97 protein-coding genes and 4 tRNA genes (1 of these 101 running past the window's edge) are annotated in these 115,343 nt (G+C 60.1%); 53 read left to right on the forward strand and 48 right to left on the reverse strand.

Annotation, left to right across the window (positions count from 1 at the left end):
- Positions 1-409: 409 nt before the first annotated feature.
- The 3 genes from CRD18_RS07720 to CRD18_RS07730 are packed head-to-tail and all read left to right on the forward strand — an operon-like array spanning position 410 to position 4,286.
- Positions 410-2,062 (forward strand): ABC-F family ATP-binding cassette domain-containing protein, encoded by a 1,653-nt coding sequence (locus CRD18_RS07720; protein ID WP_049193109.1) that lies wholly within the window; start codon positions 410-412, stop codon positions 2,060-2,062.
- The gene (locus tag CRD18_RS07725) at positions 2,059-3,303 is read left to right on the forward strand and encodes an MFS transporter (protein ID WP_049193110.1); all 1,245 of its coding nucleotides are present in this window, start codon (positions 2,059-2,061) and stop codon (positions 3,301-3,303) included. Before CRD18_RS07720 ends, CRD18_RS07725 begins: the two co-directional genes overlap by 4 nt.
- Positions 3,300-4,286: an IS481 family transposase gene (locus CRD18_RS07730; protein ID WP_049193111.1), complete on the forward strand. Its 987-nt coding sequence runs from the start codon at positions 3,300-3,302 to the stop codon at positions 4,284-4,286. Before CRD18_RS07725 ends, CRD18_RS07730 begins: the two co-directional genes overlap by 4 nt.
- Positions 4,287-4,294: 8 nt before the next feature.
- Here CRD18_RS07730 and CRD18_RS07735 read toward each other — a convergent pair whose 3' ends face one another.
- Positions 4,295-5,188, reverse strand: coding sequence for a hypothetical protein (locus CRD18_RS07735; RefSeq protein WP_049193113.1), 894 nt, complete (start codon positions 5,186-5,188; stop codon positions 4,295-4,297).
- A gap of 304 nt (positions 5,189-5,492) precedes the next feature.
- Here CRD18_RS07735 and CRD18_RS07740 point away from each other — a divergent pair, with 304 nt between their 5' ends.
- Positions 5,493-6,029 carry a peptidylprolyl isomerase gene (locus CRD18_RS07740; RefSeq protein ID WP_369707163.1) on the forward strand — a complete coding sequence of 179 codons (537 nt, stop codon included), beginning with the start codon at positions 5,493-5,495 and terminating at the stop codon, positions 6,027-6,029.
- A 695-nt stretch (positions 6,030-6,724) separates the two neighbouring features.
- Here the strand turns inward: CRD18_RS07740 and crgA are convergent.
- A complete protein-coding gene (crgA, locus tag CRD18_RS07745) occupies positions 6,725-6,994 on the reverse strand; it encodes a cell division protein CrgA (protein WP_005511903.1) in 270 nt (89 codons plus the stop codon).
- A gap of 135 nt (positions 6,995-7,129) precedes the next feature.
- Between crgA and CRD18_RS07750 the strand changes: the two genes are divergently transcribed.
- Positions 7,130-7,801 carry an aminodeoxychorismate/anthranilate synthase component II gene (locus tag CRD18_RS07750; protein ID WP_048731900.1) on the forward strand — a complete coding sequence of 224 codons (672 nt, stop codon included), beginning with the start codon at positions 7,130-7,132 and terminating at the stop codon, positions 7,799-7,801.
- A 3-nt stretch (positions 7,802-7,804) separates the two neighbouring features.
- Here CRD18_RS07750 and pknB read toward each other — a convergent pair whose 3' ends face one another.
- From pknB to CRD18_RS07785, 7 genes are all read right to left on the reverse strand, one after another.
- Positions 7,805-9,862, reverse strand: coding sequence for a Stk1 family PASTA domain-containing Ser/Thr kinase (gene pknB, locus CRD18_RS07755; protein ID WP_070566452.1), 2,058 nt, complete (start codon positions 9,860-9,862; stop codon positions 7,805-7,807).
- A gap of 53 nt (positions 9,863-9,915) precedes the next feature.
- On the reverse strand, positions 9,916-11,400 hold the full coding sequence (locus CRD18_RS07760; protein WP_070604844.1) for a serine/threonine-protein kinase: 1,485 nt from the start codon (positions 11,398-11,400) through the stop codon (positions 9,916-9,918).
- Between the two features lie 2 nt (positions 11,401-11,402).
- Entirely contained in the window at positions 11,403-12,839 is a 1,437-nt protein-coding gene (locus CRD18_RS07765; protein WP_016421755.1) for a penicillin-binding transpeptidase domain-containing protein, read from the reverse strand.
- Positions 12,840-14,201 (reverse strand): FtsW/RodA/SpoVE family cell cycle protein, encoded by a 1,362-nt coding sequence (locus tag CRD18_RS07770; protein ID WP_016421756.1) that lies wholly within the window; start codon positions 14,199-14,201, stop codon positions 12,840-12,842. It abuts the gene before it with no gap.
- The gene (locus tag CRD18_RS07775; RefSeq protein WP_070604847.1) at positions 14,198-15,532 is read right to left on the reverse strand and encodes a PP2C family serine/threonine-protein phosphatase; all 1,335 of its coding nucleotides are present in this window, start codon (positions 15,530-15,532) and stop codon (positions 14,198-14,200) included. The genes CRD18_RS07770 and CRD18_RS07775 overlap by 4 nt, the downstream gene beginning before the upstream one ends.
- Positions 15,529-15,990, reverse strand: a complete 462-nt coding sequence (locus tag CRD18_RS07780) for an FHA domain-containing protein (protein ID WP_016421758.1) — start codon at positions 15,988-15,990, stop codon at positions 15,529-15,531. Before CRD18_RS07780 ends, CRD18_RS07775 begins: the two co-directional genes overlap by 4 nt.
- Before the next feature lie 136 nt (positions 15,991-16,126).
- A complete protein-coding gene (locus CRD18_RS07785; protein ID WP_049193412.1) occupies positions 16,127-17,026 on the reverse strand; it encodes a DUF3662 and FHA domain-containing protein in 900 nt (299 codons plus the stop codon).
- 299 nt (positions 17,027-17,325) lie between these two features.
- Between CRD18_RS07785 and CRD18_RS07790 the strand changes: the two genes are divergently transcribed.
- Together CRD18_RS07790 and CRD18_RS07795 are read left to right on the forward strand one after the other, a co-directional pair.
- Positions 17,326-17,409: transfer RNA gene (locus tag CRD18_RS07790), tRNA-Leu, on the forward strand.
- A gap of 653 nt (positions 17,410-18,062) precedes the next feature.
- Positions 18,063-18,878 (forward strand): hypothetical protein, encoded by an 816-nt coding sequence (locus CRD18_RS07795; RefSeq protein WP_187406622.1) that lies wholly within the window; start codon positions 18,063-18,065, stop codon positions 18,876-18,878.
- Between the two features lie 38 nt (positions 18,879-18,916).
- On the opposite strand, the gene CRD18_RS07800 is transcribed toward CRD18_RS07795, so the two are convergent.
- Positions 18,917-19,333, reverse strand: coding sequence for an iron chaperone (locus CRD18_RS07800; protein ID WP_049193410.1), 417 nt, complete (start codon positions 19,331-19,333; stop codon positions 18,917-18,919).
- A gap of 59 nt (positions 19,334-19,392) precedes the next feature.
- Between CRD18_RS07800 and CRD18_RS07805 the strand changes: the two genes are divergently transcribed.
- Complete coding sequence (locus CRD18_RS07805; protein WP_187406623.1) at positions 19,393-20,775, forward strand: DHA2 family efflux MFS transporter permease subunit; 1,383 nt, start codon at positions 19,393-19,395, stop codon at positions 20,773-20,775.
- On the opposite strand, the gene CRD18_RS07810 is transcribed toward CRD18_RS07805, so the two are convergent.
- Both CRD18_RS07810 and CRD18_RS07815 read right to left on the reverse strand, forming a co-directional pair.
- Entirely contained in the window at positions 20,759-21,451 is a 693-nt protein-coding gene (locus CRD18_RS07810) for an AAA family ATPase (protein WP_070546990.1), read from the reverse strand. The two genes, CRD18_RS07805 and CRD18_RS07810, sit on opposite strands and share 17 nt — an antisense overlap.
- Positions 21,448-22,461 (reverse strand): App1 family protein, encoded by a 1,014-nt coding sequence (locus CRD18_RS07815; protein WP_070549586.1) that lies wholly within the window; start codon positions 22,459-22,461, stop codon positions 21,448-21,450. The genes CRD18_RS07810 and CRD18_RS07815 overlap by 4 nt, the downstream gene beginning before the upstream one ends.
- Positions 22,462-22,554: 93 nt before the next feature.
- Here CRD18_RS07815 and CRD18_RS07820 point away from each other — a divergent pair, with 93 nt between their 5' ends.
- Complete coding sequence (locus tag CRD18_RS07820) at positions 22,555-22,881, forward strand: transglycosylase family protein (RefSeq protein WP_005511827.1); 327 nt, start codon at positions 22,555-22,557, stop codon at positions 22,879-22,881.
- On the opposite strand, the gene CRD18_RS07825 is transcribed toward CRD18_RS07820, so the two are convergent.
- On the reverse strand, positions 22,878-24,107 hold the full coding sequence (locus tag CRD18_RS07825; protein ID WP_070546993.1) for an HNH endonuclease signature motif containing protein: 1,230 nt from the start codon (positions 24,105-24,107) through the stop codon (positions 22,878-22,880). The genes CRD18_RS07820 and CRD18_RS07825 overlap by 4 nt on opposite strands.
- A gap of 296 nt (positions 24,108-24,403) precedes the next feature.
- Here CRD18_RS07825 and CRD18_RS11220 point away from each other — a divergent pair, with 296 nt between their 5' ends.
- Both CRD18_RS11220 and CRD18_RS07830 read left to right on the forward strand, forming a co-directional pair.
- Entirely contained in the window at positions 24,404-24,547 is a 144-nt protein-coding gene (locus tag CRD18_RS11220) for an N-acetyltransferase family protein (protein WP_370551046.1), read from the forward strand.
- Positions 24,526-24,765: an N-acetyltransferase family protein gene (locus tag CRD18_RS07830; protein ID WP_370551048.1), complete on the forward strand. Its 240-nt coding sequence runs from the start codon at positions 24,526-24,528 to the stop codon at positions 24,763-24,765. The genes CRD18_RS11220 and CRD18_RS07830 overlap by 22 nt, the downstream gene beginning before the upstream one ends.
- Here CRD18_RS07830 and CRD18_RS07835 read toward each other — a convergent pair.
- Positions 24,722-25,639, reverse strand: coding sequence for an FAD-dependent oxidoreductase (locus CRD18_RS07835; protein WP_049172575.1), 918 nt, complete (start codon positions 25,637-25,639; stop codon positions 24,722-24,724). The two genes, CRD18_RS07830 and CRD18_RS07835, sit on opposite strands and share 44 nt — an antisense overlap.
- Before the next feature lie 54 nt (positions 25,640-25,693).
- Between CRD18_RS07835 and CRD18_RS07840 the strand changes: the two genes are divergently transcribed.
- The gene (locus CRD18_RS07840) at positions 25,694-26,692 is read left to right on the forward strand and encodes an LLM class oxidoreductase (RefSeq protein ID WP_049172573.1); all 999 of its coding nucleotides are present in this window, start codon (positions 25,694-25,696) and stop codon (positions 26,690-26,692) included.
- On the opposite strand, the gene CRD18_RS07845 is transcribed toward CRD18_RS07840, so the two are convergent.
- Complete coding sequence (locus CRD18_RS07845) at positions 26,676-27,713, reverse strand: aldo/keto reductase (protein WP_070604516.1); 1,038 nt, start codon at positions 27,711-27,713, stop codon at positions 26,676-26,678. The genes CRD18_RS07840 and CRD18_RS07845 overlap by 17 nt on opposite strands.
- A gap of 145 nt (positions 27,714-27,858) precedes the next feature.
- Between CRD18_RS07845 and CRD18_RS07850 the strand changes: the two genes are divergently transcribed.
- From CRD18_RS07850 to CRD18_RS07860, 3 genes are all read left to right on the forward strand, one after another.
- Positions 27,859-29,187, forward strand: coding sequence for a PepSY domain-containing protein (locus tag CRD18_RS07850; protein WP_070429084.1), 1,329 nt, complete (start codon positions 27,859-27,861; stop codon positions 29,185-29,187).
- A gap of 79 nt (positions 29,188-29,266) precedes the next feature.
- Complete coding sequence (locus CRD18_RS07855; RefSeq protein ID WP_070607207.1) at positions 29,267-29,752, forward strand: hypothetical protein; 486 nt, start codon at positions 29,267-29,269, stop codon at positions 29,750-29,752.
- A gap of 108 nt (positions 29,753-29,860) precedes the next feature.
- Positions 29,861-30,196: a YciI family protein gene (locus CRD18_RS07860; RefSeq protein ID WP_049189837.1), complete on the forward strand. Its 336-nt coding sequence runs from the start codon at positions 29,861-29,863 to the stop codon at positions 30,194-30,196.
- 1 nt (position 30,197) lies between these two features.
- Here CRD18_RS07860 and CRD18_RS07865 read toward each other — a convergent pair whose 3' ends face one another.
- Entirely contained in the window at positions 30,198-31,049 is an 852-nt protein-coding gene (locus tag CRD18_RS07865) for an SDR family NAD(P)-dependent oxidoreductase (RefSeq protein WP_070429086.1), read from the reverse strand.
- The gene (locus tag CRD18_RS07870) at positions 31,046-32,263 is read right to left on the reverse strand and encodes a trans-acting enoyl reductase family protein (RefSeq protein ID WP_049193394.1); all 1,218 of its coding nucleotides are present in this window, start codon (positions 32,261-32,263) and stop codon (positions 31,046-31,048) included. Before CRD18_RS07870 ends, CRD18_RS07865 begins: the two co-directional genes overlap by 4 nt.
- Positions 32,264-32,369: 106 nt before the next feature.
- On the opposite strand from CRD18_RS07870, the gene CRD18_RS07875 reads away from it, so the two are divergent.
- The gene (locus CRD18_RS07875) at positions 32,370-33,578 is read left to right on the forward strand and encodes an MFS transporter (protein ID WP_049189830.1); all 1,209 of its coding nucleotides are present in this window, start codon (positions 32,370-32,372) and stop codon (positions 33,576-33,578) included.
- A 9-nt stretch (positions 33,579-33,587) separates the two neighbouring features.
- On the opposite strand, the gene CRD18_RS07880 is transcribed toward CRD18_RS07875, so the two are convergent.
- Complete coding sequence (locus CRD18_RS07880; protein WP_049172555.1) at positions 33,588-33,974, reverse strand: Rieske (2Fe-2S) protein; 387 nt, start codon at positions 33,972-33,974, stop codon at positions 33,588-33,590.
- 30 nt (positions 33,975-34,004) lie between these two features.
- Entirely contained in the window at positions 34,005-34,727 is a 723-nt protein-coding gene (locus CRD18_RS07885) for a YggS family pyridoxal phosphate-dependent enzyme (protein WP_147766085.1), read from the reverse strand.
- An 84-nt stretch (positions 34,728-34,811) separates the two neighbouring features.
- Between CRD18_RS07885 and CRD18_RS07890 the strand changes: the two genes are divergently transcribed.
- Complete coding sequence (locus tag CRD18_RS07890) at positions 34,812-35,978, forward strand: glycosyltransferase 87 family protein (RefSeq protein ID WP_242458688.1); 1,167 nt, start codon at positions 34,812-34,814, stop codon at positions 35,976-35,978.
- Positions 35,979-35,990: 12 nt separating this feature from the next.
- Here the strand turns inward: CRD18_RS07890 and CRD18_RS07895 are convergent, their stop codons facing one another.
- Entirely contained in the window at positions 35,991-38,408 is a 2,418-nt protein-coding gene (locus CRD18_RS07895; protein ID WP_187406624.1) for an ATP-dependent RNA helicase, read from the reverse strand.
- Positions 38,409-38,451: 43 nt separating this feature from the next.
- Between CRD18_RS07895 and CRD18_RS07900 the strand changes: the two genes are divergently transcribed.
- The 4 genes from CRD18_RS07900 (at position 38,452) to CRD18_RS07915 (ending at position 41,581) form a co-directional block, all read left to right on the forward strand.
- Complete coding sequence (locus CRD18_RS07900; protein WP_187406625.1) at positions 38,452-39,345, forward strand: cation diffusion facilitator family transporter; 894 nt, start codon at positions 38,452-38,454, stop codon at positions 39,343-39,345.
- A 109-nt stretch (positions 39,346-39,454) separates the two neighbouring features.
- Positions 39,455-40,402 carry an alpha/beta fold hydrolase gene (locus CRD18_RS07905; protein ID WP_076772871.1) on the forward strand — a complete coding sequence of 316 codons (948 nt, stop codon included), beginning with the start codon at positions 39,455-39,457 and terminating at the stop codon, positions 40,400-40,402.
- A gap of 12 nt (positions 40,403-40,414) precedes the next feature.
- On the forward strand, positions 40,415-40,915 hold the full coding sequence (locus CRD18_RS07910) for a methylated-DNA--[protein]-cysteine S-methyltransferase (RefSeq protein WP_187406626.1): 501 nt from the start codon (positions 40,415-40,417) through the stop codon (positions 40,913-40,915).
- Positions 40,916-40,918: 3 nt separating this feature from the next.
- On the forward strand, positions 40,919-41,581 hold the full coding sequence (locus CRD18_RS07915; RefSeq protein WP_049172542.1) for a nitroreductase family protein: 663 nt from the start codon (positions 40,919-40,921) through the stop codon (positions 41,579-41,581).
- Between the two features lie 11 nt (positions 41,582-41,592).
- Here the strand turns inward: CRD18_RS07915 and CRD18_RS07920 are convergent, their stop codons facing one another.
- Positions 41,593-43,653, reverse strand: a complete 2,061-nt coding sequence (locus CRD18_RS07920; protein ID WP_070607218.1) for an FAD-dependent oxidoreductase — start codon at positions 43,651-43,653, stop codon at positions 41,593-41,595.
- Positions 43,654-43,836: 183 nt separating this feature from the next.
- On the opposite strand from CRD18_RS07920, the gene CRD18_RS07925 reads away from it, so the two are divergent.
- A complete protein-coding gene (locus CRD18_RS07925) occupies positions 43,837-44,598 on the forward strand; it encodes an SDR family oxidoreductase (protein WP_049193380.1) in 762 nt (253 codons plus the stop codon).
- A 24-nt stretch (positions 44,599-44,622) separates the two neighbouring features.
- Complete coding sequence (locus CRD18_RS07930) at positions 44,623-45,354, forward strand: SDR family oxidoreductase (protein ID WP_016421787.1); 732 nt, start codon at positions 44,623-44,625, stop codon at positions 45,352-45,354.
- A gap of 82 nt (positions 45,355-45,436) precedes the next feature.
- Here CRD18_RS07930 and CRD18_RS07935 read toward each other — a convergent pair whose 3' ends face one another.
- The gene (locus CRD18_RS07935) at positions 45,437-47,134 is read right to left on the reverse strand and encodes an AMP-binding protein (RefSeq protein WP_187406627.1); all 1,698 of its coding nucleotides are present in this window, start codon (positions 47,132-47,134) and stop codon (positions 45,437-45,439) included.
- Between the two features lie 539 nt (positions 47,135-47,673).
- The gene (locus tag CRD18_RS07940) at positions 47,674-48,531 is read right to left on the reverse strand and encodes an HNH endonuclease family protein (RefSeq protein ID WP_187406628.1); all 858 of its coding nucleotides are present in this window, start codon (positions 48,529-48,531) and stop codon (positions 47,674-47,676) included.
- A gap of 314 nt (positions 48,532-48,845) precedes the next feature.
- Between CRD18_RS07940 and gltB the strand changes: the two genes are divergently transcribed.
- On the forward strand, positions 48,846-53,468 hold the full coding sequence (gltB, locus tag CRD18_RS07945) for a glutamate synthase large subunit (RefSeq protein ID WP_187406644.1): 4,623 nt from the start codon (positions 48,846-48,848) through the stop codon (positions 53,466-53,468).
- The gene (locus CRD18_RS07950) at positions 53,461-55,002 is read left to right on the forward strand and encodes a glutamate synthase subunit beta (protein WP_070862548.1); all 1,542 of its coding nucleotides are present in this window, start codon (positions 53,461-53,463) and stop codon (positions 55,000-55,002) included. The genes gltB and CRD18_RS07950 overlap by 8 nt, the downstream gene beginning before the upstream one ends.
- Before the next feature lie 8 nt (positions 55,003-55,010).
- Here the strand turns inward: CRD18_RS07950 and CRD18_RS07955 are convergent, their stop codons facing one another.
- Together CRD18_RS07955 and CRD18_RS07960 are read right to left on the reverse strand one after the other, a co-directional pair.
- Complete coding sequence (locus CRD18_RS07955) at positions 55,011-57,578, reverse strand: multicopper oxidase domain-containing protein (protein ID WP_242458689.1); 2,568 nt, start codon at positions 57,576-57,578, stop codon at positions 55,011-55,013.
- Between the two features lie 132 nt (positions 57,579-57,710).
- Positions 57,711-57,863: a hypothetical protein gene (locus tag CRD18_RS07960; protein WP_180802981.1), complete on the reverse strand. Its 153-nt coding sequence runs from the start codon at positions 57,861-57,863 to the stop codon at positions 57,711-57,713.
- A 365-nt stretch (positions 57,864-58,228) separates the two neighbouring features.
- Here CRD18_RS07960 and CRD18_RS07965 point away from each other — a divergent pair, with 365 nt between their 5' ends.
- Genes CRD18_RS07965 through CRD18_RS07990 form a run of 6 tightly spaced genes read left to right on the forward strand, consistent with a single transcriptional unit; the run spans position 58,229 to position 65,955 of the window.
- Entirely contained in the window at positions 58,229-60,106 is a 1,878-nt protein-coding gene (locus CRD18_RS07965) for a polysaccharide biosynthesis protein (RefSeq protein ID WP_187406630.1), read from the forward strand.
- Between the two features lie 18 nt (positions 60,107-60,124).
- Positions 60,125-61,369, forward strand: coding sequence for a lipopolysaccharide biosynthesis protein (locus tag CRD18_RS07970; RefSeq protein ID WP_048731977.1), 1,245 nt, complete (start codon positions 60,125-60,127; stop codon positions 61,367-61,369).
- 3 nt (positions 61,370-61,372) lie between these two features.
- A complete protein-coding gene (locus CRD18_RS07975) occupies positions 61,373-62,563 on the forward strand; it encodes a glycosyltransferase family 4 protein (RefSeq protein ID WP_070595857.1) in 1,191 nt (396 codons plus the stop codon).
- Positions 62,563-63,741 carry a DegT/DnrJ/EryC1/StrS aminotransferase family protein gene (locus CRD18_RS07980; protein ID WP_187406631.1) on the forward strand — a complete coding sequence of 393 codons (1,179 nt, stop codon included), beginning with the start codon at positions 62,563-62,565 and terminating at the stop codon, positions 63,739-63,741. Before CRD18_RS07975 ends, CRD18_RS07980 begins: the two co-directional genes overlap by 1 nt.
- Entirely contained in the window at positions 63,738-65,294 is a 1,557-nt protein-coding gene (locus tag CRD18_RS07985) for an O-antigen ligase (RefSeq protein WP_070549596.1), read from the forward strand. The genes CRD18_RS07980 and CRD18_RS07985 overlap by 4 nt, the downstream gene beginning before the upstream one ends.
- Before the next feature lie 10 nt (positions 65,295-65,304).
- Positions 65,305-65,955 carry a sugar transferase gene (locus CRD18_RS07990; protein ID WP_070642747.1) on the forward strand — a complete coding sequence of 217 codons (651 nt, stop codon included), beginning with the start codon at positions 65,305-65,307 and terminating at the stop codon, positions 65,953-65,955.
- Here the strand turns inward: CRD18_RS07990 and CRD18_RS07995 are convergent.
- Both CRD18_RS07995 and CRD18_RS08000 read right to left on the reverse strand, forming a co-directional pair.
- Positions 65,939-66,643 carry a NeuD/PglB/VioB family sugar acetyltransferase gene (locus CRD18_RS07995; RefSeq protein ID WP_242458690.1) on the reverse strand — a complete coding sequence of 235 codons (705 nt, stop codon included), beginning with the start codon at positions 66,641-66,643 and terminating at the stop codon, positions 65,939-65,941. The two genes, CRD18_RS07990 and CRD18_RS07995, sit on opposite strands and share 17 nt — an antisense overlap.
- A 49-nt stretch (positions 66,644-66,692) precedes the next feature.
- Positions 66,693-67,220: an HPP family protein gene (locus CRD18_RS08000; protein ID WP_070595852.1), complete on the reverse strand. Its 528-nt coding sequence runs from the start codon at positions 67,218-67,220 to the stop codon at positions 66,693-66,695.
- A 164-nt stretch (positions 67,221-67,384) separates the two neighbouring features.
- Here CRD18_RS08000 and CRD18_RS08005 point away from each other — a divergent pair, with 164 nt between their 5' ends.
- Together CRD18_RS08005 and CRD18_RS08010 are read left to right on the forward strand one after the other, a co-directional pair.
- Positions 67,385-67,678, forward strand: a complete 294-nt coding sequence (locus CRD18_RS08005) for an RNA-binding S4 domain-containing protein (protein ID WP_005510922.1) — start codon at positions 67,385-67,387, stop codon at positions 67,676-67,678.
- A gap of 3 nt (positions 67,679-67,681) precedes the next feature.
- Entirely contained in the window at positions 67,682-68,563 is an 882-nt protein-coding gene (locus CRD18_RS08010) for a VOC family protein (RefSeq protein ID WP_147766061.1), read from the forward strand.
- A gap of 3 nt (positions 68,564-68,566) precedes the next feature.
- On the opposite strand, the gene CRD18_RS08015 is transcribed toward CRD18_RS08010, so the two are convergent.
- The 3 genes from CRD18_RS08015 to CRD18_RS08025 form a co-directional block, all read right to left on the reverse strand.
- Entirely contained in the window at positions 68,567-69,331 is a 765-nt protein-coding gene (locus tag CRD18_RS08015; RefSeq protein WP_070652688.1) for an NYN domain-containing protein, read from the reverse strand.
- Between the two features lie 119 nt (positions 69,332-69,450).
- Positions 69,451-70,635 carry an isocitrate/isopropylmalate dehydrogenase family protein gene (locus CRD18_RS08020; protein ID WP_070652689.1) on the reverse strand — a complete coding sequence of 395 codons (1,185 nt, stop codon included), beginning with the start codon at positions 70,633-70,635 and terminating at the stop codon, positions 69,451-69,453.
- A 44-nt stretch (positions 70,636-70,679) separates the two neighbouring features.
- Positions 70,680-71,234 carry a neocarzinostatin apoprotein domain-containing protein gene (locus tag CRD18_RS08025; protein ID WP_016421806.1) on the reverse strand — a complete coding sequence of 185 codons (555 nt, stop codon included), beginning with the start codon at positions 71,232-71,234 and terminating at the stop codon, positions 70,680-70,682.
- A 203-nt stretch (positions 71,235-71,437) separates the two neighbouring features.
- On the opposite strand from CRD18_RS08025, the gene CRD18_RS08030 reads away from it, so the two are divergent.
- Genes CRD18_RS08030 through CRD18_RS08045 form a run of 4 tightly spaced genes read left to right on the forward strand, consistent with a single transcriptional unit; the run spans position 71,438 to position 75,087 of the window.
- Positions 71,438-72,493 carry a hemin ABC transporter substrate-binding protein gene (locus CRD18_RS08030; RefSeq protein WP_070652690.1) on the forward strand — a complete coding sequence of 352 codons (1,056 nt, stop codon included), beginning with the start codon at positions 71,438-71,440 and terminating at the stop codon, positions 72,491-72,493.
- A gap of 11 nt (positions 72,494-72,504) precedes the next feature.
- Positions 72,505-73,584 carry an iron ABC transporter permease gene (locus tag CRD18_RS08035; protein WP_070652691.1) on the forward strand — a complete coding sequence of 360 codons (1,080 nt, stop codon included), beginning with the start codon at positions 72,505-72,507 and terminating at the stop codon, positions 73,582-73,584.
- Positions 73,584-74,408 (forward strand): heme ABC transporter ATP-binding protein, encoded by an 825-nt coding sequence (locus tag CRD18_RS08040; protein WP_083310794.1) that lies wholly within the window; start codon positions 73,584-73,586, stop codon positions 74,406-74,408. Before CRD18_RS08035 ends, CRD18_RS08040 begins: the two co-directional genes overlap by 1 nt.
- Positions 74,401-75,087 carry a heme oxygenase (biliverdin-producing) gene (locus tag CRD18_RS08045; RefSeq protein ID WP_070652692.1) on the forward strand — a complete coding sequence of 229 codons (687 nt, stop codon included), beginning with the start codon at positions 74,401-74,403 and terminating at the stop codon, positions 75,085-75,087. Before CRD18_RS08040 ends, CRD18_RS08045 begins: the two co-directional genes overlap by 8 nt.
- A 55-nt stretch (positions 75,088-75,142) precedes the next feature.
- Here the strand turns inward: CRD18_RS08045 and CRD18_RS11135 are convergent, their stop codons facing one another.
- The 4 genes from CRD18_RS11135 to CRD18_RS08065 all read right to left on the reverse strand — a co-directional run bounded on the left by CRD18_RS11135 (position 75,143) and on the right by CRD18_RS08065 (position 80,078).
- Complete coding sequence (locus CRD18_RS11135) at positions 75,143-75,616, reverse strand: hypothetical protein (RefSeq protein ID WP_242458691.1); 474 nt, start codon at positions 75,614-75,616, stop codon at positions 75,143-75,145.
- Between the two features lie 645 nt (positions 75,617-76,261).
- Positions 76,262-78,025 (reverse strand): phospho-sugar mutase, encoded by a 1,764-nt coding sequence (locus CRD18_RS08055; RefSeq protein WP_070439292.1) that lies wholly within the window; start codon positions 78,023-78,025, stop codon positions 76,262-76,264.
- 10 nt (positions 78,026-78,035) lie between these two features.
- Positions 78,036-78,686, reverse strand: a complete 651-nt coding sequence (gene deoC / locus CRD18_RS08060; RefSeq protein WP_016421813.1) for a deoxyribose-phosphate aldolase — start codon at positions 78,684-78,686, stop codon at positions 78,036-78,038.
- A 105-nt stretch (positions 78,687-78,791) separates the two neighbouring features.
- Positions 78,792-80,078, reverse strand: a complete 1,287-nt coding sequence (locus CRD18_RS08065; RefSeq protein WP_070549373.1) for a thymidine phosphorylase — start codon at positions 80,076-80,078, stop codon at positions 78,792-78,794.
- Positions 80,079-80,247: 169 nt separating this feature from the next.
- Here CRD18_RS08065 and CRD18_RS08070 point away from each other — a divergent pair, with 169 nt between their 5' ends.
- Positions 80,248-80,667 (forward strand): cytidine deaminase, encoded by a 420-nt coding sequence (locus CRD18_RS08070; protein ID WP_049189792.1) that lies wholly within the window; start codon positions 80,248-80,250, stop codon positions 80,665-80,667.
- 45 nt (positions 80,668-80,712) lie between these two features.
- Positions 80,713-81,930 carry a NupC/NupG family nucleoside CNT transporter gene (locus CRD18_RS08075; RefSeq protein WP_048732023.1) on the forward strand — a complete coding sequence of 406 codons (1,218 nt, stop codon included), beginning with the start codon at positions 80,713-80,715 and terminating at the stop codon, positions 81,928-81,930.
- Positions 81,931-81,965: 35 nt separating this feature from the next.
- Here CRD18_RS08075 and CRD18_RS08080 read toward each other — a convergent pair whose 3' ends face one another.
- From CRD18_RS08080 to CRD18_RS08090, 3 genes are all read right to left on the reverse strand, one after another.
- Positions 81,966-83,159 carry a YihY/virulence factor BrkB family protein gene (locus CRD18_RS08080; RefSeq protein ID WP_242458692.1) on the reverse strand — a complete coding sequence of 398 codons (1,194 nt, stop codon included), beginning with the start codon at positions 83,157-83,159 and terminating at the stop codon, positions 81,966-81,968.
- A 143-nt stretch (positions 83,160-83,302) separates the two neighbouring features.
- Positions 83,303-84,304 (reverse strand): sugar-binding transcriptional regulator, encoded by a 1,002-nt coding sequence (locus CRD18_RS08085; RefSeq protein ID WP_049172610.1) that lies wholly within the window; start codon positions 84,302-84,304, stop codon positions 83,303-83,305.
- Between the two features lie 259 nt (positions 84,305-84,563).
- Positions 84,564-86,597, reverse strand: coding sequence for a M13 family metallopeptidase (locus tag CRD18_RS08090; RefSeq protein WP_070429111.1), 2,034 nt, complete (start codon positions 86,595-86,597; stop codon positions 84,564-84,566).
- Positions 86,598-86,703: 106 nt separating this feature from the next.
- Here CRD18_RS08090 and CRD18_RS08095 point away from each other — a divergent pair, with 106 nt between their 5' ends.
- On the forward strand, positions 86,704-87,630 hold the full coding sequence (locus CRD18_RS08095; protein ID WP_187406632.1) for a glycoside hydrolase family 25 protein: 927 nt from the start codon (positions 86,704-86,706) through the stop codon (positions 87,628-87,630).
- 28 nt (positions 87,631-87,658) lie between these two features.
- Here the strand turns inward: CRD18_RS08095 and CRD18_RS08100 are convergent, their stop codons facing one another.
- The 6 genes from CRD18_RS08100 to CRD18_RS08125 all read right to left on the reverse strand — a co-directional run bounded on the left by CRD18_RS08100 (position 87,659) and on the right by CRD18_RS08125 (position 96,988).
- Positions 87,659-88,687, reverse strand: a complete 1,029-nt coding sequence (locus tag CRD18_RS08100) for a TIGR00730 family Rossman fold protein (protein WP_038627257.1) — start codon at positions 88,685-88,687, stop codon at positions 87,659-87,661.
- A 40-nt stretch (positions 88,688-88,727) separates the two neighbouring features.
- Entirely contained in the window at positions 88,728-92,126 is a 3,399-nt protein-coding gene (locus CRD18_RS08105; RefSeq protein ID WP_187406633.1) for an arabinosyltransferase domain-containing protein, read from the reverse strand.
- 132 nt (positions 92,127-92,258) lie between these two features.
- On the reverse strand, positions 92,259-94,280 hold the full coding sequence (locus CRD18_RS08110) for a galactan 5-O-arabinofuranosyltransferase (RefSeq protein WP_187406634.1): 2,022 nt from the start codon (positions 94,278-94,280) through the stop codon (positions 92,259-92,261).
- 110 nt (positions 94,281-94,390) lie between these two features.
- Entirely contained in the window at positions 94,391-95,152 is a 762-nt protein-coding gene (locus tag CRD18_RS08115; protein WP_049189783.1) for a decaprenylphospho-beta-D-erythro-pentofuranosid-2-ulose 2-reductase, read from the reverse strand.
- A gap of 25 nt (positions 95,153-95,177) precedes the next feature.
- Entirely contained in the window at positions 95,178-96,647 is a 1,470-nt protein-coding gene (locus CRD18_RS08120) for an FAD-binding oxidoreductase (RefSeq protein WP_016421825.1), read from the reverse strand.
- Positions 96,648-96,760: 113 nt separating this feature from the next.
- The gene (locus CRD18_RS08125) at positions 96,761-96,988 is read right to left on the reverse strand and encodes a hypothetical protein (protein WP_048761551.1); all 228 of its coding nucleotides are present in this window, start codon (positions 96,986-96,988) and stop codon (positions 96,761-96,763) included.
- A 52-nt stretch (positions 96,989-97,040) separates the two neighbouring features.
- On the opposite strand from CRD18_RS08125, the gene CRD18_RS08130 reads away from it, so the two are divergent.
- From CRD18_RS08130 to CRD18_RS08155, 6 genes are all read left to right on the forward strand, one after another.
- Complete coding sequence (locus CRD18_RS08130; protein WP_070566525.1) at positions 97,041-97,661, forward strand: hypothetical protein; 621 nt, start codon at positions 97,041-97,043, stop codon at positions 97,659-97,661.
- A gap of 51 nt (positions 97,662-97,712) precedes the next feature.
- Complete coding sequence (locus CRD18_RS08135; protein ID WP_049193889.1) at positions 97,713-98,696, forward strand: hypothetical protein; 984 nt, start codon at positions 97,713-97,715, stop codon at positions 98,694-98,696.
- Positions 98,697-98,773: 77 nt separating this feature from the next.
- Positions 98,774-99,307, forward strand: coding sequence for a GtrA family protein (locus tag CRD18_RS08140; protein ID WP_053087276.1), 534 nt, complete (start codon positions 98,774-98,776; stop codon positions 99,305-99,307).
- Positions 99,308-99,325: 18 nt separating this feature from the next.
- Positions 99,326-101,248 carry a glycosyltransferase gene (locus CRD18_RS08145; RefSeq protein ID WP_016421829.1) on the forward strand — a complete coding sequence of 641 codons (1,923 nt, stop codon included), beginning with the start codon at positions 99,326-99,328 and terminating at the stop codon, positions 101,246-101,248.
- 10 nt (positions 101,249-101,258) lie between these two features.
- Positions 101,259-102,428, forward strand: coding sequence for a hypothetical protein (locus tag CRD18_RS08150; RefSeq protein WP_187406635.1), 1,170 nt, complete (start codon positions 101,259-101,261; stop codon positions 102,426-102,428).
- A 143-nt stretch (positions 102,429-102,571) separates the two neighbouring features.
- Positions 102,572-103,714 carry an endonuclease domain-containing protein gene (locus CRD18_RS08155; protein WP_242458693.1) on the forward strand — a complete coding sequence of 381 codons (1,143 nt, stop codon included), beginning with the start codon at positions 102,572-102,574 and terminating at the stop codon, positions 103,712-103,714.
- Positions 103,715-104,040: 326 nt separating this feature from the next.
- On the opposite strand, the gene CRD18_RS08160 is transcribed toward CRD18_RS08155, so the two are convergent.
- The 3 genes from CRD18_RS08160 to CRD18_RS08170 form a co-directional block, all read right to left on the reverse strand.
- A complete protein-coding gene (locus tag CRD18_RS08160; protein WP_070549350.1) occupies positions 104,041-105,147 on the reverse strand; it encodes a glycosyltransferase in 1,107 nt (368 codons plus the stop codon).
- Positions 105,148-105,290: 143 nt separating this feature from the next.
- Entirely contained in the window at positions 105,291-106,073 is a 783-nt protein-coding gene (locus CRD18_RS08165) for an ABC transporter ATP-binding protein (protein WP_005510871.1), read from the reverse strand.
- A gap of 46 nt (positions 106,074-106,119) precedes the next feature.
- The gene (locus tag CRD18_RS08170) at positions 106,120-107,088 is read right to left on the reverse strand and encodes an ABC transporter permease (RefSeq protein WP_151011223.1); all 969 of its coding nucleotides are present in this window, start codon (positions 107,086-107,088) and stop codon (positions 106,120-106,122) included.
- A gap of 471 nt (positions 107,089-107,559) precedes the next feature.
- Here CRD18_RS08170 and CRD18_RS08175 point away from each other — a divergent pair, with 471 nt between their 5' ends.
- Positions 107,560-108,828, forward strand: a complete 1,269-nt coding sequence (locus CRD18_RS08175) for an aminotransferase class V-fold PLP-dependent enzyme (RefSeq protein ID WP_187406636.1) — start codon at positions 107,560-107,562, stop codon at positions 108,826-108,828.
- Between the two features lie 16 nt (positions 108,829-108,844).
- Here the strand turns inward: CRD18_RS08175 and CRD18_RS08180 are convergent, their stop codons facing one another.
- The gene (locus CRD18_RS08180) at positions 108,845-109,813 is read right to left on the reverse strand and encodes an NAD(P)H-quinone oxidoreductase (protein WP_070429126.1); all 969 of its coding nucleotides are present in this window, start codon (positions 109,811-109,813) and stop codon (positions 108,845-108,847) included.
- Positions 109,814-110,010: 197 nt separating this feature from the next.
- On the opposite strand from CRD18_RS08180, the gene CRD18_RS08185 reads away from it, so the two are divergent.
- The 3 genes from CRD18_RS08185 to CRD18_RS08195 all read left to right on the forward strand — a co-directional run bounded on the left by CRD18_RS08185 (position 110,011) and on the right by CRD18_RS08195 (position 112,192).
- Positions 110,011-110,095, forward strand: a tRNA-Ser gene (locus tag CRD18_RS08185).
- Positions 110,096-110,532: 437 nt separating this feature from the next.
- Positions 110,533-111,306 carry a hypothetical protein gene (locus tag CRD18_RS08190; protein ID WP_070604718.1) on the forward strand — a complete coding sequence of 258 codons (774 nt, stop codon included), beginning with the start codon at positions 110,533-110,535 and terminating at the stop codon, positions 111,304-111,306.
- Positions 111,299-112,192, forward strand: a complete 894-nt coding sequence (locus tag CRD18_RS08195) for a hypothetical protein (protein WP_224433578.1) — start codon at positions 111,299-111,301, stop codon at positions 112,190-112,192. The genes CRD18_RS08190 and CRD18_RS08195 overlap by 8 nt, the downstream gene beginning before the upstream one ends.
- Positions 112,193-112,206: 14 nt before the next feature.
- Here CRD18_RS08195 and CRD18_RS08200 read toward each other — a convergent pair whose 3' ends face one another.
- Positions 112,207-113,346 (reverse strand): histidinol-phosphate transaminase, encoded by a 1,140-nt coding sequence (locus CRD18_RS08200; protein ID WP_088611833.1) that lies wholly within the window; start codon positions 113,344-113,346, stop codon positions 112,207-112,209.
- A gap of 211 nt (positions 113,347-113,557) precedes the next feature.
- Here CRD18_RS08200 and CRD18_RS08205 point away from each other — a divergent pair.
- From CRD18_RS08205 to CRD18_RS08215, 3 genes are all read left to right on the forward strand, one after another.
- A tRNA-Ser gene (locus CRD18_RS08205) sits at positions 113,558-113,649 on the forward strand.
- 3 nt (positions 113,650-113,652) lie between these two features.
- A tRNA-Arg gene (locus tag CRD18_RS08210) sits at positions 113,653-113,728 on the forward strand.
- Positions 113,729-114,295: 567 nt separating this feature from the next.
- Positions 114,296-115,343 carry the 5' end (the start) of a phosphoribosylformylglycinamidine synthase gene (locus CRD18_RS08215; RefSeq protein ID WP_187406637.1) on the forward strand. 2,588 nt of this gene lie beyond the right edge of the window, so 1,048 of the gene's 3,636 nt are visible here — the first part of the coding sequence; the start codon lies at positions 114,296-114,298; the stop codon falls past the right edge of the window.

Below are 115,343 nucleotides of genomic sequence, written 5' to 3' on the forward strand. Positions count from 1 at the left end.
GCAAGAACGCCGAGTTACTGACTGCGTTTATGACAAAAATGGCGTGAAAAATGGCTTGAAACTGTCATAAACTTGCACAGTTTCACATTTGCAGCCCGTCTTTCTGAAGTTGTCAGGTTTGCTGCTTAACCAAAAACGCCCGACCGCCTGCGCATCAACTGCACAGAACAATCGGGCGTGAAAAGGCTTTTGGCTATCTAGCTGTACTGACCGGGGACGTTAGTTGACTTGCGTGGCATCGCCCGGGCTCTGTATCCTCGGCCGCATGTACTCAGGCATCGCCTCGATGAAGCTGCGTTCCGTCCGCTGACGGCGGCGGGACCCCTTATGACCTCTCGTCTGCCGTCCTGGCCATCTGCCGGGCGGCCGCTTCGTGGTGCCCGGCTCCATGACGAGCTGAAAGTACGCAATGCCAACCACAGAACCTTTACGATCATGTGCCTGGATCGGGACATCCCAAGGGCCCGCTGCACACATCCGCGCTGAATCACTCCACCTGACACTCGGCGACAGGCCGCTGCTGAGTGGGACTGACGTCACCGTCTCCACCGGGTCGCGACTGGCGATCGTCGGCGACAACGGCCGGGGCAAGACCACCTTGCTCCATATACTGGCGGGGATCTTGAAACCCGACTCGGGAGTGGTGACCCGGGTGGGTTCCCTCGTCCTGGTCAAGCAGGACATGGCCACCGAGGGCGATCGCACGGTCGGTGACCTCATTGCCGAGGCGACCGCCCCATCCAGGGCCGCTCTGCAGGCCCTCGACGTGGCTACCGCGGCGCTGGCCGCGGGCGATGACGCGGCCGACGCTTATTCCGCCGCACTCGAGGCGGCCACGCGGCTGGACGCCTGGGATGCAGACCGCCGTGTTGACATCGCCCTGGCGGGCCTGAACGCCTGTAGCGACCGCGATCGGGTCCTGTCGACCTTGTCGGTCGGCCAGCGGTACCGGGTACGGCTGGCGGTCGCCCTCGGATCGACCCCTGACCTGTTGCTGCTGGACGAGCCCACCAACCACCTGGACGCTGCAGGGCTGTCCTTCCTGACTGAGCGCCTGCGGGACCACCCCGGTGGCCTGGCCTTAGTCAGCCACGACCGCGCCCTGCTGCGCGACGTGGCGACCAGCTTCCTGGACCTCGACCCGACCCGCGATGGCCTTCCGCGCACCTACGCGGGCGGTTACGAGGGCTGGATCGAAGGGCGGCAACGAGAACGGGCCGCCTGGGAGCAAGACCATGCCGCCCAGGTCGCCCGGCATCAGGAACTGACCCGCGCCGCCGCCGACGCACGCTCCCGCCTGTCCCAGGGTGGATGGAGACCTGAAAAGGGCACAGGCAAGCACCAACGTGCCACACGCGCTGCTGGAGTGGTCCAAGCCTTCAACCGACGTATCGAAGACCTGAAAAGTCATGAAATCGGCGTCCCGGCGCCGCCACTGCGTCTTGCGTGGCCCGCCTCGGCAACCCGTGCCGGACAGAGCATCATGAACGCCACCCAGGTTACTGTGAAGGGCCGATTGGACGCTCCGGTTTCGGTCGACGTGAACGGCGGTGACCGGTTGGTGGTCACCGGACCGAACGGCGCGGGAAAATCCACCCTGTTGGCACTTCTCGCAGGGCGGCTGGCCCCCACCACGGGACATGTGCGAGTTAATCCGAGAGCGCGCATCGCTCTGCTGTCCCAAGAGGTCCCCGACTGGGACCGCTCCAGCCCCGCACACGAGGTCTATGAGGCCTACCTGGCGAAGCTAGGCCGTCGAGCTCAGGCGCCGTCCCTCGGCTCGCTCGGGCTGCTCGAAGCCTCCGCAACCGGCACGCCGGTGGGGCGCTTGTCGCAAGGACAGCAACGCCGTCTCCACCTGGCCATGTGTCTGGCCCAGGATCCAGACCTGCTGCTCCTGGACGAGCCCACCAACCATCTGTCATCGAGCCTCGTCGACGACATCACCACCGAGCTGCTGCAGACCTCCTGCGCGGTGATCGTTGCCACGCATGACCGTCAGATGCTCCACGACCTGGCCGACTGGCCCCACCTGAACCTTGACCTGAAGGACATGCCATGAACCCGCTTCACCCCTTGACCATCCCCACGTACCGTCAGCTGTTCGCAGCGATGGTGCTGACCATCTTCGCCCAGGGTGCCTGGGCCCTCTACCTTGCCATGCAGACCCTCGACCTGGGCGCCACGCCAGCCGCCCTGTCGGGTGTCGTAGTCTGGAGCGGCATTGGCCTGCTTGCAGGATCCCTCCCAGCTGGCGTAATCGCAGACCGGTTCCCCAATAAGTCCGTCATCGTGAGCGTGCTCACCCTGAACCTCACCATCGCGACCGCGACGTCCACGGCAGCAATCCTCGACATTGTCACCTTCTGGATGCTCGCGGTCTCCGCGTTCATCATTGGCACTTCAACCGCATTCTTCTTCCCCGCCTACACGGCGCTGGTGCCAGTCCTGGTGGACGGCGACGACTTAATGGCCGTCAACGGCCTCGAAGGCGCCGCCCGCCCGTTGGTCGGACAGGCAATTGCGCCCGCCGCCGTCGGAGCGGTCATCGGTGCCAGCATGCCCGCCGCGGGCGGGTACCTCATCGCCGGCGCGCTCGGACTCGCCCTGATCGCCGCCCTGCGGCTTCCTGCCCCTTGCTCAGCCGAGACCGACGCCGAAGCTCCGGCCACCTCTGCGCTGCGGGACCTGCTCGACGGGTTCGGCTACGTCGCCCGCACGCGCTGGGTTCGCTCCAGCGTGCTGTTGGCGGCCGCCATGGGCCTGGCCGTGACCGGTCCGCTGGAAGTTCTCCTGCCCGCGGTCATACGCTCGACCCATGACAACGGTCCGGCTGTGTACGGAGTCGTCCTCGGAGTTCTGGGCGTCGGCGGCCTGGTGGGTTCCCTCGTCGCCGGCTCATGGCCCACCCCCTCACACTTCCTGCCCGTAATGGTCGGCGCATGGGTACTCGGCTGCCTTCCACTGGCCATCCCCGCACTCACCAACAATCCGTGGATCATCAGCGCCGGACTGGCGGTCTACGGTGCGTCGATCGGAGTCGGGATGGTCATCTGGGGCACGGTCCTGCAGGAACACGTACCGCTGGAGATGCTCGGCCGAGTCGCCAGCCTCGACTTCTTCATCTCCATCGCCTTCATGCCACTGTCCATCGCACTCACCGGACTCCTCAGCCGACACATCGCCGCTGCCAGCTTGTTCATCGCCGCCGGACTCGTGCCGCTCGCCACGACGATCCTCCTTGCAGTCCTGGGGCAACTCCGAACGCCGCGGACGACGCCCGTCGCAGCAGGTGAGGAGTGATGCACGCCAACGCCACCCTGACACCTCGCCACCGGCTCAAGGTGGCCCAGCTCGTCGTCGACGACGGTTGGCCCATCAGCGAAGTCGCCGCCCGCTTCCAGGTCTCCTGGCCGACCGTGAAGAGGTGGGTCGACCGCTATCGCGCCGGCGAGTCGATGCAGGATCGCTCGTCCCGGCCGAAGACCTCACCGAACAAGACGGACAAGGCGACGACGAAGCGGTGCGTCAGCCTGCGGATACGGCTGCGTGAGGGCCCCGTGCAGCTCGCCGCCCGACTCGGCATCGCGCCCTCGACCGTCCACCGCATCTTGGCCGGTGCCCGACTGAACCGGCTCTCCTACATGGACCGCGAGACTGGCGAACCGATCCGCCGGTACGAACACCCCCACCCCGGCTCCCTGGTCCACGTGGACGTGAAGAAGCTCGGGAACATCCCCGACGGCGGCGGCTGGCGCTACGTCGGCCGCCGCCAGGGCGACCACAACCGAACGGCGACACCGGGTAAGCCGAAGAGCAAGTGGCACAACCCCAGGCTCGGGTACGCGTTCGTGCACACCGTCATTGACGACCACTCCCGCGTCGCGTACACCGAGGTCCACGACGACGAGACCGCCGTCACCGCGGTCGGGGTCCTGCATCGGGCTGTGGCGTGGTTTGCCGATCGCGGCGTCGCCGTGGAGCGGGTGCTGTCCGACAACGGTGGCGCCTATCGCTCGCACCTGTGGCGGGACACCTGCGAGGCCCTCTCGATCACCCCGAAGCGGACGCGTCCGTACCGGCCGCAGACCAACGGCAAGGTAGAGCGCTTCCACCGGACCATGGCCGACGGGTGGGCCTACGCCCGCTGCTACACCAGCGAGCAAGAACGACGCGACGCCCTGCCGGATTGGCTGCACCAGTACAACCAGCACCGCCCGCACACGGCCTGCGACAACCAGCCGCCGTTCTCACGATTGATCAACGTCCCCGAGCAGTACATCTAGCCGCCTATTTACTTCTTGCGAGCCTGACCCGGCTTCGGAGCCGGCTTGGACGGCTTGGAAGAGATCTTCTTAGCGTCGTCAGCGTTCTTCTTCTCGGTCTTGACCTCGTCGACCTTGATTTGAGCCTGCTTGGAAGCCTCTGCGGCCTTCTCCTCAGTGGTCTCCTTGGCCTCAGCAGCCTTGTCCTTGGCCTCGTCGGCCTTGTCGGCTGCCTTGCCCTTTACCTCTTCAGCCTTTTCCTTAGCCTCGGAAGCCTTCTCTTCAACGGTCTCCTTGACCTCTGCGGCCTTCTCTTCGACCTTGTGCTTAACTTCCTGGGCCTTCTGCTGGTACGGAGCTGGGTCAACCGGGAGCTTGTCGTCCTTGCGCAGCTTCCAAACAATGACACCGACGATTGCTGCAACAACAGCGAAGACCAGGGAAGCGGTTGCGATGCGACCGTTCTTGGCGCGCTGCTCTTCCTTACCGGTTACCTTGTCGATAGCCTTCTGGGTACGCACCTCGAGGTCCTTGCGAGCCTTCTTGGCCTTCTTTTCAGCCTTCTTAGCCTCGCAGCGAGCCTTGCAACGGGTCTTCTTGCCCTTGCGCTTAGCGTCCTTCTCGGCCTGCTTCGCAGCCTTCTTAGCCTGCTTCTTGGTCTCCTTGGACTTCGTCTCAACCTTGCCGGTCAGTTCTTCGGCCTGCTCAGCGAGCTGATCGCGGGCGTCGGAAACCTTTTCCTTAACGTCTTCCGCCCAATTGGTTGCTGCGTCCTTTGCTGCCTCGTTCTGTGCAGCTGCCACCTTCTTAGCCTCCTGCATCGTGTCGTAGAGCTCTGCAGCCTTCTTGTCCCGGTAATCCGAGTAGCTGTCGTAAGCGGACTTCAGTCCCTTGACAGCCAGCGAGATTGCGTTGGGGTTCATGACTCTCCTTTATTAGTGCGTCGCCAACAGGCATCGCCTTTAATTCTCAATCAATGATTAATACTGCTGCGGCGCCAGTGCCTCTGAGACCAAGATGCTTCTAAGTCCAAGAGCTAGGGCCCAGATAGGCCTAGCGCCGAAATATTTGCAGCAGGCTCACATTCCAGCTTAGGCACTATTTGGCCTCCATGGGGGTCAACGAAGAACTCTTTTCCTTATCTTGAGAAACGTTTTCGCTGGTTTCTGCCACGGAGAAACTCACCAGTAGGAGCAATTGGCCACCAAGGTCGGTATCCTAAGGAATGTGACTATTAAGACTGCTACTGCAACTGTGCACACCAACCATGGCGATATCGTGATTGACCTGTTCGGCAACCACGCGCCGAATACCGTCGACAACTTCATCGGCCTGGCAGAAGGCACCAAGGAGTACAAGGGGCAGAACGCCTCTGGCACCGAGTCCGGCCCGTTCTACGATGAGGCCATCTTCCACCGCATCATCGCTGGATTCATGATTCAGGGTGGTGACCCGCTGGGCACCGGCACCGGCGGCCCGGGCTACATGTTCGACGATGAGATCCACCCGGAGCTCCAGTTCGATCGTCCGTACCTGCTCGCTATGGCAAACGCCGGCAAGCGCGGCGGTCGTGGCACCAACGGTTCCCAGTTCTTCATCACCGTTGTTCCGACCCCGCACCTCAATGGCGCTCACACCATCTTCGGTGAGGTCGCTGATGACGCCTCGAAGAAGGTTGTCGACGAGATCGCTCGTGTGGCTACGGATCACTGGGATCGCCCGCTGGAGCCGGTCGTGATTACCTCCATCGACATCGAGAAGTAATCCGCTAGCTTCTACGCTCTTTAACCCGTCCGGTTGTTCCGGGCGGGTTTTTTCATGCCCATTTTCGCTTTACGACGGCCCGTAACTTCAATGTTGTGTTTAGGGGTAGTGGGGGTAGTAGCACATCGTGTTAATTCTCCACATGTCCACAGCCCTGTGGACAAAATACTCCACTGTTCACCTAGGTGAACACGGGCCAAGAAGCACGTTACGGGTCCCAATTTTCACAAATTACAACAATTCACAGTTGTCCACAGACTTGTGCACATGTGTGGATAATTCCATTCTTGTAATTTACGAACCAGCGTTCGAAAGTGGTCGAACTCCGCAGAATATTGGAGTTACGCATAACTTGACTTGCAACTATGTTACTTGTTCACAGAGTTATCCACAGGCTGTGGATACTGTGGACACAGGGGATAGAACCAAAGTTGTCATGCTTTACGGTTTCTGTCACGTAACCCGTGAGAAATTTGGGACGAAATCTCTCCACAGTTATCCACAAATTACATGATTGTTACACAGGTTTCTGTGGATAACTTTTTTGCGTGATCAGTAGGAGGGAAATCCTCATTCGCCGAAAAACGTGTGGGAAACGGGGGTATTGACGGGGGTGAATTGACCTGGGTTTTTAGGCATGAAAAAGGCGCATCCAATAATGGATGCGCCTGAGGAGTGCGGTGTATTAGAGCTGACTAACGCCAACCCATAGTCATCAGCAGACCAACAATGAAAAGACCAAAGCCGATGACGTAGTTCCATGCGTTCAAAGTCACCATGAACGGAATATGCGGACCCGCGATGTAGTTGACCAGCAGCCAGCCCAAACCAATCAGCATGAACCCGAACATCAGCACCTTGTACCACACCGGTGTCTGAGTGCTATTGATTTTGACCGGGGTACGGCTGACAGAGGAGCCACCGGATTGTGGTGAATTAGTGCTTTCAATCTTTGCCTTAGGCATAGCGCTTTAAACTCCTTAGGTTGTGGTCAGCAGGTTGCGATCAGCGCGGTATCTACACTCCCGCGGTATATGCATAATTGTAAACTTTGCATCCGAACTTACCAGTGAAGTTCGCAGGCAGTAGAATTCCCAGTTATGCAGATTCTCGTCGTCGATAACTATGACAGCTTCGTATTCAATCTGGTCCAGTACATAGGCCAGCTCGGCGAAACGGTTACTGTCTGGCGCAATGATGATGCGCGTCTCCGCGATGTTGACGACGTCGTAAAGCAATTTGATGCAATCCTACTGTCGCCCGGTCCCGGTGAGCCGTCCAATGCGGGATGGACAGAGGACATTATTCGCGCGGTGAGCAGGCAGGACGAGCCGACACCGGTGTTGGGTGTGTGCTTGGGTCACCAGGCGATTGGTGAGGTCTTTGGTGCGCAGGTCGTGCGTGCCGACGAGCTGTTGCACGGCAAGACCTCCCCGGTCACTCATGACGGCACGGGTGTTCTGGCCGATGTGCCCAGTCCTTTTATTGCCACGCGCTACCACTCGTTGACGGTGGATCCGAAGACGTTGCCGGAGGAACTCATTGCCACGGCATTCACCGATTCGGGCATGCTGATGGCGATGCGCCACCGCGACCTGCCGATTCACGGCGTGCAGTACCACCCGGAGTCGGTACTCACCCAGTACGGGCACCGCATGCTGGTCAATTGGCTGCGACTGGCCGGCGGCGAGTACACCGAGGAACTCCTGGCGGAGTTGGAAGAGCAGCAGGCGGTGTACCAGCGCGCCTTCTCAGACGTGCTGGCACACTAGCCGCTAGTTAGGCAGCAGATCCGGCAGCCTTATGGGAGGTTCCGGAGCAGGCCGTTCCTCTGAAGAGCTCTCCGGGGCGACCCCCAGCCGGTAGACGCGTAGGGTGACCTCGCCGTCCTTGTTGAGCTTGGATCCGGCCGACGGGTTGGCTTTCTCCACGTGGTCGACCTTGGACAGATCCAGCGTGGTGACTTCCTCGGTGCGGATAGTTCCCTCGAAGCCGGCATCGGTGAGTGCCTTCTCCGCATCGCGGAGAGTCTGGCCCTCAACTCGTGGCATCTTAATTTGGTTGCCGCGCGAAACGTGCAGCTCGACAGTCGTTCCGACGGTGAGCTCCGTGCCCTTCTGGGGAACCTCAACAACGGTTCCCTGTTCCTCAGTGGAGTCAACCTCCACCACCTCGACAACGAAACCAGCGGACTCGAGGGTCGTGCGGGCGGAATCCAACCTCTGACCAGTGACATCCGGAACAGTCTTGGTCTCGATACCGGAGGAGACAGTCAAAGTTACACGGGTTCCCTTCGACACCTGAGAACCGGCAGCTGGAGACTGCTCGATGACATTGCCGCGCGGAACGTCCTCACTCGGTTCCTCTTGCAGCTTCGGATTGACGACAAGCCCCGCCTCCTCGAGTAGGCGGCGAGCTTCCTCGGCCTGTTTGTCGCGTACATCCGGCACATTGGTCAACTCTGGGCCCGAAGATACGCGCAGCTTGATACGAGATCCCTGCGGCAACCCCGATCCGACGCCCGGTTCGGTGGCAATCACCGTGTCTCGGGGCACATCTGGGTTCGGCTCGTCGACGCGGTTGACCACGAAACCAGCCTGCTCGAGAACCTGCGTCGCCTCATTGACATTTAGGCCCTCGACCTGCGGAATGGCAACGGTCTCGACCTCGGTGGACGAGTTGAAAAGCTGGTAGGCGCCGTAGCCGACACCGCCAAGAGCGACCAGCGCAGCAGCCGCCAGTGCGACAGTCTTTCCTGCGCCACCCTTCTTTTTCTCAGGCTCGTCAGTGTTAGCAATCTGAGCAGGGGCTTCCGGTTGGGCAGCTGCTCTCTCCGGTTCCGGAGCAGGGACAGGGGCCGGGGCCGGAGTTGCCTGCTGTGCAGGGGTCACCCGGGTCTCAGCATCCGATGGAGCTGCCGGAAGGAATTCGGTGGTCTTCGCATCGTCGTCATGCGCGCCGTGGTGCGCCAGCGCCAACGGATCCTCGCCGCGTGCAAGACGACGCAAATCCTGGGCGAAGTCCTCTGCAGAGTCGTAGCGCTCCATCGGATCCTTGGCCATCGCGGTCAGAAGCACCGCGTCGAGGGCCTGAGCCGTGTTTGGGTCGGTGTTGAGCTTCCCCGAAGGCCGCGGCGGCTGGTCCTGAACGTGCTGGTAAGCGACAGAAAGAGGGGTTTCGCCGGTGAACGGCGGGGCGCCCGTGACGGCCTCGAAAAGTACGCAGCCGACAGCGTAGATATCGGAACGGGCGTCGGCGGTCTTACCGCGCGCCTGCTCCGGCGAGAGGTATTGCGCGGTACCCAGCACCGCCGCAGTCTGCGTCATCGTGGTGGAATCACCGAGCGCGCGAGCGATGCCGAAGTCCATCACCTTCACCTTGCCGGTGTTGGTCAGCATGATGTTCGCCGGCTTGATGTCACGGTGAATAATGCCCGCATGGTGGGATGCCGTCAGCGCATCACACACCGATGCCATGATCGATGCGGCTTTCTTCGGGTCGAGCCGCCCCTCACGACGAACAAGATCACGCAGGGTCTCGCCCTGAATCAGCTCCATGACAATGAAAGGCACGCGCCCCATCGGGCTATCCGTCTCGCCGGTGTCGTACACCGACACGATCGACGGGTGATTCAGCAGCGCTGAGTTTTTCGCTTCACGACGGAACCTTGCGAGGAAGTTCTCATCCCTGGCAAGGTCGGCCCTCATCATCTTGACCGCGACAGAGCGACCGAGAACAGTATCTTCAGCGCGGTAGACATCGGACATGCCGCCAACGCCAATGAGCTCGCCGAGCCGATAACGGCCGGAGAGGAGATCGTCATTGCCAGACATTGTTCGTCAGTCCCTTCGGAAGGATTTCCACCAAAACATCTTGTACCTGAATATTACTGTGCATCTGGAGTCCCCAAGGTATTACCGGAGTCATTTCCCAAGGGCAATTGAATACCGGGTAGACCACCGCCACTGGAGTCGTCGCCACTGTTGTCGCCACTGTCGTTGCCCGAATCCTGAGTCGGTTCGGACGTATCCGGAGCGGTCTCGCTGGTGTCCTGCTCAGTGGAGCTGTCAGAGGCACCGTCATTGTTGCCGCCGTAGTTTTCACCAGAGTTGCCGCCGTCGTTATTTCCCCAGTTACCGGAATTGTCGCCCGACCAACCGTAACCAGAACCGTCGTTGGGGTCGGTGTTTTCCTCTGTGGTCTGCTGCTGTGACTGGTTCGGAATGTACTGCTCCAAGTTCGGAATGGTTGGCAGTGAACCGGTAGTCGACAGCGAATAGACGACCGCGATAGCACCGGCCAGCAACACTAGCAGCACCAACAGCACAATGCTGCCGCAGCCACAACCGCAGCCGCTGCGCTTCTTTGCCGGCTTACGCTGTCGGGCGGGTTGCTGCGGTGGCCGCTGCGGTTGCTGCGGTGGCTGCGACACCGGCATGGGCGGTCGCGTCATGGCACCGAGTTCGGTGGTCGCCGGGTTGGCAGCGTTGGATTGACGGTGCACCGTTGGGGTCACACCACGCGGCTGTGGTGGGCGGTGCCCCGCGCGCACTCGCAAAACAGCCTGTGCCAGCTCACGGCCATCGGCATAGCGACGCTGCGGATCCTTGCGCAGCATAATGCCGATAAGTTCGCGGATATGCGGATTGACCGTCGGCGCCAACGCAGGTGGTGCCTCGTTGATGTGTGCCACGGCAACCGCGACGGTGGAGTCGCCCTGGAAGGGCCGGGCGCCGGCCACCATTTCGTAGGCGACACAGCCAAGCGAGTAGATGTCTGTCGCCGGACTCACCTGTTTGCCCTGTGCCTGCTCCGGTGAGACATACTGCGCGGTACCGACGACCATGCCGGTACGCGTCAGAGGCACCGCTTCAGCGGCTTTGGCAATGCCAAAGTCGGTAATCTTCACGGTGCCCTCCGGCGTCACCAGGAGGTTGCCCGGCTTAATGTCGCGGTGGACAAGGTTCGCAGCGTGAATTGCCGACAGGCCGTGTGCAGTCTGCTCTAGCACGTCGAGCATCAGGTGCTCTGGCAGGGTGCGACGTCGCTGCAGCACCTGCGACAGAGATTCGCCACGGATGTACTCCATGACGATGTAACACGCGCCGTGGCTGCCGATGTCGCCTTCCTCGTAGGTGACAATCTTCACCACGTTTGGGCTGTTGACGCTGCGCGCAGCGGCGGCTTCGTTCTGGAAACGCTGCCGGAACTCGTAGTTGTCCGAGTACTCCTGGTTCAGAAGTTTGATTGCAACCAGTTCGCCGCTGGTGGCGTCGTCGGCAAGCCAGACGGTGGACATGCCGCCACGGCCGAGCAGACGGCGAACGTGATATCGGTCGCCAACGATGTCTTGAACTTGGTGGGCATCCATGCTTATCGACCCGCCTGTTCGACCGCGTCAATGAGTGCACGGCCAATCGGGGCAGCAACGGAGGCGCCGGTAGCGCCCTGGCCCTGGCCGCCACCGTTTTCCACGACGACAGCCACGGCGACATCGGAGTCCGGCGCGAAGGCGATGTACCAGACGTGCGGTGCGTACTCGCCGCGGACAGCACCGTGTTCCGCGGTACCGGTCTTGGAGGCAATACGCGAACCGTTACCGCCCGAGTGCGACTCGGAGCCGCGCATCAGCTCAGTTACGGTCTCCGCGACCTCCGGCGAAATCGCCTCGCCGGCTTCAATCGGCTTAAAGGACTTGATTTCGGAGAGGTCGGCACCGCGCACCGATTTGATGATCTGGGGTTCCATGCGCACGCCGCCGTTGGCAATCGTGGCGGCGATGATGGCGTTGTCCAGCGGCGTGAAAGACACGTCGCGCTGACCAATGGAGGTCTGACCCAGCGAGGACTGATCCGGAATATCACCGACAGCGGAGGGCTGAATCGGCAGGCCCGCGTCATCGTGGGTCTCACCGATGCCGAATCGCTTAGCGACGTCCTTGAGCGCATCGGCCCCGTACTGCATACCGAGCTCAGCGAATGCCGTATTACAGGACTGCGCGAAAGCCTGGCGGAGAGTTGTAGTAGCCCCACCACAGGTCGAGCCACCGTAGTTCTCCAACGTAGTGGTGGTATCCGGCAGCGTAATCTGCGGTGCGCCAGTGACCGAGGTGTCCGGGGAAGCGCCTTGCTCCAGTGCCGTGACCGTGGTCAACACCTTGAAAGTGGAACCCGGCGGCAGCGGACGCTGAGTGGCGTGGTTGAGCAGCGGTGCGCCCTCATTGTTATTGAGGGACTGCCAGGTACTCTCGTCGCCGGCGGCGATGTCATTCGGGTTGAACGACGGTGTGGAGGCCATCGCGAGAATTTCACCCGTCGATGGGCGAATGGCGACGGCGGAGCCGACGTAGCCGCGTTCAGCGAGTTGTTGGTACGCAGTCCGCTGAGCGTTCGGCAACAGCGTCAGCTCCGTGGAGGCCCCAGAGGGTTCCTTGCCCGTGACCATGTCGAGGGCGCGGGAGGTAAACAGCGAAGGGTCGCTGCCGTTCAAGATCTCGTTCTGAGAGCGTTCGATACCGGCGGAGCCGTAGATGTCCGACAGGTATCCGACCACCGCGGCATATGCCTCCGGGTCGGTGTCGTAGCTGCGGTCATAGAAGCCGCTCTCGCCCTTGACCGAGTGGGCCAGAATGTCGCCGTCAGTGGTGATTTGGCCGCGAGGTTTGGACTTTTCCTCCAGGAACTGGCGGCTATTCAGCGGATTGTGGGCGTACTTATCCTGCTGGAAGCCCTGGATGTAGGTCAGGTTCGCCAGTAGAAGAACGAAGAGTCCGAGAACGACAACAAAGATTTGGCGAATGGTTTTATTCATCTACTGGTTCACCTCCTGAGATGCGGTGGCATTGTCGTTGAGGCCCGAAGGGTTGCTTGGAATACCCCAGGGGCGGTTGGCCTCGTCAGAGACGCGCAGCACGATGGCCAACATGATGTAGCTGGCCAGCAGTGAGGAACCACCGGCTGACATGAACGGAGTAGTCAGACCGGTCAGCGGCATCAGCTTGGAAACACCGGCTGCAACCACGAACAGCTGAATGGCCATCGAGAATGCGACACCGGCCGCCAGCAGCTTGCCAAAGGAATCACGTACCGCCAAGCTCGCCGAAATACCGCGGGAAATCAGAATCGCGAACAGCAGGATGATGGCACTCAGGCCGGTAAAACCGAGCTCCTCACCAAAGGCCGAGAGGATGAAGTCAGAGTGTGCCACCGGAATGTTCTGTGGGTAGCCCTGGCCCAGACCGGTGCCACCGATGCCACCCCAGCTCATGCCGAACAGACCCTGGGAGAGCTGGTAGCCACCCTCGTCGTAGGAGCCCAACGGATCCAGGAAATGCGTGACTCGCGCCTGAATCTTGTCCGAAACCATGTAGACACCGACAACGCCGACGGTCACCAGCACCATGCCGATGATCAGCCAGGAACCACGACCGGTGGCAGCGTAGAGCATTGCCAGCACAGTGCCGAAGAGCACCAGCGCCGGGCCAAAGTCATTCTGCAGAGCCATGATGACGGTAGCGATGCCCCAGATCAGCAGAATCGGACCCAGGTCGCGAACACGCGGGAAATCAATGCCCAGGAAACGCTTGCCCGCCACATTGAACAGCGAGCGCTTATTCACCAGCAGCTGAGCAAAGAAGATCAGCAGCATGACCTTGGCAAACTCACCCGGCTGCATGGAGAACGGGCCGATGGAAATCCAGATGCGGGCATCAGCATTAATCGACGACGGCCACACCAGCGGTAGCGCCAACAGAATCAAGCCGCCGAGACCCAGCAGATACGAGTACTGCGACAGCGAGTGATGGTTGCGCAGCAGGACGATCACGCCGATAAACAGTGCGACACTGAGTACGGTCCACATGATCTGGTTGCGCACCAACGAGGTGTCATTGGCCAGGTCGAGGCGGTGAATCATCACCAGCCCCAAGGCATTGAGCGTTGCTGCAACCGGCAGCATCACCTGATCGGCGTTGGGCGCCACAAAGGTCAGCGCGATATGCGCCACTGCAAAGATCACAAAGAATCCGCCAATGATGTAAAAGACATCTGCGGTCAGAGAGTTGCCCTGAGCCAGTTCCAGTGAAATTAGTGCCAAAAGCAACAATCCTGCCGACAGCAGCAGCAGGAGCATTTCCTTCATCCGAAGCTGTCGCTTCGTGGTAGTTTCACTCATTTTCGCACCTGCCTACAGTTGACTCCTGGCTTCGAGCCCAGCTTTTCATCCTTCTTGTCATCGTCGGAAACGGACAGACATACCGGCAGTGCCGACTCCGCCAAACGGCCAATCTGGTCGCTGACACCGTCGTAGGAATCAGCCGGCAGACCTTCCAGCGAATTGCGTGCCGCCGGTGAGAGATCTTCCGGCGTCATGATGTGGCAGTCGACCTTCTCCTTCGCCGTCCCAGCCGGAGGAAGCTGAACTTTGTTGTCATCGGTCAAACAGATGAACTGATGTGGCTCTTGCAGATCGAAGCCCAGCAAACTGCCGGGCACGCCGTGCATCAGCTGCACCTGCCCGTCGACCACCGCGAGATGGTACATCGACTCCTTCTTCTGCCAGCCCCAAATACCAAGGCCGACCAACCCGGCCACCAGCACCAGCACCACAGAAATAACTAGCCACTTGCCCTTGGAAGCTTTCTTCTCCGGCGCCGAAGTCACTGCAATTTCCTGCGACTTCCGCGGGCGGAGTGCCGCCGCGCGTCCCGCTGACGTATTGGGGCGGGGGAGTTCCTCCTCCGCACTCTGTAGGGCACCGGCCAGGGCGGGCTCGTAAGGCGTGCGTGCCGACGAATCGACAACATCGGCAACCACCACGGTGATGTTATCCGGACCACCGGACTTCAACGCGTAGTCAATGAGCTTGGTAGCGGCCTCGTCCGGAGTGCCCTCCGAGAGCACATCCTTGATGGTGTCCGCGGACACTGGATCGGATAGACCATCCGAGCACAGCAGGTAGCGATCGCCCTCGTGAACATCGCGATAAGACAAAGTAGGCTCCACCGGGCGACCGGTGAGAGCCTTCAAAATCAGTGAGCGCTGAGGGTGAATTGCCGCTTCTTCTTCGGTGAGATTGCCCTCATCCACCAGGGACTGCACATAGGTGTCATCCCGGGTAATGCGGATGAGCTCCCCGTCGCGCAGCAGATAGCCACGCGAGTCACCGACATGGCACATGCCCAGGCGGGTACCGTCGAAAAGCAGAGCAGTCAGCGTAGTGCCCATGCCTTGCGTAGAGGGGTTCTGCTCAATTTCATCCGCGATGGAGTTATTGCCCTCCATGCAGGCGCTGCGCAGGGACTCGAGCAAATCGGGGCCGGGCTGATCATTGTCCAGCCGAGAGACGGCCGCAATCATCAGCTGAGATGCGATTTCTCCGGCGGCGTGGCCACCCATGCCGTCGGCAAGCGCGAGCAGACGCGAACCCGCATAGGCGGAGTCCTCGTTGTTCTGTCGGATGAGGCCGCGGTCAGAGCGGGCCGTGTAATTCAGAGCAAGACTCATGGTTGCAACCTCAAAGTTGTACGGCCAATACGAAATTCCATACCCGAAGCCAGGCGTTCCGGCTGTTCCACGCGCTGGCCATTGAGGAATGTGCCATTGCGGGAGTCCAGGTCTTCCAGGTACCAGATGCCGTCGCGGTTGATGACGCGAGCGTGCTGGCCCGAGGCGAAGTCATCGTTGAGGACGAAGGCATTCGACTCTGAACGGCCAATAGTGATGTCGCGTTGGTTGTTTAGGTTCATGCGCGAACCCGCCAGCGGCCCGGAGGTGACAAGGAGCTGATGTGGAGTCTGCGAGCGCTGGAAACGCTTGGCCGGAGCACTGCTGGCCTGCCGAAGTGGGCGCAGCGGAGCCGAGCCTGTTGTTTCTGTACGCAGGGTGCGAAGCGTCATCCAAATGAAAAACCACAGGACGACCAGCACGCCGATGCGCGAAAGCAGAAAAACGATAGCTTCCACGTCCGAGGAACCTCCTTATGTAGAGCTGGTGGGTCCGCAAACCGAACACACGGACGTAATTATTCCAGGAATGTGTCGGCAAACCTAGGGCAGTGGCATGTGAACCTGGTGAACCTCACTACTTAGCGGATCTGAATCAGCGGATCTGAACTTCGAGAACAGAATGTCCTAGCGAGATTTCGTCGCCGTCGGCCAGCAGCCAGTTCTCAATGGGTTCGCCATTGACAATGGTGCCGTTGGTCGAATGCAAATCGACGAGCACAGCGTCCTGGCCATCCCACGTGATCTCGGCATGCTGGCGGGAAACACCAGTATCCGGGAGGCGGAAGTCGGAAGCGGTGCCGCGGCCGATGATGTTCGAACCATGGCGCACCTCAAATACGCGCGAGGAGCCGTCCTGCAACAGCAGGGTGACGGTCTTTTCCTGGGACTGGTCTTCACCCACGGCCGCGCTGCTCAGCTCAGTTGCAGCCTCTGGGTCGACCGCGGGGATGGGGCGGGAAGCGGTGGGGAACTGCTCAGCTTCCGGCTGCGGGTGGTAGGCGGCAGAGGTCTCTGCAGCTTGGGGTTCATCATCGCTTTGCGACGGGGCTGCGTCAGTGTTGGCATCATCGGCACTGTCCTCGAATGGGACGAACTCCGAGGTGCCCACGGTGTCCTCGGTGAAAGTGCTGGCCGTCTTCAACTGGCCGGTGTGGAGAGACTCCACTGCCTGCAGGTGGACGCTAATGGAACCGGTGAAGCCCCAGCCGTTGTTACGGCAGTAGCGTGTCATGCGGTCAGCCAACTGATTCGGCAGGTTGGGCTCGGACGCAGAAAGGTTCTTGTAGTCGGCAGCGCTGATGCCAATGCGGAAATCATTGGGTGCCAAGTACTGACCGTTGGCGTCCTGCATCAGGAAGTCTTCAATTTCCTGCTTCAGGCATTCTTCTAACTCATTCGGGACAACCTTGCCGCCGAACACGCGCGCAAAGCTGTTATCGAGCCCGCGCTGAAGCGAGCTATCAAGCTTGCGGATGCGTCCTAGGAAATCCATCTGACTAAAGAAATTCGCCTTCTCCCGCCAAACCGCGGCGGGTTACGTGAAAAAAATGTGCACAAAAATTATCGATACTTAAGCAACAGTATAGAGCCCTACACCTTCAGTTAAGGGCTAGGAACTGCTGAGGTTTATCAAATAGTGACGACGGTTGTGGGGGAAGTTGCTATTGCTAAGTGCTGAAAAGGCGTTTTAAATTCCGTTGGAAAGTGCTTGAAAAGTGGTGAAAAACGCGCGCTGGCCTGGGGATTTGGTGGTGTATTAGCGCGGGGTGTTATAGTTCTATTCGTTCCCACGGGCGAGTGGCGGAATGGCAGACGCGCTGGCTTCAGGTGCCAGTGTCCTTTACGGACGTGGGGGTTCAAGTCCCCCTTCGCCCACAGTGAAGATCCTCGGAAGTGTAAAAGCTTCCGAGGATTTTTTGTTTGTGGTGGGGGTTAGCATGGGGGTTGGATTGAAGCAGGGGTGGATGCTGAGCCGAGGTTGTTGGCTTGTCCTGTAACCCTCCTTTAACCCTGTCCGGCACTTATGGCCAGGTTTCGGGGACTTATCGATGTATTTCTCTCACTTATCGATGGATTCTCCTGACTTATCGATGGTTTTTCGGCACTTATGCGCACGCTGTGGGCCAGGCCCTCTCACTTGTCGATGCACTATTCACTTGTGGACACGCTACAGCGCATCGATAGGTGAATAGCGTGGCCACAAGTCGTCGGATGCGTGGGCCAGCGAGCATTGCAGCCAGCTCGCGAGAAGAAATGTAGAAATCTCAAAACTCATTTTGTATTGAAAGTAGAAGAAAACTTGAATAGTTTTGAGATGAGCATGAGGGCGGTCGGCCCCCATCTGCGACATTGGTATAGCGGTGTTCAGTCATGAATTTGGCTCACGGCCATATTTTAACGATTGTTTGGTACCTGTTTATATCGTGAAAAATCAACTCAAGAATGTGTAAGAAATATTAAGAGAGAGCTTGCATGGTGAGGAATCTTCTTCCGAGGAAAGCCTGTCAATTCATAGTCGGAATGTAGGCATGAAAATTATATTTAGAGCAATTCTGGTTACCGCAATTATTCTTGAAGCAGTTCTTTTCCTTCTTATGAATGTGGTATCTGGTTTGCCGGGTTGGGTATTCCTGTTACCACTTGCCGTGGTGGTTGCGGCTTTTCTCTTACTGTTTGGAGGTATGTGGCAAGACTATCTCAGAAATGGCAGGTCATGGGCTGCTTCGCTGTCCGAGACGTCAAAGAAATTTGGCGTACCTCGAAAAATACTAGCGTTACTCGTTTCGGAAGTTGGTTCGCTGCTAGCTGCTTTCACCTTTTTTAAGCCTCAGAGAAATGTCGACAGTGAAGTCAGATCCTTCACTGTACATAGAAACCTTCGAACTGTTGTTTTTATGATACTGGCGCTGAGCGTTGCAGAAATAAGCATAGTGCATTTTGCTATTTCTAATGCATTTTGGCGATATTTATTTCTGGTAATTAGTGTTTATGCCGTAGTTCTTTTATCTGGATTTTACGTAACTGTTCGGGACCATCCCCATCTAATAACACCGCAAGGACTCGTACTGCGAAATGGGCGAAGGCTTATTTGTGAAACTCCGTGGTCACACTTACGTCATGCGAGCTCCGTAACGGCAGGTGAAGGAGGGGACGTAGCAATTGACGAGCACGGCAATCTCAGGGTGCCTGTTTTGAGTGAAGTGAACGTCAGGTTAGAAGTCGATTCGCAGGTCGTGGCAGAAGATCTTTACAAGGGACCAATGATGGTTTCCTCGATTGAGATTTACTGCGACGACAAAGACACATTCCTGCGCGATCTCGCTGAGAAAAGGAATGCTCATTAAGTGCTTGGTAGCTTCCAGGGCTGGTAATCGACCCCGACCTATCGCCAGAACTTGGTCATCCCGCGCTTGTCCTCCATGTTGAACTCGATCATCTTGGCCAGCAGGTCGAGCGGCATCGACTCGGCTTTGCCGTCCTTTGGCCAGGGGAAGCGGACCATCATTTTTCCGTAGGAGAGGCCGCGGGCATCGAACTCGTCGGAGAACTTTTCAATACCAGCGCGTTCCGGGGCGATCGCCATGTGTTTCTTGGCGTAGGAGAAACCGATGATAAAAGTGCCATCGAGCGTGAACATCGGCTGATTCCAGGCAATGCGAACGCCGAGTTCCGGGTACTTTTCGTGAACCCATTCCAACACCTCGAGAGCGACAGCACGCTGCGTGTCATCATCTACCCGCGAGAGGTGATTGGCGAAGAACTCGGCGATGGTTTCATCGGTCATATGCTGAACAGCCATAGCCTGGATTTTACTGTGCCATCAACTAACACCCGAGCCATCAACTAACATAACTCCGAGTGGCTACAGATTTGAATACTCAGTTTGATCCCAAAAAGGCGTGGCCAGCGCTATGGACCGTGTTACTCGGCTTCTTCATGATCCTGGTCGACGCCACCATTGTCACCGTTGGTATCAACACCATCCAGCATGAACTGGGCGGTGAGCTCAACCAGGTCATGTGGGTGACCAGTGGTTATCTGCTGGCCTATGCCGTGCCGTTGCTCATTACTGGCAGGCTCGGTGACCTCTGGGGAGTCAAGCACACCTATGTAGCGGGCCTGGTTATCTTCGTGTTGGCGTCGCTGGCGTGTGGGTTGGCGCCGTCGTTAAGCATGCTGATCATTGCCCGCGTGGTGCAGGGACTGGGGGCCGCGCTGCTGACGCCGCAGACGATGGCGCTGATTACGCAGATGTTTCCGCCGGCGCATCGCGGTGCGGCGATGGGCCTGTGGGGTGCGGCGGCCGGAATTGCCTCGCTGACAGGGCCGCTGGCCGGTGGCGTGTTGATTGAGCTGCTGAGTTGGCGCTGGATTTTCCTCATTAATGTGCCGATTGGGCTGATCGGGCTCGTTTTTGCGTTCCGCTATCTGCCGACCTTTGAGACGCACCGCAACAAGATTGATTATCTCGGTGTTGTACTCAGCGCGATTGGTATGTTCCTGCTGGTCTTCGGCATTCAGGAGGGGGAGAGTGCCGGCTGGTCCGGTTGGATCTGGGCACTGATTGCCGGTGGCGTGGTGGTTCTTGGACTATTCACCGCGTGGGAGGCCAAGACGACGGCCGAACCGCTGATGCCGCTGTCCCTTTTTAAGGATCGCAACTTCACCATCTCCTCGCTGGCCATTGCCGTGATGGGCGCGCTGGTGGTCGCGGTTGGTTTCCCGATCATCCTCTTCGCCCAGAATGCCCGCGACCTATCGACCATCCAGGCCTCACTACTGCTCGTGCCGCAGGCGCTCATTTCCGGTGTCATGGCGCCATGGACTGGGCGAATGCTGGACCGGCTGAAGTTCCGCGAGTTCGCGCTGATCGGTTTTGGGTCCTCGCTGGTGGGCATGCTCGGGTTCCACTACCTCATCCACGAGGACCTCTCCGTGCTGTGGCTGCTACTGCCGGGCGCCGCATTCGGTGTGGCAAACGCGTTTATTTGGGGCACGCTGTCGACGGCTGCTACTCGCAACATCGACCCGTCCCTCGCCGGTGCCGCCTCCGGTGTGTACAACACCATCCGCCAGATTGGCAGTGTGCTGGGTAGCGCACTGATTGCCACCGTCATGGCGGCGGCGCTCAGCAGCAACCGTGGCGACTTCACCACCGCCATGAGTGACGCGATGTGGTTGCCGGTGGCACTGTCGGCCCTGGGTGTCGTGGCGGCGCTGGGGCTTAAGAATCCGACGTAAAACGCTCCACCATGTAGTCCGCGATGCCGACCGGATCGGCCAGGAAATCCCTGGTCGCCCGTACCGCGAGGGTGTCTTCGAAGTGGGTGGTGTCGGCGTCGTCAAGCGAAATAATCGTTGCTTCTGGCGTGGCGAGCAGGATGGGGGAATGCGTCGCCATGATGATTTGTGCGCCGGCTTCCGCGAGCGCGCCGAGGCGGCCGAGGAGCTCCAGTTGGCGTAGGACCGACAGTCCCGCCTCGGGTTCGTCAAGGAAAATCAGTGATTCGGGACTGAAGCGGCGTTCGGCCAGCGTCATGATGGATTGGCCGTGGCTCATCTGGGTGAGGTCTGCCATTTCTCTGCCACCTGGTAGCTGCCCAAGCGACTCGTAATAGCGCGCGAGGTTCAGGTGCGCGTCGCCGCGAAAGAAAAACGTATCCGGGGGATTGCGCCTGGTCAGCGCCAGTGGGACCGGGGAGGTGCGCTCTTGCGTCTTGTACCGCGAGCCGCCGTCCGTATCGACACCCATCGCCGACGCTAACGCCTCCAGTACCGTCGACTTTCCCTTGCCGTTTTCGCCGGTCAGGATGGTAATCGGCGTGGTGAAGGTCATGGGGAAGGGCAGCGCGAGCTTTACGACGTACGCCGGGAGCTCGGCATCATCGTGAATACGGGCATGGCGGAGGTAGATCATGGTTGCGGCAGCTGGTCAATCTGTTTGAGCAGTTCATAGCCGTCGGCGCCCTCGATGAACGGGACCTCCTTGTTCTCCAGCTTTTCAATTGGCACCGCCGTGCCGTGAGAGAGCACGTGCTCGCTGGGAGTGAGGTTGCGGATTGCGATGGCCGCGACCTTGTCCGGATGCTCCGCCGCGGCCGTGCCGTAGATGAGCGGGTCGTACTGGCCATCATCGCCGACGAGAATCCAGTTGATTTCGGGGAAGTCAATAAACAGGTCGCGAAGTCGCACCTTCTTGTGTTCCTTGCCCGAGCGGAACAGGCCGGTGGGCGTTGGCCCCCAATCGGTGAGAAGCAGTGGGCCCTTCGGCAAGTTGTTGCGGTGCAGGAACTTTTTTAGTGTGCTGAAGGTGTTCCACGCTCCGGTGGAAAGGTAGATGACGGGGACGTCCGTGTCCTCGTCCGTTTTGCTCGCGTAACGACGGCGAAGTTGCGCATAGAACTCGCCGAAGCCAGCGACGGCCTTGCGCTCATCTGTCTCCTTGACCCAGGAGTTGTAGGCGGCGATGAGGGCGCGCGGCAGCATAGTGACCAAAACGGTGTCATCAATATCGGAGACGATGCCGTATTTGGTCTCCGGGGAGAGGATGAGGACCTCTGCAGGAGTGTCGTTGATGGTGATTTCGTGCCAGCCGGGTTCCAGGCCGTGATTCCTGATTAGTACCTCGATATAGCCGTTGCTATCCGTGGTGGTTTCCACCGTGCGGTCGCCGGCAGTGATGGTGACGGGAAAGTCCGCGAGTTCGACGGTAAAGAACTGCCAAAATCCGCGTTTTTTGTTTCGTTCTTCGTCTCGTTTTTTGGCCGGATCCTTCAGGAGGACACGGCCGAATACGCGCACGCGCTCTGCATTTCCGTACCCGGTGAAACCGATGATTTCCGGTTCCCAACCAGCGTTTTTGGAACGCTTGGCGGCCAGCGCGTTGATCCTTCTCTCGGTCTTGCGGACGACATCTGCCACGGACATGCTTTCCAGGATACGGGTTGACAGGACGGGGGAGGGTGCGCGTAGGTTGGTCGCCCAAGAGAAAAGTCAACCCTTTAGGAGTGTTCTCTTTTTATGCGTTTTTCCGGTAAGTTCATCGCATCCGCCGCTGTGGCAGCAGGCATGATTGCTGCCCCGACCGCGGCCGCTAACGCTGCATCAGTTAGCGCCTGGGATCAGGTTGCGGCTTGTGAGTCCGGCGGAAATTGGCAGACCAATACCGGTAACGGCTACTACGGCGGACTGCAGTTCTCGCAGCAGACCTGGAGCGGCCACGGCGGTGACCAGTACGCACCGACGGCTGACCAGGCCACTAAGGAGCAGCAGATTGAGATTGGCGAGCGCGTGCTTGCCTCCCAGGGTGCTGGCGCATGGCCGAACTGCGGTGGTCCGCTGGGTTAATCCTCCCCATCATCAAAGACCAGATCTGGCACAGCCGCGAATGACAGCCACCACTTCATGTAGTGGTCATGGCGTGCTTTCGTCTTCTGGGTAGCGCGTTTGTCAAAAGTCTGTCGGCCGAACCCGGCTAATGGTCCGGCCGGGACGGTCGCCGCGGTAACGCCGTCGGCAGAGGACCACACCTCTGAGCCGTCCTCATAAGCGGTGATATCCCAGAGCTTGTGGGTTTTCAGGTTGTGGTGCTTCCTGCATAGGCAGTGCAGATTCTGCGTGTCGGTGGGACCACCGGCTTCGGGGTCTTCCTGGTTGTACGGCGCGATATGGTCAATATCGCACTTGTACGCTGGGACTTCGCAGCCGGGGAAGCGACATGTTCCATCGCGACCGTGGACGCGGGCGACCTGCGCTGGAGTTGGGCGGTAACCATTGGTGGCGCTGTCTGCTGAGAGGCGGACATGCGTCACCTTTTGCATCCACTCCTCCGTGACCAGCGCGCCTAGCCAGCCGGCACCGTCCAGCCAGGCGTCATCACTGTGGGGCTCGCGGAAAACATTGAGCACAACTTCCGCATTGGTGCGCTGGTGGATGAGTTCCACAAATGCATCCGCCTGCGTCATTTCCTCATTCGCGCGGAAGACCGTTTCAATTGCGCACATGGCGAAATAGGCGCGGTCCGGCCGCAGTGTGAGAATGATTTGGGAGTAGCTGTCGGGACGTTCCACCAGAGTCACCGATTCCGTGTCGGTGATGGTGGGAATTGTGCCGTCGGCGCGAGCACGGTCATCCAAGTCCGCAGCAATATCACCAATTTTGGTGGTGAGCGTGCGAGGACCAATCATTGCTTGACGACGCTTCCGTGGCGTAACCAATGCCAGAATCTTCTTCTCTGCATCGGGTATTTGATCAGGCTCGATGCCGACTACGCCATGTGCAATGATGCCGAGTTGCCGCATGGATAATGCGCAGCTTTCCCGGGCGTATTCCGCCAACTGTGGCATTTTCTCCAGCAACAGGCCAATGTCACAGATACGCAGTGCTTCACTGCGGGTGATTCCCAGCCGAATGCTGATGCGAGCGGCATGGTTTTCAACGTCATCATCACCTGCAGGGCAGCAGGCTTCAATCAACTCAAGTTGGGCGCGGTTGGTAGCCCGCGCGAGTGCTGAGAGCTCATCTTCAGGATTTTCGTGAGCCCAATATGGTTCGGGTACTTGTTCGGACTTCATTGGATCCCCCTGGTGCTCCAATGGTTGTCGGTTTTCTTTCGAACTTACTTGCTATCATACGGGCATGTTTCTAGTTTGTAAAGAGAAATGAAAAGAAATATTGGGGAGTTTTCGAAGATGGTTAGCCGACTATAAAAGCACATGTTACCTGGGTGTTTGTGGGTTGTTCGCGGGGTAGCGTACCAAAATACAAATAAAACACCCGTTCGAAATTGAAAGCTTGGTAATCTCGCTTTCATAAAAGCGGAGTTGTAGAAAACAGCACAGAAACAGCGCAGACAGCGGGGAGTAAAACCATGATCATCCGACAGGCAACGCGGGAGGACGCCGCGGCAATCGCGGAGATCTACAACGAAGCCGTAATCAACACCGTCGCCATCTGGAACGATGACACGGTCAGTGCGGAGACTCGCATCGCATGGATGGAGGCGCACTGTTAAGCGCGACCATCGATGCTGCTCGTGAGGCGAGAAAGCACGTCTTGGTTGCGGCGATTGAAGGCAGTAACGAGGGGTCGACTGCGCTGCACAAAAAGTATGGCTTTCAGCGTGTTGGGCTACTGCCGCAGGTGGGGACGAAGAACGGGCGATGGTTGGACATGCTGTTGATGCAGGTCATGCTGACAGACGGGCAGCCACCCGCTCGGCCGCGCGCTTAGCAAAGGGGCCAACACCCATGATCGTGGCGGCACCGGGGCCAACCCAGTCGCCGTAGCCGACGAACTCGATGAGGTCAGAGTCGATGCTGCGGAAAGGGTCGAGCGCTGGGCGGAAACCGGTGCACCAGATGAGGTGGTCCGCGTGGACGTCGTCAAGCGAAGAAAACATGGGTGTCCAGGTGAGTGCGCCGGAGTCGCGGGCTTTGCGGACGGGCGGTAGGGCAACGATGTCGCCAATGCTGTCGGTGGCGCCCTGGCGGTAGCGTTTGAACAGGACGCGGCCGTCGACGTCGTCGGGCATCCAGCGTGGTTCGTGGCGGGTGAACCAGGTGGTGTCGATGCCGGAAAGCACCAGTTCAGAGGCTATTTGGGCGCCGGAGTTCGCCGCGCCGACAACGGCAACGCGGGAGCCTTCGAATGGCTCGGGACCTGGGTAGTTGGCCGAATGCCACTGTTTCGCGGAGGTCGTGCCGGGGTAATACGGGACGAAGGGCCGGTTGCCGGTGGCGGCGATGAGCTGTCGGGATTCGAAGTCGCCGGCATCGCTGGTGAGCTGGAAGGTGCCGTCATGGGAGACGTGCGTGACGGTGACCGGGCGCTGGACGCGCAGTTCGTAGCGCTTTTCGTAGGAGCTGAGGTAGTCAATCACGTGGGAAGCGGGCGGGAAACCGTCATAATCGGGCATCTGGATGCCCGGAAGGTTGGAAAAGTCCGGGGTGGAAAAGAGCGTCAGTGAGGGCCAGACATTGCGCCAGGAGCCGCCGGGAGCGGGCTGATTGTCCAGAATGAGCGGATCAATGCCGCGTTTGTGCAAGTAATAGGCGGTAGCGAGGGCAGCTTGGCCGCCACCGACGATGATGACATCCTCAAGCATGCTCCCAGCTTAACGACGAGTGCCGCACCTCGAGCTGTACTACCGTGGAGCACCATGAGCTCGCTGTTTGATCTTTCGGACAAGCCTATCGACGAACTACCCGGTTACCAGCGCACATTCGCGCCGGGCCGACTCACGGTAGGGCTGAGTCTGCCCATCGAGCAGGACGCCGAAGCCGAGCCCAGGGACGCGCTGAGCAACCAGATTCGGCTGATTCAGAAAGTCGAACGCGCAGGCATCGCGGCGGTCTGGGCACGCGACATCCCGCTGCGCGTGGAAACATTTGGCGACGTCGGCCAGGTCTACGACCCCTGGATGTACCTCAGCTACATCGCCGCACACACCACCGATATCGCGCTCGGCACCGGTGCAGTCGTCGTGCCCTTCCAGCATCCGCTGGTGATGGCCAAGCGCGCTGCCACACTGGACAGGCTTTCCGACGGCCGTTTCCTCTTTGGCGTTGCCACCGGTGACCGACCCGAGGAGTTCCCCGCCTTTAACCAGGACAAAGGCAAGCGCGGTGAGCGCTTCCGCGAGCATATCGAGGTCTATGAAAAGGCCCTCAGTACTAGCTACCGGCCCATCCGCTGGTCCGAGGGCAAGATGGGCGGATCCGATGTGGTGCCCAAGCCACTGGCACGCCGAGTTCCGCTGTTGGCCACTGGCTCCTGTCAGCAGAGCCTGGAGTGGAAGGCCGCGCATACCGACGGGTGGTTCATGTACCACAAGGGCCTGGAGATGCAGAAGAAAAACATCGCCAACTGGCAGGAGGCTGTGGCTCAGGAGTGCGGTGAGGACGTGTTCAAACCATTCCTGGAATCACTGTGGATTGACCTGCATGAAGATCCCGACGCCCCCGCGCAGGGCGGCCACTTCGGGTACCGCCTTGGTCGCAACAAGCTCATTGAACTGCTGCAATCCCAGCGACAGCTCGGCATCAATCACGTCAGCATCAACTTCCGCACCTCGAAGCGGGATGCGGAAGAACAGATTGATGAGCTGATCGAGTATGTGCTGCCGGCGCTCGATGAGCTCCCTACACAGACTCCGTAGCGCCCTGCCACTGATTAATCCCGCGGTCGACAGCCCACTTGTCGATTTCCGCGAGTTCTTCATCGCTAAACGGTGCAGCGTCCAGGGCGCCGAGGCTGTTCTTCAGCTGCTTCACCGAGGATGCACCGATCAGGGCTGAGGTCACTTCGTCACGGCGGAGCACCCACGAGATGGCCATCTGTGCCAGGGACTGGCCTCGTCGTGAAGCAATGGCGTTGAGCTCGCGGATGGCGGTGAGCGTGTCGTCGTTGAGGAACCCCGAGTTCATCTTGTGCGCCCCGAGACGCGAGGACTCCGGCACGCCATCCAAGTAGCGGTCGGTGAGAAGCCCCTGCGCAAGCGCGGAAAAGGCGATGACGCCCATGCCTTCGTCGGCGCAGGTTGCCAGCAGCTCGTCCTCGATCCAGCGGTTGAACATGGAGTAGCTCGGCTGGTGAATGGTCAGCGGTGTGCCCAGCTCACGGGCAATTTTCTGCGCGCGGCGAGTGAGCTCGGGGGAGTAGGAGCTAACGCCGACGTAGAGCGCGCGACCCGACCGGACGAGGAAATCGAGGGCGGCGACGGTTTCCTCGATAGGCGTATCCGGGTCGGGGCGGTGGTGGTAGAAAATGTCCACATAATCCAGGCCCATGCGCTTCAGCGAGGCATCGCAGCTGGCCACGAGGTACTTCCGCGAGCCGCCGAAGCCGTAGGGACCATCCTGCATGTACCAACCGGCTTTGGAGGAAATGATCATTTCATCGCGGTAGGGAGCGAAATCCTTGGCCATGATGCGACCGAAATTCGCCTCCGCAGAGCCCTGCGGTGGGCCGTAATTGTTGGCGAGGTCGAAGTGCGTGACGCCGTGGTCGAACGCGGTGCGCAGGATTTCACGCTGCGTCTCGAGCGGTCGGTCATCACCAAAGTTATGCCAAAGTCCCAGCGTAATGGCTGGAAGCTTCAGCCCCGTGCTGCCGGAGCGGTTGTACGGCATTGTCTCATAGCGGTTGTCATCGGCGTGGTACACGTCTGGATAAGCCATGTCTACGAGGGTACGCGTGCTTAACGACGGGTAGTTGCGCACAAGGTGGCCGACAACGAGGTGCGTGGCCGAATGGCTACCCCTGGAAGTAATAAAAGTGAGCTTGCTGGGGAACAACTGGGGCAGTTCGTCCGACTAATGAGGCATGACTTCAATAGCCACAGGCGATGCCGCTGGAACGCCAGCCGCAAACCCCGTCGCACAGACTCAGAAAAATGGTGGGCCACGAGCATTACTGCACCGAATCCATGTCGTTGCAGGCATCCTCGTTGCGCCACTACTCGTTATTGCAGCTATCACAGGCGTGGCGTATGCCCTCGCCCCGAGCATAGAAAAGGTGGTTTACCACGAAGAGCTAACCGCAACATCAAGCCTTCCCGCACAACCGCTGGAAAAGCAGGTTGAGGTCGCGCAGCGCGTGCACCCTGACCTGCCGGTGACCGCGGTGCAGGTCCCGGAAAAGCCGGGGCAGACAACGCGAGTCATGTTCAATGATGAGCAGCTGAAGTCGGAGTCCTACCGACATGCGGTGTTCGTCGACCCAGGCGACCTGAGCATCAAGGGTGACCTGGTGCAATACGGTTCCTCGGCGGCGCTGCCACTGCGGGCGTGGATCTCTGAAGGGCACCGCAGACTCTGGATTGATAGCAACTTCGGTCGCCTCTACTCCGAGACGGCAGCATCCTGGATGGGCGCACTGGCTATTGGTGGCCTCTGGCTCTGGTGGGATCGTTCGCGTCGCAAGCGGACACAGGGAACAAGTAAGAGGGCGCATCATATGCGTCGTCACGCGAATGTTGGCGTGGCGGTCAGTGTTGGACTTTTGTTCCTGACCGTCACCGGCCTGACGTGGTCGTGGGTGGCTGGAACGGGCATCGCAAAGCTGCGCGAGACGATGGACTGGTACGCACCGAAACCAGCCATGACTGCGACTGCACCAGCGAATTATGACTGGTCAGAGGCAGATAGTGTTATGAACCTCGCACGTGCCGAGGGCCTGTCCGGGAAAGTCGAACTGACACCACCGGAGGCTGGCACGGTGTGGATGGCCAAGGAAGCCCGCGAGGAATGGCGGATGGGCATTGAGACCGTCACCGTTGACGGTTCGACCGGAGCGATGGTCGATCGGATTCATTTTGCGGACTGGCCGCTGCCGGCGAAGCTGACCGAATGGCTGATTAACGCGCACATGGGCATCCTGTTCGGGTGGGTGAATCAGCTGGTCCTGGCACTGATTGGTGTCGCTCTGTTGGCGATGATTGTGCGCGGGTACGCCATGTGGTTTGGGCGCGGTCGAGGTGGCCGACCTGGCAGGCTCCCGGCGCCGACGCGTTGGCGGGACATTCGCCCGGGTGTTGCAGCAGCTGTTGTGGCGCTGTTGATTGCCTACTCGGTGGTTGCACCACTGTTTGGTGTGACGCTTGTTGGCTTCGTGATTGTTGATTGGGTCTGGCGGAAGCTGCGGAGAGGTTAGTGTAGGTTCTGTCGCCTTCGGGTTCCCTGTACCTAACGGCGTAGTCACACCCATGAAAAACACTCAGGAGGGTAAACGCATGACAAGGTATTGGGATCACAGCGGCAGTATCTACAAAGATGACGGTCAGGAAGACTGGTGCGTTTACAATCCGTCTTTGCGTGATTGGGAGCGCACCCCGCGCGCTAAGGAAGCCTACGACCAGGCAGGACAAGACTCGTTCGACCCCATCACCGAGCAGCAAGCACTCGCTGAGATCGCAGAGCAGCAGGAACAGCATGACGAAAGGGCGAAGAACAAAATCAAGGAACTGCGCGCAAGAATGAAAGCTGTCGGCGCGCAGGCAAGGCAGGCTGACGAACAGCCGTATCCAACTTTTTCTCAGCAGTCCGCCGCATACCGTGAGGGCGCGCAGGCCTACAACGAAGGCAAATCTTGGCGCGATAACCCGCATGCCCCCGAGTCAGGTCTAGCCGCCCCGTGGCGCATGGGTTTCAATACCCGCAAGCAGCAGGTAGCGGAGATCAGGGCACAGCGAGCCGCCGCTGCGAAAGAGGAAAACTAGGCCCTGGCCACAAAAACGCTCAGCCAAAGCTCTAAAATTCCCACAAATTCCCGGTTTCAGCCCCGCGCAATCTGTTACACTTAGCAAAACGAAACCCAGGAGCTTGGTGTGCAGTACTTTTTCACGGTCCATGGCCGCAGAGATATCAACGCGTATGACTCTGATGAGGAAATGCACGCTGCCTTTGAACGGATTGGACGCTTCAATCAGAAGCTCCAGGACGAAGGCCACTGGGTTATGTCCGGCGGGCTGGTACCGCCGGAGGATGCCATGACGGTGCTGCCGGATGGTTCACATAGCGATCTGCCGTACTACAACGCGATGACGTTCCCGTCAGCTTTTTGGATTGTCCAAGTCGCAGACGAGCAAGAGGCCATCAACCTAGCCCACGAAGCCGCGGAGGCGTGTGCACAGGCCGTTGAAATGCGCGCCGTCGCCGATTAACTCACCGCAGCCCGTGCACCCGGCGCATGATGGTCAACACCGCTTGCGTCGGGATTCGTCGCATGAAGGGCACTGCAACGCTTGCCGACGACCCCCGCGCCACCAGAGCCAAAGGTCGCTCGGCAGATACCTCGCGCATAACCACCTCAGCAATCTCCGAAGCGGGAATGCCATCTTCCTCATTGGCGTTCAACTTCGTCAGCATGCGGTGGACATCAGCAGCGTAAACGGAGCCCTCATCGCCATACGTCGTCCGACGTGTAGAAATCCCCGTGTTGATGGCACCCGGTTCGACAACCGTCACCCCAATACCGAACTGCGCGACTTCACCGCGCAACGAAAGCCCAAAGCCGCGGATAGCGGCCTTCGTCGCCACATAGGAAGAACGGTAGGACAGCGGCAACCCGCCGAGCATCGAGCCAACCAGCACAATTCGGCCACGACCGGCCTCGCGCATGCCAGGCAGCAGCTGCTGTAACAGCTCCACCTGCCCCAGAACATTGACTTGGAAGAGACGCTCAAGCGCCTCGCGGGGTAGCTCCTCGAAAGCGCCCGACTGGCTCTCACCGGCGTTGGCGACGACGACGTCGTAAGGCCCGTGGGCGACCACAGCAGCGATGTCGTCGGCGCTGGACATGTCGAGTGCCACCATCTGCACGCCCTCGGGGTGCGGCGCCTCGGCGCCCCTGCGGGACGTGCCAACGACCTCGAAACCGTCCTTGACCAGTGCCTCCGCGCATGCCCAACCGATGCCGGAGGAAGCGCCGGTCACTAACGCACGGCCGCCACCTACACTCGGCAGTTTCGGTCCGCGGGTGAGATTCGCAAAAGCACCGGTCAGGCCATCAGTCATCGAGCCTGCACCGCCTCAATGGTCATGCCGCCCGCGCGGAGACGGCGGGACAGGGCGTCGCCAAGCGCGACAGTAGGAGTGAGCACGCCGGTAGCGTCCGGCAGATCGTCGTGGACGAGTGCGAGGGCGGCGCTGGAAATCATAATCGCGGTGCCTGCGTACCCCGGGTCTTCCTCGAGAGACACCTTGGAACGCCAGTGAATGCCGGAGGTATCGACAGTGTAGGCCTCGATGGTGAAGCGACCCTCGGCCTGTTCTTCAGCGCTCGGGCCCTCACCCGGCTTCGGCAGCTTCTTATCAATGAGCTTGGCCGTCGGCCCGAACGCCATCGCCGCCAGCGCCAACCTGCAGACAGCCGCAAAAATATTTGCGCGGACGAAAGCCCTCGGGCCACGGCCGACATTGAGTAGCTCGCGGTAGCGGAAGGAATCACCGTAATCCGCCAGCATCGCCGAGCGCTGAACAATTCGGGTGTTGAACGGCGACATGAAGAAGGGCGCTCGCCAGTGGCGGCGGAAGCGCGCCGGGCGCAGGTCGACGCCGAACTTACCCTGGTCGGGACCCGGCTCAGCCAGGGCGTACTGATCGGCGATGATGCGACGCAGCTTGGGGTCCTTCTTGGCCTGTGCAAGCTGGACGCGGACCGAATCGATAGTGCCGCCGGAGACACCGCCCTTGACGTGCTTGAACAGCAGGGTTGTTTCACCGAGCTTGGTGTGGGCCGCCTCGTGGAGCTCGCGGACAGCGACGTCGGAAGGAATCGAGTCGAAGCCGCAGGAGTGAACAATCTTCGCTCCGGTCTGCTGTGCCACCTCGTGGTTATTCGCGATGGAGTCGTGGACGAACAGCACCTCGCCACACAGGTCGACGTAGTGAGTACCGGCCTTGGCGCACTCGGCCACCAGGGTGCGACCGTACTTCGCATACGGCCCCACAACGGTCAGCACCACCTTTGTACTGGCCGCAAGCTCAGCCACCGCCGGCTGGTCGGCAGCATCCGCAACAATGACCGGCCAGTCCGATACGCCTGCGTTCTCCGCGACGTCGGCAAGCTTCTGAGCGTTCCTGCCTGCGAGCGCCACCTTCGTCTGACCGGCGTGTTTAGCCAGATAGTCCACAATCAAGCGGCCCACGAAACCCGTGGCACCGTAGACGACGATGTCGTACTCGCGGTCGTGGTTGCGACTCTGTGGCTGTGCGGAAGAAGTAGTCATGCCTACGAAACTAATAAAACAAAAGCGATACCGCGGGCGAATTAAAAAGGTTTTCTGAATCCGTGTATTCAGCGAGGGGTTTGGAGGGAGGGCTAACCTAGGACAAGTGACTAGCGCTAACGAAAACCCCGAACAGATCGAAGGACTACGGCCAGAAGATCCCGGATTCCGTCGCGCGCTTATCGCTGTGCTTTTCGCCGGCCTGGCATCGTTCCAAGCGCTCTATGCAACGCAGGCGCTACTGCCCACGCTTTCCGACGAGCTATCGGTCGACCCCGCCACCGCCGCGCTGACGGTATCCGCCACCACCGGTGGCTTGGCCTGTGCGATTATCCCGGTGTCCATTTTGTCGGAACGCTTTGGACGCAGGCGCGTCATCGTCATCAGCGCATTTGTGGCAACGCTACTGGGGCTCGTGGTGTCAATCGCGCCGGGCATCGGTTCGATGATTGCGCTGCGCCTGTTGCAGGGCATTGTCATTGCCGGTGTGCCCGCAGTGGCTATGGCGTATGTCAGTGAGGAAGTCCACGCCGACCACGTCAGTCGCGTGATGGGGCTGTATATCTCGGGCACGACGGTCGGTGGCCTGCTCGGCCGTATCATTCCGTCCATTGTGCTGGAGTTCGCCTCCTGGCGGGTGGCGATTGCGGTCTCGGCGACGGTGGCGTTCATCTTCGCCATCCTGACCTGGTACTTTCTGCCGCAACAGCGCAGGTTTAAGCCGAAGAAACTGTCGTTTGCAGGGGAGGGGCAGGCCATTGCGCGACACTTGCGCGACCCGCGCATCCTGGCGCTGTGCGCCCTGGCGTTCCTGTTTATGGGAGCGTTTGTCTCCCTGTACAACTACCTGGGCTTCCGACTGGGCGATAAGTTCGGGCTCTCCCCGGCACTGGCAGGGTTCGTATTTATTCTCTACCTGTCTGGCACGTGGTCGTCGGCACGCGCGGGTGTGTGGGCGAAGACGGTGAGCCGCCGTCGCCTCATCGCCATTGCGACTCTGGCCGCGTGCGTGGGCCTGGGGCTGGCGCTGCTGCCGTGGCTGCCCGCGCTGATCGTGGGCGTGCTCGTGTTCACGGCATCGTTCTTTGTGGCCCACTCGCTGTCCTCGTCCGGGGTGGGCCTGGTGGCGCAGCGCGACCGCGCCGAGGCATCATCGATGTACCTGTTCAGCTACTACGCGGGTTCGTCCATTGTCGGTTGGGTATCCGGCATGGTGTTCAGTCGCTTCGAGTGGGCAGGGCTGATTCCGTGGTTGGTGGCGCTGTCCTTCATCGCGGGCGCGTGTGCTGTGGCGGGGTTGAAGCCGCGGCGGTAGAAGATAAACCTACTTCTGGCCCACAATCAGCTCAGTGCCTTCGGCTGAAAGCGATGCCTGACCAGCGGGCTTACGCGAGGGGCCAGAAACAACCTCACCAGTAGCAATATCAAAGTGGGAGTTGTGGTTCGGGCAAATCATCACACCATTGCTGACCTCAGTGATACGACCATTCTGGTGCGGGCAGGAGCTGGAGAAAGCGGCGAACTTGCCTTCCTCCGGCTGCGTGACGACGTAATTGCCGATCACCACACCGCCGCCAACCGGAATGTCGGCAGCGTCAACCTTCTCCACCGCAGACTTTGGTGCACAAGCGGCTACGAGTGCGCCAGCTGCAGTGGCGGCAGTTCCCAGGAGGAAACGACGACGGGAGCACGGGGAGACATCAGAACTCATGGCACTGAGATTACCTTCATTTGATTACCTTTATTTCTGATAGGAGCGCTCACCGAAGATGGCGCGTCCCACACGCACGGTGGTCGCCCCCTCGGCGATGGCTTCGCGGTAGTCGCCGGACATACCCATTGACAGTTCGTTGAGGCTGACACCGTCCGGCAAATCCCCGAGCAGACTGTCCCGCAGCTCCCGCAGCTCCGCGAAGGTCTCGCGCACATTCGGATCATTCTGGGCCGCGATGGTCATAAACCCGCGCAGACGCAGGTTCGGGTATTCGCCATCGGGGCCAAACATGCGGACAAACTCCGTCGCGTGGCTCGGCGCCAGACCCGACTTCTGCGGCTCGCGGGAGGCATTGACCTGAATCAAGACATCGAGCGTGCGCTCGGAATCGGCCAAGCGACGCTGCAGTGCTCCGGCCACCTTCGGGCGGTCCAGAGCCTGAAACTCATCAGCACAACTGACCAAGTGGCCGGCCTTATTCGTCTGCAGTGGACCAATGATGGCCATATGTGGTGCCTTGTCGCCGAAGGCCTCCCGGAATGCCTCCGCCTTGGCCACCGCTTCCTGGACGCGGTTTTCCGCCAGGCCAGCGCAGCCGGCTGCTGCGAGCTCCGGCCAGGATTCCACCAGGGCGTCGACAGGCACAGTCTTGCTGACGGGCAGCAGGCGGACCTCGGAGGGCTGGCGCCCAGCTCGTCGGCAAGCGTCGTCGATCTCGGAGCGAACCTTGCGATAGTTTTCCACGAACATACCTCCCACTCTAAGGCCTGAGTAGGAAGAACTGTGCGGTAGTGTCGAATCATGCTCATGGACAGACTCTCGACGCTTTCCGTCATGCAGAGACGGATCTTGGCAATTGTATTTGGGCTGGTGTCGCTGGTCGTTGTCATCGACCTCATCTATCTTGCGGCAACTGCCTACATGATGGACCTCGAGGTCTTCCAAGACGCCGGCTGGGCACTACGACGAGACCAGGATCTCTACTCACCAGAGTTTCCCACCAGATCGGGTTTCCGCTTCATCTACCCACCGTTTGCGGCGCTGCTGTTTTACCCGCTGACCTGGGCGGGGCCGGTGACCCTGCAGATCATCTGGACGTTCGCCACGCTGGCGGCGGTGTGGGCGATGCTGTGGATGGTCTTCACTCGTCTCGGCTCTGAGCGTCCGAAGCTGATGGCTACCTGCGTGCTCGGTGTTGTGATGCTGCTCGACCCGCTGCGCGCCAACGTGCTCTTCGGGCAGATCAACGTCTTCCTCGCGCTGCTGGTGGTCTCCGATGTGCTGGGCTTTTTGCCCAAGAAACTGCGTGGACTGGGCGTGGGTATCGCGGCGGGCATTAAGATCACCCCCGCGGCATATGCGCTGGTGTTCCTCATGCGCCGCGACTTTGCGGCCGTGGCCAAGAGCTTCTGCTGGTTCCTGGTAACCGTCGCCATTGGTTTCGCCGTGCGCTTTAAGGAGTCCATCTACTTCTGGACCGATGAGTTCTTCGCCGGCAACCGCGGTGGCGCCCCGACCTATGAGGCCAACCAGGCGTTCAGTGGTCTGCTCGCCCGCGCCGGGGTGGAGGGTACCGCGCTCGATATTGGCATCTACGGTTTCTTCCTCATCGGTGCCATTGCCGCTGCTTTCGTGGCGTGGATCTACCACCGCAATGGCTATGATGTCGCAGCCCTTGGTTTCGTTGCGCTGGCGGTCAGCTTCGCCGGGCCATACGCGGTCAGCCACCACTGGTCGATCGTCATGGTCTTCGTGCCGCTGGTGCTCTTCGTCCGCGAGATTGGGCACATTATTGTCGGTGTCCTGTTCATGATCGCCCACTGGTGGGCACCGTACAAGGTGTTCGTGGGCAATGACTTCGGCCACGCTGCCAATGTGGGGCAGTGGTTCTACGGCAACATGCAGGGAATCATGGGGGGCGTGCTCTTCTTCACCTGCCTGGGCTACGCAATCTACCTCTGGCGCAAGCCCAGTCGCGTGCGGGCACAGGCAGCTGCTTAACGACGGGCTTGCTTAACGACGGCGCTTCGTTCTCGCAGTAGCCTGCTCCTCCCACGGGTTCTCCGGCCACGGGTGCTTGGGGTAACGGCCCCGCATCTCGGAGCGAACCTGTGCGTAGGCGCCATTCCAGAAACTTTCCAAGTCCTGAGTGACCGCGAGTGGTCGCTGAGCCGGTGACAGCAAATGCATTGTCACCGGCTTTTCCAATACCTGCGGGGTCTCCGCCAGGCCGAAGCACTCCTGCAACTTCACGGCGAGCACAATCGTTGCCTCAGGGTCCGTGGGGTCCTCCGGGTACTCCAGGCGAATCTTCGAACCGGAGGGGACCTCCAGGCGTTCGGGCACCAGCCGGTCGAAGTCCGTGGCCTCCGGCCAGGGCAGCAGGCGGCGGAGGTGCTCGGCATCTAGCTTGGGAGGGGTCGGGCGGTCCAGCTCGCCAGCAAAGAGGAGCTCGGCCTGGGCCGCGAGCCCTGCGGGGGAGACATCCGGCCATGGGGCACCGCGATGAGTGTGGAGAAAGGCCATGCGGCGGCGGAGTTGTTCGGTGTCGCGGTCGAGGTTGGGGGCGGCGTCGGCAAGCGCGTCGGCAAGCCAGGCGGAGTTGGCAGCAATGCACTGCTCAGGTGTTGGGGAGACCTGGCGGGAGGACAGCTCGATGGCGCCGAGCAGGTCACGCTCGCGGGCGCGAACGCGGCCCTGTTCGACGCGCGCCGTGGTCTCCGTGCGGGCGAGGTGGCCGGCGGCGAGCATGGCGATTTCCAGGTCGATCGCCTCGCCGTCGCGAATCAGTGCGCGGCCGTGTGAGAGCCGCGAGATGTCGGCGGCCGCGATCCATTCGTGGCCGTGTAGGTCAGAACCGCGGGCGAGTTCCGCTGCGGTGCCGCCGGTGAAAAGGTACTCGTCGGAATTCGCACTGCGCCGTCGCCCGATGAAATCCGGCCACGCCAGGGCCGTGACCAGCGCGGGGATGTCCGAGGGCAGCAGGTTGGCGGGGGCTTCAGTATCCAGCTCAATGCGGCGCACCTGCTTGGCCAAGCCGCGGGCATCGGTGAGTTTCTCCACCGCGCGTGCGACCGCGTCGGCGTGCTGCGGCATCATGGCCGTGGCGGTCAGCAGCGCGCGTCCCATGCGCGGATGCACCGGCAGGGTAGCCAGGGTGCGGCCGAGTTCCGTGATGTCACCGGCCTCATCAACAGCGCCCAGGCCAGCGAGAATGCGGTTTGCAGCCTCGGCGTGGTGGGGTGGTGGGGCGTCGAGAAGCTTCAGTCCCTGCATCCCCGGCGTGCCCCACGCGGCGGCGTCGAGGAGCGCTTGGGTCAGGTCGGCGACCTCGATTTCCGGCGCGGGCCAGGCGGGAAAGGACGCGAATTCCGACTGGGAGACGCAGCGCACCACGATGCCCGGGCCCTCACGTCCCGCTCGGCCAGCGCGCTGGTTCGCGGAGGACTGCGCACACGAGCTGGTGACCAGGCCGGAGAAGCCACGCGCAATGTCGAGTCGCGGTCCGCGCGCGAGGCAGGCGTCGACAACGGCGCGCACGCCCGGCACAGTCACGGATGATTCCGCAATCGCGGTGGACACAATTACGCGTCTACCATCCGCTTGCCGACGGAACACGCGGTCCTGCTCCTCGGAGCTCTGCTGGCCGTGCAGCGTCAGCACCGCCACCTCCGAGGAATCCGCGATATAACCCGCGCAGCGTTCCACCTCGCGGATGCCGGGGAGGAAAACCAGCACATCACCGGCGGCTTCTTCCGTGAGTGTGCTGGCCTGGGCGGCAACGTGCTGCAGGAAGTCGTCGGTCACACCGCGTGCATCCAGCCGTTGCGGAAAGGGCGCGTAGCGGATGTCCAGCGGGAAGATCTCCGCCTCCGCCGCCACAATGGGGGCCGGGGTGGAGCCGCCGAGCAAGGCCGCGAACTTCGGCGCGTCCACCGTTGCCGACATAGCGGCAATGCGCAGGTCATCGCGGATATCCCGCAAGTCGCGCACCATCGCCAACACCAGGTCGGTGTCCAAGCCGCGCTCGTGCAGCTCATCGATGAGCACCGCGCTGGCATCCACGTCGCCGTCGCGCAGCAGTCGGCGCAGCAGCACACCGGGAGTGACAAACTCAACGCGGGTGGTGCGGGAAACTTTTGCGTCGCCACGCACCGAGTAGCCAACTTCCTCACCGAGCTTCGTGCCCGACAACTGCGCCAACCGCCGCGCCGCCGAGCGCACCGCCACGCGCCGGGGAGCCGTGACCACAATGCGGCCACCCAGGGTGTTGGCCACCGCCGGTGGAACCAACGTGGTTTTGCCGGTGCCCGGTGGGGCCTGGACTACTACGTCGTGGTCGCGCACGGCGTCGGCAAGCGAGGCGAGCTGCGACGCGAACGGCAGGCCTGCAGAAATGTTCTGCAAATTGAACTGGAAATCGGTGCTCATAGAACTGGTAGTAACTCCGGAAAGGCGGGTAAAGTGCCCGCATATGCAGGACTTATCTCGTTTTGGTTGGCTTTCAGTGGGGGCGGCGGTCGTCACCATCGCGCTGAAGTTTTGGGGCTACACTCTAACCGGATCGGTGGGCCTGCTTTCCGACGCGACGGAGTCGATTGTCAATCTGGTTGCGGCAGTTGTCGCAATTATCGTGCTCAAGGTTATCGCGCGGCCCGCAGACCGCGACCATGAGTTCGGCCATTCCAAGGCAGAGTACTTCTCGGCCGGGCTGGAAGGTGCCATGATCTTCGTGGCGGCGGCGGCCATTATTTATGTCTCCATCGAGCGGTTGGTGAACCCGCAGCCGATTGAGCAGATTGGCCAGGGCCTCGTCGTGACCGTAATTGCCTCGGTGATCAATGGTGCGGTGGCGCTGGTTCTGCTTAAGGCCGGGCGCCACCACAACTCCCTGGCGCTGACCGCCGACGGTAAGCATCTGATGACCGACGTGTGGACCTCCGCCGGCGTTCTGGCGGGTGTGGCTCTGGTGTGGGCTACCGGCCTGTGGTGGCTCGACCCGATTATCGCGCTGGCCGTGGCCGTAAACATCCTGGTCACCGGCTACAAGCTGCTGCGCGATTCCGGTAACGGCCTGATGGACAAGGCCATGGAGGGCGACGACCGCGTGGCGGTGGATGAGATTTTGGCCTCGCACCGTGACCGGAGCCGTGGCATCGACGTCCACGAAATCCGCACTCGCGAGTCGGGGTATCAGAAGTTCATTGAGTTTCATGTGCTGGTGCCGGGCGCGTGGAGCGTGGAGCGCGGTCACGATGTGCTTACCGCGATGGAAGATGAGCTGCGGGAGCGTTTCCCAGGTGTGCATATCTCCTCGCATCTGGAGCCAATTGAGGACGAACGCGCCTATGGGGATGTGCAGTTGTAACGCGTGTGAGGCAAATTCCACGAAAGCGCTGAAAGTGATGAGCCTTACACTTTAAGATTGTGTATACAAAATCATGCACTGTTTAAGTCCACTCGAAGGAACTGCATAAATGACCTCCGAAGCCTCAACCACTTCCACTGGGGATAGCCGTTTTTCCGCGAAGAGCCCGAAGTTGCCGGAGCCGTGCCCTCGGCAGGACATCATTATTCCGGCTAATGACCGCGTCCTGCTGCGCGGAACCATGTTCCGCCCGAAGGAGAACCCAGAGAACATTCCCAACGGCATCATCACCGTTCACTCCGGTACCGGTGTGCCGCAGGGTTTCTACCACCGTTTCGCTGAGACCGTGGCAGAAAAGGGCTACGGCGTTATCACCTATGACTACCGCGGAATTGGCCAGTCCGCTCTGAAGACTGACCAGAACAATGAAGACATCCGGATGTCGGACTGGATCACCAAGGATATTCCGGGTGTGATTGAGTGGGCCAAGGAGACCTACCCGGACGTGCCGCACTTCGCTGTCGGCCACGCGGTTGGTGGTCACGGCATCGTCTACGCCGGCTCCGAGGGCACCTATGACGCAGCGGCGTTGGTCAACTGCCGCGGTATGCGTATTTCCAAGGTGCCGTCAGTGGCGGGCAAGGTCCGCGCATTCTTCATCTTCAATATTCTCGGCCCGATTAGCGGTTTCATTACCGGCCATATTCCGGCGTCGGCGTGGCGTCTGGCTGTTGAGCCGCCGAACGGTGTCATGCGTCAGTGGGCGCGCTGGGCTCGCAAGGAAGGCTACTTCTTCGACGATTCCGAGTTCGACTTCGCTAATCGCTTCTCCAAGGCTCCGCAGCCGTTCCTGTCCATCCGCGTTCCGGATGATTACTGGACTGAGGAGTCCTCGGCAGACCTGATCACCAATGTGATGAGCTCTGCTGAAAAGATTGAAAAGCGCCAGGCTCAGCCGGCTGGCGGCAAGGGCGTGGGCTACGGTGGTTACTTCCGCTCCGGTCACGAGAAGGAGTGGGACGAGCTGCTGGACTGGTTCCAGACCAACAAGGACTAAGTAGGAGGTTTCATGGCGATTGCCAAGGTGGAAACGCCTTTCGGCGTGCTTGGAATCGCCACCTCCGCTCGCGGGGTCGTCGAAGTCAATCTCTTAGGCCCCGTGCTTGACGACGACCCCAGCGCCGCCGACCCCGAAGCGCAAGCGGTGGCGGAACAGGCAGCGCAGCAGTTCCGCGAGTACTTTGCCGGGCAGCGCCGCGAGTTTGCGCTGCCGCTGGACTGCGACATATTCACCCAGGATTCTTTCCGCGCTCGTGCGCTGACCGCACTGCGCGACGTGCCGTATGGCCAGGTTGTGACCTACGGTGAGCTCGCTGAAATGGCCGGATCACCTCGTGCCGCCAGAGCTGCCGGATCGGCCTGTGCCACCAATCCGCTGGGCATTCTGATTCCCTGTCACCGCGTGGTGCCCGCCAGTGGGGGAGCGGGGTCTTTCGGATCCTATGCCGGCGGCCGCGAAATGAAGCGCTGGCTGCTCGAACTCGAAGGTTGGCCACCCGCTAACCTCTAATGCATGACTTCACATTCTCCGCGCGACCAGTTCGCCACCGAATTTGAGAACATCATCCGCAACCGCCGTGCCACGCGCGTCTATGCTGACGAACCGCTTGACGACGCTGACGTGCGCCGCCTCCTGGAGCTATCTCTGGAAGCTCCCAGCGCCTTTAACATTCAGTCTCGGGCTATCGTGCGCATCGAGGACCCTGAGGTGCGCCAGCAGGTAGTGGAAGCTGCCGGTGGTCAGAAGCAGGTTGCCAATGCGCCGCTGCTGCTCGCCTTCATTGGTGAGCCGACCGGCTGGAAGCGCGGTATTCCACGCCTGGTTGAGGCCAACAAGGCGACTGGCCTGTGGGACGAAGTTGCCGCTGCCGAGCGGGAAGCCTCGATGACCTCCTTCCATAAGGTCCGCGAGGAAAAGGGTCTCTCCCGCGAGTTCGCAATCCGCGACGCCATGATTGCCGCTTCTTTCGCTATGGTCACTGCCAGCGCCTTTGGTTGGGCTAGCTCCCCGATGACGGGCTTTAGTGAGCAGAAGGTCAAGGAAGCTATCGGTGCCGGTGACACCGATGTGGCGGTAGCGCTGTTGCTGGCCATCGGTGTCCCGGGTGAGTTCCCGGCTCACCCGGGCCGTTTCGAGTTCGAGCAGCGCGCCTACACCGACCGCTACGAGGCGTAGCAGCCCTAGCCCTACAGCGCGAGCGCTACCTCAACGGCCTGGCGGATGGCACGCTTTGCGTCCAGCTCAGCGGCCACGTCCGCGCCGCCGATGATGGTGACATTGGAGTTATCGCCGGTGACGCTCTCGCGATCCTTGCCGCCCAGGCAGTCCAGATTGGATATCTGACCAGTACAGACAATCACGTTGTCAACCGCGATGACCTGTTGCTTTTCATCGATGGTGATGTGCAGGCCCTCGTCATCGATACGGTTGTAGGTCACGCCGGTGTACTGCTTGACACCGGCCTTCTTGATCTCCGCACGGTGAACCCAACCAGTGGTCTTGCCCAGGCCCTTACCGATGCGGGAGGTCTTGCGCTGCAGCAGGTGCACCTCGCGCTCGACCTCAAACTCCTCAGCCGCGCCAGAGACCGTGCCCGGCTTGGTCAGACCCGCGCGGAACTCCGCAGGGTCACCGACGCCCCAGGCGTCCTTCCAGGCTTCGATGGTCTGGTTCGGCTTGCGCGTGAGGTACTCACACACGTCCACACCGATACCACCAGCACCGATGACGGCCACCTTGTTACCGGCCTGCTTCGCACCCGAGAGCAGTTCGTCGTAACGAATGACCTTCTCGTGGTCGATACCGTCAATGCCCGGGATACGCGGGGTAACACCCGTGGCCACAATCACGTGGTCGAACTTGGCCTTGAGCTCGTCGACGTCGGCACGCGTGTTTAGGTGAACCGGAACTTCGAGTACCTCCAGACGGCGGGAGAAGTACTTCAGCGTCTCGCCGTAGTCCTCCTTGCCCGGAATCTTTGCGGCGAGGTTGAACTGGCCACCAATCTGGTCGGCGGCCTCGAAAATCTCTGGGTGGTGACCGCGCTGAGCTGCGGCTTCCGCGAAAGCGAGTCCAGCCACACCAGCGCCGATGACGGCGATGCGCTTGGCCTTGTCCTTCGCAACCGGCACGGATACCAACTCGGTTTCGTAAGCAGCCTTCGGGTTGACCAAACAGGTGGAGCGCTTGGCCGCGAAGGTGTGGTCCAAGCAGGCCTGGTTACAGGCGATACAGGTGTTGATCTGGTCAGCTCGACCATCGCCCGCCTTGATGGCGAAGTCCGGGTCAGCCAGCAGTGGGCGGGCCATGGAAATCAGGTCCGCATTGCCGTCAGCGAGGATCTTCTCCGCAACCTCAGGGCGGTTGATTCGGTTGGAGGCTGCCACCGGGACGTCGACAAGCGAACGGAGACGACCAGTCAGATCCGTGAATGCGGCGCGCGGCACGGACGTAACGATGGTGGGGACGCGTGCTTCGTGCCAGCCGATACCGGTGTTGAAGACATCGACGCCAGCCTCGACCAGACGTTGCGCGAGTTCAGTGGTCTCGGACCAGGTCTGGCCGTCTTCCACCAGGTCAAGAAGCGAAATGCGGTACTGCAGTAAGAAGTCCTCGCCCACTTCGGCGCGAATGCGACGGACAATTTCGATGGGCAGGCGCATGCGAGCCTCGGCGCTGCCGCCCCAGTTGTCCGAGCGGTGGTTGGTGCGCTCGGCCAGGAACTGGTTGAGCAGGTAACCCTCGGAGCCCATAACCTCGATGCCGTCGTAACCAGCACGTTTCGCGAGCTTCGCGGCGCGGACGTAGGCGCCAATGGTGCGCGAGACATCAAAGCCGGTGAGGCGGTGAGCCTTAAACGGGCTAATCGGCGACTGACCGGTATTGGCGGAGCGAGCCAGCGGGCTGTAGCTGTAACGACCGGCGTGCAGCACCTGCAGCACGATGTGGCTGCCATGGGAGTGCACGAGGTCAGTAACGCGGCGGTGATTGTCCGCCATGCGCTTCGACGCCATCATCGAACCGGCCGGAGTCAGCCAACCTTCGATGTTGGGAGCATAACCGCCGGTGACGATGAGCCCCACGCCACCTTCGGCGCGTCGACCCAGGTAGGCAGCCAGCTTGGGGATATCACGGGTGCGATCTTCCAGGCCGGAGTGCATTGAGCCCATGATGATGCGATTGCGCAGAGTTAGAGGACCGACGTCGAGAGGGGAGAGAAGATGTGGGAAGTGAGGCTGGTCAGACATGCAACCAGTATCGCGGTTTTAGCGGCTGTGTATGAGGTGAATCGGAAAAATTCCGGCACAGTTTTATATACGTTTCACGTGGAACATCAGGTGTAAAGCACACGCAGTCTTCGGCGCAGGAGGGTGTCGTATGACTACAGTCGGGGATATTAGTAGACGCATGTAGCAAGGAGTTGAGCCCCCATGACCTCTGAAACTTCAACTAATGGCAAGAAAGTAGCTGTAGTTACCGGTGCTTCTTCCGGTATTGGTGCAGCCACTGCCAAGCAGTTCGCAGCTGAAGGTTTCCGCGTTGTGCTGGGAGCCCGCCGCGAGGACAAGCTGGAGGCTGTCGCGGAGGAGATTCGCGCTGCCGGTGGTGAAGCGACGGTCTACAAGGTTGACGTCACCTCTGACGCCGATGTGGCGGCGCTGGCTAAGGCCGAACCGCGCGTCGACGTGCTGGTTAACAACGCCGGTGGCGCCTGGGGCATGGAATCGGTTGAAGGCGCTGTCGAGGAAAAGTGGCGCTGGATGTACGAGGTCAACGTGCTGGGCACCCTGCGCGTCACCCGCGCGCTGCTGCCCGCATTGAAGTCCACTAGCGGCATTGTGCTCACCGTCGGCTCGATTGCCGGCCGTCAGGTCTACACCGGCGGCGCCGGTTACAACGCAGCCAAGCACGCTGAGCGCGCGCTGGTGGAAGTCCTGCGTCAAGAGGTTGCTGCCGATGGCGTGCGCGTCACCGAAATCGATCCGGGGCGCGTCCACACCGACTTCTCACTCGTGCGTTTCGACGGCGACGAGACCAAGGCCGCAGCGGTCTACGATGGCGTTGAGTCGCTGACCGCCGATGATGTTGCCGACATCATTGTGTTCGCGGCCACCCGTCCGAAGCGCGTCAACATTGACTTCCTGCAGGTGACCCCCATCGACCAGGTGGGCGGCGCGAAGCCGAAGAAGTAAACCGACTACATAGAGGAGCCGTACATGAGCATCGATATTGCCGCTGACACCAAGATTGCCCTGGTCACGGGTGCAAGCCGTGGTATTGGCCTGGCGGTCGCCAAGGATCTCTCCCGTGACCACCATGTCATTGTGGGCGCTACCAGTGCTGAGTCTGCCGAGAAGGTGGCGTCGCAGTTGCCGTCGGCAAGCGTATTCGTTGCTGATCTGGGTGATACCGACGCCGTAAACGCGGAAGTGGCAAAGCTGTTGGAGGCGCTCGGTGGGCGCGGGCTGGATGTGCTCGTGCACTCGGCGGGCGTGTACGTCGATGGGGACGTGGCGGAGGTTTCGCGTGCGGACTGGTCGCGAATTATGGACATCAACGTCGTCGCCGTCGCCGACCTGACACGCCAGCTGCTGCCAGCGCTGCGCAAGGCGGAGGGCACGCTGGTAACCATCAACTCGGGCTCGGGATTCCGCGCTTCAGCTGGTACTTCACCGTATGCAGCGTCGAAGTTCGCGCTGCGGGCCTTCACCGATGCGCTGCGCGAGGAAGAGCGTGGCGCGGTTCGAGTCAGCTCCGTGCACCCCGGGCGCGTCGATACCGATATGCAGGTTCAGCTGCAGTCGAATTGGCACCGCGATGATGCTGATTGGCGTTACGACGGCACGAAGTTCATGCGGCCTGAATCGATCGCAGCCGCAGTACGTCTGGCCGTTGATACCGGAGCGGATGCCAACGTGGATGAAATCCAGGTGCGCCCGCGCGGATAGCCGCGCAAAAGGTAGCTGAGACAAGCAAAAAGTGTGCCCACCAGGCGGATAGCCGGTGGGCACACTTTCGTGTGCAGGCTTCTTACTGAGCGTCCAGATTCAGGCGCTCGTGCATCGCCTTGACCTCGCGCGGGACAACCTTGCCGATGGCGTTGCGCGGCAGGGAGTCGACGAAGAAGACGCGGTCCGGAGTGGAGTGCTCGGCCAGAGTTTCGCGGACGTACTCGCGCAGCATGTCCTCGGTGAGGTTCTTGCCGGCCTCATTGTCCTCGCGGACAACGTAGAGGAACAGGTCAGCGAAAATCTCGTCGTTTTCGTTGCTGCCGTGGCAGAAGACATCGGCGATGCCCGGCACCGGGCCCAGAATTTCTTCGACCTCGCGTGGGAAGACGTTCTCGCCGCCCTTGATCACCATGTCGTCGGAGCGACCACAGATGTACAGGTAGCCGTCCTGGTCGATACGGCCGAGGTCACCAATCTGGAACAGGCCATCGACGGTGGTGAACTTGTCCTTCTTGTTCAGGTAACCGATGAAGGAGAGCTCCTGAGCGGTGTGGATCATGCCAACCTCACCCGGCTCGACTTCCTTGCCGTCGTCACCCAGGATGCGAACCTTGGCGCCAATTGCCGGGCGACCTGCGGAGTCCGGGCGGGCTGCGAGGTCCGCGCCGGATGCGATGGAGCACAGGCCGGCCTCGGTGGAGCCGTAGAAGTTACAGATAACCGGACCGAAGCGGTGAGTCAGCGCGGAGACGAGCCAGCCCGGGATGGCGTTACCAGAGGAGACAATGAAGCGGAACGGGCCAATCTTGCGGTTCGGCTCCTCATCCAGAACATCCTTGATCTGGCGCAGGAAGAAGGCCGCGGAAATCATGCCGTTACAGCCGTACTGTTCACACTGGTCAACAGCCTTCTTCGGGTCGAAGACACGCATGGTGACAATGGTGGAGCCGGTAGCCATGCCAATCAGCACATTTGCCCAGCCCCAGGCGTGGAACATGGATGCGGACTGGTGAATGACCATGTTGCGGCGCCACGGAATACGATCGGCGATTGCACCCACGGTTGCCGGTGTCTTGGGCTCATTGCGCAGGACACCCTTCGGGATGCCGGTGGTGCCGGAGGACATGATGATGATGCGTCCCTGCTCCGGCTTCGGATCTAGCTTGGCGTTCGATGTACGACCTTCTTCAATGAGGTCTTCCATGAACACGAAGTTCTTGCCCGTGTTCTTGCGGGTCTCCGGCTTGGTCACGGAGGTAATAACGACGGTGACATCGTCGAGGTCTTCTGGCAGGTTGCCCAGGAACTCGTCATCGACGAACAGGAACTTGGCCTTATTCTGGTCAACGACACCGCGAATCTGAGTCGGGCCGGAGCCGATGTTCATCAGCATAATTTCGGAGCCGATGAATCCCTTGATGGCCATCGGCAGGATGATGCCGCGGCCGTTGCGTGCGATAACGCCGAAGCTGGACTTCTGGGTCATGCCACGGTCCATCAAGGCGCGAGCCAGGGCGTGAGAGTTGTCAAGCAGCTGAGAATAGGTGAGTTCACCGTCATCGTCGACAAGGGCGAGGCGATCCGGGTAGCGCAGCGCACTCATGGAAATCAGGCTGGCGACGGAGAACTTCAGGCGACGCAGGTAATCGAGAATCTTCGGCGCCGTCTTCGGAGTCATGTACAGGGCACCAGTACGCAGGAGTGGTGGAATCGACTGGGCAAAAGCCTTGATTTGGAGCCCAAGTGGTACTTCCGGAGCCTTCATTTCAGCTGCCATGGGTGAGAATCCTCCAAGATGATGGACAAGCGATTAATAGCGCCAAGCGACTCTTTAGTCACACTGACACCATCAGTCACGGTAGTGCGATTTTGTAACAACCAGACTTTAACAAACCTGTGCCGCGTCAAAAAGTAGTTTCCACGAAGAAAAGTAAAAAATACGCAGTCGGCGTGCGCAATGCTTTACGACGGATACCTTTTCGCGTACGGGCTCGAGGATACAGTGTTATCAAACAGTTATAAACCGACAGGAAGCAGTGAATATAACGAAAGGATAACACTGCGGTAACGAATTCAATTCTGATATTGACGTATATAACTCTATGAACCCAGGGGTTTTCGGTTGGTTTGTTTGACGGGGCGGGCAGTAGCTGAATGGCGGTCGCCCCCAGAAATTAGGGGGCTAGGAATCTTCTGAAAAATAGAAATGTTCGAGACTAGGAGGGGCGGAGGTTGCGAGTGCGTAGCTGAATAGGTGGCATATTCGCTGGCTTGAGCCTCGGTGTGCGGCATCGGTGAGCGTCGGAGGAAGTTGCCCTAATTCAGGGTTAGGGCGGCAAGTGTGGGCTCATCCTCTGGTGTGCAGGTAGAGAGCCAACGGTCGATGGCATCGTACTCCGCCTGTGTGAGCCACAGGTGGTATTTCTGTTTTACTGCCACCTGGCGAGCGACATACTGGCAGCGAAATGGCTTATTGGCGGGTACCCAGGATGCGGCATCGCTATCCCGCTTCTGTTGATTGGCGGGGCCATCGACGGCCAAGAGGTTGAGGGGGTCATTGGCAAAGTCCTGCCGAACCTCGGGCGGGAGTTGCTGTGCCCCCTTTTGCCAGGCGTCGCTTAAGGCTACGACATGGTCGATTTGAACGGCAGAAGAGGTATCGCGGCCACGCTGGAACTCAATCATCGTGCCGGTATAGGGATCCAGTAATTGCCCTGAAAGCACGACGCAATCGTGGCTATTTGGTTTGTACTCCTTATTAATAAGGTCACGATTCAAAATATCGTTTCGCGTGTCACATCCGTTGTGCCCAAACTCGGCAGAGACGTCGTCGCTCCAACGTTGCCCGAACTCATCGCGCGCATAGCCGGTTTTCGGTGCGCGCCCTTTTACCTCCAGCTGGTTGAGGGCGCTACGGATGCCGTCGATAGGCGATGTGCCGGGCGCTGGGGTGTCCGGGGCGGCGGGGGCGTGGGGCGCTTCGGGAATCTCGGGCGCGGGTTCCTCTGGCTCGGGCGTAAATGCGGGTGCCGGTGCCGGACTGTATGACTGGCTCTCTGGAGTGGGGGCTGTGGGAGCCGTGCAGCCGCTGAGGATTATCGCTGCGCCGATAAGGAGGGCGAGGCCCTGCAGTGGCGAGCGGAAACGACGGTTGGCGAGCATGGAGCTAACCATAGCGGTGGGGGCGGATTGGGTATGGAGGGAGGTTTGCTAAAGAATCGAACAATTGTGCGTAGTTAGCGGGGGTGGTAGCTCGATTAGGGGGTTATGGCGTTAAAGCGGGTAGTAAAAGCCCGGTTTTAGTCGAACGGGAAGGGTGTTCTAGCTCCTTCGGGGGTGGGTAAATATAGCTAGTTCCCTAAATACGTATTGCAATACGCCTAGATGAAAGTGCATTGTTAAAACAGTTGGAAATATAGATAACCCGTGTCCCCCAATTGGCACATTGCACCTACAAGGGGAAAACAGCCATGACAGCTAAGACAGCCATGACTCTGACCGAAGCAGCGACCACATTGCCTCGTGGTCCTCAGAGGGAAGGTCTCTACCACCCGTCGAACGAACATGATGCGTGTGGCGTGGCCTTTGTTGCCGACATTTACGGTCGCCAGACCCATGACATTGTGGAAAAGGGCATTCAGGCACTGGTCAACCTCGACCACCGCGGTGCCGCCGGCGCTGAGAAGACCACCGGCGACGGTGCCGGCATTCTCATTCAGGTTCCGGATGCCTACTACCGTGCTGAGCTGAGCAAGGAAGGCGTTATTTTGCCGCCGGCTGGCACCTATGCCACCGGTATTGCATTCCTGCCGCAGTCGCGCATGGCCACCCTCGATGCCATCCGGGCTATTGAAGATATCTGCGCCGAAGAGGGCATCGAGATCTTGGCATGGCGTGATGTGCCGATTAACGCTGACGGGCTTGGCCAGATGGCTCGCCAGGCTATGCCGGTGCTGCGTCAGCTCTTCGTTACCGCGAAGAACTACGAGGGGCGCCAGCTAAGCGATATCGATCTCGACCGCAAGATGTTCTTCCTGCGTAAGCGCTGCGAGCGAGAGCTGGGTGAACAGGGTGCCGGTGAGGGCTCTGGTGGCGACACCGTGTATTTCCCGTCGCTGTCCAGCCGCACGATCGTCTACAAGGGCATGCTGACTACTCCGCAGCTGAAGGATTTCTACCTTGACCTGCAGCAGAAGGAAGTCACTTCCGCGCTCGCCATCGTGCACTCGCGCTTTTCCACGAACACTTTCCCGTCCTGGCCGCTGGCACACCCGTACCGCTACGTCGCTCACAATGGCGAAATCAACACCGTGCGCGGCAACGAAAATTGGATGCGCGCCCGCGAGTCGCTGATTCGCTCTGGCAAGCTGGGCAACATCGACCGCGCGCTGCCGGTGTGCGACCCCAACGGTTCTGACACTGCGCGTTTCGACGAGGCCCTGGAGTTACTGCATCTCGGTGGTCGTAGTCTCCCGCATGCGGTCATGATGATGGTTCCGCAGGCCTGGGAGCACGATGACAACCTCAGCCCGCAGGTTCGCGCGTTCTACGAGTACCACGCCTGCCTGATGGAGCCGTGGGACGGCCCCGCTGCCATCTGCTTTACCGACGGCCAGGTCATCGGTGCCACCCTGGATCGCAATGGTCTGCGCCCGGGGCGCATCTGGGTGACCGACGAGGGCCTGGTGGTGATGGCCTCCGAAGCTGGTGTCCTGGATATCCCGCCGGAGCAGATTGTGCAGCGCACACGCGTGCAGCCGGGGCGCATGTTCCTGGTGGACATGAAGGCCGGTCGCATTATTGAGGACAAGGAGATTAAGTCCACGCTGGCCGCCACCGGTCCATACGAGGAATGGATCAAAGAGGGCCTGGTCGACATCACCGACCTGCCACGAGAGCGCTACCAGTACATGCCGCATGCCCGCGCGGTGTTGCGGCAGCGCGTCTTCGGCATCACCGAGGAAGACGTTGACCTAATCATCCGCCCGATGGCACTCACCGGCGCGGAGGGCCTGGGTTCGATGGGCTCAGACACGCCGATTGCGGCACTGTCCAACCGCCCTCGCATGCTGTTCGACTTCTTCTCGCAGCGGTTCGCGCAGGTTACCAACCCGCCGTTGGACTCGCTGCGCGAAAAGTCCATCACCAGCATGAATACGTTGCTGGGTGCAGAGACCAACATCCTGGAGCCCACCGCCGATGCCGCCCGTCGCATCCGGCTTGAGCATCCAATCCTGGACAACCACGACTTTGTCACCCTGTGCCAGGCGGGCAAGAACGAGGAGTACTCCGAGTTCCGTGCCGAGGTCATCTCTGGCCTGTACCCGGTCGCCCGCGGTGGCCGTGGCCTGCGCAACGCTATCCGTCGTGTTCGCCGTGAGGTCTCTGAGGCCATTGACCGTGGTGCCCGACTGATTGTGCTGTCTGACCGTGAGTCCAACGAGCGCTTTGCCCCCATCCCGTCGCTGCTGCTGACCTCCGCGGTCCACCACCACCTGGTGGAGGAGCGCACTCGCACGCGCGCCAGCCTCATCATTGAGGCTGGCGACGCCCGCGAGGTGCACCACATGGCCATGCTGCTGGGCTTTGGTGCCGATGCCATTAATCCGTACATGGCTTTCGAAACCATCGATGAGCTGCGCATGAAGGATCAGCTTGGTGATCTGACGCTGGATCAGGCCTGCTCGAACTACTGTAAGGCCGCCTCCAAGGGCGTGCTGAAGGTCATGTCCAAAATGGGTATCGCTTCACTGCAGTCCTACCGTGGCGCACAGCTGGCCGACACCGTCGGTCTGTCGCAGGAGTTCCTGGACGAGTACTTCACCGGCGCTGTTTCTCCGCTGGAGGGCATTGGCCTCGACGAGGTCGCAGAAGACGTTGCAGCTCGTCACCGCAGCGCATTCCTGCCGCGTCCGGAAGAGCAAGCACACCGCGAGCTGGATCTCGGCGGCGAGTACAAGTGGCGCCGCGAAGGCGAGTACCACCTATTCAACCCGGAGACCATCTACACGCTGCAGCATGCGACCCGCACTGGTCAGTACGCGGTCTTCCGCGACTACACCAACAAGGTCGATGAGCAGACCAAGCAGCTGGCAACCCTGCGTGGCATGCTCGAGTTCGTCTCGGATCGCGAGCCGATCGACATTGATGAGGTCGAGCCGGTCTCCAGCATCGTCAAGCGTTTCTCCACCGGCGCGATGAGCTACGGCTCCATCTCTGCGGAGGCACATGAGACGCTGGCCATCGCTATGAATCGCCTGGGTGCGATGTCCAATTCCGGCGAGGGCGGCGAAGATCCAGACCGTTTCGAAATGGAGGCCAACGGCGATTGGAAACGCTCTGCCATCAAGCAGGTAGCTTCGGGTCGCTTCGGTGTGACCAGCCATTACCTGTCCAACTGCACCGACATCCAGATCAAGATGGCCCAGGGTGCAAAGCCCGGCGAAGGTGGCCAGCTGCCACCGAACAAGGTCTACCCGTGGATTGCGGAAGTGCGCATCACCACCCCGGGCGTGGGTCTGATCTCGCCACCACCGCATCACGACATCTACTCGATTGAGGATTTGGCGCAGCTCATTTACGACCTCAAGAACGCCAATCCGCGCGCCCGCATTCACGTGAAGCTCGTCTCCGAGCAGGGTGTGGGTACTGTCGCCGCTGGTGTGTCGAAGGCGCATGCCGACGTTGTGTTGATCTCCGGCCACGATGGCGGCACCGGCGCCTCGCCGCTGACCAGCCTCAAGCACGCCGGTGGTCCGTGGGAGCTGGGGCTCGCTGAAACCCAGCAGACCCTGATGCTCAACGGGTTGCGCGACCGCATCCGCGTGCAGTGCGATGGCCAGCTCAAGACCGGTCGCGATGTCGTGGTCGCGATGCTGTTGGGCGCTGAGGAGTTTGGTTTTGCCACCGCTCCGCTGGTGGTTGAGGGCTGCGTCATGATGCGCGTCTGCCACCTGGACACCTGCCCAGTCGGTATTGCCACCCAGAATCCGACGTTGCGGAGCAAGTTCACCGGCCGTGCCGAGCACGTGGTCAACTTCTTCACCTTCATCGCCCAGCAGGTCCGTGAATACCTCGCTGAGCTGGGTTTCCGCACCATCGATGAAGCGGTCGGACATGCCGAGTGCCTGCGTCCGCGCAAGAATTTGGGCAACCTTCCGCGCGTCGCAAAGCTTGACCTGGAGCGAATCCTGCACGTTGCCGAGAGCCCCTTCTTCGTGGACCAGGATTCCTACTGCACGAAGGCGCAGGACCACGGGCTTGAGGGTGCGTTGGACGAGCGCCTCATCGACGAAGCGCAGCCCGCGCTGCGTACGGCGCGCGCGAATGGGTTGGCGCCGACGCCAGTGGCGCTGCACCACGCCATCAGCAATGTGAACCGTTCCGTGGGCACGCGGCTCGGGTACGAAGTCACCAAAGTCGCAGGTAAGCAGGGGCTTGCCGACGACTCCATCGTCGTCAACCTGCTCGGTTCCGCCGGTAACTCGCTGGGCGCGTTCCTGCCGGCCGGTGTGACTATCAAGCTGGAGGGCGATGCCAACGACTTCGTCGGCAAGGGCCTATGCGGAGGCAAGATTGTGGTCCGACCTTCACGTTCGACCCCGCCAACCGCGGATGTGGCTACCGACACGATTGCCGGCAACGTCATTGGTTTCGGTGCCACTAGCGGTGAAATCTTCGTCCGCGGCACCGTCGGCGAGCGCTTCTGCGTGCGTAACTCCGGTGCCACGGCCGTGGTCGAGGGCATCGGTAACCACGGTTGCGAGTACATGACCGGTGGCCGCGTCGTAGTGGCGGGCCCGGTCGGTCACAACTTCGGCGCCGGTATGAGTGGCGGTATCGCCTACCTGCTGGATAACGAGGCGACGCGGGCGAACATCAACACCGAGCTGGTCGACATCGTGCCTCTCGACGATGAGGACATCAGCTGGCTGGAGGCAACGCTGTCGAAGCACCGCAAGCTCACGGGTTCTAAGACTCGGTTCCCGGCCGCACAGTTCATCAAAATTATGCCGCGTGATTACGCCCGAATTCTCGACGTAGTCGCGAAGGCAAAGGACAACGACGCTGACATCAACGAGGCAATCATGGAGGCAGTAACCAATGGCTGATCCGAAGGGTTTCATGAAATTCCAGCGCGAAGAGCCTGCTCATCGCCCGGTTCCGCTGCGTCTGATGGACTGGAAAGAGGTCTATGAGGAGGCTAGTCAGGAGCACCTGCAACAGCAGGCGACCCGCTGCATGGACTGCGGCGTGCCGTTTTGTCACTCGGCCTGCCCGCTGGGCAACATCATTCCGGAGTGGAATGACCTAGTTCGTCAGAACCGCTGGCACGAGGCTTTCGAGCGCTTGCACGCCACCAATAACTTTCCCGAGTGGACCGGTCGCCTGTGTCCGGCTCCGTGCGAGGGCGGTTGTGTGCTCGGCATCAATGATGATGCCGTGACCATTAAGAACATCGAGCTGGCCATCGTTGAACGCGGCTTCGATGAGGGCTGGGTGCAGCCGATTGTGCCGACTTTCGACACCGGCCAACACATCGCTGTCATCGGCTCCGGGCCGGCGGGCCTTGCTGCAGCACAGCAGCTGACTCGCGCCGGGCATGATGTCACGGTCTTCGAGCGCGACGACAAGATTGGTGGTCTGATGCGCTACGGCGTGCCGGACTACAAGATGGAGCAGCGTTTCCTCGACCGTCGTCTCGAGCAGATGGAAATCGAGGGCACTGAGTTCCGCACCAACATCTCACCGACGGCTGCTGACCTGGCCGAATTCGATGCAGTGGTCCTAGCTACCGGCGCGTCACTGGCCCGCGACCTGCCTGTCGATGGCCGTGATTTGGAGGGTATTCACCAGGCTATGGAGTACCTGCCGGGTGCCAACCGCGTTGCCGCAGGCGAGCTCGACACCCCGCCGATTGATGCGAAGGGCAAGAAGGTCGTTGTCATTGGCGGTGGCGACACCGGTATTGACTGCTTTGGTACCGCGCTGCGTCAAGGTGCTGCGTCCGTCACGCAGTTCGATATCCGTCCGCGGGCTCCGAAGTCCCGTGCGGCGTCGACTCCGTGGCCGATGTACCCGCTGGTCTGGCGCGTGGCGACTGCCCACGAAGAAGGTGAGTACACCATCACCGGTTCCGAGCCGCCAGAGGTTACCGAGGCGCTCGGCCTTAACGCTCGCGTCACCGGTGAGACGCTGGGCAAGCGCGTCTTCAACGTCAACACCGTCTCCTTCCACGGCGAGGACGGTCACGTGACCGGTCTGTCCGCCAACGAGGTCGAGGTCATCGATGGGAAGCGCGTGCCCATGGAGGACACGGATTTCGAGCTCGATGCCGACCTAGTTCTCATTGCTCTGGGCTTCTCCGGTCCGGAGCGCGGGGGCCTGCCGCATGAGCTGGGTATTCAGTTCAACGATCGCGGTGTGATGATGCGTGACGACGACTACCTTGCCGTGCGCAGCGACATCGAGCAGAACTTCGACGGTCCGGTGTTCGTGGCCGGTGACAATGGCCGCGGTGCCAGTTTGATTGTGTGGGCTATCGCCGAAGGCCGCGCCTGCGCCGAGGCTGTGGACCAGTACCTGATGGGCGAGTCCAACCTGCCTCGCGCGGTGGAGCCAGAAGACGCTCCAATTAAGTTGTAAACCCTGGTTTAGTTCACCACTATGTTGCCGCGTGCCCCCATTTCGGCATGCACCATCTGGTGGTCAACAAAGTGGTACGTGCCTGGCTCCGGGAATTCGGCCTCAACATAACCACCCTGCGCGGCACCGAGGTCAAGGGCTTGGGCGCCGCCCACGCCGTCGTCAAGCAAAAGTGTTCCCTCTTTGTACACGCGATGGAACTGCGTGCCGACGATGTGGAAGCTCGTGCCTTTGTTGGGGCCTGCGGCCAGTAACCAGAAACGTACCGTCTCACCTGCGCGAATACGAATCGGGTGGGTGAGATACTGGTCGGGGTAGCCGTTGAACTTGTAGATATCGGGGTCCTCGGCCATGGTCTTGTCGGCATCGGGGCCGTCCTCGCCCCAGTAACTTTCCGACTGCACCAGAAGAACTTCGTGGTCGACTTCGGTGAGATTCGGTGGGTCGATAATGACAGCACCGTGCATGCCGGCAGCGATGTGCATGGACATGGGCATGGTTGCGCAGTGGTACATCCAGATACCCGCCCGGTCGGCACGGAAGCGGTACTCAAGCTGTTCACCAGGGGCAATGTCGCGCATAGGTTCATCCGGTGCAACGATGCCCGCGTGGAAGTCGATGGAGTGACTCATCGTGCCATCGTTAATGAGCGTGACGACGAACTCGTCGCCCACCTTGCCGCGCAGGGTTGGCCCCAGCGGTTTGCCGTTGAATACCCAATGCTGCTGCTCGACTCCAGGGGCAGCGTAGCCGGTGAACTCGCTGGCTCTCAGGGTGACGTGGTGAACCGTGGCGTCCTCGGCGGGTTCTAATAGCGGGTTGATGGTGGGGGAATCCGGGCCGGGTTGCTCGCCGACATTCCCGAGCGCACCGGGAGTGGCATGGTCAGCGTGGTTGCCACCTCCGGTGTGGTGTGAATGATCAGTGCTACCTGTATTGACTGTGAGGGTCATGCCCATCTGTCGGTGACCAGCAATGGTGCACCAGCCGTCAATGTCACCGGGAACAACCGGCACTTCAATGGTGGCGGAGTTGCCAGGGGCGACACGTCCGGTGTCCTCGCCGGTGGCCAAGCGCAGATCGTGGACCTGGGAATCAGCGTTGACCATGGTGATGACCAGTCGGTCGCCGGGGTTCGCCTCTATAACGTTCGGGGTATAGGTCATATCGTTGGCAGTAACCGTCACCTCGACGGTTTCTCCGGTGGGCGCAACATCGCTGGTGGTTTCAATGCTTCCCGTACCGCCACCGCCACCGCTCAGCGCAACGCCGACGGTTACTACCAGGCCCAATACAGCCAGAGCAGCGGTAGTTTGAGCACCGAGTCGACGTGCAGTTGCGTGCAGTTCGACCGGGTTCCGCGTTGCTTCCTTGTTGGCCCGTGCCTTCTGACTCTCTCTTAACGCACCAATCTGAGCCTTCGCGGCACGGCCGACAAGTGGCAGATAAGACACCAAGGCAAGGGAGACCATTGCGGAGACCGCCACTTTGGTCCAGGAAGGCAGCGGCATCAGCCACAGTGCCAGACCAATATTGATGGTCGACCAGCGAAATGCGCCCGCGCGGTCAAGTTCCTTCATACCGGCAGAGACTGGGCCAGCACCTCCGCCGATGGTGGCGGGCAAGAGTTGGCTCATCATGCCGATAAGCAACTGGGCGCCGAAACCGATTACCAGCGGCAGCGTGAGGGATGAGATTACGAAGCCGTCGTCAAGCGCCTTGACTGTGGCGACTGCGAGTGTGCCGATTAGCCAGACGACTGCAGCTGCAGCAGACAACGCCGGGTAGCTGAGGCGGTCGCGCGGGTCTTTAGCGACAGTCATGACGTTGTGTGCCCACGGGATGGCGGCTATGACCCAGCCGATAGTGATAATGCCAAGGCCGACGGAGTCCAACCAGTTGAAGCTGGTCAGTGCACCGATCGCGGTAATTGCGATACCTATGAGCTGTACTGCTAGTGCCAGCTTCGGGCGGGAATGCGGCGACATCCGGGTTCGCCACAGCGCTGGGAACATGGTGATGAGCGTGCCGCAGGCCGCGAGCCCGAGGAAGCCAATGAGGTTGACGGTTTCGTGTGCCAATAGGAGATCGTCGTGAAGCGCTTTGCCCTTAGGAGATGCGAGGATGGCGCCGAGTGCAGCGCCGATGGGCAGTAGGCATGCCGACGCGACGTAGTGTGCAACGGAGATGGCGAATGGCCGATCGCGCTTCGCTACCAGGTCGCGTCCGAGGGAAAACGCATGCCATGCGACGGCGACGCCGACGACCGCCGCGCCGACGGTGGTCACTGGCCACCAGTCACCGAGCTTGCCGACGACCGTCGCGACAATACCTACGTTGAGCAGGTAAATATTTGCCAACTGAATCTTCCGATTGCCAACGGGCACGTCGATTTTCAGTAGCTTTTCGGTGAAGTGGCGGCCCCAGATGAGGATGGAGTTGGTGACGGCGCCGAGGGTAAAGAGATGCACCAACAGCCAACGGCCATCGGCGACGAAAGGGTGAATGAGTGCTGCCACAATGATGGAGGCGAACCACCAGCGCACTGGCATACCGGCCTTGCGATGCCAGGACATGCGGCGCTTCTTGCCAGGCTTAGTAGGCGGTTTGGTTGTGGGGGATTGGGGTTCTGGTGTGGCGTGCGACGACATATATCAATAATACGCATACTGGGTGCGCATTTAATATGGGCGCATGTAAGAGTGCTTTTATTTGGTCGGGTCTTCGCCGTTTTTGTGGGCCTGCCAGGACTGTGTGGTCTTCTGTGTCTGACGCATCCGGTTTTGAATCAGCATCAGGGTAGTAAGGAAGGGCTTCCGGGTGATGAAAGCGCGTGCCCGACGCGTTGATGATGTGCTCACGGGGGGTGTAACCCTTTTGTCAAAAGCGATTGTTTGAGCATTCACGCAAATACTTCCTTGAATAAATATCTCAATAAAGAGGTGATTTTGCATTAATTGCAATCGTCAGGAAGTGGCTACGTTAGAAGCTAGTTTGTACAGCTAGTTAGATGAATGTAAACAGATTGAAGCTTCAGTAAACAGTTGGTGAAACGTTGTTTTACCAGGGAGAATGGTGAGTGGTAAAGGTGGCTTTTTGGCTACCCGAACGATGGGGTAGCCCTTTGTAGTAGGGGGCTGTAAATGTAGTTCATATCGCTTAGTATGCCAAGCCTGTGGAACGCATTGTGCGTAAGAAAATTTAACCAGCAGTAAAAGGCATAAGAATGTTTATCCGAGACTGGAAGCAGCTCGCCTGGTGCGTATTTGACGTACTCGCCTGGCTGATTGCGCTGTCCGCCGCTAACGGAATCGTCCGCGGTGAATTGGTATCTTTCTCTGAAATATCAGGCACTAATTTTTTGGTTGTCGCTGTCGCCGTGGCCGTCATCGTCCTGCTCGGCCTGCTGCTCGGGGAGTACACCAACCCACAACGCGTATGGCCCGGCAGTCGAACTGAAGATATTGTTCTGCTGAGCATCAGCATGGGCGGCGCTACCGCAGCCACTGGGTTAGCTCAAATCCTGAAGACCTTCCCGGAAATTGCGTGGTACGTTCCGTTCGCAGGCGGCTGTGTCGCAACTTTGGCAAGTATCTATACCCGAACTCTCGCTCGCTGGATTACCAACAACTTTGGCTCCCGTCAGACGGATGATCGCTTGATTGTTCTCGGTGCAGGCCGTCGAGCCAAATTCTTTATTAACAGCCTTACGGATTCCGGTATCTCCCGTGAGAACCGCTTCCACTTGGTTGGAATCGTCGATCCCAAAGAAAGCGGCGAGAACCATATTTCTCGTATCCATGGTCTCCGCGTGGTTCGTGGAATTGATCAGCTGGGTGAGCTCGCATCGCGCACTTCGGCGCAGTCGGTCATCATTGCGACTGATGAGCCACTGTCCACTGAGTGCATCAACGTCCTCAACCACATTTGTGAGGAATCGTCGCTGCGCCTGCTCATTCTGCCGCCGGTGGAAGAGTACTCGCGCCACCGTGGTGCTGTCGCTACCTCGCAGGTGCGCGAAATTAACATCGCCGACCTCATTGGCCGTCAGCCTCTGCACCTGGATGAATCCAAGGTCGCTTCCATAATCCGCGGTAAGAAGGTGCTGGTCACCGGCGCTGGAGGTTCTATCGGTTCGGAAATCTGCCGACAGGTTCACCGCTTTGAGCCGGCAGAACTGATCATGCTGGATCGCGATGAGGGCGGCTTGCATGCCACGCAGCTGTCGCTGACGGGTTCGGCGCTTCTCGACGGCTCCGATACCGTCCTGGCTGATATCCGTGACGCGGAGATGCTGACGCAAATCTTCACCGAGCGCAAGCCCGATGTTGTCTACCATGCTGCAGCTCTCAAGCACCTGCCACTGCTGGAGAGCTACCCTGCAGAAGCAGTGCAAACCAATGTCATCGGAACCCAGAACGTCCTGGATGCAGCGGCTGGGGCCAACGTTTCAACCGTTATTAATATTTCCACGGACAAGGCTGCGAACCCGGCCTCGATTCTGGGTGAATCCAAGCGCGCTGCGGAACGTCTGACTGCGCACATGGGGAAAACTCACGAAGGTGTCTGGGCATCTGTCCGCTTCGGTAACGTGTTTGGCTCGCGCGGTTCGGTCATTACGACTTTCCAGCGTCAGATTGAAGAGGGCGGCCCGGTGACGGTGACGCATCCTGACGTTCAGCGCTACTTCATGACCATTCCGGAGGCATCGCAGCTGGTGCTGCAGGCTACCGTTATTGCAGAGTCCGGTGAGACTCTGGTGCTGGAGATGGGTAAGCCGGTCAAGATTGCTGAGCTGGCGGAGAACCTCATTAGGCTCCATGACGCAGACGTAGAGATTGTCTACACGGGTCTTCGTGACGGTGAGAAAATCTCCGAGGACTTGGTTGATGACCGCGAGGTTCCCAAGATCGGTGATCGTCATCCGCTAATCACTGAGGTACGTGTTGAGCCGGAACGGCTGAATTCGCGGATTCTCCCGTGCACACATAATCACGATGCTGCACGTCGTTGGCTTGCAGAGCACGGTGGGGCGCAAAGCAGTATTGAGGCGCATCCCACCGGTGCACAATCACTTGCAACCGCTAGCTCGAAAGCAAAATAGTTAGGATGACTCCCCACCGTGACAACCACCAGCTCCTCTAACTCCGGGCAGCTGGCGCAAAGAGTTCGAACAGTTGCGACGATTTCGGCAGCTTCAGCGCTCGCCGCAGTCGTCGCCTTTGTGGTCAGTATTCTTTCCGCGCGAGTGCTGGGGCCCGCCGGTCGAGGCGAGGTCGCTACCGTTTTGCAGTTCGCCTATATTGTGGCGCCATTCGTCGGATTTGGGGCCGATCGGCTTTTGCTGCGCCGCGATGATTACGACCACGGTCTCATTCCGAGTGGTTTCGCCATGACTGTGGTCGCTCTGATTGCCTGTGCCATCGCAGGAGTCGTCTACGGACCGTGGACGGCAATGGCCGGCGTCGTCGCCTTGGTTACCGTGTCATTTTCCATGGTCCGTGCCATGGCTATCAGCCGCCATCGAGTGTCCTTCTTCGTCGCAGTATTCGTCGGTTTTCAGGGCTCAGTACTGCTAATAAGCGCTGCGCTCTATTTCGCCGGAGTCGAGGACTGGCGCTGGTGGGCTGCGGCCTATATCTTCCCGGCACTGCCACTGGCAATCTGGTCGCTAGCGAAGTCACGCAAACACACCGATTCCCGTGTTGGCGGAGTGGTAGAGACGGCACGAACAAATGCCCCATTCATCGCATCGGGTCTGGGGCCGTTGACGACCACACGCTTGGGTCGCGTTTTGCTGCCGGCGCTGGCCTCACCGGCGTCGTTAGGTCTTTTTGTAGTCGTGGCGACGGCGACGGAACCGCTGTACTGGATCGCGCAGTCAGTCGCCGATCAGCGCACCAGCGACCAGAGGGGTCGCGAACTCACCCCATCTCGTGTGCTCCGACACCTTGGCATAGTCACTGCAGCGTACGGAGCACTTGGTGCGCTCGGTGGGGTGGCACTCTACTTCCTCATCGTGCCGGTATTCGGCCATGAGTTTGAGCCTTCCCGGGAGTTGGTGCTGCCACTGACTATCGCGGCCGTGGTGCTCGGCTGCTACCGACACCTGTGCGGTGAAATTCTCGGCAGCGACAATCCCCGTCGAATTGGCCGAGTGGAGCTCATTTCCGCCGTTATCGCTGTCATTTGTTACCCGATGGGCATTCTTCTCGGAGACGCCCTCGGTCTCGCGTGGACCAGCGCAATTGTCTACTTTGCAGCAGCCGCTGTTGCAGCAGTGGCGCTGATGCAGCCAAGCGGAGGCCAGAAGAATCCATCAACTACCACCGAAGAACTCCCCGTCGACGTAATCGAGGAAGCCTAAACAATGCGAATCACTTATATCCACCAGCACTTTGTTCTCCCCGGTGAGCCGGGTGGTTCCCGACCCTACGAGTTTGCCCGACGAATGGCCGCCGCAGGCCACGAGGTGACAATGATCTGTGGTCGCGATGAGGCCATGGATAAAACGGTTGATGGTATCCACGTGCGTCGTCTAGCGATTCCGTACCGCAATGAAATGTCGAAGCGCGAGCGTATCGTCAGTTTCTTGAACTTCCTGGTGCGCGCCTCCGCGGTCGCTGCCCGTGTGCCTGCCGACGTGATCTACGCGTCCTCGACCCCGCTGACTGTGGCGGTTCCGGGAATCGTGGCGAAGTTTACCCAGCGTGCGCCGTTGGTGGCGGAGATCCGTGACCTGTGGCCAGAGGTGCCGATCAAGTTGGGCTACCTCAATAATCCCGTGGCAATTTTCTTGGCCAAGCAGCTGGAGAAGGCATTTTATGCGGCATCGAGCGAGGTCGTGGCGCTGTCGCCGTCGATGGCCGATGGCGTCAAAGAGGTCGCTCCGAAGAAGCGCGTGACCGTCATTCCGAATGCGTCGGACTTTGAGCGCTTTGATGTCCCGGCCGAGCAGCGTACAGCTTTCCGAAAGGAGCAGGGCTGGGGCGATGACGTGGTAGCTGTCTATGCCGGTGGTTTTGGCATGTCCTACCAGCTGGAGTGGCTTGTGGATTTGGCGGCGCAGCTGCGTCGTGATGGCGTGGAGAATGTGCGTTTTGTCCTGCTGGGACAGGGAAGCGACTCGGATGCGTTGTACCAGCGCGCCAAGGACGCTGGCCTCGATGCCGATGCGATGTTCCTCGGCCGTCAGCCGAAGGAAGATGTCGCCAAGTACGTGTCTGCCGCCGATATCGCGCTATCGCCGCTGCGTGATGACCCCTGCCTGGAGGGCAATTCCCTGAACAAGGTCTTCGATGCCATGGCCGCATCGCGTCCGGTGGTGTTCAACCATGGTGGCTGGCTGGAGGAAGCCGCAACCGAGCACGATGCCGGTTGGCGTCTCTCGCGCGATATTCCGACCGCGGCCAAGCGATTCGCTGAGATCATCTCCGACCGCGATGAGATGCGCGCAGCGGGACAGCGAAACCGCGAACTGGGTGAGAAGCGTTTTGCCCGTGACAGCCTGTACAACCAGCTCATCGAGGTACTCAACCGCGTCCGAAAGGTGCAGAAGTAATGACTAACGCCGACGCTAACAAGCCCAATGAGCGGATCTTCCTTTCGCTCGCGACAGTCACCGAAGCAGAAGAACAGGCCGTCGTTCGCGCACTCCACTCTGGTTGGGTGGCTCCGTTGGGCCCCGAAGTAGACGCGTTTGAAGCGGAGATTGCCAAGCGCTGCGGTGTTGAGCACGCGCTCGCGCTGTCGTCTGGCACCGCTGGCCTGCACTTGGCGCTGCTTGCGCTGGGGATCGGTGAAGGTGACTACATTCCGGTTTCCACCATGACCTTCGCGGCCACGACCAACGCCATTGCTTACGTTGGTGCTACGCCGGTGTTCGTCGATGCCGCAGAGGACGGAAACATCGACCCTGAGCTGCTGCTCGGCACCGTCGATGAGCTGCTTGCCGAGGGCAAGAGCGTTCCCGCCGTGATGATTGTGGACCTCTTTGGCCGCTGCGCCGATTACCCGGCCTTCGCGCCACGCCTGGAAGAACTCGGCATCGCGCTCATCGAGGACGCCGCCGAGGCGCTCGGTGCCAGCGTCCATGGTCAGCCGGCCGGCAGTTTCGGCCGTGCCGCCGCGCTGTCTTTCAACGGCAACAAAATCATGACCACCTCCGGCGGTGGCATGCTGCTGTCCGATGATGCCGATCTCATCGCCCGCGCGCGCTACCTCTCCACGCAGGCGCGTCAGCCCGTCGCTTGGTACGAGCACACCGAAATCGGCTACAACTACCGCCTGTCCAATCTGCTCGCCGCACTGGGGCGGGCGCAGCACTCGCGTCTGGACGACATGATCGCTCGCCGCCGCCAGATTCGCGATGCGTACATCGATTTGCTCGCCTCGCTTGACGACGATGCCCCTGGTAAAGGTACCCGCTTGCTCTCTGACTCCGACGAGCGTTTCACCGAGAACTGCTGGCTGACCTCAATTGTGCTGCCACAGGAGGCCGTCGATAAGGGCGTGCTGACCCCGGACAGCGTGATTGCAGCACTTGGTGAGGCCAACATTGAGGCTCGTCACCTGTGGAAGCCGATGCACCTGCAGCCGGTATACGAGGGCGCGCGGGCGACCATCAACGGCACTGCTGAGAATCTTTTCTCCCGCGGCATTACTCTTCCTAGTGGTCCGGCGCTGGACGATGACGACGTCGCGCGGGTGATAGGTGTTTTGAAGGAAGTGCTGGGATGACTCCTACAGAGGTAGCTGGAGAAACTGTAAAACAGCGAAAACCAATACTGCAGTCGCTGTTTATTGTGGTGGCCGCAGGAATGTTTGCTGGTGTCCTCTACGTTGGCGACACGACGATGAAGGACGTCTCTTCGGCGCTTCCTGATCTCTCTCTTGCATTGCCGATTTTGGTGGTTGTTGCAATCCTTACCGCCTTCGGCACCCCAGAAGCGCAGCGCCAGAGTTGGCTGAATGCGATGAAAGGCGCTGGCAATGTAAAGCAGTGGCCGATGGCCGTGTGGGCATTAGTGGCTTTCTATGCCTGGTTGTTCTGGATGATGCTGTCCGGACTGTGGGCCCCCGAAGCTGCCGAAGTTGCTCCTGTCGTTACTGCGTTGATAACGCTTGGGCTCATCGCCACGATGTCAGCAATACTGTTCTATTTGCATCCTCAGGCACTGGTATGGCTGTGGTTAGCAGTAGCCATTTGCTCGCTTATTTTTCTCTACGGTGGCATTACTGGTCCGAAATATGTCGGGCGCATGACGGCGTTCGGCGGTGGACCGAATGTCTTTGCCCGTTTCATGCTGTACGGCATCGCGGCAGCTGTGTTTTTCATGCTGTGGCGTAAGTTCATGTGGGCAGTTCTCTTGTTTGCTGCACCATTTGCTTACGGTCTCGTTGCGTCGGGAAGCCGCGGTGTACTGGTTGCTACCACCGTGGTAGTCCTCTTTACCGCAATAGCTGTGTTTTTTCACTGGGGTTGGAAGTGGGCGACTGTTTTTTACGTCGCAGTCGCCGCAGCGGTCGCGTACGGATACTCGCGGTTCATCGCAGGTACCGAGATTGAAGAATACTTTAAGACGCGCTTTATCCAATTGACCTTCGAAAAAGAACATGATTCCGGACGCGGTTATCTCCATGATGAAGCTTTCCGAATCATGAGTGAACACCGCATCTTTGGTGGAGGCCTGCATAGCTTCGTTGTGCTGTCGACACCGAGGTCTTCACGTCCACTGGAGCATCCGCACAATATCTTCTACACAGTCGGATCTGAAGCGGGTGTCATAGGTATCGGTCTGTTTGTGATTGTGCTGGTTGTGTTGGCAATCGCCTGTCGCCACCTATTCAAGTTTCTTCAAGCTGGTCTGACCGCAGCCGTGGCATTCTCGGTTCTTGTGGCACAGGTTTTTTCCGGCTACTACTACGATTCCCGTTCGCTATGGCTATTTGGCTTTGCAGCAGCATTTGCGATGCTGAGCCTACGGCGCAAGGACGCAGCATCGGCAGAACCAGAGCTGGAGCCGCAACCAGAACCCGCAGCCGAGCCCGAACCAGTCATGGTCACCGATACCGCGGGGCCGGTTGTGCCGGAGCCGGAGCCAGCGGTGGCCGTCGTCAAGCAAAGTGCGCCTGACAACAAGAATGACAACAGGAAGCTGCGCGTTGCGGCAGCGTCGTTTGCCGCGGCCGGTGTAGTGGGTGCGGTTGGTTGGCTGGTCAGGAACCGTTCCAATGAGGAAGTCGATGCGCGTGCCGAAAAGCTTCTGCGCGAAATGTTCAACGAAAAGTAGGAGATGACCAATGGATTCACTGAGCATCCGCGCGCAACGGGTAATTAAGCGTGGCGTCGACATCGCGGCATCTGCAGCGGGCTTGATTGTGCTGTCGCCAGTTATGGGCGCTACGGCTCTGGCAGTGCGACTTTCCATGGGAAAGCCAGTCCTATTCCGCCAGGAACGTCCGGGGCAGGATGGTGAGCCGTTTAATATCCTCAAGTTTCGGACGATGCACCACGTCAATCCGGCAAAGGGGCTTGTCGACGATGCGTCCCGCCTCACCGAGGTGGGAAAATTCCTTCGGTCCACAAGCTTGGATGAGCTCCCGGAGCTCTTTAACGTTCTGCGTGGCGACATGAGCCTCGTTGGCCCGCGCCCGCTGCGCATGAAGTACCTAGAGCGCTATTCGCCGCGCCAGGCACGCCGCCATGAGGTGCCACCGGGAATTACGGGGCTTGCCCAGGTCTCGGGCCGCAATGGCATCACCTGGGAAGAACGTTTCGAGTACGACGTGCAGTACGTGGATAATTGGTCGCTACTGCTCGATGCAAAGATTCTGCTTGACACGATCTTGGTGGTGCTCAAGCGTGAAGGGATCTCGGAAGAGGGGCAAGTGACTATGACCGAGTTCACCGGTTCGTCGGAGAAGGACGTCTCGGCTAGCGCAGGTTCTTAATCACACTTGCAGGAACACCGGCGACAACGGTGTAGTCATCGACATCGCTAGTAACTGCGGCTCCGGATCCGATGTACGCTCCCTCGCCAACGGTGAGGCCGGGGTTGATTACGGAGTTGGCGCCTAGGGTGCAGGCTTCGCCAAGCGTGACAAAGCCCGACACGGCATTGAGCGGGAAGATTGTGCAGTAGTCCCGCAGCACCGCATCGTGGCCAATCGTGACATTCATATTGATTTGGGCGTGCTTGCCTACCTCAATATTGCAGGTCAGGCGCGCTCCGGGGCAGATGACGGTGCCCTCGCCGAGCGTGACCAGCGCGCCGATGCTGGTGTCTGGGTGGACCAGAGTCGCAGGCACGAGCCCTTCGGTATCTGCGCGTTGCACAATCGAACGTCGAGCTGCGCCGCTGCCGATTGCGACTGTGTAGTAGACCCCCTCGGGCAAGTCAGCGAGGATTTCGGTTTTGCCCAAGAGTTGCACGCCCATTTTGTGGAAAAAGGTCATATCTGGGGTGCCATCATCAATAATGCCTAGGATTTCCCACTGCGGTGGTAGGCCGTTGGCTGCTGCGTAGTCGTTGATGTCCTTGATGAAGCTGACCACGTTTCGGCCAAAACCACCAGCGCCGACGATGACAATCTTTTCGGTCGTCGTGTTGTTAATCCACTGCTTTGGCATGAGTGTCATTATCCCACTGATAGCCGTATTTAGCCGGAGTGCGTGACTGCGAATTCACCTACCACCAGTAGGTGGGATACCGAAGGCCGCGCAGTCGATTTGCGAGGATGCCAAGCACCACGATCATGATCGACGAAGCGAAAATGAAGCCTATGAAGCGGAAGTCGTTGGCAAGCCCATGGCCGTGTGGCATTAGCACGGTGACCATAGCGGTAGCGGTGGCAGGGGAGTGAGCCGCGCGAGCAAGAAGCATGAGCGCGAAGGCAACGCCGGCGGCAACCGCTGCAGCAATGATGGTCGAACCCAACATGTGCAGAATTGCGATGCCAGTCGTGCAGCCGATGAGGTGTCCGACCACCACATTTCGTGGCTGAGCCAGAGGCAAGTTGGGCGCACCGACGATAAGTGCCATGGCAGCGCCAATAGGGGGCAAAAATAGCAGGTCAGAGACAGAAGTTGAGATGAGTGCCAGGGTCATCAGCGGCAGGCTCACGGCTACCGAGGCGGCGATAATATGGCGCAGCGGAGGGCGGGGTGGCGCTTCGCTGGCAATCCGGAGCCACTTCGGGGACCGTGAATTAGACATGAGAACGATGTTAGGGTGTGCTGCCTCATCCGCGTCGCGGTTCGAGGTTTTTATCGAAACAGAAGTTTAAATGGGGTGGCGCCCAGGTCTCCCAAGCCTCCAAACCCGAACCAGACCCGAACCAAACTCCGACCATTTTCACCGGGTATGACACACTTAAGGACATGGAGCCTATCGATGTCGCAATCCGGGACGAGTCTATCCGTCTCGGGCAATTCCTGAAGTTGGCAAACCTGGTGGAAACGGGCGGTCTGGCCAAGGAACTCATTGCCGAGGGCCAGGTCAGCGTGAACGGTGAGGTCGACACTCGCCGTGGCAAGGTGCTGCGTCCAGGGGACGTCGTCTCTGTTGCCGGTATGTCGGCACGCGTGGCCACCGCCGATGAAGTCGATGATGACTACTTTGATGAGGCCACCGCCGACGATGACTTTGATCCTGAAAAGTGGAGGAACTTGTAACTCATGCCCGCATTTCCCGCCGAATTTGGCATGCCCCTGCGCGTAGACCTGCTCTCCGCCGCACCGCGTAAGACCGAGCGCTTCTACCGCGGCGTTCTCGGGTGGGCTTATCGCAATACCGCGCCAATCCATGAGGATGCCCGCGAGGCATCCGCTGGTCGCCGCGTTGCCATGCTGTCCGGAATGCCGGTGTCGGTGCTGCTTGAGGCCGATAAGGACGCTGAGGATGCCTTCGTCAACCAGTGGCGCGTGAACTTCCATGTCGACTCCGCCACTGGTGCCGTCGAGAAGGCGCGCGAGCTTGGCGCTGAGGTCTTCCAGGAACCGACCCCGCTTGTCGACGGATCCACGATGGCCGTCGTTTCCGACCCCGCCGGTGGCCTCATTGGACTTTTGGAACAGCCGGGTGAGCAGGCCTTCATTGCAGCGGGCGAGCCCGGCACCCCGGTGTGGTTCGAGCTGGTCGCAGGCCCGGAGGAGACCTTTGAGCAGGTCGCGGACTTCTACCACAACTTCTTTGGCTGGGAAATCGCAGTGCGCAACAAGAACGAGCACGGCACTTTCGCAGTTGCGATGGAAGACGGGGCGCCGTTCGCTGGCTTGGTAGCCAGCTCGGTTGCTGCACAGACCGATGCGGCAGATAAGAGCTTCGTTGGCTGGCTGGCCTACCTTGGCGTGGAGAACATCGACACCGCTGTCGCCAAGGCTGAGGAACTGGGCGGTTCCGTGCTCGTTGCCCCGCAGGCTACCGAGTTCGGCCCGCTGGCAACCGTGCAGGATCCGTGTGGTGCGGCAGTTGTACTCTGCGAGGTGCCGCTGCCACCGGAGGAGGACATCCGCGAGTCCGACCCGCTGGAAGGCATTGACCTCAACCAGTTCCAGTAGGGGCTAGAGCTCTTCTTCGTCGTCCTCAGGGTCCTGTTTTCCGGTGTAGTTAACGTGTAAAGGATCGTCTTCGTTTTTGGGTGGTTTGCTTACGCACTCGCGAATGCCATCAATGTGTTCGCTAAGGCTATCGGTAATCGGGGCCCACATCGGGTCGAGAATGAAATCTATCCCAGATCTGCGGGCATGTTTGGCTGCAGGGACGAAATCACTGTCGCCCGAAATCATGATGATTTGATTTACATGTCGTTGTTCAGCAAGAGAAGCGATGTCGAGACCGATTCGCATGTCCACTCCTTTCTGAGAAATATCAAGGGTGAAATCATTTTCGGTCAGCTGTGAAACATCGATAGTGCCACGGCAAAGCTTCTTGAGCGGAGCCTCTTTTAGGGTGTACCCACCTTGAGTTTCAAGAGGCTCTCCTCTTCTAATCGCAACCTTTCGTTTTTTAGCCAATGCAGCGAAGAAGTCATTGGTCCAGGTAAAAAGTTCACTTTTACCAAGGTTGACTTGCTGCTGGAGCAATGGGTGATAAACAACCCGCTGTGACGGTGGGCAGTCGTAGTAAAAGATTCGGTACAGTCCAGCGCGCGATTCACGTATATGGCGATGGCAGTACTTGACCAGTTCATCAGCGCGATCCTCTGCGGTCTTATGACCAAACAGTGTTGCCGCACGTTTGCGGTAAAAGCCACCATCAACAAGCACTGCTGTAGTGATCTCGCGTAAAGGCACAGCTCGCGCAGCACTATATCTGTTTCTACTCATATTTCTTGGCCCTCCCCCTATGAGTAATCCCAGTCATCGGCGCTCTCCTTATCGGCGGAGGGTCAACGGCTGGGATTGATAGCAACCACTTTAATTGCGCTTCGTAATCGAGTCAATGCCTACAACCCCAGCTCCGCCCGCACTGCAGTCACAAACTCGCTGGTAGTCGCGGTGCCGCCGAGGTCTGGCGTCGGCGCGGTGCACTTGGCGGCGAAGACGGCCTCGCGCAGCTTGGCTGCGGGCGCAAGTTCCGAGGTCGGATGCCCAAGGTGCTCCGCGCACATTGCCGCAGAGAGCAAAAACGCAGCCGGGTTGGCGATGCCGCGCCCGGCAATGTCCGGTGCCGAACCGTGCACCGGCTCGAAAACCGCAAAGTCGTCGCCAACATTCGCCGATGCCGCCAGCCCCAGCCCGCCAATCAAACCGGCACCGATGTCACTGAGAATGTCGCCGATGAGGTTTTCCGCGATGATGACATCAAAGCGCGCCGGGTCGGTCACCAGCTGCATTGCCACGGCATCCGCATTGGCAAAATCGAATGCGACCTGCGAATACTCCTCCGCCACTTCTTCAACTGCCCCGCGAATCACACGCGCAGAGTCCCGCAGGATATTCGGCTTGTCCGCCACCGTCACCGTCGGCGTGGCCTCCGAATCGGGGTTTGCCGCCTGGCGCGCGAGAGCCAACTTGGCCGCCTGTCGCGCAAGGCGGTGCCACGCAAAGGACGTCGTCACGCGCAAAGAAATCGCAACGTCGCCACGCTTATCGACGGCGCGAGCCACCGTCGAGTCCTCCGCCACCTCTGCCCACAGGTGGTGGTGCGGGGAGTCGGTCGGGGTGTCGTAAGGCGGGAGGAGATAGTCGTGACTGTAGAGACCCTCGGTGTTTTCGCGGACAATGGTGAAGTCGACAGCCGCGCCGGGCAGGGTGACCGGGCGGATGTTGGCGAAGAGGTCGAGGCGCTGGCGCAGCTGGAGAACAGGGGAGCGGTAGGTCAGGCCGGTATCGCGCAGATGCGGTGCTAGTTCTTCCTCAGCCTCGCGAGCGGGCTTGGAGGTAATCGCCGCGAGCAGAGCGGCGTCGCTGCGTCCGAGTGTTTCCCAAGTTTCCTGCGGGACGGGATTGCCGTGCGCGCACCACTGGGACCAGCCAATTTGTGCCTCTGTCAGCTCCCAGTGCGGGAAGACATCGGCGATGAGTCCTCGGCAGGCATCGGTGATTTCGGGGCCGATGCCGTCGCCGGGCAGGAGTGTGATGCGGCGCGGTGCCGCTTCTAAAGCAGTCGCAGGCTGGTCGGTTTCCATGGCTCTTAGCCTAGGACTGCGACGCCTGCGCGTGTGCGGTTTGGCTACTTTGCGAAAGTAACCGGGATCTCGGTGATGTCCTCGAAGCCCTCGCTGTGGTCACCGAAGAGCTTCAGCACGCAGTCCTGCTGGGTGCAGTCCACGGCCTCGCCGGTGGGGACGACGCTGAGCTCGAAGTGTGCGGTGTTGTCGTCGGCGATGGTGGTGGTGCCGCCGGACTTCTTGGTAATCCACTGCTGCGACTGGGTGCCGGCACTGCGGTCACCGGTGCAGTCCGGGACGGGGTTGCCTGGAGCCTTCTCGGCGGCGCAGAGTGCGGCGTAGTAGCCGTAGTCGGGGTCGAGACCAGACAGGTCGACGGAGATGACATCGCCCTCGGAGAGGTCGTTGACCGGCTCGGCCTCCATGGTTACTTCGCCGGCGCTGGCGTCGGTGTCGGTTTCTTGATCTGCAGCCGAGCTGGTGGTTTCCGAGGCGTTGGCAGCATCCTGCGCGGCATCGGACGCGTCATCTGCGCCACAGGCGGCGAGAAGTGGAAGTGCGGCGACGGCCGGAATAGCCAGGAAAGCCGCGCGACGCTGGAGTGTACGAGTAGTCATAGGAGGTAACGTCCTTCCGAAAAACTGTAGAAATTACTATCTTTATTTAAGGGTAGGCTAACCTAGAACTAAAAGATAGCCTAAGATTCTTTGGGTGAGTAGAGCAAAGTCCTTTCTAAGCTCTTTGTTACTAGTGTTAGTCGTTATTTAGTCATTCTTTTTGTCGTCTATCTCCGTGCAGCGTCAGCTCACAGAGGGGGAATATGTTCACCGTGCCTGCCTGTCGCGTTCGCAGTCTTGCCGGAACACTGCTGAGTGTTGTCCTAGTCGCAGGACTAGTCGCCTGTGGTTCCGATGATGCCGCGAGGGAGGGGGCATCGTCGTCAAGCGCTGGCGTGACGACGGTTCCGCGCGCCGACAACATTTCCGCTCACGGTGCCGCGCATGCGAACCTGCCTTCGGAAAACCCCGAAGTGCTGCTGAAAGACCCGAAACCGGCGGCGGACAAGGACTACCAGCGTATTCTCACGCTTGACCGGGCGGGAGCACTCAGTCGTGCGGTCTACACGCTTGGCCTCGGAGACCGTCTGGTGGGGCGCGACTCCACCTCCGATTTCCCGGCGGTAAAGGATTTGCCGAACCTCACCATCGGCGGGCATGCAGTCAATGCTGAGTCGGTGATGAAGCTAAAGCCGGAGCTCATCATTACCGATGGCACGATTGGCCCTAGCCGTGTCTTCGACACGTTTGAAAAAGCGGGGATCACCGTCGTCCATGTGTCGGACGAGCGCACTCCCGAGACGATCAACACGCTTATCGACGAAGTCGCGGGCGCAGTCGGCCTGGCTGACCAAGTTGGCCCGGTGAAGGAGCACCTGGACAAGGAGCTGGCGGCTGCGACCGAGTACGCGCAGGCCAAGGCCGATGGCCGCAAGATGATGATTCTGTATGTGCGCGGAACCGGTGTGGCCATGATTGCGGGACCGGATTCTGGTGGGCGTTCTCTGATCACTCGTCTCGGCGGTGTTGATGCCGGTGAGGGCGTGGGTATTGAGGGTGCGTTCACGCCGATTACTCCGGAGTCCCTGATTGCTGCGGCTCCAGACACCATCCTGGTTATGTCTGGTGGCCTGGAGTCCGTCGGCGGGATTGAAGGCTTGAAGGAAATCCCGGGTATCGCACAGACCCCGGCGGGCCAGAATGAGTCCGTTGTGGACGTGCCCGATTCGCAGCTGCTGTCCTTTGACTCGCAGTCGCCGCGTGCGATTCGCGCCATTGCGGATGCTCTCTACGGTGCTGACAAGACTGCGGGGAAGTGACTGGCTGAGCAATGCAGACAACCGCGAACAAAACTAGTCCGTTCAGACAGGTGGCCGTTTTCATTGGACTCGCCCTAGCGCTGGTGCTGGCAATAGGTTGGTCGGCCTCCGTGGGGCAGTTCGGCGCCACCATCGGCGAATCACTGAGCTCAATGGTGAGGCTAGTGTTCAATGGCGGTCTCGGTGACACGCCAGAGCCCATCGATACTGTGCTGTGGCAAGTGCGATTGCCGCGCATCGCGCTGGCCTGCCTCGTTGGTGCGGGACTAGCCCTCGCGGGTGTGGCGCTGCAAGCGGTGTTCGGCAACCCGCTTGCCGAACCCGGCCTCATCGGCGTTTCCTCCGGCGCCGCCGTCGGTGCTGCCACCGCCACAGTTTTGGGCACCGCCGCCGGGCTTTTCGGAGTGCTCGGCGGAGTGTTGAGTGTCTTCGCCAGCAGCTGGGCCATTGCGGTCTCAGCTTTTATCGGTGGTGCGGTGGCCACGGCTATTGTGGCCGCCAATGCGCACGGTGGCCGCGATATCGCCCGAATCATTCTGGTCGGTGTGGCTGTGAACTCTATCTGCGGTGGTCTGGTGTCGCTCCTGACATTCGTAGCCTCCACGGCTGCCCGCGACCGCATTGTGTTCTGGCAGATGGGCTCGTTTGCCAGTGCCACCTGGACGCAGGTTGTCATTATTACGTTGGTGACAGTTCCGGCCGTGATTGCCATGTGGGTCAGCTACCGCAAGCTGGACATTCTGAGTCTTGGTGAAGCGCAAGCCCGCCACCTGGGTATTAACGTCGTCACGCTGCGTCGCGCCATCATTTTTGGCACGTCCCTGGTCGTGGCGGCTGGAGTGGCATTTTCCGGCATCATCGTCTTCATCGGCCTGGTCGTGCCGCACGCTGCACGACTGCTGCTGGGACCAGCGCATCGCACGCTGATTCCCGCATGCATCCTCGGCGGCGCGCTGGCCACAACGCTGGCCGACCTCGCGGCCCGCACCATGATCACCGGTGCGGACCTGCCGCTGGGAATGCTCACCTCGATTGTCGGTGGCCCACTGTTCTTCTGGCTGCTCCTGCGTTCGAAGAGGGCGGTGCACTAATGGAAATTCACTCTGGCCTGGGTATTTCTGCCGAAAATGTCAGCATCACCCTGGGTGGTCACCGCATCCTCAACGATATTTCCGTGGTCGCCGAGCCCGGAAAAGTCACCGCGCTGGTCGGCCCGAATGGTGCTGGAAAGTCGACACTGCTCGCAGCGCTTTCTGGCGACCATGAGCTCAGCGGCGGCAACGTCCGGATTGGCGAGCACTCCATTGCCGAGCTCTCCATCGCCGACCTGGCCCGCTACCGCGCCGTCCTGGTACAGAGCCAAGAACTGTCCGTGCCATTCACCAGCCGTGAAGTCATCGACTTCGGACGCAACCCCTGGGGCTGCCCGAACGAGGAGCTGCTCGCGGAAGTGATCACTGAATGCGACGTCGCGCACCTCCTTGACCGGGAAGTCCCGACCCTCTCCGGCGGCGAGCGCGCCCGCGTCCACAGCGCCCGCGTGTTCTACCAGGACACTCCCGTCGTGCTTCTCGACGAACCGACCGCGGCCCTGGACCTCCACCACGCCGAAAAAATCATGGGAATGATGCGCGCCCGCGCGGCGGCGGGCAAAGCCGTGGTCGTGGTCCTGCACGATTTGTCCGCCGCAGCGGCGTATGCCGATCACGTTGTGGTGGTGGCGCAGGGGCGCGTCGTAAAGCAAGGCCCGCCTGCGGAAACCCTGGATGCACAGACCGTCAGCGAAGTCTACGGCATCGGTGTGGAAGTGCTTCAGGACTCCGCGGGCAACCCCGTGCTGGTGCCTCAGCGTGCGGGCCACAATCTCTCACCCCAGTCTCCGAACCTCACAGAGAAAGAAGAAAATCATGGTTGAAAACACGATTAAAGAAGGTGACAAGCAGGCTGCTCAGCCCCTGGCAGAGCGACTCAAAGTGGAGACTGCGGGTGTCCACAGTGAAGCGGAAAACTCCGACTTCATGTCGAGACTGCTGGCGGGTGAACTGGACGCGCAGGCGGCCATCGATTTAACTGGTCAGCTCTACTTTGTTTACGAAGCGTTGGAGCAGGCAGTGCGGTCCACTGCGGAGTCGCCGCAGGTCAGCGCGGTCTACGATGCGCAGCTGGAGCGCCTGGAGGCTCTGGAGGCCGACCTTGAGCATTTGGTGGGGCCTGGATGGCGGGAAAAGATCTCGCCTGTGGAGGCGACAAAGAACTACGTGGCCGAGCTTCGTGAAATCGAAAGCAACGGCAACGCCAACGCCGCATTGGCGCACCATTACGTTCGCTACTTGGGTGATCTTTCTGGTGGTCAGGTAATTGCGTCCATGCTGGCCAAGCACTACGGCATCGGTGCGGAGGGAACCCGATTCTATGACTTCTCCGCTATCGGAAAAATTAAGCCCTACCGCGACGGCTACCGACGGAGTCTGTCTGAGCTGGGCATTTCGGATGCCGATAAAGATGCCGTGGTCGACGAGGCGAAGAAGGCATTTCGTCTCAACCGAGCGATCTTCCATGACCTAGCTGGTGGTCTGGACGACGCAGTGGCGTAGGTTGCGGCGGAGGGCGCGGACTGGAGTGTTGCGACTGTGGCTGTGGGGGTGTGCATTAGCCGATGTACACCACTGCGTTACGGCCGCCCGTGCACTTGATGTTGCCGCCAGCAGGACGGCACCACATGTTGTAGGTCAGGCCAGTCGTTGGGCTGTAGGCCGTGATGGTGCCGGATTCCGCACCAGTGGAATTGCGGTAGCGGACGTAGGCGCTGTGTACATTTCGAACGAACGGATCGCTCGTTGAGGACGTGCCCTTCCATGCGCTGGAGAGGTTGCCGCCAGCCAGGCCCGATGAGCGAGACGAGCCCGAATTACCGGATGAGCCACTCGAATCTTGAACAACCACGGTCTCAGTCTGTGTGACCGGTGGGTTGGGCTGGCTCGAAGCATCGGCAGCGGCCTGTGTAGTGGCAGCCGTCTGTGTGTCGGCCGCAGTTACCGAGTCATCTTTACTCAGGGTGACATAAAGTACCGCGCCAACCAGGCCCAGCAGGACCACGACCAGCACTGAAATGAGCGCAATCATTGCGCCGGAAGTACCTGATCTTTGCTGCGGATACGCCGGGGCTGTGTAAGCGAAAGTTGGTGCCGGCTGCGCAGCGAATTGGGGCTGCGGCTGTGGTTGGGGTTGAGGTGCCTGGTTCGGGTACACGGGGCCGAAAGAACCGGTGGAAGGATTCGAATTGTAGTTGGGGTCTGAGCTGGGGAACTCGTTATGCGACATGCTGGACGTACCAATCACGAGGAGGAAGTGTTCCCCCTGTGATGAGCCCAACCCGCGTAGCGAATGGTGTTCCATCCCCTGGGGACACGGTTAACGGCTTTTATTGTATTACTGGGAAAACTGTAAAGCATGTTAGGAGACGCATGTTGTCCGCAAAATGCGGCAAGGACGGGTTTAGCTAGACCCGAAATGAGGTGGTGAGCTTCAAATGAGGTTGTGACCATCGAGAAACTGCCTAAGTTTATGTCAGTTTCGGCACTAATTTCTGCTTGTTTTTGTCATAAACCTAGTCAGTAACTTGTGAGCCGGCCCAAGACTCCGGGCTGCATATGTGAAACTGGGGCGCGCGTGAAACCCCACGGCCATTTTTCGGCCGTTTCGTTCATGCGCACCCCAGTTTGTTGCGAGGTGTAGCTGGTAGCTGCCTATTGGTTAGCTGCTTAGTGGCTACATCCCCAGGATTTCCTTGAGTTCGGCCTTAATCTGGTCGAGCCGCTCGGCCGCGGCCACGTGCGGAATCGCGGCCGAAGCGACCGGCAGCACGACTTCCAGGTAGCACTTCAGCTTCGGTTCCGTGCCGGAAGGCCGGGCAATGACGCGGTCGTTGGCCTCGGTGAGGATGAGAATGCCGTCAGTAGGCGGGATGTGATAGCTCTCGCCCTTGGCGTCGACCATGTCTAGGCCATCATTCATGTCCGTGACCTGCGTGACCTTCGCTCCGGCCAGCTGTGCAGGCGGGTTGGCGCGCAGAGTGTCCATGCCCTTGGTAATCAGCGACCGGTCCTCGACACGGAAGGTCAACGGGGCGGTCTTGTAGAGACCGTGGGCACGGGCAACATCATCCAGCAGGTCCTGGATGCCAAGACCCTGGCCCTTCAGTCGCGCCACCGCGTCGGCGACACGCACCGCCGCAGATACGCCGTCTTTGTCTCGCACGACTGCCGGGTCAGTGCAGTAGCCAATGGCCTCCTCGTAGCCGAAGACGAGCCCGTCCACACCAGCAATCCACTTAAAGCCGGTCAGTGTAGCGCGATAATTCAGTCCGTGACCTGCGGCAATCTTGCCCAGCAGGCGCGAGGACACAATCGAGTTAGCCATTGTGGCCGGAAACTCTGCGCCCTCATCATTGGTCACGGTCGCAATCCCACGGGCCTCGGCATCCGCAGCGATGACTTCACCCAGAAACGCACCGATGTCATCGCCGGAGAGCTGTCGCCAGCCGCCATCGACGCCGCTGTCCGGAATAGCTACCGAGCAGCGGTCCGCATCCGGATCAGCCGCGATGATGACATCCGCGTCTTCAGCACGTGCCAGCTCAAACGCAAGATCCAGCGCCCCGGCTTCCTCCGGGTTCGGGAACGATACCGTCGGGAACTCCGGATCCGGCGCGAACTGCTTCTCAACCACGCTGACATTCGAGAAACCTGCCGCGTTCAGTGTGCGCACGATGGTCTCGCCACCGACACCATGCATCGGGGTGAGAACAATCTTCGCTGCCTGCTTCTCTTCGCTTGACGACGTCGTTGCGAGCGCAGCCGCCCGTTTCACATAGGCGTCCAGTAGTTCAGGACCAACCTGCTCGACGGCATCGAAGTCACGCGGAACCTCATCAGCTGGTGGAGCAGCGGCAATGGCGTCCGCAATTTGCTTGTCATGGGGCGCGATAATCTGGACGCCTCGGCGGGAATCAGACTCCACCGCGCGGCCACCGAGGTAAACCTTGTAACCGTTGTCCTTCGGCGGATTGTGGCTGGCTGTGACCATAATGCCGGCATCGGCATTGAGGTGGCGTACGGCAAAGGCGGTCACCGGTGTGGGCAGCTGCTGCGGCAGGGCCAGGGCCTTGCCACCGGCTGCGGCGACAACCGCGGCGGCATCGCGGTGAAAATCAGCGGAGCCGTGGCGGGCATCGCAACCAATGACCACGGTGAAGTCATCGCCGACAATGTTCTTCAGATGCGCAACCAGGCCAGCGGTGGCACGGATGACCGTGGCACGGTTCATGCGAGACTGACCAGCGGCAACGACACCGCGAAGACCTGCAGTGCCGAATTCGAGTGGCCCGGCGAAACGGCTTTCCAGCTCGGCAATCGCATCGGGGTTGGCGGCCTTGGCTTCGTCGTAAAGCGAGGAGAGCTCAGCGGCGGTGGCCGAGTCCGGATCGTGGGCGATCCAATCGGTGATGGTGGCTTGTAGCTGTTCGGAGAGCATCGGGGTTAGCCTACTTCAGACCGTCGAGGACAGCGGCGGAGGAAGAAAGGCCCAGGCGAGAGGCGCCAGCGGCGATCATTTCCTCAGCGGCAGCGGCATCGCGGATACCGCCAGAGGCTTTGACTCCAAGGCGGTCGCCCACGGTTTCGCGCATGAGTTTCACGGCGTGAGCGGAAGCGCCACCAGCTGGGTGGAAACCTGTGGAGGTCTTGACGAAGTCTGCGCCTGCGGACTCGGAGGCCTTGCAAGCTGCGATGATTTCCTCATCGGTCAGGGCGGCCGACTCGATGATGACCTTCAGAACCTTGCCCGGAATGGCATCGCGAACAGTCTTGATTTCGGCCTCAAGGTCGTCGAAGCGGTGCTCCTTGGCGAAGGCGATGTTGATGACCATGTCAATCTCTTCGGCACCATCGACCACGGCGCGGGCGGCCTCGGTGGCTTTGACCTCGGCCTTCACCGCACCGGAGGGGAAGCCTACGACAGTGGCGATGTGCAGGCCCTCAGGCACCTCGACTGGGAGCTGCGAGGGGGAGATGCAGATGGAGTAGGTGCCGAGCTTGGCGGCCTCGGCGATAAGAGCCTTGACCTGGTCAGAGGTGGCTTCTGGCTTGAGCAGGGTGTGGTCAATCATCTTGGCAACATCAGCGCGGGAAGTCATGGGAGAAATCAAGTCCTTTCGGAAATTTGGGAGAGAGCGTCAAAGTAGGGAGATGGCGGGCTCGGGGCGGGGAAGTGGCGCCGGCGCGAGCCCGTCAGAAATTTTCTAGGACACGCGATCGAGGATAATCTCGCGCTCGGCTGTCGGCGCGGTGTCGCCGATTTCAATGCCCGGCTCGATGGACTCGAGAGCGCGCTCGAACTTATCCGGAGTTTCAGTGTGCAGCGTGAGCAGCTTCTGACCCTTGACCACCTTGTCTCCCGGCTTGGCGAAAATCTCAATACCGGCAGTGGCCTGCACCGGATCATCCTTACGAGCACGTCCTGCGCCCAAGCGCCAGGAACCAACGCCGAGAGCCAGTGCATCCAGCTTGGTCAGGTAACCGTCAGCCTGCGCAACCACATCGTGCGTGTGAGGTGCCACCGGCAACGCGGCATCCGGATCGCCGCCCTGAGCGCGGATCATCTTCTTCCACGAATCCATTGCGCGGCCGTCCTTCAGAGCCTGCTCCACGTCAGCATCGTGTACGCCGGCCAGCTCCAGCATGTTTCGGGCCAGCTCACAGGTCAGCTCCACGACGTCCGTGGGGCCACCGCCAGCGAGAACCTCCACCGATTCGCGGACCTCGAGGGCGTTGCCGATGGTCAGGCCCAGCGGAGTGGACATGTCCGTTAACAGTGCGCGGGTATTCACGCCCGCGTCGTTGCCCAGGTCAACCATGGTGCGGGCCAGTTCGCGGGCCTGATTCAGATCCTTCATGAAAGCGCCTGAACCGACCTTGACATCCAGCACCAAGCTGGAGGTGCCCTCCGCAATCTTCTTGGACATGATCGACGAGGCAATCAGCGGAATGCAGTCCACCGTCGAGGTGATGTCACGCAGCGCGTAAATCTTCTTATCCGCAGGTGCCAGACCCGCACCGGCTGCTGCGACGACCGCGCCGGAATCCTCCAGGATCTGCATCAAGCGGTCATTCGGAACATCAGCCTGCCAGCCAGGAATGGATTCCAGCTTGTCCAGGGTGCCGCCGGTGTGGCCGAGGCCGCGGCCGGACAGCTGCGGGACGGCCACGCCGTAGGAGGACACCAGTGGGCCCAGCGGCAGCGTGATCTTGTCACCGACACCACCGGTGGAGTGCTTGTCCGTGGTGGGCTTGCTCAGCGATGCGAAGCTCATGGTCTCGCCCGAGTCAATCATCGCCTGAGTCCAATCCACAATTTCGCGACGGTTCATGCCGCGGATAAAGATGGCCATGTTCAGCGCCGCCATCTGTTCATCGCCCACGACGCCGCGAGTGTAGGCGTCAATGACCCAGGAAATCTCTTCCGGACTGAGTTCACCGCCATCACGCTTTACCTTGATGACGTCAACTACATCGAACTTTTCAGCCATTGTTCGCTCCTTTTATAGGCGATTGTGCTTAGCGATATTGGTCTTGTGAACTCTGCTGATTCCGATTATCATCAGCACTAGAACAAATGTCAATAGTTAACTTTCCATTTGTACCCACATAAGTATGTTTGCATAAACACCTCGCACAGGCTCGGGGAGGGAGAGCACAATGTCCCACATCTCAGACGAAGAACTACTGGCTAAGGCCTACGCAGCCACGGAAAACTCGTACGTCCCCTATTCAGGTTTTCCGGTCGGTGCCGCACTTCTGCTTGACGACGGCACGGTGGTCACAGGCTGCAACGTGGAAAATGCGTCCTATGGGTTGACCAACTGCGCAGAGCGCACAGCCGTGTTCCGCATGGTCGCGGAGCACGGCGGCAACCATAAGATTGCGGCCTGTGCCATTGTCGGGCGAAAGGCGGCACCGTGCCACCCCTGTGGTGCCTGTCGGCAGGTCCTGCACGAATTTGGGTGCAAGCGTGTCATTGTGGAATCCGAGCGCCCGGAAAATGGTGGTTTAGGCGCTCCGGCCAGCATCGACTTCGAAAAAATTCTCCCTTACGCCTTTGGTCCCGAGGACCTGTAGGCATCATCACCACAGCCTCTTTTATCAAGAAAGAAGACCTTAGTCATGGATAGACTGCAAGGCTTACTGGGCATCATCCTCGTCATCGGATTTGCCATTGCTATCTCAAAGAACAGGAAAGCCATTAACTGGCGCACGCTCGGCGTTGGCCTGCTGCTGCAAGCGGTGTTCGCGCTGGTAGTGCTGAAGTGGGAACCCGGCTTCCAGGCGTTGAAGAGCGTCGCCGGTGCCATTGAGAAGATGATCGACTTTACAAATGAGGGCACCTCATTTGTCTTCGGTAATCTTTTCGACGGCACGGGGAAAAACTTCGTCTTCGTGCTCAACGTGCTGCCAGTGATCATCTTCCTGGGCGCAGTCCTCGGTGCCCTCTACTACCTGCGGGTAGTGCAGTACTTCGTTGAGTATGTCGGGTCCGCACTGAAGTTCATTATGGGAACCTCGAAGGTAGAGTCCGTCTTCGCTTCCACGGTGATTTTCCTCGGGCAGTCGGAGGCTCCGCTCGTCGTTAAGCCGTATATTCCGAAACTGACCAAGTCGGAGCTGTTCGCATGTATGTCGGGCGGTTTTGCTTCGGTGGCCGGATCGACGTTGATTGGTTACTCCCTGCTCGGTGCGCCATTGGAGTACCTGCTGGCGGCATCGGTAATGAACGCGCCGGGCTCGCTGCTGATTGCGAAGACTTTCTGGCCGGAGACGGAGGAATCCGATCTGGATGCGTCGGTGAAGGATGTCCGCGACACTGAGTCGAAGAACGTCATTGACGCGCTAGGATCGGGTGCGTTGGCCGGCGGTCGTATCGCTGTGGTTGTGGCATGTCTGTTGATTGCGTTCATCGCTGTGATTGCGATGCTGTCGGCCATGATTGGCGGCATCGGCGGCTGGTTCGGTCAGGAAAACTGGTCACTGGAGGGGCTGTTCGGCCTAATCTTCGCGCCGATTGCCTGGTTGATTGGTGTGCCGTGGGAGAACGCAGGGCTGGTCGGTAGCTTCATTGGTGAGAAGACGATTCTGAACGAGTTCGTCGGCTACACCTCGTTCTCGGAGCACGTCGACTCGCTGGATCCGAAGTCCATCATGTTGGCGACCTTCGCCCTGGCTGGCTTCGCCAACCTGTCTTCCATTGCAATTCAGATCGGTTCCTTCGGTGCGCTATCGCCGGAGCGTCGCGGTGAGATTGCCAAGAACGGTCCGCTGGCGCTGATTGCGGGTCTGTGCACCAACCTGCTCAACGCTGCAATTGTGGGTGTGATTGCGCTATAGCTAGGTGCTTGCTGTGTGGTTAGTTACTGGCCCTGCTAGTCGATCTTCTGGAATGGATCGGTAGCAGGGTCAGTCTCAGCAGCGGGCTGCGAGGAAAAATCTTCAGTTGCTTCTGCTGGCATTTTATCCAGGCGGTCGGGTTCCTCAGTTCGGAATTCGGCCGCCTGCTTTTCTAGATTCTGATGGATTTTCTGCTCGCCCTCGGCGGCCGCGGTAGCTCGGGGTGGAAGCTGGATGTATCGCTCTGCGGGCAGGCCGGCGCGCAGTTGGCGCATCCTCTCAACCTCGGCATCCAGCTTGAAGCCGAAGACCACGACGACATTAATGCCCCAAAGTGCAGTCATGAGAGCAATGACGGCACCCATGGCGCCGTAGGGGTTTGAAGCCGCAAAGTTGAACAGGTAAAGCTGCAATGCCTTGCCAATACCCAGCGAGCTGATAATTGCCAGTGCCGAACCGGTACTGAGCCAGCGGAATTTGCGCATGCGCACATTCGGTGTGAAGTAGTACAGCGAGCCAATCAGAATCATCGACATGACGATAATGACCGGCCAGCGCAGCCAACTCCAGACGGAGATGCAGAAGTCAATGACCTGTCGCGTGGTCGATTCAATACCCAACGGGCGGGCAACCGGTTCGACGATGGTGATAACTAGCTGGTCATTGACAACAATCGCAATGAGCAGTACCACCGTGCCAATGAGCAGCAATAGCGTAATGGCGACCATGAGCAGGTGGTAGCGAATAAGCGTGCGGCCTTCGGATACGCCATAGATGGAGTTACCCGTGCGCGAAAATGCGCGCGTGTAGGCCGACGACGAAATCAGCGCAAAGACAATACCGATAGTCAGTGCGACGAGACCGCCCGTGGCGGAGCCGATAATCGTTGAGATGACATTGCGAATCGGTTCGGCATACTCAGCTGGAATGTAGCTGCGGATGAAATCCTCGGTCAGTCGGTTGAGGTCATCGGTGTAACCGGACAACATCAGCGTGGCAATTGAGTAAATCGCAAGCAGTGCGGGTGCGAAGGTTAGCACCGTGTAGTAAGTCAACTTCGCGGCGGCGTCGAAACCGAGCTCCAAGAAAAACTCGATACCCGCACGCTTGAGAGCGTAGAGCGCTCCTTTCCACCCCACGGGTGGCAACTTCTTCGCGGACTGAGCAAAAGATGCGTCCGCCGACTCGTAGGCCTGGAGTGTGTGCTTGATCTGCTGTGCTGGTGACACCTAAAGAATCGTCCTCTCCGACCGGACAGCGGCTGCAACATATATGCGGACATCTGCGCTCGCTTAAGTCTATCGGTCGAAGAGGGCAGAGACGCTTCTCGGGCCCGGGTGTCAGTTCTTTGTACTGATGCGTCCCGAGACAGCTAATCCGTGGCAGAGGGAGGGGTGGAGCTAGTGGGTGAGTCTGGCGAGCCCGGTGAGTCCGATGAGTCGAGCGAAAGTAGGCGCTCGGCGGTGGCATCGTCAATGACCAAGTGAGTGGCCAACTTTGTTCGAAGGGCCACATCGATAGCCTCGGCCTTGTGTGCGCCACCGGCCACAAGTACCCGAGTGGGGATCCGGCGCAGGTCAGAGAGGCTGATACCTACCGTGCGGGCATCGACCTCTGGCAGCGCAATGCCACCGTCCGGGCGGTAGAAGCGTGAGCAGGCATCGCCCACTGCGCGCTCCACGAGTAAGTCCTTTTCGGTTGCCGACAGCTGCCCCAAGTTCAAGGCCAGTGAATCATGGTCGACTGCGCCGACAGTGAAAACGGCAATGTCCACCGTCCGGCCAAGCGCCAATACGCTGGCGATGAACCGATCCTGTTCCACGATGCGCTTGGTCTCGACCGAATCGAAAATCACCGGCAGCGGCAATGTGCGGGCATAGGCATGGAAAGCGTGGCAGAACCCGCCAATAGTGCGGATGTCATTCGTCGACTTATCGGAATGACTCATTCCGCCCTTGAGCTGCACAATTTCCACGCCCGAGACATCCTTGGACTTCAGTTGCGTGGATACGGAGTACATGGTCTTACCCCACGAAACACCGAGAAGGGTACCGTCGACCACCAGCTCGTCGAGAAGCTCGGCGCCCACACGCCCCAACTCGCGGAGCAAGACCGCGTTGCCAGCGCGTGCCGGTTGCGCCAGGCGCACATCGTTGAGCTGGTAGCGATCCCGCATCTGCGTCGCGGTCTCTGAGGCTTCCTCGCGCGGGTCGTGGATTTCAATGCGCACGTAACCGCGCTCACGGCCAAGGTTGAGCAGTTTAGAGACCGTTGGGCGGGAAACCCCGAGTTCGGTTGCAACCTGAGACTGTGTGAGCCCCTCGCCGTAATAGAGCTTGACGGCGGTGAGTGCTTGGATGTCGCGGGTGTCCACAGCGGCCTCCTCCAGCAAGAGCACTTAGTAAGCGCACTTGTAACAGGAACCTCGCTTGATTGGGACCCTGCCCGACTTGGTCATCGGGAAAGCGTGCGCCTCACCTGTGATTTTAGTTCTACGTTTGCAAAAACAAAAAGTCAGCTTTTGCATTTGTAGTAAACGGTGAGGCGTTTGCTGTCCCCGGAGGCTGCGGAAGGCATCGGAGAGCCCGGAAAGCATCGGAGGATAAGGCAGCGCAGGTTGGGTTCCCGCAGAATTACCAGATATTCACGCGCTCATTCGGCTCACGCCACATGCCGTCCCCCGCTGAAGTGCCGAAGGCCTCATGGAACTCATCGATGTTGCTGGCAATGACGTTGCAGCGGAACTCCGCCGGCGAGTGCGGGTCAATGGCAAGCAGCTGACGTGCAAACTCCGGACGAATCTTGGAACGCCAGACCAGTGCCCACTGCTTGAACAGGTCACGGTAGGTCTCGGGGGTGTCCTCCAACCCGAGTTCCTTTCCGCGGGCAGCGAGGAAACGGCGGAAAGCGACGACAGCAATACCAAGCCCGCCCAAGTCACCGATGTTCTCTCCCAGGGTGAAGCGACCGTTGACACCGGGCAGGTCAGCGCCCTCCTCGGCCTGCTCGCGCAGAGCCTGCGGAACCAGGCCCTCGTACTGGTCCACCAGTGCGGAGGTCAGCTTCTCAAAAGCTGCGCGATCCTCATCGGTCCACCACTGGTGAAGGTTGCCGTGACCGTCATACTGCGAGCCCTGGTCATCAAAACCATGACCAATCTCGTGACCAATAACCGCACCGATGCCACCGAAGTTCTCCGCCGGGGAAGCGTCCGGTGAGAAGAACGGCGACTGCAAAATCGCAGCCGGGAACGTGATGTCATTGACCACCGGATTGTAGAAGGCATTGACCGTCTGCGGAGTGCCATGCCACTCATCACGATTGGCCGGGGTTCCCAGCTTTGCCACCTCATAATCATGCGCAAAAGCGCTGGCAGCGCGAGCATTGTCCATCAGTGAATCCCCGAGCTCCATCGCCGAGTAATCACGCCAACGCTCCGGGTAGCCAATCTTGGCCTTAAACAGCGACAGCTTCTCCAGCGCCCGCTCCTGTGTCGCCTTCGTCATCCACGGCAGCTTCGAAATTCGCTCCCGGTACGCCGCCAGCAGGTAGTCCACCAGTTCCAGGACCTGCTCCTTGTACTCCGGAGGGAAGTGCTTTTCCGCATACAGCTTGCCGACGTCATGTCCAACCGCCCCGTCCGCAAAGGCAACACCACGCTTCCAGCGTGCACGCTGCTCGGTCGAACCCTGCAGGGTGCGGCCGTAGAAGTTAAAGCTCTCCGCAGAGAAGTCATCCGACAGGTAGGCGGCGCGCTGGTGGAGGACGCGCCACAGTGCCCACAGGCGCAGATCTGCCAGGTCAGTGTCCTGCCACAACTTGCTCAAGTGCTCGAAGTACGACGGCATCATCACCACGATGGTGTCGATGGCAGTCTGGTTCGTCTCATTGACACCGGTGGCCGCGAGCCACTCCGCGACCGGGAAGCCGGTGGGGAGGTCAGAAATGGCCGTCTTGTTATAGGTCTTCAGTGCATCGCGGGTATCGACCACATTCCAGTGACCAGCGGCAATACGCTTTTCAAAAGCCACGATGCGCGCCGCCGCAGCGGCCGGGTCCACCAACTCGAATGCAGCAAGCGCGGTGGAGAGGTTCCCCGCGCCGTCGTCATGCGAGGAGAGAAGCTTCAACATAGCGGCAACATGCTGCTCATAGGCAGCGAGGGTGTCGGCGTGACCAGGCTCGCGGTAGTAAGCCTCATCCGGGAGGCCGAGGCCCGACTGCAACAGATAGAGAGCATCCAGGTCCGAGCCGGAATCCTTCTCTACCCAGTACCCGAGCGCACCACCGACACCGAGGCGGTCGAGGCGGCCGAGCGCCAACGCCAGCTCATGCGCGTTCTCGGCGGAGGCAATCATTTCTAGATCCTGCGCGAGAGGAGCTGCGCCGGCGTTATTAATAGCGGCTTCGTCCATAAAAGAGTTGTACAAGCGAGCGACGCGGGAATTCGGATCCGCATCGGCGGCAGTGGTGATGAGCTCGCGGACGTTTTCCTCCGCCTCATCCCGCAGCTTGTAAAAGGCGCCATCGATGGGGCGGTCAGCCGGGATGACGTGATTGCTAATCCACCCACCGTTGGTGGCCAAGTAGAGGTCGTCCTGCGGGCGAGGAGTTGTTGAGAATTGGGACGTTGCGGACTGGGTCTCAGTATTAGTGCTATTTGTCATGCCGCCAGTCTAGGGGCAAGGGCGGATTGAAGCTGTGACTGGAGGGGTGGAATAAGTTTAGGCTTACGAATGGGGCTGAAGTGGTTTAGGGGGTAAGGTGCAAACCATGAAATTTCTTCCACTTTCCGCGAACGCGGTGTTGAAGCGACGCCCGGGACGCGCCACTTTGGCAAGTATCGTGGCCGTTGCGCCGCTGACCTTGGGTGTTATTGCACCGGCAGACGCACAAACACAGGACGCATCTGCACACTCCAACCAGTCCGCTGCTGATTCCAAGGGGTCGCTCGACTTTTTGACTGTTCAGGAGTCGCAGGGCTCTGATGCCAACGGTTCCTCAACTGGTTCGGCTACCAGTGCATCGTCGAACTCGGCGCGCACCGGCTTCCACATGGGGCCGACCGGTGTGGACGTCTCCAAGTGGCAGCGCCCAGGTGGTGTCGCGCTGAAGTGGGACGAGGTCGCAGCCAGCGGCCAGAAGTTCGCTTTCATCAAGGCCACTGATGGTGTCGAAGGCGACCAGAAGTACTTCCTCGAGGACTCCATCGCCGCAGCTAAGGCCGGTCTGTACGTGGGCAGCTACCACAAGGCGCATCCGGATCGCTCCGCAACCGAGCAGGCCGATCAATATGTGGAAGCACTGCAGCAGCGCGATGAGCAAATCTCCACGGACAAGACATTGCCACCTGTGCTGGACATCGAGCTGGACAACGGCCTCAACCCGACCCAGCTGCAAAAGTGGACCAAGGACTTCCTCGAGCGCGTCGAGGAAAAGACCGGCGAAACCCCGATGATTTACACCTACCGTTGGTTCTGGCAGAACCCAATGGGTAACTCGACCGACTTCACCGACTACCCGTTGTGGCTCGCCGCCTACCAAGACAGCGCTCCGACCTCGCTGCCGGGCGGTTGGGAGAGCATGACCTTCTGGCAGCGTTCCTCCACCGGCCGCATCGATGGCATCCCGACCATCGTCGATGAGGATGTCTTCAACGGCACCGAAGCCGAGCTGCAGCAGCTGGCTGCTGCTCACTAGTGATGTGTTGTGGGGGGCTGGGAACAGGCTAAAACTTCGTCCGCCCCGCACGCCACGCAATCAACGCAGGCAGGAGTTTGTCGACGTCGTCGACGACGATAAGCGCATCGAGAAGCTCCGGCCGCACAAAGCCCGCATCCACAACATTGCGCAGTAGCACCAGCAGGGGCTCCCAGAAGCCCGAAGGTCCCAGCAACGCCACCGGCTTGGCATGAATCCCCAGGTGCTGCTGGGTCCACACCTCGAAGAACTCTTCCAGCGTGCCCGCACCGCCGGGGAGCGCAACAAAAGCATCGCCGAGTTCATACATGCGCGACTTTCGATCGGCCATAGTCGCAACAGTTTCCAGGTGAGTCAGCCGCGGATGGGCGATTTCCTTCTTGACCAGGACCTCGGGGATGACACCGGTGACACTGCCGCCGTCGTCAAGCGACGCGTTAGCAACCGTGCCCATAAGACCAATCGCCGCGCCACCGTAGACGAGCTCCACCCGATTTTCCGCGAGTGCCTGGCCGAGGCGTTCGGCGGTGACGCGCCAGGCGGGGTCGTTGCCGAAGCCAGAGCCGCAGAAAACAGTCAGCGACGATAGTGCGCGCTGTGGCTGCTCACGGCCAGCGGCAAGCTGGGGCAGCTCTTCGCGGAGCTTCGGCAGCGTGGTTTCGACCAGCATGGGCGCGATTCTCCCGGTCGGTAGCCAGGGATCGAGCCAGCGTACCTCTTCGATTTCGGCGTGAGGCTGAACGTTCACCAGCTCATCGGTGAACTCACCGACATAGCGCACATGGTGGCCGACGACCTCGAAGCCCGCCTCGTTGGCAGCGGCTGCACGGGCAATATTCCACGGACGCAACTGCGATAGCTCGATGTCCACGCCGAGCTCCTCGGAGACCTCGCGAGCGGCGGTGACCTCCGGGTGATCGACGGATTCACCCGGCTCGAACTTGCCGCCGGGCAGCATGAACGTATCCGTGCCCCGCTTACGAACGCACAAAACCCGCCCCACCGGGTCAGTCACAACCATTGCGGCGACAACGATGGAACGGGTTTGTGCAGTCACTCGGGCTCCTTAGGTGAAGGACGCACCGAGGCTCCTTCGCCTAGGGATCCTTCACAATCATCTTCCCGGGCGAGTATAGACCCGAGCGAGTGATATCTTCATACTCAATTTCGGCGACATCCGGCTTGACCTTGTCCTTATTCGGACGCGGCGAGAGCTTCTCGACGGAACCCCAGTCGCGGCGCCAGTCGTTCTTGAGGTAAGTCGGTACGGACGTAGCCTCATTCACAGCGTCGGAGAATCCGAGCGGACCACCGCCATCGACCGACTGCCAAACATCTGCGCCGACGACCTTCAGACCACGGTCCGGAGTGATGCGGTACTCCGGAAGCTCTGCGACACCGGCGTAGTGGTCGAACGGACGCTGGCACGGGAACTGGAAGGCAACCGGCCAGTCCGGGATAGTCGCAGTTTCCGGCGAAATGACATCGGTCATTGGCTGCAGCTCGGCCAGGCGAGGAGGGGTCAGTGCCAGCCACTGATCCTCGGAGACATCGTTGTCCTCCGCGACCAGGCGCACAGCGGTGGCTCCCTCTGGGATCTCCTCGGTCAGGAAGCGCAGGTTACGCCAGGTCGGAGCAGGGCCGATATCAATCGGCTCCGCCTCGGAGAGAACCTCGAAGCCATCCTCGTCGCCGCCCTCGCGACCGTACTGTGCCACCAGCTTGCGACCCTGCTGAGCCACACCGTTGATGTCGTGGTGGAAGATACGGCCGGCCGCCGATACGGCGATTAGCGGGTGGTCCTCATCAATCTCAGGCAGCTGGAACCAGGAAGTTTCCAGGTTTGCGGGACGCTGAATGTCCTCGGAGTAAGAGCCGAGCACCGGCACCTTATCCGGATCCAAGCCAAATGGCAGCTCGACCTGCGAGCCGTTGACACCCTTGTCGGCGCGCTTGCCGCCGTCGGTGCCTGACGCGGAACCGCCCTCAACTGTGGCTTCCGGATCAGTAGACTGATCATCAGTGTCGGCAGTACTTGCCTGGCTCTGGCTGGTGTCCACAGCTTCGGCCTTCATGTTTGACGGAACGCCGTTCGGGTCGAAGCCACGGTTCTTACCGCCACCGCGCAGCGATTCCGCCAGCGGCTTGCCATCGACGGTATTCAGGAAGCCATCGTTCGGATCGGTTTCCATCAGCACATCGCTCGCCAGATTACATGTCTGACCAGCCAAGGAGCGGATATTGCCCGCGGCGACCGAGTATGCCGGGTACTGCGACACTGCGCCCTTGCCCAGTGAAGCCACCATGAACATCGTCACCAGCAGCGTCGTCACCGCAATCGGGGACGATGCAACTGCATTGATGCGGCGTGCGCGTGCCGACTTTTCCTGCGACTTCGGCTTGGTGCGGAACTCCTGGACGAAGTTCATTACGGCACCAGCCAGCAGCAGTAGCAAGGCCAGAGCCAATACTGCTGAACCCAGCTGGTGGCCGCGCAACTGAATGGTCTTGTCGAACCACGGCACACCGTAGGACGACACATACCACCAGCCGTTAATACCCATCAGCGAGAAAGCGAGGATGAAGGTGATACCACCGGCAAAGAACAGCTGATTGCGTGGGTTACCTGCTACCCAATGGCTAATGGCCATGGCGGCAAGTGCTGCCAGGGAAGCCGCGATGCCCGCGTACACGCCGAAGTGGTGCGTCCACTTTGTCGGCGTGAAGGTCAGGAAGAACATGGTGCCGATGAACATGAACACCAGACGTGCCGACGGGCCGGCCAGAGCCCCCGGAACGGTGCGGTGACGAAGCAGCGCGGCAATCGTGATGGTCAAGCATGCCAGTGCAATCAGAACCGGGAAACGACGCGGGAAGGCGCCGTCGACGGACTGCAGCACCAGCCAGTAGTAGCGGACGTACTCGTTGTACCAAGGCTCCGACGGGCCGATGATGCTGCGGACGCGAATGGACTCGCGGACCGTGGCCAAAGTCTGGTCGCCGAAGACACCGACCAAGATCGCGGTGCCCGCAGCCAGGAACGGTGCAATCTGCATTAGTGGGGCCTGCCAACCACCACCGAGAGCCTTATGGCGCTCAACGACAATGCGCACCAGCATCGGGATGCCTGCGAGCAGGGCGGCAACTGCCATTAGACCCGTTGGGCCCGAGCCCAGTGCCAGCGTGGCGATAACCACTGCGACTGCAGCTGGCAGCAGGCGTCGAGTCAGAATTGCGCGCTCAATGAATACCCAGGTCAGCAGGGATCCCAGAGCAATGACCGGCTCCGGGCGCAGTCCGTTGTTGTACGGCAGCCAGAAGGCCAACAGCACACCAGCAGCAGACCAGTAGGCCACCCGGCGCTGGGCAATCTTCTCGCCGAGGCGTGGGATAACCATTCGGGAAATAATGAACCACACCAGCAGTGCGGACAGCAGCGCCGGTAGTCGCATCCACAGTGACGAGGTGGACACCTTCACCATCAGCGACAGCAGGTCGTAGTAGGGGCTGCCGAACGGTGACTCAGGAGCGCCGAACCAACGGTAGTAGTTCGCCATGTAGCCCGACTCGTCGGAGACGCGCGCCATGGTGAAGATGTAACCGTCATCGGAGGTGTTGCCACCGATGAAGTGCCAAACAACCAAAATCGTGCCAACCAGGATGTCCAGCGGAGTCGGCTTCAACGCACCGCGCTTGAACAGCGGAGTGAAGGGGGAACCGTCGATACGGTCAATGCGAGCCAACGCGACCAGGGAAGCCAGCGTCAGAAGCAGACCCAAGTACATGACGATGTACTTCACCACTGTCGGGTGTGAGGTGTAGCGGGAGTCGATGTTCATGTGGACATCGAGTCCATCGGCTACGGCCTTGGCCGCGTCGCCGTCAGCGGGCAGGTCAGTGTAGATACCGGTGACCTGCGGACGGTAATCGCCCTGTGTGGTGGCGGTGAGCTTCTCACCATCTGAGTTCTTGGCGCCGTCGATGTTGACGGTGGTTTTGTGCTCGGTGGAACGGATTTCCAGGATCCTGCCCTTGTTTGCGGCAAGCTCCTTCTTATCCAGGCTCATCACCACGCTGTCGCGCAGAATGACGTCGAGGCCGTCCTTGCCCGAACGCACCATCAGACCCCGTTTGGTCGGCTTATCCGCGGTCGGGGGGATAGTCGACAACAGGGTTGTCCGCTTGTCGGAAAGTTCATCCGTCAGGGACAGAGGCAGATCGACGCTCAGATCCAACGGTGCCTGCGCCATAAGCGGTGCATCCACTGAGTTCAGTGTGTCGCGCTGAGGCCAAGACACGGAGGACTGAGTATTCACGACCGGGAGGAACGGTGTGATGACAAAGCAAATGAAACCGACGATTCCAGCGATAATCGCTGTCCAACGAGTCAGTGTCGTAGGAGAGGGGCCGTCCATAGGCGGTCTCTCCACGCGGTCGATGGTCACTTCGGGTGAGCCGTCGACACTTTCTTTGATTTCTTTAGTTTCGGCAGTCACAAGGAAAGATACTACGGTAATTGGCGTTTTTCTTTGAGTTTGCAACGCGAAAGTTACATCACAGTTTCCACATTAGTAACAGGAATCACGTTTATAGCAGGGGATAGCCGCCCAATACCTACTTGCCAATACCTACTTGCGAACCGCCACTACGAACGGGCCGACCTGGTTTAGCTCCCAGTGCTTCTCAAATGCAGAGCGGGCAAAATTCAGGCTCCGGAAGACCACATTCGGATTGTTCGGATAGATATCATCCGCGATGTCCAACGTCAGTGGAGCGGCATCCTCGCCATCAGGTGTCTCAACCTCGCCCCGCAGCACAATGGCATCCGGTCCGCGCCACGGCGTTTCATCCATGGCCTGCACGAGCTCATCGGGGTCGCGAATCTCCGACCATTCCTCCAATGCCTGATTACGGCGGTCGAACTCACCCAGAGGGTTAGCGTAGTGGCTGGTCAGCGCCTGGAATCCGTACCAGGGATAGAGTGCTTGGAAATTCTTCTCATCCGTCAGCACCACTGTCTGGGCCGGATCGAGCCCGGCCTCCTTCAGCGTTTGGTCCACCGCTGAGTACCACGCCCCGGCATTCGGTGGGAAGCGGTCCGCGCGCTCGCCGTTACCGTCGGTGTCGGTATGCGCCAAGTCGATGGCACCATGCAACTTATTCGGAATCGACTGCGCGTAGCCAATGCCCGCCAGCAGCAAGACTGCCGCCATTACCGCGGAGACACGCTTGGCAATGTGAGCTGGTGCCGCCTGCGGCCAATACTTCTCGATGCCGTTGAGACGGGCGTCGGCAAGCGCGACCACACCAGCCGCAATCAACATGAACGTAATCGGTGCGGTGAGGCGAAACCCCAGCAGCGTGCGTCCGAGCAGCGTCGCCACCATCGAGGCCACTACCCAGCCATAGAGCACCAGCGTGCCCAAGCCGAGCGCGCGCGCATCCGGCTCTGTGGCGCTGACCAGCATGCGCACGACACCGATGAAACACAGCACACCGATCACGCTGGCGGCGAGCATCGGCAAAGGCAGCTGCGCACCCTCCGGCGGCAGGTAATGCGTCGCTGTCGCGCCCGAGCGCGGTGCCCCCGTCGCAACCGCCAGCATGTACGGACCCCACACCGTCGCCGCAATCAGCATCGATCCCACGCCCATAATGATCAGGCGCACTACGGGAATCCACGAGCTTGACGACGTCCACGCGACCACGGCCAACACGACCACAATAAGCGCGCCTACGGCAGTGTAAAGAGTGTAGAAAGTCGCAGAAATACCCAGGAAGACGAGTACGCCAAACATGGCGGACCAAGCGCCGGTGAGACCGCGCCAGGCCATCACGGTCATCGCCGGAAGACCCATAGCAACGACTGCGGCGTAGGGCTCATCGGCGACAGTGGCCAGGGCGACGGCCGTGGTTGTCAGCGCAATGCCAGTGGCTACTGGCAGGGAGCCACTCAGGCGTTGCCACACCGGAACCAAAACACAGCCAGCAGCGGCGAGTGTCATCAACGCCCAGGGCTGGAAAACCTCCCAGCCGGCAATGCCCAGGATATTGGCCAGGCGTCCGCCCAGGAAGAACCAACCAGCTGGGTAGAAAGACGGGATGTCGATGTACGACATGTCATGCAGGCCAGGCTCCGAGGCCATCCTGGTGAGGTACTCAGTGCGGAACTCCTGGTCGACGGACAGACCGTCCAACCACAGCCTGGTCGAGCCCAGCGGGAGGCCGACGGCAGAGACCACCAAGATGGCCGGTGACATGTAAGCCATCAGATACGTCAACCACGTTAGCCACCGGGGGCGATTATCTTTGCCCTTGGTGGCGAAGAAATACAGCAGGACGGTGGTGAGCGTCAGCGTGATGACAATCAGCGCTGTTGCGACTGCCCTGGTCAGCTGCGAGCCGCCAAAGGCCGGCAGCGACAGGCGGTGGAACACAAACCAGGACGCTAGAGCGATAACCGAACCGCCCACAAGCGCTGCGAACAGGTAGGTCAGAGCAGCCTTGAGGGAGAGCTGGTCATCGTTGAAGATCTCATAGCGATCTTCGTCGACCAGCTCACTGTAGGATCGTGCGCCCGTTGTGTTGGCGCTAGTGTTGTCGGCACCCGTGGTGTCAGCGCTCGAGGTTTCGGCCTGCTTGTCTACCATGCCCTCAAGTTTTGCACAGGAACCGGACTCCGACGAACGGCGGAGCTAAAGGTGGGTACGTCAGCCCGTCAAGCCCCGCTGAGTTCTATCGAGTCCTTCGAAACCCGCTCTTAAATCGGCAGCTTCTTGAAGATCGGGCGCGGAATGTGCTTCAGCACCATCATCACCAGCTGGAATGCCGGCGGAGCCCAGACCAATGTCTTACCGGCCTCGACGGACTTCACCGCGAGCTTGGCGACATCTTCCTTGTTCACAGTCAGCGGGGCCTCGTCCACGTCAGCGGACATACGGGTACGGACCTGACCAGGGCGGATAACCAGGGTCTTGACGCCGTACTCCTCCAGGGCCTCGCCCAGGTTCAGGTAGAAACCATCCAGGCCGGCCTTGGTGGAACCGTAGACAAAGTTGGAGCGGCGCACGCGCTCACCAGCGACGGAGGACATGGCAATGAACTGGCCATGACCCTGCGCCTTGAACTTCTGACCAACCAGAACACCCATCGACATCGCGCCGGTGTAGTTGATGTTCGCAGCCAGGACGGCCTTGCGCTGGTTCTGCCAGAGCTCCTCGGCGTCGCCAAGCATGCCAAACGCGACGATGCAGATGTCCACGTCGCCGTCGGCAAATGCCTTATCGACGACCTCCGGGTGGGAGTCGAAGTCCGTTGCGTCGAAGTCGAGGGTGACCACCTCGGAAGCGCCGGCGGCCTTCATTTTTTCAGCGGAGGCCTCGCGCAGCGGATCGTTCGGCAGGGAAGCCAGGATGACCTTGGCCGGGCCCTTCTTCAGGAACTCGGCGGTAATGGCCAGACCGATTTCACTAGTGCCGCCGAGCAGCAGGATGGACTGGGCAGCGCCTACAGCATTAATCATTGGGGCTTAAATCCTCTCGGTTCTTTTAGTGCAGTTCCAGTCGACGCGACATGTCAGAGGCGAAGACACCGTGTGGGTCAATCTCATTGCGGGTGTCCAGCCAGCTCTGCATCTCGGGGTACATCTGGTGGAAGTTAGCGGCGGAAGTGCGCGACTCCTTGGCCAGGTAGAGGCGGCCGCCGAACTCCATGACGCGCTTATCCAGATCATCGAGGAAGGCGCCGAGACCCGGCTTGATCGGGAAGTCCACGCAGACGTTCCAACCCGGCATCGGGTAGGACAGCGGAGCGCGGTTACCCTCGCCGAACAGCTTGAATACGTTCAGTGCCGAGTAGTGGCCGGAGCGCTGGATATCGCGGACAATCTCCTTGAACGGCTCGACGGCCTCGCGCGGAACAACGAACTGGTACTGCAGGAAGCCCTTGGAGCCATATCCTCGGTTCCACTCGCCGATGAGATCCAGCGGCTGGTAGAACTGCGTGAGGTTTTGCACCTGGTTGCGGTAGGTGCCGGACTTCAGCCACCACAGCTCACCAATGCTGATCATGGTCAGCTTGTTCATGGTGAAGGACGGGAAGATATCCGGCACAGTCACCAGCTGTGGAGCGTTGAACTTCAGCGGATCTTTGGCCAGCTTCGGGGCGTATTCCTCCAGCTGAGCCAAGGTTGCCAGCGAACCGCGGGAAATTGCGGCGCGTCCCAGCTTCGGCTCCGGTGAGATGGCGTCGAACCACGCGGAAGAGTAGGTGAAGTTCTCCTCGGAGCCATCGGAGTGGAACTCGATGGTCTCGTCCAGAGTGTGGGTCATGTCGCCGTCGGCGATGAAGTAGGCTGTCTCGGTCTTGGTCATCTTGATCCGAGCGCGGACAATAATGCCGGTCAGGCCCATGCCGCCGACGGTTGCCCAGAACAGCTTGCCGTCCGGGTCGTCTGCAGAGCCCTCCGGCTCAAGGTGCAGGATACGGCCGTCAGCGACCAGCAGCTCCATCGACAGCACGTGGTTGCCGAAGGAACCTGCGGAGTGGTGGTTCTTACCGTGAATATCCGGACCAATGGCACCACCGATAGTGACCTGGCGAGTTCCCGGCAGCACCGGCACCCACAGGCCGTAGGGCAGTGCGGCCTTCATCAGCTGGTCCAGCGTGACACCGCCGTCGACATCAACAATCGCCGACTCCTGGTCAATGGAGTGGATCTTGTTGAGCTTCTGCATGTCGATGACCAGACCGCCCGAGTTCTGGGCGGGGTCGCCGTAGGAGCGGCCCATACCGCGGGCAATTACACCGCGGCGCAGGTGGGCAGGCTTGTCGGAGTTCTGGTCTGCGACAGCCTTGACGGCGTTAACGATTTCATCCAAGTCCGGCGTCGACAGCACCTGGGACTTAGCGGGGGCGGTACGACCCCAACCGGTCAGGGTCCTGGCTTCTGTGTGTACGGCTCCGTAGGCACCGTTCGAAGCATCGGTGCTGGACTTGCCGTTAGTGTTAGTGGACATCAAGGCTAGGCTACCCCTTTGCACTGGCTCCGTCGCCCGTGACGCTCCGAGGTGTTGGTCACGCTTGGGGCCGCGCACGGGTCGTCGGAAAGCGAGCGAAATGTACGGAGAGGCTATAGATCCATAATTTTTCGGATCTCTTCCGGCAGCATTTCCTGCGAGGTGATCTGCGGGCCGTCGTACGCCTCAAGTGCGCGGTAGACCTGTGCGCGCTCTGCGCTGTCGAGGATGGGCAGCTCCTCGGCGAATAGCATGACCATCTGGTTCGACAGCGGGGTGTTGGTGTACTCGGCGGCCATGTTGATGGTTTCGCGCGGCTTCTTCTTGAAAAAGTCGAACATGCGATAAAGGCTACCCCGCTTCGAATCCGTCACTCGCGATACCATCAACCTCATGATGTCCACGCCTGCTGCTACTCCGCAGACCCTTGCCGTATGTAGTTCCACATCGCCCGTTGTCATTTGGCATGTGGAGCTCTCGCCGTCCTTTGCAGGGGAGAGGTTGTCGGGTGCATGGCTGGTGGATCCGCTTGACGACGGAGCCCTGGAGACCGCCACTAATCTGCTCACCGGTTGCTTTGTTGCAACTGTGACCGCGGGCGATGGTGACGGTGACGCTGCGGCAGAGAGCGCTGAGGGTGCTGAGGGTGCGGACTTGCTATCGCAAGCGATTGAGCAGGCGGGGGCCACGGTGATTGACCTGCCGGCATCCGTGGCCGGCATTCGTGACCACATCGGACAGCTGCGCGCCGCCGCGAAGGAAGAGAAGGCCAAGCCCGGCAAGGGAAATCTGACGGAGCCGCGGTTTCCCAAGGTCAACGACGTGGAGGTTATTGATTTTCCGCATGTTGGCGAAAAGGTCGCAGGGCCGGTGCTGGGGCTTGCCCGCGGGGTAGAAGAGCTGGTGGCGCAGTGGACCGCGGTGGAGTCGCAGCGCCTGCGTCGCAAGTACTTGGTAGAGCCATGGGGTGCGGAGCCGCGCCAGATTCCGCTGGTAAAAACGCGCGCATTGTAGCGAGTTTTTGCTATCCAGGCCACATTGTTTTTCCTGCGTACGCTGTGAGGTATGGCAGCACAGACCGATAACGTAGTCGCCTTCCCAGGCGTTCGCGTGGCCACGGAACCGGCCACGCTCATTATCGGTGCCTCTTTAGAGGAAGAACCGTGCAGTGCCCACCGCGTCTTCGGGGTCAATGACCAGATGGATTTGCGAAGCCTGTCCCGCGTGTTAGCGGTCATCTTTGGGTGGGGCGAGGAAAGCGTGCCGACGAAGTTCCATTTGCCCGGCTCTGCGGTGGAGTCTGCGGCGCAGCTGGTGACTGGCGGCAGACCCGCAGCGGTCGGAGTCGTCGATGTTCCCCTGTCCACCACAGTTGCCGAGGTGCTGCAAAGTCCCGGCGATACCCTTATCTGGCAGTGGGGCTTGTGGGAACATACCTTGCAGGTCAGAGAAGCTTTTGCCCGCGATGAGGCCACCCCGGATGCCCTGTGTATCGGTGGCTCGGGCTCTATCCGCGCACTGGGAGATGTGGACGCGGAGGAGCCGGTAGATATTGCCGCAATCAATAGGGAATTGACCGGACGGGACTCTATTCAAAATACGTTGGCCACCGCTCGTGCTGATGTGGTGGACATCATCGAGCGGTCGGGGGTGTTTGAATTCGTGCCCCTGTTACAGGCTCTGGACCTGCAGAGGTCGGAATCAACCGCGCTGGAATTGACCGGGGAGGCGGGGGAGAGCGTCGTTAAGCGATTGCGCGCATTGCCTATAGAGGACGCCGAGAAAGACCCGGCCGGGCACGATGCGGCGTTGGTGGAGCTGCTGTGTTTGGCGGCGCTGACCTCGGATGAGCTACGGCATGATGTGGCGGCGCATGTCATGGAGCGCCTCGGCTGGGAGAGCGACGAGGGCATCCCGCTATCCGGCGAGGACGTGGAGGAATTGGCAGCGGCTAGCTGGGCGGAGATGAGCGCGCTGGGGCTAGCTGGGGAGGATACGCTCTCGCCGGTGGAGCGGCTGGATCTACTGCGTGAGGCGCTGCGACGTTAGATTTTTCTCCTCTTTATTGCCTGTTTATGTTCGCGCTGGCTGTTTGTTAGCTGGCCGGTGGCCTAGAATTCCTAGGCGTGTCAGCGAATGAAACAGCAAATGAAAACCCGAACCGCGACAACGGCAAGCTCGGAAACGGCTCCCACGAAAACGGATTTGTCGTAGAGGACTCGGCCGCAGTGCCAATGGCGACGGAGACCAAGGACGAGCACGGACTGAAAGTGCAGATGATGCGCTTTATCATCTCCGGCGTCATCGCGGCGGTGGTGGACTTCGGCCTGACGTTCATCATGCTCAACGCCTTCGGGGCGACCAACTTCTGGGGTAAGACGGTCGGCTGGGTTTTCGGCACGATTACGGCGTACATCATTAACAGCCGCTGGACCTTCAAGTCGAAGTCCTCGGCGAAGAAGGTGCTGGCAGTTGCGGTGCTGTACCTGATTACCTACGCCACCCAGGTCGGCATCTTCAACGTGTTGCAGCCCTGGCTCGTCGAATCCTGGGACTGGAACGCGCAGTGGGCACAGTTCGGCGCATTCGTCGTCGCACAGGGCGTTGCGACGGTAATTAACTTCATCATTCAGCGTGTATTCATCTTCCGTGTGAAATAGCGCGATACGCTGGGGGACGTGACTTCGACTGCTTCTAATAAGGAATCCACTCAGCTGACCGCCGAAACCGATGTTGACATGCTGACTATTCAGCGCGTGCTGTTTGCTCCGCCCGCAGACTGGGTGGAGCCGGATTTGTACTACCGAGTCGAAGGCGTTGGCGCCTACGACAGCTCGGTGCAGGCCACCCGTAACTCGATCACGCTCGGTCGCCACACCGTAGTGCGCACTGACACCTACTTCGGGCGCTTCCGAGCTTCTTACTGGCAGCGCTGGACCTCAATTAAGCAGGTCGAAATCCGTGCGCGCGTGGTCGGTTCCGCGCGTGTGCTGGCCTACACCGAGGATATTGGGGGCCACCTCCGATTGGAGGACTCCTGGGCAGCGGGTGGCTCGGATGCCGACGGCAACTGGACCGGTGAGCACTCGCCGATGTCGGGTTCTGCCAATGAAGAGGTTCGCCTGACCGTCCCGCTGGACCGCTTCGCCGATGGCGGTGCCATTCACCTGCGCTTCGACACCGAGGACGCAGGCGCAAAGATTTCCGATGTCCGCTATGTTGTGCCCAAGTCGGCTATCAAGCGCGATATTCCGACTGACCTGGTCATTTGTTCTTACAACCGACCGGTTGACTGTGCTCGAACCGTCGCCACGCTGGCTGAGGACCTGCCAGCCCTTGAGCGCGTTCGCACCATCCGCGTCGTTGACCAGGGCGAACAGCACCCGGCCGACGAAGCTGACTTCATTCAGGCCAAGGAGATCCTCGGCGAGCGCCTGAACGTTGTCCACCAGCCGAACCTCGGCGGCGCCGGCGGTTTCTCCCGCGGCATGCGCGATGCCACCGCTGCGGGCGACTGCATGGTGCTGCTTACCGACGACGACATCCGCCCCGAGCCCGAAACCACCCTGCGCCTATCCGCCCTGGCCGTATGCGCGGAAAAGCCGATGCTGCTCGGCGCGCAGATGCTCTTCCTGTTCAACCCGACCAGCCTCTTCCGCACCGGCGAGACGTACAACTGGAAGGCGCTGACGGTCGAGGAGAACGACCCCAAGTTCGGTTACGCCGACGTGGACGTGCGCAAGTACCACCAGCTGCGTCGCCTGGGCGTTGACTACAACGCCTGGTGGACCTGCCTGGTGCCGTCCGAGGTCATTAAGAAGATTGGCCTGGCGCTGCCGCTGTTCTTCCAGTACGACGACATCGACTACGGTTTCCGCGCCGCCAAGGCCGGTTACCCGACTGACACCATTCCGGGCGCAGCCGTCTGGCACGCCGATTTCTACTGGAAGGACATCGAAAACGCCGCCCAGTACTTCGGCCTGCGCAACTCCCTCATCGCCGCCACCATGCACGGCGATGTCACCGCAAAGGACATGGTCAACGTCGCTTCACGACGAATCCTCTCGAACCTGGTCTCCATGCGCTACGGCCTGGCCTGGACGCAGATGGAAGCTGTTCGTGACCTGCTACGTGGCCCGGAGGTGCTGAAGAACGCATCGCAGGGCGACTTCGCTCGCATTTCTGCTGGTCGAAAGAACTTCCCGGAGACCGAGCTGCTGCCGATGCACGAGATGCCGGGTGGTCTGACCCCAGTTCGTCCGCCGTCACACGAGATCTCCAGCGAAAACAAGACGATGGCAAAGCGGCTTGCGTACACCCAGATGGGTAAGAAGCGCCCGGGGCCGGTGGCTGTGGCCTTCGAGGACTCCTTCTGGTGGCACATTTCCACCTTCGACGACGTCTGGGTCACCGATGCCTCCCAGAACGGTGTGCGTCACCTGGTCCGCGACCTGGATAAGGAAAAGTCCATGCGCGCCGAGACCATCAGCCTCATGCGCGAACTGTCCTCCAAGTGGGACGACCTTGCGAAGCAGTGGCGTGCCGCCGTGCCATCTTTGACCAGCGAAGACAACTGGGAAAAGTTCTTCCAAGGCGAGTAGTTCTTCAATCATGACCACGCACACACCCACGCCTTCGACTAGCTCAGGTGACAAAACCCGCAAACAGCTCATCACCATCTTGGTGCTGCTGGTGTTGATTATCCTGTTGCTGGCTCTGTTCCTTTTCCTCCAGGTTTCTGGGGATCGAGGTGGCGATTCGGCGGCTGCTGAGGGCAGTGTGTCGTCGTCAAGCGAAAATGGCGATGCGCAGGTGCAGGCGCAGGCGGAGAAGGCCGTCGTTGTGTACAAGCAGGTGCTGGCGAACCCGGCGCCACTGCAGACTTTTGTCGGAGAAGTTAGTCCTGGTGGGGCGATGAAATATGCGCTCGTGCATCTTGATGATGGGTGCGTGCCCGAGCTGGTGCTGAACTATGGCACAAGTGCGATGAGCGCCGAAATTGATGCGATTGGTGTCTACGGCGTTGACGAAAATGGTCAGGAAATTCAGTTTCAGAATTCCTACCATGACGGCGTGACTTCTGTGGGCGGTGTACGTCGCGCTCTTCAGCGAGCTACTGGTCAGCCGGGTATGTTCTCGTTTTCTGCAGAGAGGATGGGGCGCGATCAGGAAGATTTGCTGGTGACGCGCCAGGGCAATGAGCTGGTGGAAACGCCTGCGAATCCGAGTGCCGGGGAGTTCGAGCAGTTTAACTGGATTCCGGCTGACAACCTGGATGTCGTCGAGGCCATTGCTGCTGGTAATGACTGCGCGCCGGGCTCGGGCTCGAATGGTACTGGCGCTGATGGTGGTAACGGTGGCAACGGTGGCAACGGTGGCCCGAATCCGACGGCGGGGCGGTCGGCTTCGGGGTCGGGGTCTGGTTCGGGTTCTAGTTCTTCGTCAAGCACGTCTGGAACCAATTCGATTACGGGAACCGTGAAGGTTTTCCAGACCAAGGCAGATGTTCTAGCCTATGAGCAGCGCCAGGATCCTAACCCCGGTTCACCGGACAGGGGACCTTACGCAATCTTGATTCTGGACCAGCCGACCGAAGTTACTGCACAGCTGTCGGGGCAAAACGGACCGGAGACGCGCACGATTGAACAGGCGATCGTCAATCCGGCACTGCACAGAGATGGCGAGCGCGCCACTATTACCTTTTCGGATGATGAATACTATTGGCCCTCTGATCCCGGAGTTCCTTTTGGTATCCGTCTCGAGGATGCACCAAGAGGTTAACGTTTGACAGTTATCCACAGCCGCCAAATTGTCCACAGAAACGGGCAATTCGGCGGCTTTTCTGCTGCCAATTTCCGCGGGGTCGACCATAACTAAAGGCACTAATTCCAATGCGTGAATTCCTGTAGCCCACCTCGGGGAGCGTGCCTAAACCAATGCCTAACTGGACTTACGATTCCGATGGCCTCATCCACGCGGCTTCGCAGAAACAAATCAAGCATCCTTGTGAATATGTCAGTGCCAAGTCAGAGCTGGATAATCTGCACGGGCACGTCGGAAGCGCAAATATTCGAGATGGATCCCTGCTCAGACTGGCGTACGGCACCTACATCGAGTGCTCTCGCTGGAATGCGCTGTCAGCATTCGAACGTTTTCAACTACAGATAAAGGCACTGGTCAAGCCAGGTTCCGGGACAATCATTACGGGCGAAGCAGCCGCTGCGTTGCATGGCATCCCGTTGCTTGTTCGAAATGCCACAATCGCGCTTGCCAATTCCGGCCTGCGCCGACCTGGCGGCGGATTGCGCCATGTCAGTGGCAGAATCCTCGAACAAGACATCGTTCGCATTGGTGGGCGCTGCGTTACAGATGTGCCGAAAACCGTCATCGATATCTGCCGCACCGCCGAGTCCGAAAACGGGCCAATCATCGTTGACACCGCACTGCGACAGTGGTGTGACCTCGAAGAACTGCACACCGTCCTCACAAATTACCCACGTTCGCCGGGGACCCGTCGCGCCCGCGAGCTACTTCGAACTGCCAGCGAACACAGCGAAACCATCGGTGAGTCGATCACAAAGAAATGCATAATCGACTCAGGAATTGCCACGCTTTACGACGAAAAATGCGTGCTCATGCAGCAAGTCGAGTTCTATGACAGTGAAGGATTCATTGGGCGCGTCGATTTTTATGTGCCTCATCTGAATTTGATCATTGAGTTCGATGGGCTGACTAAGTATTCCGGTGGCGGGGTAGCAGCCACGGAAACTGTACTTCTGAAAGAGCAAGCTCGCGAGAAGCGTCTGAGGAACCTCCACTTAGATGTACTCCGCTTCCAATGGGCGCAGGTCATTAATGGGGACTGCGTGGAGGTCTTGCGACAGTTTGCTATTCGGCAGAGGCAGCGCATTCAGGCAGGTGGGTTGGTATTTTCGTCCGAAGTTGGGCGTTTTCGTCAAGCCACTGTCCCGTATAAAGATCGGCAGCTCCGTGATTCCAGAATCCAGGAGCGTAAGCAGCGTTTGCAGCTTCTGGAAAATGCACCGGCCTCGCGCGACTCAGGCTAAGTTCAGCTGCTGACCTATTGCAATTGTGCTGACTTATGGCCAACTTTCCGCCACTTGTCGATGACTTTTCAGGACTTATGGCCACGCTGTTGGCCTGGCCCGCGCACTTATCGTAGGACTATTCACTTATGCGCAGGCTGTAGCGCATCGATGAGTGAATACCTCATCGATATGTCAGTGGAGGAGAAGGGAACCAGGGGTTAGGTAACACTTTTGCGCACTGAGCACTCGAAATGCGGACTACACGACCCGGGCGAGATCAAATATGCAGGCCAGCGCCACAGCCTCAGCCCCACCAGCCCCACCAGCCGCAACGCCAGCCCGAACTACTTCGACTTTGGATCGAAGCGCTCGAAGTTCTCCGCGCGCCCCTGCTTCAGTAGCTTGAACCAGCGGTAGAAGCCGCGGACATCGCGGCGCTGGACCAGGAAGAACCAGCCGAAGCGCAGGAACTCCTGTGGCATGAGCTTGCGCATGCCGGGCTGGCTCATCAGGTAGCCGCGGTTGCGGTAGGTGAAGTAGCGCTTGAAGTCGTTGGTCGGGTACTGCGTGTGCATCTTGCCGCCGAGAATGGGCACAAATTCACCCGAGCCGGAGGGGTGCAGGTAGGCCGTCGTCAAGCATGTGCCGAACCGGAGGCCGGAGCGGACCAGGCGGCGGTGGAATTCGACCTCGTCGCCGCGGATGAATAGGCGGTAGTCGGGAACGCCGAGCTGTTCCAGCGAGCGGGCGCTAAACAGTGCGCCGTTAAACAGGGATGCGATGCCGGGCAGGAGGTCGTGGTTGCCGTCGATGGTTTCGAGGTCGCTAGGCAGTTCGAGCCCGGTCGCAGCCTTCTGATCTGCAAAGTTGGTGAACCATCTCCGCCCCTCAGAGTCGTTCACTGCGGGAAGCTTGGGGTTGATGCCGCTTTCGAAAAGCTCCTCGCGATGACGGCGCCACACCAGCCCGCGGCGCAGGGGGAATGCCAGCTTGTTCGGGGCCTTAATGTCGCAGACCACCGGCGAGACAGCGTCGAGCTGGTGACGTCGCGCGCAGCTGTGCAGCGCCTTCAGCACGTAGGAGTCCTCCGGGCGCCCGTCATCATCGGCGCACCAAATCCACTCCGCGCCCAGCGACAGCGCAGTCAGCATGCCCAGTGCGAAACCACCAGCGCCGCCCAAGTTCGTCTTGGAGCCGAAGTAGTGAATTTCCGGCGCCGATCCGCTTTCCGACGACTGCTGCGCCGCCACCTGCTCAGCGAGTTCCTTGACCTTCGGGTCATTGCCGTTGTCGACGATGATGAGCCATTTCGGCATGTGGGTCTGGCTGGCAACGATGGGAAGCGATTGACGCAGGTCCTCGATGCGGTTGTGAGTCACCACGATTGCGGCCGTTGCTGCCTCATCGTGCTTTGGGTGGTCAGCCGAGTTTTCGCTCACTTCGTTCTCCATCGGGGACGTACCGTTTATTACTGTTTTTATTGCTGTCTATCTTGCCATGTTGCTCCGGGTGGGCAATTCCAAGCGTCCGTGCCGCCCGCCAGCCGCCCGCTCGGCCACGATGGGGAACTGCGCCCGGACTCCCGGCGAAGCTGCTACCGTCGCTGCGCGAGCACGCGGCGCACCTGGTCGGCGGCCTCTTTACCTTCGTAGGCTTCGACCACTTCGTCGACAAGCCCTGCCTGTCGAACCGTACCGTGATCAATCCACAGCGCCGTGTCGCACAGCTGCGCCAGGAACTCATTCGAGTGCGACGCAAACACCAGCAGTCCGGAGCGGTCGACCAGTTCGGTCAACTTCGTCCGGGCCTTCGCCATGAATGCGGCGTCGACGGCTCCGATGCCTTCGTCGAGAAGCAAAATCTCCGGCTCAATGGACGTGACCACGCCGAGCGCCAGTCGCACGCGCATACCGGTGGAGTAGGTGCGCAGTGGCATGTGCAGGTAGTCACCGAGTTCGGTGAATTCTGCGATTTCGTCGAGCTTGGATTTCATCTGCTTGCGTGTCTGCCCCAGGAACAGACCGCGGATGATGATGTTTTCCAGACCTGAGATCTCCGGGTCCATGCCGACACCGAGGTCGAACACCGGAGCCACACGGCCGCGCACATCGGCGGCACCGCGCGTGGGCTCATAGATGCCCGACAGCAGTCGCAGCAGCGTGGATTTACCCGCTCCGTTGTGGCCTACCAAGCCGACGCGGTCGCCCTCGCGCAGATGGATGTTGATGTCCTTCAGCGCCTCAATGACCACGACATTGGAGTCATTGCGGCCAATCGCACCACCCGCGGCGCCGAGGAACGCCTTCTTCATCGACCGCGATTTGGCGTCGAAAATGGGGAAGTCAACGCACGCGTTGTAAGTATCAATGCTGACCATGCTTATCCCTTGCTAGTTCTATTCGCTTTACGACGGCCTTTGCGGCCTAAACCCAGTAGCTCACGCGGGAGCGCCACAGGCGCATGGCCCCGAGTGCCAGCAACAGGCCAACTGCGGTGCAGGCGAGGACGATCCACCAGTGGTAGGTATCCACCGGCTGGCCGGTCAGTGGGGCGCGGATGATTTCCAGGTAGTGGAACAGGGGATTGATCTCTGCGATGCGTGCGCGTTCGGCGACGGCACCGCCCTGTTCCTCCAGCGTCTTGGTGGTCCACACAATCGGAGTCATGTAAAACACCAGCTGAATTAGGGAATCCAGCAGTGGTGCCACGTCGCGGTAGCGCGTAGCGATGATGCCGAAGAACATCGTCACCCACACACCGTTGACCACCAGCAGCGCCATCGCGGGGATGACCAGAAAGAAGTTCCAGCCCAAATCCGGCCGGAAGACCAGCACGAGGATTAGCCAGATCACCATGTTGTGGGCCAGGAAGAGCAGCTGCCGCCATACCAGCCTGTAGACGTGAACGCTCAGCGCGCTGGGCAACTGTTTGATCAGGCCTTCGTTTTCAATGAAGACGGTTGCGCCCTCGCGCACGCAGCCGGAGATGAATCCCCAGATGATCAGGCCAACGGTCACGTGTGGCAGGAAGAACGCCAGCTCCTGCTGGAACAGCAGCGAGTACAGCAGGCCGAGAGCCAGGGCCATGGCGCCGGTGGCAATGGTGATCCACAGTGGGCCAAGCGTGGAGCGGCGGTAGCGCTGCTTGATGTCCTGCCAGCCCAGCTGCAGCCACAGCTCACGCTGGCCGAAGCCGATAGCTAGATCCCGCCAGGCAGCGCCCATGGTGCGGGAACGCGACTTGAAAGCCGGTGCCTCGCCTGTTGCGTCAGTTATGCGCGCAATGTCGCGACGGAGAGTTTCCTCCGTGCGGATAGCGGAGCCATTGCGCACAGTATTGGCCGACTGGTCGGCTGCAGCTGCGGATTGGCGATCATTTTCTGCGTTAGTCACGTCTCCAAAATACTAGCTAGGGCGGTTTAGATTGAATACCGACGGCACTGGGCGAGCCATTATTCCATGTCGTGACAGCGAACAACCGTCGCGTGGGGTGGTCGTCCTTGGTGGTGACGTGGTGCTTCTGAGGCTGTTTCCACGGTTGGTTATGTGACTGGTTATGTGACCCTGGAAAACTTACATACAATCGCCGCTGTAACTGCTTTATGGCATGCAGCTGGTGCATATGGTTCACGCATCGGGAGTGCTTGCGCATGGCTACAGGCAAGAAAAGTTCGTCCAATTTTAAGCAACTACTAAAAAGGGATAAAGATTATCCTATAGGGGGTTGCTTCGATAGAATTGGTTCCAACTAAGATGTGCAATCGATACACGGTTCGGGGCATGGATGCTCGATTCGTGGGTGATTGCACAGTTAACTCTGAAATAGATATCGCAGCTTGAATTCGAAACCGGGAAAGGGTTTTCATGGCCTTCGATGTGCCGACAACCAGGGGTGCTTACTCGTCGCTTTCCGACGGGTGGACATACCTCAATGCGGGTCAACGCACCCAGGTACCCGAGCGTGTCCAGGCTGCGATGATTTCTGCATTTCGCAATGCCCAGAAGTCCCTTCCTGGTGAGACTGGGGCGGGGGCTCATGGCCAGTCGCGCAGCTCGGGCGTTCCCGCTGCAGCGGAGCTAACCGCCAGTGCGCGCCGGGCTTTTGCCGACCTCACTGGCGGCCCGGTCGCCGGCGTGGTGTTGGGATCTTCGCGTGAGGTGCTCATGGAGCAGTTCACGTCCGCAATGAGTCGACGCTTGACGCTCGGCTCTAACCTGGTGATTTCTCGCATTGGTTCGCAAGTTGTACACGCACCACTACGCCGGGCAGCCAATCTCTACGGAGCTCAAGTCCGCATTGCCGAGGCTGACTTGTCCTCGGGTACGTTGCCGTCCTGGCAGTTCGACGAGCTCGTAGACGAGCACACTCGCCTCGTTGTCGTCCCGGCCGCGGATCCGTTCATTGGCACCATTGCCCCGGTAGCTGACATTTCTCGGCGGGTGCATGAGTACTCCAACGCCTGGGTTTTGGTTGATGCCTCGGATATTGTCGCCTACCGCGATGTGTCGATGAGCAAGCTGGGCGCCGACATCATGCTGGTTGATGCCTCCGTGCTGGGCGGACCTGAGGTCGCAGCATTGGTGTTCAAGGATCCCGAGATGTTCGAGCGCATGACGTCGTTAAGCTATGTGCCGAATGTGCGCGGCGTCGAGCGGATCGAGGTTTCCCCGGTGTCGCCGGCATTGCTGGGCGGGGTGTCGGAATCGGTGCTGCACCTGGCATCGCTGGATAGCACGGCGAGGGGGTCGCGTAGGCATCGCATTGAAACGGCGATGCCGCAGGTTTCTCGCTACTTGACGACGTTGTCGGAACGCCTGATTGCAGCGTTGATGACCCTGCCTCGGGTGTACATCATCGGCATGGATACCGAAGATGATTCTTTCGCGAGTGTGTCGCGGGCAAAGCATATTCCGCGCGTTAGCTTCCTCGTCGATGGGGTGTCGGCGAAGGTGGTCGTGGATAGGTTGCTGGATAATGGCCTGGTGACCAGCATTGTTGATGCATACGAATCGCCACTGCTGGAGGCCATGGGCATCGATGAGGCTGGAGGCGCCGTGGGAGTTGGCCTCCAGCCGTTCAATACGCCGCACGACATTGACCAGCTTGTGCGCGCAGTTGCCTCGCTCGGTTAGCTAGGTAGTCAGCTAACTAGACGGTCAGCACAATCTTGCCGCTGACCGCGCCGCTGTCGAGCAGCTCGTGGGCCTTGGCTGCGTCGCGCATATCCATGACCTCATGAATTTGAGGGGTGACGGTGCCGTCGGCAAGCATTGGCCAGATGGTGTCCTCTGTGGCGTTGACGATGCGAGCCTTGTCAGCGAGATCGCGGTAGCGCAGGCCGGTGGCGGTGATGGAGCCGCGCTTGCTCAGCAGGCGGCCGATGTTGAGCTCGCCCTTAACGCCTCCCTGCATGCCGATGATGACCAGGTGGCCGTCCTTCGCCAGGGCCTTGACGTTTCGGTCGAGGTACTTTGCGCCCATGATGTCCAGAATGACATTGGCACCGCCCTCAGCTGAGACAATCTCCTCGAAGTCCTCTTCCTTGTAATTGATGAGGATGTCGGCGCCGAGCTCCTTGCACTTAGCCAGCTTCTCCGCCGAACCGGCGGTGACTGCGACGCGAGCACCGAGCCGCTTGGCCATCTGAATAGCGAAAGTGCCGATGCCACCCGCGCCACCGTGGACCAGCAGCAGGTCGCCTTCCTTGAGGCCGGCAATCATCACGACATTCGAGAACACCGTGCAGGCAACCTCGACGATAGATGCGGCCTCGGTGAAGGAGTAGCCATGTGGTAGTGGGAGAATCTGGCCGGCCGGGACTGCGACCTTTTCGGCGTAAGCGCCACCGGAGAGAAGGCAGCAGACCTCGTCGCCGACTTTCCAGCCCTGGGAGTCGCCCTTGACCTCTTCAATGACACCCGCGCACTCCAGGCCGAGGGTGTCGGTCACGCCTTTCGGTGGCGGGTAGTGGCCAGCGGCCTGCAGCAGGTCAGCGCGGTTTACGCCAGCGGCTTTGACCTTGACCAGCACCTGCCCATCCTCGAGAGTCGGTTCCGGAGCATCGGCCCATTCCAGGGCGCGGGGGTTGGAAAGATCAGTCTGAATGATTGCCTTCATAGTCTTCAAAGGTAATGCAAAAACTGGTTATGCACGCGGTATTTCAAGCTCTTTTGCAGTTAGCAAAAATAGTTATGTCTGTAGAGGTGGATGCTTGGGGTGTGGTTTCCGATGAAGGGCTTGCGAAAGGTGCTGGCAAGGGGTGTTATGAGGGCGTTTGCTGCCTTACGGCGGTATGCGGTTATGATGTTGGCGTTGGAAGTATGGCAGAGCGGCCGAATGCACTGGTCTTGAAAACCAGCGAGGGTCACACCTCCGGGGGTTCAAATCCCCCTGCTTCCGCAGATGAAACCCTCGGTAGATTTTCTACCGGGGGTTTCTTCATTTCTCTTAAAAGTTGGCGTATGTGCTGAGGTCAGCGACGGATAGTCGTACCGTACGTAACCGCGGTATTGCGCGCATTGCTGCATTCTCTCCGGCCGCAGGTATGACATGCGCGGACATGTGCGGGATTCGGCAGTATCGCACATGCTCAGGAACTGGTGGTCAATGACACCATCGCCAAGGGGCGCCGACGCGATTGCCGACGGTTCGTTGAATACAGGAACTGAAATCCACTTCAACCCGGGGCACTCGGTGGAAAAGCTGCATGACATGGACCCGAAACCGTTGTGGCCTGAAACAATACGGGCAAATTGCTAAAACCGGTAAGCTCGGTCTTGCTGTAATACAAACCCAGCGTCATGCTGGCGGACGGTATTGAGGGAAAAGGTCGAACAATGGCAACGAATCGGAGCAACCACTCGGACGACTCGTTCGGTGAGTGGAGCATAAATCCGGGCACGTCAGATGATCAACCCTCCGCTGATACGCCGGCAAATGCGTGGAGCGCTGTGGATGGGGCACAGTGGGAGCAGCCTGAGGGGCAAACGCAGGACTATCAGCCCCAGAACCAGCAAACGCAGTATCTGCAGCAGCAGTATTCACAGTCCCAGCAGCCTGAACCATACCGCCCCGCCCCCTATGTTCCAGGTCCGCAAGCTGGTCCGGCTGCTGCGCCGAGCAATGACAACAAGGGGCTGACCATCGCGGTTATTGTCCTGGCGCTCGTTGCGGTCGCTCTCTTCGTCGGCGCAATGGCTTTCTTCTACTTCTCCGATTCGAAGGGAGTGAATTCGGCCGGCAGCAACTCGCCCCAGTCGGTTCAGTCAGCTAGTGCTGAGGATTTTTCCACGTCGTCGACCGCTGAGCAGAAGCGTCGCGCTGAAGGGTTCCAGCCGCCATCGAACTGGCGTCACTGCTCCGGCTCGGGCGATCCGGGTGATTTGAACTTGGTATATGCAGAAGATGTCGGTGGTAACACTACGACCTGTCAGTTTGCCACCAACGTGCGCAATTCCTTCGTTGAGCAGTACCAACTTACGAAGAAGCTCAACGGTACAGTCACCGCTAGCAGCCCAACAACTGGCAAGACATACAGCATGACCTGCCGCGATAACGGTGAGGTTGTCACTTGCACCGGCGGTACGAATGCGACGGTGCACATTGTCTAAACGTCTCCGAGTAGCTCTGGCCGCAACCGCCGTCGTCACGCTCGGCCTTAGCGCCTGCACCATCGGCACCGACTCGGCGGACATGCCGTCGCCGACGCTGTCCAATCCGCTTGACGACGGCCCCGGCGGAGCATCCTCCGACGGGAAAGTTGTGCCCGGTGAGATGCCTCGCGAAGTTGTCGAGGCAGTGAAGTCCGCGCAAAAGGAACTCGGTGGTCTGGCCGGCGCCGCTCTGGCAACGCCGGATAAGGATTCCGAAGTGGTTTCCACGGGTGACTTCAAAACGGGTCCGGCCTGGTCGACCTCCAAGGTGCCCATCGCGGTGGCTTATGTGCGCCAATCGGGCGTGGATTCCCTGGTCGAAGCCGCAATCACGGTTTCCGATAACGATGCGGCTGAGTCCATGTGGTACTCCCTGGGCGATGACGCGACCGCGGGCGCGACCACCGACGAGATTCTCCGAGAGGGCCACGACACCCGCACCGTCATGGGCACTGACCGCATCCGTGCGGAATACACCGTCTTCGGGCAGACGCAGTGGGATTTGCGCGACCAGGCTATTTTCGGCGCCAATTTGCAGTGCATCGAGGCGGGCCCAAAGGTCGCTGACCTCATGGGACAGATTGCCGACGAGCAGTCCTACGGCCTCGGACGCATCCGCGGTGCCCACTTCAAGGGTGGGTGGGGCCCAGATGATGAAGGTGTCTACCTTGTGCGACAGTTCGGCTATCTGCCGGGCAAGAAGCCGGGCACCTTCGTTGGTGTCGCTATCGCAGCCCAGCCTGACGACGGCACCTATGAGACCGGCCAGCAAATGCTTGACCGCATCGCAAAGGCGATTGAGCGCAGCGGTGGCGCGACCACCGGCCGCGCCGGTAGCTGCTAGCTGAGCGATAGCTGCTAGTGCTCAATTCCTAGCGCAGCCAGCAGCTGCGAGGTCTCTTCCTCAGTAGTGATGGTGATGCGAGCACCTTCGCCGGCGAAGCAGCGGATGAGAATGTTGCGCTGCGCCAGGAAGTCACCGAGATCCGTGGTGGTGGCCACCGAGACGTCGTCAAGCAAAGAGAGATTCGCGATCCGCCCCTCGTCAATCCAAATGAAGTTGGCCTGCGAGTTCGGCAGCACCGTCTCGCGGCCGGTGGCGGCGTTGATGGCCTCTGTGACGGCGACGCGCTGTGCGCGGACCTCAGCAATGCGGGCGGTGAGCTCTTCCTGTGCGTCGAGCGAGGTGAGCGCGGCAATCTGCGCGAGAGTGTTTACGGAGAAGGGGATAGCGACCTTATTCACGGCCTCCACAAGCTTCTCCGGGCCGAACATGTAGCCCACGCGGAGCCCGGCCAAACCGTAGACCTTGGAGAATGTGCGCAAACCGACCAGGTTGGGGTAGGTATCCAGCAGCTCATGCGCCAACGGGGTAGCGGCATGAGTGGCCTCGTCCACCAGCTCGATGTACGCCTCGTCGAGAGCGACCACAACATCGCCCGGAACCTGCGCCATAAACTCCGCGAAAGCCTCGCGAGTGATGGTCGTGCCCGTCGGGTTATTGGGATTACAGACGAAAACCAGGCGTGTGCGGCCGGTGATAGCGGCAGCCATTGCCGAAAGATCATTGCGACCCTGCGCATCCAGCGGCACCGGCACCGGAGTAGCCCCGGCGACGCGAGCGAGAATGGGGTAGGCCTCGAAGCTGCGCCACGGGAACACGACCTCATCCCCATCCGCACAGGTGGCCTGTACGAGCTGCAGGCACAGAGCAGAGGAGCCGCAGCCGACCGCGACCTGCTCCATGGGCAGACCCAGGTGCTCGCCGAGCTTAATGCGCAGGTCAACCGCGCCCATGTCCGGGTAGCGGTTCGGGCTGGTGGTTGGGTCAGCGATGGTCTGTGAGATGGCCTCCACCACCGAGGGCAGTGGCGGTTGGGTCATTTCATTGGACGCGATCTTCAGCGCGCCGGGCACAGCCTTGCCCGGGACATAGGCCGGAACCTGCTCGAGGTCGGCACGGGTTTTGGGCTGAACTGAAGATGCATCGTTGGTCATAGGCCTAACTGTAGAACATGGCCCGGATTGGGCAGTACAGAATCCCCGCAAAATCCCAAGGTGTGGTCGCTATTTGTGGCGCCGTATTTGGTGGCTTCGCGGGTGTTTTGCTTTTCAATTCTTGTGTTCTGTAGGATTGGCTGCGGTTATTTGGTCTCGTCCACGCAATGGCGAACAGCTTTGCTGAAGCGGGATCGATGCCAGTGGTTTTGGAGGCGTGCCAGAGCGGCCGAATGGGGCTCCCTGCTAAGGAGTTGCCTGTCTTGCGACGGGCCGGAGGTTCGAATCCTCTCGCCTCCGCCACACGCGCCCGTAGCTCAACGGATAGAGCATCTGACTACGGATCAGAAGGTTAGGGGTTCGAATCCCTTCGGGCGCACCATGTAGACCCGCACCGTGGAGGTGCGGGTCTTTTTGTTTTATTACCTGGCAGTGCAGCGCGAGCCGGGGCATTGCGGGGCGGGGCAGCGCGGTCCTTCACTTGTGGCCAGGGTTCGGTCACTTATCGATGGTTTCTCGTGACCTGTCGATGGTTTTTCGCCACTTATGCGCGCGCTGTGGGTGCTATGTGTGCACTTGTCGATGCGCTGTTCACTTGTGGCCAGGCTATAGCGAATCGATGGGTGAACTATGCATCGATAAGACAACGAACCAGCTCCCTTGCTTCAGCAACGTGCAACAACAGGTCGCAACGCGCAGCAACAGGCACCAACCCGGACCTGCCGCCCGACTCACCACCTCCCTGAGCCGCCACGGCCGTACCTCCAACACCCCCGCGCAGCCTTTGCCTGGCCGAATCCGATTAGCCTGGCCTTGTACTTGGTCAATCGGGGCTTCCGCCCCGCGCCGCCCCGCGCCGCCTCGCGCACCGGGGGACATTTTCCTATCCTGAACAGTTGCAATAGACTTAGACCCCGGTTGCCCTCCCCGTATTTCGATAGGAGCCTTGATGGACGCCCGTCTAGCCGTTCGCCGTAAGCCCGAGTTCCGCAATGAGGAAGCTACGCTGCTGTCCTCGATCGGCCAGGACGGTGAGGTGGCAATCTACTATCTCTACGATGCTTTCGATGCGACGGAGGAGGATCTTGTCGCGCTGCGTGAGTCGGTAGTTGCTGATTCGCGTGTCGACGAGCTGGTCGAGCTCCCGGCCCCCGCCGAGCTGGGGAACTACCTTGCTGTCGAGCCGCTGCCTGGCCAGTACGACCAGCGTGCCGATGCCGCCGAGCAGGCCCTGCGCCTGCTCCGCCCGGAAACGCAGGCGCAGATCACCTCGGCAACGCTGTATGTTTTCGATGCTCCGGTGAATGACGCCGTGCGCTCCTTCCTCATCAACCCGGTCGAATCGGGGGAGAAGAACCTGAGCGTCCTGCGCCGTCCGAGCATGGGCGAGATTGAGCCGCTGAAGGAGTACCCGGGCTTCACCGAGCTGGATGACGAAGGCCTGGCCGAGCTGCTCGCAGCCGACGGCATGGCCATGTCGCTGGCCGACCTGAAGACCATCCAGGATTACTTCCGCTCCGAGGGCCGCACTCCGACCGAGGTGGAGCTGTCCGCGCTGGATACCTACTGGTCGGACCACTGCCGCCACACCACCTTCAACACCGAGCTGACCTCCATCGAGAACAACGAGCCGCGCTTTGCCGCGCAGTTGGATCGCGCGCTGCGTCGCTACGACGAGCTGCGTGAGCTCAACGGTCGCACGCACAAGCCACGCTCCTTGATGGACATGGGCACCATCATGGGCCGCGAACTGCGTCGCACGGGTGTCATGGATGACCAGGAAGTCTCCGAAGAAATCAACGCCTGCTCCGTCTACGTCGACGTCGAGGGCGATGACCGCAAGTGGCTCCTTATGTTCAAGAACGAGACCCACAACCACCCGACCGAGATCGAACCGTTCGGTGGCGCCTCGACCTGTCTCGGTGGCGCAATCCGCGACCCGCTGTCGGGTCGCTCGTGGGTCTACCAGGCCATGCGTCTGTCCGGCGCAGGTGACA

The organism is Corynebacterium sp. LK31, from assembly GCF_014335015.1.
GTDB lineage: Bacteria > Actinomycetota > Actinomycetes > Mycobacteriales > Mycobacteriaceae > Corynebacterium > Corynebacterium jeikeium_D.

Coding starts and splice junctions, on each gene's coding strand:
- CRD18_RS07720 (WP_049193109.1), top strand. CDS start 410: ATGCCAACCACAGAACCTTTACGATCATGTGCCTGGATCGGGACATCC.
- CRD18_RS08025 (WP_016421806.1), bottom strand. CDS start 71,234: ATGACTACTCGTACACTCCAGCGTCGCGCGGCTTTCCTGGCTATTCCG.
- CRD18_RS08055 (WP_070439292.1), bottom strand. CDS start 78,025: ATGCTCTCCGAACAGCTACAAGCCACCATCACCGATTGGATCGCCCAC.
- CRD18_RS07990 (WP_070642747.1), top strand. CDS start 65,305: ATGGATTCACTGAGCATCCGCGCGCAACGGGTAATTAAGCGTGGCGTC.
- CRD18_RS08030 (WP_070652690.1), top strand. CDS start 71,438: ATGTTCACCGTGCCTGCCTGTCGCGTTCGCAGTCTTGCCGGAACACTG.
- deoC (WP_016421813.1), bottom strand. CDS start 78,686: ATGACTTCCCGCGCTGATGTTGCCAAGATGATTGACCACACCCTGCTC.
- CRD18_RS08095 (WP_187406632.1), top strand. CDS start 86,704: ATGAAATTTCTTCCACTTTCCGCGAACGCGGTGTTGAAGCGACGCCCG.
- CRD18_RS08065 (WP_070549373.1), bottom strand. CDS start 80,078: ATGGCTGAAAAGTTCGATGTAGTTGACGTCATCAAGGTAAAGCGTGAT.
- CRD18_RS07920 (WP_070607218.1), bottom strand. CDS start 43,653: ATGTCTGACCAGCCTCACTTCCCACATCTTCTCTCCCCTCTCGACGTC.
- CRD18_RS07995 (WP_242458690.1), bottom strand. CDS start 66,643: ATGACACTCATGCCAAAGCAGTGGATTAACAACACGACGACCGAAAAG.
- CRD18_RS08175 (WP_187406636.1), top strand. CDS start 107,560: ATGGCCTTCGATGTGCCGACAACCAGGGGTGCTTACTCGTCGCTTTCC.
- CRD18_RS07895 (WP_187406624.1), bottom strand. CDS start 38,408: ATGAGCACCGATTTCCAGTTCAATTTGCAGAACATTTCTGCAGGCCTG.
- CRD18_RS08150 (WP_187406635.1), top strand. CDS start 101,259: ATGACCACGCACACACCCACGCCTTCGACTAGCTCAGGTGACAAAACC.
- CRD18_RS08000 (WP_070595852.1), bottom strand. CDS start 67,220: ATGTCTAATTCACGGTCCCCGAAGTGGCTCCGGATTGCCAGCGAAGCG.
- CRD18_RS07765 (WP_016421755.1), bottom strand. CDS start 12,839: ATGAATAAAACCATTCGCCAAATCTTTGTTGTCGTTCTCGGACTCTTC.
- CRD18_RS07835 (WP_049172575.1), bottom strand. CDS start 25,639: ATGCTTGAGGATGTCATCATCGTCGGTGGCGGCCAAGCTGCCCTCGCT.
- CRD18_RS07965 (WP_187406630.1), top strand. CDS start 58,229: ATGTTTATCCGAGACTGGAAGCAGCTCGCCTGGTGCGTATTTGACGTA.
- CRD18_RS07935 (WP_187406627.1), bottom strand. CDS start 47,134: ATGGCAGCTGAAATGAAGGCTCCGGAAGTACCACTTGGGCTCCAAATC.
- CRD18_RS07795 (WP_187406622.1), top strand. CDS start 18,063: ATGAAAATTATATTTAGAGCAATTCTGGTTACCGCAATTATTCTTGAA.
- CRD18_RS07980 (WP_187406631.1), top strand. CDS start 62,563: ATGACTAACGCCGACGCTAACAAGCCCAATGAGCGGATCTTCCTTTCG.
- CRD18_RS08070 (WP_049189792.1), top strand. CDS start 80,248: ATGTCCCACATCTCAGACGAAGAACTACTGGCTAAGGCCTACGCAGCC.
- CRD18_RS07775 (WP_070604847.1), bottom strand. CDS start 15,532: ATGAGTCTTGCTCTGAATTACACGGCCCGCTCTGACCGCGGCCTCATC.
- CRD18_RS07870 (WP_049193394.1), bottom strand. CDS start 32,263: ATGACTACTTCTTCCGCACAGCCACAGAGTCGCAACCACGACCGCGAG.
- CRD18_RS07785 (WP_049193412.1), bottom strand. CDS start 17,026: ATGGATTTCCTAGGACGCATCCGCAAGCTTGATAGCTCGCTTCAGCGC.
- CRD18_RS07855 (WP_070607207.1), top strand. CDS start 29,267: ATGACAAGGTATTGGGATCACAGCGGCAGTATCTACAAAGATGACGGT.
- gltB (WP_187406644.1), top strand. CDS start 48,846: ATGACTCTGACCGAAGCAGCGACCACATTGCCTCGTGGTCCTCAGAGG.
- CRD18_RS08005 (WP_005510922.1), top strand. CDS start 67,385: ATGGAGCCTATCGATGTCGCAATCCGGGACGAGTCTATCCGTCTCGGG.
- CRD18_RS07925 (WP_049193380.1), top strand. CDS start 43,837: ATGACCTCTGAAACTTCAACTAATGGCAAGAAAGTAGCTGTAGTTACC.
- CRD18_RS07760 (WP_070604844.1), bottom strand. CDS start 11,400: ATGGATGCCCACCAAGTTCAAGACATCGTTGGCGACCGATATCACGTT.
- CRD18_RS07930 (WP_016421787.1), top strand. CDS start 44,623: ATGAGCATCGATATTGCCGCTGACACCAAGATTGCCCTGGTCACGGGT.
- CRD18_RS07950 (WP_070862548.1), top strand. CDS start 53,461: ATGGCTGATCCGAAGGGTTTCATGAAATTCCAGCGCGAAGAGCCTGCT.
- CRD18_RS08200 (WP_088611833.1), bottom strand. CDS start 113,346: ATGACCAACGATGCATCTTCAGTTCAGCCCAAAACCCGTGCCGACCTC.
- CRD18_RS08045 (WP_070652692.1), top strand. CDS start 74,401: ATGGTTGAAAACACGATTAAAGAAGGTGACAAGCAGGCTGCTCAGCCC.
- CRD18_RS08180 (WP_070429126.1), bottom strand. CDS start 109,813: ATGAAGGCAATCATTCAGACTGATCTTTCCAACCCCCGCGCCCTGGAA.
- CRD18_RS08110 (WP_187406634.1), bottom strand. CDS start 94,280: ATGGTAGACAAGCAGGCCGAAACCTCGAGCGCTGACACCACGGGTGCC.
- CRD18_RS07800 (WP_049193410.1), bottom strand. CDS start 19,333: ATGGCTGTTCAGCATATGACCGATGAAACCATCGCCGAGTTCTTCGCC.
- CRD18_RS07815 (WP_070549586.1), bottom strand. CDS start 22,461: ATGTCCGTGGCAGATGTCGTCCGCAAGACCGAGAGAAGGATCAACGCG.
- CRD18_RS07905 (WP_076772871.1), top strand. CDS start 39,455: ATGACCTCCGAAGCCTCAACCACTTCCACTGGGGATAGCCGTTTTTCC.
- CRD18_RS07725 (WP_049193110.1), top strand. CDS start 2,059: ATGAACCCGCTTCACCCCTTGACCATCCCCACGTACCGTCAGCTGTTC.
- CRD18_RS08010 (WP_147766061.1), top strand. CDS start 67,682: ATGCCCGCATTTCCCGCCGAATTTGGCATGCCCCTGCGCGTAGACCTG.
- CRD18_RS07735 (WP_049193113.1), bottom strand. CDS start 5,188: ATGAACCCCAACGCAATCTCGCTGGCTGTCAAGGGACTGAAGTCCGCT.
- CRD18_RS08135 (WP_049193889.1), top strand. CDS start 97,713: ATGGCAGCACAGACCGATAACGTAGTCGCCTTCCCAGGCGTTCGCGTG.
- CRD18_RS07750 (WP_048731900.1), top strand. CDS start 7,130: ATGCAGATTCTCGTCGTCGATAACTATGACAGCTTCGTATTCAATCTG.
- CRD18_RS07975 (WP_070595857.1), top strand. CDS start 61,373: ATGCGAATCACTTATATCCACCAGCACTTTGTTCTCCCCGGTGAGCCG.
- CRD18_RS07900 (WP_187406625.1), top strand. CDS start 38,452: ATGCAGGACTTATCTCGTTTTGGTTGGCTTTCAGTGGGGGCGGCGGTC.
- CRD18_RS08125 (WP_048761551.1), bottom strand. CDS start 96,988: ATGTTCGACTTTTTCAAGAAGAAGCCGCGCGAAACCATCAACATGGCC.
- CRD18_RS07770 (WP_016421756.1), bottom strand. CDS start 14,201: ATGAGTGAAACTACCACGAAGCGACAGCTTCGGATGAAGGAAATGCTC.
- CRD18_RS08020 (WP_070652689.1), bottom strand. CDS start 70,635: ATGGAAACCGACCAGCCTGCGACTGCTTTAGAAGCGGCACCGCGCCGC.
- CRD18_RS07910 (WP_187406626.1), top strand. CDS start 40,415: ATGGCGATTGCCAAGGTGGAAACGCCTTTCGGCGTGCTTGGAATCGCC.
- CRD18_RS07940 (WP_187406628.1), bottom strand. CDS start 48,531: ATGGTTAGCTCCATGCTCGCCAACCGTCGTTTCCGCTCGCCACTGCAG.
- CRD18_RS07845 (WP_070604516.1), bottom strand. CDS start 27,713: ATGGCTTATCCAGACGTGTACCACGCCGATGACAACCGCTATGAGACA.
- CRD18_RS08190 (WP_070604718.1), top strand. CDS start 110,533: ATGGCAACGAATCGGAGCAACCACTCGGACGACTCGTTCGGTGAGTGG.
- CRD18_RS08165 (WP_005510871.1), bottom strand. CDS start 106,073: ATGGTCAGCATTGATACTTACAACGCGTGCGTTGACTTCCCCATTTTC.
- CRD18_RS08115 (WP_049189783.1), bottom strand. CDS start 95,152: ATGATTAATGCTGTAGGCGCTGCCCAGTCCATCCTGCTGCTCGGCGGC.
- CRD18_RS07810 (WP_070546990.1), bottom strand. CDS start 21,451: ATGATCTACCTCCGCCATGCCCGTATTCACGATGATGCCGAGCTCCCG.
- CRD18_RS08160 (WP_070549350.1), bottom strand. CDS start 105,147: ATGGAGAACGAAGTGAGCGAAAACTCGGCTGACCACCCAAAGCACGAT.
- CRD18_RS08130 (WP_070566525.1), top strand. CDS start 97,041: ATGATGTCCACGCCTGCTGCTACTCCGCAGACCCTTGCCGTATGTAGT.
- CRD18_RS07880 (WP_049172555.1), bottom strand. CDS start 33,974: ATGAGTTCTGATGTCTCCCCGTGCTCCCGTCGTCGTTTCCTCCTGGGA.
- CRD18_RS08015 (WP_070652688.1), bottom strand. CDS start 69,331: ATGAGTAGAAACAGATATAGTGCTGCGCGAGCTGTGCCTTTACGCGAG.
- CRD18_RS07825 (WP_070546993.1), bottom strand. CDS start 24,107: ATGAAGTCCGAACAAGTACCCGAACCATATTGGGCTCACGAAAATCCT.
- pknB (WP_070566452.1), bottom strand. CDS start 9,862: ATGTCTGGCAATGACGATCTCCTCTCCGGCCGTTATCGGCTCGGCGAG.
- CRD18_RS07885 (WP_147766085.1), bottom strand. CDS start 34,727: ATGTTCGTGGAAAACTATCGCAAGGTTCGCTCCGAGATCGACGACGCT.
- CRD18_RS08035 (WP_070652691.1), top strand. CDS start 72,505: ATGCAGACAACCGCGAACAAAACTAGTCCGTTCAGACAGGTGGCCGTT.
- CRD18_RS11135 (WP_242458691.1), bottom strand. CDS start 75,616: ATGATTGCGCTCATTTCAGTGCTGGTCGTGGTCCTGCTGGGCCTGGTT.
- CRD18_RS08090 (WP_070429111.1), bottom strand. CDS start 86,597: ATGACAAATAGCACTAATACTGAGACCCAGTCCGCAACGTCCCAATTC.
- CRD18_RS07840 (WP_049172573.1), top strand. CDS start 25,694: ATGAGCTCGCTGTTTGATCTTTCGGACAAGCCTATCGACGAACTACCC.
- CRD18_RS08075 (WP_048732023.1), top strand. CDS start 80,713: ATGGATAGACTGCAAGGCTTACTGGGCATCATCCTCGTCATCGGATTT.
- CRD18_RS07830 (WP_370551048.1), top strand. CDS start 24,526: ATGGATGGAGGCGCACTGTTAAGCGCGACCATCGATGCTGCTCGTGAG.
- CRD18_RS11220 (WP_370551046.1), top strand. CDS start 24,404: ATGATCATCCGACAGGCAACGCGGGAGGACGCCGCGGCAATCGCGGAG.
- CRD18_RS07915 (WP_049172542.1), top strand. CDS start 40,919: ATGACTTCACATTCTCCGCGCGACCAGTTCGCCACCGAATTTGAGAAC.
- crgA (WP_005511903.1), bottom strand. CDS start 6,994: ATGCCTAAGGCAAAGATTGAAAGCACTAATTCACCACAATCCGGTGGC.
- CRD18_RS07955 (WP_242458689.1), bottom strand. CDS start 57,578: ATGTCCTGGCATCGCAAGGCCGGTATGCCAGTGCGCTGGTGGTTCGCC.
- CRD18_RS07890 (WP_242458688.1), top strand. CDS start 34,812: ATGCAGAGACGGATCTTGGCAATTGTATTTGGGCTGGTGTCGCTGGTC.
- CRD18_RS07865 (WP_070429086.1), bottom strand. CDS start 31,049: ATGACTGATGGCCTGACCGGTGCTTTTGCGAATCTCACCCGCGGACCG.
- CRD18_RS07820 (WP_005511827.1), top strand. CDS start 22,555: ATGCGTTTTTCCGGTAAGTTCATCGCATCCGCCGCTGTGGCAGCAGGC.
- CRD18_RS07850 (WP_070429084.1), top strand. CDS start 27,859: ATGACTTCAATAGCCACAGGCGATGCCGCTGGAACGCCAGCCGCAAAC.
- CRD18_RS08040 (WP_083310794.1), top strand. CDS start 73,584: ATGGAAATTCACTCTGGCCTGGGTATTTCTGCCGAAAATGTCAGCATC.
- CRD18_RS08120 (WP_016421825.1), bottom strand. CDS start 96,647: ATGTCCACTAACACTAACGGCAAGTCCAGCACCGATGCTTCGAACGGT.
- CRD18_RS07985 (WP_070549596.1), top strand. CDS start 63,738: ATGACTCCTACAGAGGTAGCTGGAGAAACTGTAAAACAGCGAAAACCA.